The organism is Micromonospora sp. NPDC047740 (assembly GCF_043204735.1).
Lineage (GTDB): Bacteria > Actinomycetota > Actinomycetes > Mycobacteriales > Micromonosporaceae > Micromonospora.
In genome coordinates this window covers 1-115,343 of record NZ_JBIDCT010000019.1, presented here as the reverse complement: position 1 = coordinate 115,343, position 115,343 = coordinate 1, and the positions used below count along the sequence as shown (strand labels likewise).

The 115,343-nt window shown below is 70.6% G+C and carries 97 protein-coding genes and 3 pseudogenes (1 of these 100 running past the window's edge); 41 read left to right on the top strand and 59 right to left on the bottom strand.

Annotated elements, in window-relative coordinates:
- Together ACGF4F_RS29585 and ACGF4F_RS29580 are read left to right on the top strand one after the other, a co-directional pair.
- On the top strand, window positions 1-2,907 hold the 3' portion of the coding sequence (locus ACGF4F_RS29585) for an NEW3 domain-containing protein (protein ID WP_393082374.1). It extends 1,785 nt beyond the left edge of the window; only the last 2,907 of its 4,692 coding nucleotides appear in the window; its start codon lies beyond the left edge, outside the window; its stop codon occupies window positions 2,905-2,907.
- A gap of 125 nt (window positions 2,908-3,032) precedes the next feature.
- On the top strand, window positions 3,033-3,857 hold the full coding sequence (locus ACGF4F_RS29580; RefSeq protein ID WP_393082370.1) for an IclR family transcriptional regulator: 825 nt from the start codon (window positions 3,033-3,035) through the stop codon (window positions 3,855-3,857).
- A 24-nt stretch (window positions 3,858-3,881) separates the two neighbouring features.
- Here ACGF4F_RS29580 and ACGF4F_RS29575 read toward each other — a convergent pair whose 3' ends face one another.
- The 6 genes from ACGF4F_RS29575 to ACGF4F_RS29550 all read right to left on the bottom strand — a co-directional run bounded on the left by ACGF4F_RS29575 (window position 3,882) and on the right by ACGF4F_RS29550 (window position 10,163).
- Window positions 3,882-4,499 carry a YesL family protein gene (locus ACGF4F_RS29575; RefSeq protein WP_393082367.1) on the bottom strand — a complete coding sequence of 206 codons (618 nt, stop codon included), beginning with the start codon at window positions 4,497-4,499 and terminating at the stop codon, window positions 3,882-3,884.
- A complete protein-coding gene (locus ACGF4F_RS29570; protein WP_393082364.1) occupies window positions 4,496-5,287 on the bottom strand; it encodes an SDR family NAD(P)-dependent oxidoreductase in 792 nt (263 codons plus the stop codon). The genes ACGF4F_RS29575 and ACGF4F_RS29570 overlap by 4 nt, the downstream gene beginning before the upstream one ends.
- Entirely contained in the window at window positions 5,284-6,423 is a 1,140-nt protein-coding gene (locus ACGF4F_RS29565) for a mandelate racemase/muconate lactonizing enzyme family protein (RefSeq protein ID WP_393082361.1), read from the bottom strand. The genes ACGF4F_RS29570 and ACGF4F_RS29565 overlap by 4 nt, the downstream gene beginning before the upstream one ends.
- A gap of 13 nt (window positions 6,424-6,436) precedes the next feature.
- Window positions 6,437-7,354, bottom strand: coding sequence for a dihydrodipicolinate synthase family protein (locus ACGF4F_RS29560; RefSeq protein WP_393082358.1), 918 nt, complete (start codon window positions 7,352-7,354; stop codon window positions 6,437-6,439).
- Window positions 7,351-8,529, bottom strand: coding sequence for a mandelate racemase/muconate lactonizing enzyme family protein (locus ACGF4F_RS29555; protein ID WP_393082355.1), 1,179 nt, complete (start codon window positions 8,527-8,529; stop codon window positions 7,351-7,353). The genes ACGF4F_RS29560 and ACGF4F_RS29555 overlap by 4 nt, the downstream gene beginning before the upstream one ends.
- Before the next feature lie 1,151 nt (window positions 8,530-9,680).
- The gene (locus ACGF4F_RS29550; protein WP_393082352.1) at window positions 9,681-10,163 is read right to left on the bottom strand and encodes a MarR family winged helix-turn-helix transcriptional regulator; all 483 of its coding nucleotides are present in this window, start codon (window positions 10,161-10,163) and stop codon (window positions 9,681-9,683) included.
- A 70-nt stretch (window positions 10,164-10,233) separates the two neighbouring features.
- Here ACGF4F_RS29550 and ACGF4F_RS29545 point away from each other — a divergent pair, with 70 nt between their 5' ends.
- Window positions 10,234-11,001 (top strand): SDR family NAD(P)-dependent oxidoreductase, encoded by a 768-nt coding sequence (locus tag ACGF4F_RS29545; protein ID WP_393082349.1) that lies wholly within the window; start codon window positions 10,234-10,236, stop codon window positions 10,999-11,001.
- Window positions 10,998-11,705, top strand: a complete 708-nt coding sequence (locus ACGF4F_RS29540) for a DUF4386 domain-containing protein (protein ID WP_393082346.1) — start codon at window positions 10,998-11,000, stop codon at window positions 11,703-11,705. Before ACGF4F_RS29545 ends, ACGF4F_RS29540 begins: the two co-directional genes overlap by 4 nt.
- A 91-nt stretch (window positions 11,706-11,796) precedes the next feature.
- Here ACGF4F_RS29540 and ACGF4F_RS29535 read toward each other — a convergent pair whose 3' ends face one another.
- From ACGF4F_RS29535 to ACGF4F_RS29495, 9 genes are all read right to left on the bottom strand, one after another.
- Window positions 11,797-11,925, bottom strand: a complete 129-nt coding sequence (locus tag ACGF4F_RS29535) for a hypothetical protein (RefSeq protein WP_393082343.1) — start codon at window positions 11,923-11,925, stop codon at window positions 11,797-11,799.
- Window positions 11,926-12,108: 183 nt separating this feature from the next.
- Window positions 12,109-12,852 (bottom strand): sugar isomerase domain-containing protein, encoded by a 744-nt coding sequence (locus ACGF4F_RS29530; protein WP_393082341.1) that lies wholly within the window; start codon window positions 12,850-12,852, stop codon window positions 12,109-12,111.
- The gene (locus ACGF4F_RS29525; protein WP_393082338.1) at window positions 12,852-13,592 is read right to left on the bottom strand and encodes a sugar isomerase domain-containing protein; all 741 of its coding nucleotides are present in this window, start codon (window positions 13,590-13,592) and stop codon (window positions 12,852-12,854) included. The genes ACGF4F_RS29530 and ACGF4F_RS29525 overlap by 1 nt, the downstream gene beginning before the upstream one ends.
- Complete coding sequence (locus ACGF4F_RS29520) at window positions 13,592-14,287, bottom strand: N-acetylmannosamine-6-phosphate 2-epimerase (RefSeq protein ID WP_393082336.1); 696 nt, start codon at window positions 14,285-14,287, stop codon at window positions 13,592-13,594. The genes ACGF4F_RS29525 and ACGF4F_RS29520 overlap by 1 nt, the downstream gene beginning before the upstream one ends.
- Window positions 14,284-15,261 (bottom strand): N-acetylglucosamine kinase, encoded by a 978-nt coding sequence (locus ACGF4F_RS29515; protein WP_393082333.1) that lies wholly within the window; start codon window positions 15,259-15,261, stop codon window positions 14,284-14,286. The genes ACGF4F_RS29520 and ACGF4F_RS29515 overlap by 4 nt, the downstream gene beginning before the upstream one ends.
- Window positions 15,258-16,037: a carbohydrate ABC transporter permease gene (locus ACGF4F_RS29510; protein WP_393082329.1), complete on the bottom strand. Its 780-nt coding sequence runs from the start codon at window positions 16,035-16,037 to the stop codon at window positions 15,258-15,260. The genes ACGF4F_RS29515 and ACGF4F_RS29510 overlap by 4 nt, the downstream gene beginning before the upstream one ends.
- A 92-nt stretch (window positions 16,038-16,129) precedes the next feature.
- The gene (locus tag ACGF4F_RS29505) at window positions 16,130-17,074 is read right to left on the bottom strand and encodes a carbohydrate ABC transporter permease (protein WP_393082326.1); all 945 of its coding nucleotides are present in this window, start codon (window positions 17,072-17,074) and stop codon (window positions 16,130-16,132) included.
- Window positions 17,071-18,357, bottom strand: a complete 1,287-nt coding sequence (locus ACGF4F_RS29500) for an ABC transporter substrate-binding protein (RefSeq protein WP_393082324.1) — start codon at window positions 18,355-18,357, stop codon at window positions 17,071-17,073. Before ACGF4F_RS29500 ends, ACGF4F_RS29505 begins: the two co-directional genes overlap by 4 nt.
- A 43-nt stretch (window positions 18,358-18,400) precedes the next feature.
- On the bottom strand, window positions 18,401-20,932 hold the full coding sequence (locus ACGF4F_RS29495; protein ID WP_393082321.1) for an Ig-like domain-containing protein: 2,532 nt from the start codon (window positions 20,930-20,932) through the stop codon (window positions 18,401-18,403).
- 135 nt (window positions 20,933-21,067) lie between these two features.
- Here ACGF4F_RS29495 and ACGF4F_RS29490 point away from each other — a divergent pair, with 135 nt between their 5' ends.
- Complete coding sequence (locus ACGF4F_RS29490) at window positions 21,068-21,955, top strand: MurR/RpiR family transcriptional regulator (RefSeq protein ID WP_393082318.1); 888 nt, start codon at window positions 21,068-21,070, stop codon at window positions 21,953-21,955.
- 46 nt (window positions 21,956-22,001) lie between these two features.
- Here ACGF4F_RS29490 and ACGF4F_RS29485 read toward each other — a convergent pair whose 3' ends face one another.
- From ACGF4F_RS29485 to ACGF4F_RS29435, 11 genes are read right to left on the bottom strand one after another with little or no spacing between them, the layout of a single operon-like run.
- Window positions 22,002-22,955 carry an ABC transporter ATP-binding protein gene (locus tag ACGF4F_RS29485; RefSeq protein WP_393082315.1) on the bottom strand — a complete coding sequence of 318 codons (954 nt, stop codon included), beginning with the start codon at window positions 22,953-22,955 and terminating at the stop codon, window positions 22,002-22,004.
- The gene (locus ACGF4F_RS29480) at window positions 22,952-23,977 is read right to left on the bottom strand and encodes an ABC transporter ATP-binding protein (RefSeq protein ID WP_393082312.1); all 1,026 of its coding nucleotides are present in this window, start codon (window positions 23,975-23,977) and stop codon (window positions 22,952-22,954) included. Before ACGF4F_RS29480 ends, ACGF4F_RS29485 begins: the two co-directional genes overlap by 4 nt.
- Window positions 23,974-24,900 carry an ABC transporter permease gene (locus ACGF4F_RS29475; protein ID WP_073835864.1) on the bottom strand — a complete coding sequence of 309 codons (927 nt, stop codon included), beginning with the start codon at window positions 24,898-24,900 and terminating at the stop codon, window positions 23,974-23,976. Before ACGF4F_RS29475 ends, ACGF4F_RS29480 begins: the two co-directional genes overlap by 4 nt.
- On the bottom strand, window positions 24,893-25,813 hold the full coding sequence (locus ACGF4F_RS29470) for an ABC transporter permease (RefSeq protein WP_073835926.1): 921 nt from the start codon (window positions 25,811-25,813) through the stop codon (window positions 24,893-24,895). Before ACGF4F_RS29470 ends, ACGF4F_RS29475 begins: the two co-directional genes overlap by 8 nt.
- A 43-nt stretch (window positions 25,814-25,856) precedes the next feature.
- Entirely contained in the window at window positions 25,857-26,372 is a 516-nt protein-coding gene (locus ACGF4F_RS29465; protein WP_073835865.1) for an OsmC family protein, read from the bottom strand.
- Window positions 26,369-28,729: a molybdopterin guanine dinucleotide-containing S/N-oxide reductase gene (locus tag ACGF4F_RS29460; RefSeq protein ID WP_393082307.1), complete on the bottom strand. Its 2,361-nt coding sequence runs from the start codon at window positions 28,727-28,729 to the stop codon at window positions 26,369-26,371. Before ACGF4F_RS29460 ends, ACGF4F_RS29465 begins: the two co-directional genes overlap by 4 nt.
- The gene (locus ACGF4F_RS29455; RefSeq protein WP_393082304.1) at window positions 28,723-30,336 is read right to left on the bottom strand and encodes an acyl-CoA synthetase; all 1,614 of its coding nucleotides are present in this window, start codon (window positions 30,334-30,336) and stop codon (window positions 28,723-28,725) included. The genes ACGF4F_RS29460 and ACGF4F_RS29455 overlap by 7 nt, the downstream gene beginning before the upstream one ends.
- The gene (locus ACGF4F_RS29450; RefSeq protein ID WP_393082301.1) at window positions 30,333-31,565 is read right to left on the bottom strand and encodes an NAD(P)/FAD-dependent oxidoreductase; all 1,233 of its coding nucleotides are present in this window, start codon (window positions 31,563-31,565) and stop codon (window positions 30,333-30,335) included. The genes ACGF4F_RS29455 and ACGF4F_RS29450 overlap by 4 nt, the downstream gene beginning before the upstream one ends.
- Window positions 31,566-31,582: 17 nt before the next feature.
- The gene (locus ACGF4F_RS29445; protein WP_393082298.1) at window positions 31,583-32,986 is read right to left on the bottom strand and encodes a dihydroorotase family protein; all 1,404 of its coding nucleotides are present in this window, start codon (window positions 32,984-32,986) and stop codon (window positions 31,583-31,585) included.
- A complete protein-coding gene (locus tag ACGF4F_RS29440; RefSeq protein ID WP_393082295.1) occupies window positions 32,983-33,777 on the bottom strand; it encodes an SDR family NAD(P)-dependent oxidoreductase in 795 nt (264 codons plus the stop codon). Before ACGF4F_RS29440 ends, ACGF4F_RS29445 begins: the two co-directional genes overlap by 4 nt.
- On the bottom strand, window positions 33,774-34,454 hold the full coding sequence (locus ACGF4F_RS29435; protein ID WP_393082292.1) for an isochorismatase family protein: 681 nt from the start codon (window positions 34,452-34,454) through the stop codon (window positions 33,774-33,776). Before ACGF4F_RS29435 ends, ACGF4F_RS29440 begins: the two co-directional genes overlap by 4 nt.
- Window positions 34,455-34,706: 252 nt before the next feature.
- On the opposite strand from ACGF4F_RS29435, the gene ACGF4F_RS29430 reads away from it, so the two are divergent.
- The 19 genes and pseudogenes from ACGF4F_RS29430 to ACGF4F_RS29340 all read left to right on the top strand — a co-directional run bounded on the left by ACGF4F_RS29430 (window position 34,707) and on the right by ACGF4F_RS29340 (window position 60,375).
- A complete protein-coding gene (locus ACGF4F_RS29430) occupies window positions 34,707-36,170 on the top strand; it encodes an MmgE/PrpD family protein (RefSeq protein WP_393082289.1) in 1,464 nt (487 codons plus the stop codon).
- Between the two features lie 10 nt (window positions 36,171-36,180).
- A complete protein-coding gene (locus tag ACGF4F_RS29425) occupies window positions 36,181-36,918 on the top strand; it encodes an aspartate/glutamate racemase family protein (RefSeq protein ID WP_393082286.1) in 738 nt (245 codons plus the stop codon).
- A gap of 4 nt (window positions 36,919-36,922) precedes the next feature.
- Window positions 36,923-38,032, top strand: a complete 1,110-nt coding sequence (locus ACGF4F_RS29420) for a hypothetical protein (RefSeq protein ID WP_393082284.1) — start codon at window positions 36,923-36,925, stop codon at window positions 38,030-38,032.
- Window positions 38,025-40,121: a hydantoinase/oxoprolinase family protein gene (locus ACGF4F_RS29415; RefSeq protein WP_393082281.1), complete on the top strand. Its 2,097-nt coding sequence runs from the start codon at window positions 38,025-38,027 to the stop codon at window positions 40,119-40,121. Before ACGF4F_RS29420 ends, ACGF4F_RS29415 begins: the two co-directional genes overlap by 8 nt.
- On the top strand, window positions 40,118-41,974 hold the full coding sequence (locus ACGF4F_RS29410) for a hydantoinase B/oxoprolinase family protein (protein WP_393082278.1): 1,857 nt from the start codon (window positions 40,118-40,120) through the stop codon (window positions 41,972-41,974). The genes ACGF4F_RS29415 and ACGF4F_RS29410 overlap by 4 nt, the downstream gene beginning before the upstream one ends.
- 6 nt (window positions 41,975-41,980) lie before the next feature.
- On the top strand, window positions 41,981-43,129 hold the full coding sequence (locus tag ACGF4F_RS29405; protein ID WP_393082275.1) for an amidase: 1,149 nt from the start codon (window positions 41,981-41,983) through the stop codon (window positions 43,127-43,129).
- A 174-nt stretch (window positions 43,130-43,303) separates the two neighbouring features.
- The gene (locus ACGF4F_RS29400) at window positions 43,304-44,866 is read left to right on the top strand and encodes an ABC transporter substrate-binding protein (protein WP_393082272.1); all 1,563 of its coding nucleotides are present in this window, start codon (window positions 43,304-43,306) and stop codon (window positions 44,864-44,866) included.
- Between the two features lie 92 nt (window positions 44,867-44,958).
- A pseudogene (locus ACGF4F_RS29395) lies at window positions 44,959-46,065 on the top strand (PLP-dependent cysteine synthase family protein); the annotation flags it as partial.
- Window positions 46,066-46,211: 146 nt separating this feature from the next.
- On the top strand, window positions 46,212-47,369 hold the full coding sequence (locus ACGF4F_RS29390) for an acyl-CoA dehydrogenase family protein (RefSeq protein WP_393082269.1): 1,158 nt from the start codon (window positions 46,212-46,214) through the stop codon (window positions 47,367-47,369).
- Window positions 47,362-48,552, top strand: a complete 1,191-nt coding sequence (locus tag ACGF4F_RS29385) for a thiolase family protein (protein ID WP_393082267.1) — start codon at window positions 47,362-47,364, stop codon at window positions 48,550-48,552. Before ACGF4F_RS29390 ends, ACGF4F_RS29385 begins: the two co-directional genes overlap by 8 nt.
- A 30-nt stretch (window positions 48,553-48,582) precedes the next feature.
- Window positions 48,583-49,788 carry a CaiB/BaiF CoA transferase family protein gene (locus tag ACGF4F_RS29380; protein WP_393082264.1) on the top strand — a complete coding sequence of 402 codons (1,206 nt, stop codon included), beginning with the start codon at window positions 48,583-48,585 and terminating at the stop codon, window positions 49,786-49,788.
- A 110-nt stretch (window positions 49,789-49,898) separates the two neighbouring features.
- Window positions 49,899-50,681 (top strand): TetR/AcrR family transcriptional regulator, encoded by a 783-nt coding sequence (locus ACGF4F_RS29375; protein ID WP_393082261.1) that lies wholly within the window; start codon window positions 49,899-49,901, stop codon window positions 50,679-50,681.
- Between the two features lie 201 nt (window positions 50,682-50,882).
- Complete coding sequence (locus ACGF4F_RS29370; protein WP_393082258.1) at window positions 50,883-51,782, top strand: polysaccharide deacetylase family protein; 900 nt, start codon at window positions 50,883-50,885, stop codon at window positions 51,780-51,782.
- Window positions 51,779-52,783, top strand: coding sequence for a hypothetical protein (locus ACGF4F_RS29365; protein ID WP_393082255.1), 1,005 nt, complete (start codon window positions 51,779-51,781; stop codon window positions 52,781-52,783). Before ACGF4F_RS29370 ends, ACGF4F_RS29365 begins: the two co-directional genes overlap by 4 nt.
- A gap of 3 nt (window positions 52,784-52,786) precedes the next feature.
- Complete coding sequence (locus ACGF4F_RS29360) at window positions 52,787-53,917, top strand: FAD-binding oxidoreductase (RefSeq protein ID WP_073835880.1); 1,131 nt, start codon at window positions 52,787-52,789, stop codon at window positions 53,915-53,917.
- 24 nt (window positions 53,918-53,941) lie between these two features.
- Window positions 53,942-54,703 (top strand): SDR family NAD(P)-dependent oxidoreductase, encoded by a 762-nt coding sequence (locus tag ACGF4F_RS29355; protein ID WP_393082252.1) that lies wholly within the window; start codon window positions 53,942-53,944, stop codon window positions 54,701-54,703.
- A 446-nt stretch (window positions 54,704-55,149) separates the two neighbouring features.
- The gene (locus tag ACGF4F_RS29350) at window positions 55,150-57,006 is read left to right on the top strand and encodes a xylan 1,4-beta-xylosidase (protein ID WP_393082249.1); all 1,857 of its coding nucleotides are present in this window, start codon (window positions 55,150-55,152) and stop codon (window positions 57,004-57,006) included.
- A gap of 4 nt (window positions 57,007-57,010) precedes the next feature.
- Window positions 57,011-58,849, top strand: coding sequence for a xylan 1,4-beta-xylosidase (locus tag ACGF4F_RS29345; RefSeq protein ID WP_393082246.1), 1,839 nt, complete (start codon window positions 57,011-57,013; stop codon window positions 58,847-58,849).
- Window positions 58,846-60,375 (top strand): alpha-amylase family glycosyl hydrolase, encoded by a 1,530-nt coding sequence (locus tag ACGF4F_RS29340; protein WP_393082243.1) that lies wholly within the window; start codon window positions 58,846-58,848, stop codon window positions 60,373-60,375. The genes ACGF4F_RS29345 and ACGF4F_RS29340 overlap by 4 nt, the downstream gene beginning before the upstream one ends.
- Window positions 60,376-60,436: 61 nt before the next feature.
- On the opposite strand, the gene ACGF4F_RS29335 is transcribed toward ACGF4F_RS29340, so the two are convergent.
- The 5 genes from ACGF4F_RS29335 to ACGF4F_RS29315 all read right to left on the bottom strand — a co-directional run bounded on the left by ACGF4F_RS29335 (window position 60,437) and on the right by ACGF4F_RS29315 (window position 67,049).
- Window positions 60,437-62,326 (bottom strand): ABC transporter ATP-binding protein, encoded by a 1,890-nt coding sequence (locus ACGF4F_RS29335; protein WP_393082240.1) that lies wholly within the window; start codon window positions 62,324-62,326, stop codon window positions 60,437-60,439.
- Window position 62,327: 1 nt separating this feature from the next.
- On the bottom strand, window positions 62,328-63,257 hold the full coding sequence (locus tag ACGF4F_RS29330) for an ABC transporter permease (protein ID WP_393082237.1): 930 nt from the start codon (window positions 63,255-63,257) through the stop codon (window positions 62,328-62,330).
- A 31-nt stretch (window positions 63,258-63,288) separates the two neighbouring features.
- Window positions 63,289-64,284, bottom strand: coding sequence for an ABC transporter permease (locus tag ACGF4F_RS29325; protein ID WP_393082234.1), 996 nt, complete (start codon window positions 64,282-64,284; stop codon window positions 63,289-63,291).
- A gap of 63 nt (window positions 64,285-64,347) precedes the next feature.
- Window positions 64,348-66,021, bottom strand: coding sequence for an ABC transporter substrate-binding protein (locus ACGF4F_RS29320; protein ID WP_393082231.1), 1,674 nt, complete (start codon window positions 66,019-66,021; stop codon window positions 64,348-64,350).
- Window positions 66,018-67,049, bottom strand: coding sequence for a LacI family DNA-binding transcriptional regulator (locus tag ACGF4F_RS29315; RefSeq protein WP_393082228.1), 1,032 nt, complete (start codon window positions 67,047-67,049; stop codon window positions 66,018-66,020). The genes ACGF4F_RS29320 and ACGF4F_RS29315 overlap by 4 nt, the downstream gene beginning before the upstream one ends.
- A 119-nt stretch (window positions 67,050-67,168) precedes the next feature.
- On the opposite strand from ACGF4F_RS29315, the gene ACGF4F_RS29310 reads away from it, so the two are divergent.
- Entirely contained in the window at window positions 67,169-69,577 is a 2,409-nt protein-coding gene (locus ACGF4F_RS29310; protein ID WP_393082225.1) for a beta-galactosidase, read from the top strand.
- Between the two features lie 288 nt (window positions 69,578-69,865).
- Window positions 69,866-70,324: pseudogene (locus ACGF4F_RS29305) on the top strand (hypothetical protein); the annotation flags it as partial.
- A gap of 202 nt (window positions 70,325-70,526) precedes the next feature.
- Here the strand turns inward: ACGF4F_RS29305 and ACGF4F_RS29300 are convergent.
- The gene (locus ACGF4F_RS29300) at window positions 70,527-71,240 is read right to left on the bottom strand and encodes a hypothetical protein (protein WP_393082222.1); all 714 of its coding nucleotides are present in this window, start codon (window positions 71,238-71,240) and stop codon (window positions 70,527-70,529) included.
- 181 nt (window positions 71,241-71,421) lie between these two features.
- On the opposite strand from ACGF4F_RS29300, the gene ACGF4F_RS29295 reads away from it, so the two are divergent.
- From ACGF4F_RS29295 to ACGF4F_RS29280, 4 genes are all read left to right on the top strand, one after another.
- Entirely contained in the window at window positions 71,422-71,943 is a 522-nt protein-coding gene (locus ACGF4F_RS29295) for an RNA polymerase sigma factor (RefSeq protein WP_393082219.1), read from the top strand.
- Window positions 71,940-72,263 carry a hypothetical protein gene (locus ACGF4F_RS29290; RefSeq protein WP_393082216.1) on the top strand — a complete coding sequence of 108 codons (324 nt, stop codon included), beginning with the start codon at window positions 71,940-71,942 and terminating at the stop codon, window positions 72,261-72,263. The genes ACGF4F_RS29295 and ACGF4F_RS29290 overlap by 4 nt, the downstream gene beginning before the upstream one ends.
- Entirely contained in the window at window positions 72,256-73,020 is a 765-nt protein-coding gene (locus tag ACGF4F_RS29285; RefSeq protein ID WP_393082213.1) for a hypothetical protein, read from the top strand. The genes ACGF4F_RS29290 and ACGF4F_RS29285 overlap by 8 nt, the downstream gene beginning before the upstream one ends.
- A gap of 938 nt (window positions 73,021-73,958) precedes the next feature.
- Window positions 73,959-75,158 carry an acyl-CoA dehydrogenase family protein gene (locus ACGF4F_RS29280; RefSeq protein ID WP_393082210.1) on the top strand — a complete coding sequence of 400 codons (1,200 nt, stop codon included), beginning with the start codon at window positions 73,959-73,961 and terminating at the stop codon, window positions 75,156-75,158.
- Here the strand turns inward: ACGF4F_RS29280 and ACGF4F_RS29275 are convergent, their stop codons facing one another.
- The 6 genes from ACGF4F_RS29275 to ACGF4F_RS29250 form a co-directional block, all read right to left on the bottom strand.
- Window positions 75,159-75,725 (bottom strand): GAF domain-containing protein, encoded by a 567-nt coding sequence (locus ACGF4F_RS29275; protein ID WP_393082207.1) that lies wholly within the window; start codon window positions 75,723-75,725, stop codon window positions 75,159-75,161. It abuts the gene before it with no gap.
- A 32-nt stretch (window positions 75,726-75,757) separates the two neighbouring features.
- Window positions 75,758-76,339: an ATP/GTP-binding protein gene (locus tag ACGF4F_RS29270; RefSeq protein ID WP_393082204.1), complete on the bottom strand. Its 582-nt coding sequence runs from the start codon at window positions 76,337-76,339 to the stop codon at window positions 75,758-75,760.
- Window positions 76,317-76,688 (bottom strand): DUF742 domain-containing protein, encoded by a 372-nt coding sequence (locus ACGF4F_RS29265; protein WP_393082201.1) that lies wholly within the window; start codon window positions 76,686-76,688, stop codon window positions 76,317-76,319. The genes ACGF4F_RS29270 and ACGF4F_RS29265 overlap by 23 nt, the downstream gene beginning before the upstream one ends.
- Before the next feature lie 4 nt (window positions 76,689-76,692).
- Window positions 76,693-77,124 (bottom strand): roadblock/LC7 domain-containing protein, encoded by a 432-nt coding sequence (locus ACGF4F_RS29260; RefSeq protein WP_393082198.1) that lies wholly within the window; start codon window positions 77,122-77,124, stop codon window positions 76,693-76,695.
- Window positions 77,125-77,176: 52 nt separating this feature from the next.
- Window positions 77,177-78,712 carry a sensor histidine kinase gene (locus ACGF4F_RS29255; RefSeq protein ID WP_393082448.1) on the bottom strand — a complete coding sequence of 512 codons (1,536 nt, stop codon included), beginning with the start codon at window positions 78,710-78,712 and terminating at the stop codon, window positions 77,177-77,179.
- Between the two features lie 1,323 nt (window positions 78,713-80,035).
- Window positions 80,036-80,398: a YciI family protein gene (locus ACGF4F_RS29250; RefSeq protein ID WP_393082195.1), complete on the bottom strand. Its 363-nt coding sequence runs from the start codon at window positions 80,396-80,398 to the stop codon at window positions 80,036-80,038.
- Window positions 80,399-80,763: 365 nt separating this feature from the next.
- Here ACGF4F_RS29250 and ACGF4F_RS29245 point away from each other — a divergent pair, with 365 nt between their 5' ends.
- A complete protein-coding gene (locus tag ACGF4F_RS29245; protein ID WP_393082192.1) occupies window positions 80,764-81,207 on the top strand; it encodes a DUF6069 family protein in 444 nt (147 codons plus the stop codon).
- Window positions 81,208-81,408: 201 nt separating this feature from the next.
- Window positions 81,409-82,089: a dihydrofolate reductase family protein gene (locus ACGF4F_RS29240; RefSeq protein WP_393082189.1), complete on the top strand. Its 681-nt coding sequence runs from the start codon at window positions 81,409-81,411 to the stop codon at window positions 82,087-82,089.
- Window positions 82,090-82,405: 316 nt separating this feature from the next.
- Here ACGF4F_RS29240 and ACGF4F_RS29235 read toward each other — a convergent pair whose 3' ends face one another.
- Entirely contained in the window at window positions 82,406-83,413 is a 1,008-nt protein-coding gene (locus ACGF4F_RS29235; protein ID WP_357446717.1) for an RNA polymerase subunit sigma-70, read from the bottom strand.
- Window positions 83,414-83,724: 311 nt separating this feature from the next.
- A pseudogene (locus ACGF4F_RS29230) lies at window positions 83,725-83,847 on the bottom strand (transposase); the annotation flags it as partial.
- Window positions 83,848-84,337: 490 nt separating this feature from the next.
- Between ACGF4F_RS29230 and ACGF4F_RS29225 the strand changes: the two are divergent.
- Window positions 84,338-84,721 carry a hypothetical protein gene (locus ACGF4F_RS29225; protein WP_393082186.1) on the top strand — a complete coding sequence of 128 codons (384 nt, stop codon included), beginning with the start codon at window positions 84,338-84,340 and terminating at the stop codon, window positions 84,719-84,721.
- Window positions 84,722-85,613: 892 nt separating this feature from the next.
- On the opposite strand, the gene ACGF4F_RS29220 is transcribed toward ACGF4F_RS29225, so the two are convergent.
- The 6 genes from ACGF4F_RS29220 to ACGF4F_RS29195 all read right to left on the bottom strand — a co-directional run bounded on the left by ACGF4F_RS29220 (window position 85,614) and on the right by ACGF4F_RS29195 (window position 94,607).
- Window positions 85,614-85,934 carry a hypothetical protein gene (locus tag ACGF4F_RS29220; RefSeq protein WP_357446723.1) on the bottom strand — a complete coding sequence of 107 codons (321 nt, stop codon included), beginning with the start codon at window positions 85,932-85,934 and terminating at the stop codon, window positions 85,614-85,616.
- Between the two features lie 264 nt (window positions 85,935-86,198).
- Entirely contained in the window at window positions 86,199-89,213 is a 3,015-nt protein-coding gene (locus ACGF4F_RS29215; protein ID WP_393082183.1) for a glucosaminidase domain-containing protein, read from the bottom strand.
- A gap of 12 nt (window positions 89,214-89,225) precedes the next feature.
- Window positions 89,226-90,560, bottom strand: coding sequence for a hypothetical protein (locus ACGF4F_RS29210; protein WP_393082180.1), 1,335 nt, complete (start codon window positions 90,558-90,560; stop codon window positions 89,226-89,228).
- A gap of 17 nt (window positions 90,561-90,577) precedes the next feature.
- A complete protein-coding gene (locus ACGF4F_RS29205) occupies window positions 90,578-91,057 on the bottom strand; it encodes a hypothetical protein (RefSeq protein WP_357446732.1) in 480 nt (159 codons plus the stop codon).
- Window positions 91,058-91,075: 18 nt separating this feature from the next.
- On the bottom strand, window positions 91,076-92,359 hold the full coding sequence (locus tag ACGF4F_RS29200; RefSeq protein ID WP_393082177.1) for a hypothetical protein: 1,284 nt from the start codon (window positions 92,357-92,359) through the stop codon (window positions 91,076-91,078).
- Complete coding sequence (locus tag ACGF4F_RS29195; RefSeq protein ID WP_393082174.1) at window positions 92,352-94,607, bottom strand: hypothetical protein; 2,256 nt, start codon at window positions 94,605-94,607, stop codon at window positions 92,352-92,354. The genes ACGF4F_RS29200 and ACGF4F_RS29195 overlap by 8 nt, the downstream gene beginning before the upstream one ends.
- Window positions 94,608-94,840: 233 nt before the next feature.
- Between ACGF4F_RS29195 and ACGF4F_RS29190 the strand changes: the two genes are divergently transcribed.
- Window positions 94,841-95,764 (top strand): BTAD domain-containing putative transcriptional regulator, encoded by a 924-nt coding sequence (locus ACGF4F_RS29190; protein ID WP_393082171.1) that lies wholly within the window; start codon window positions 94,841-94,843, stop codon window positions 95,762-95,764.
- Between the two features lie 122 nt (window positions 95,765-95,886).
- On the opposite strand, the gene ACGF4F_RS29185 is transcribed toward ACGF4F_RS29190, so the two are convergent.
- Together ACGF4F_RS29185 and ACGF4F_RS29180 are read right to left on the bottom strand one after the other, a co-directional pair.
- Entirely contained in the window at window positions 95,887-97,023 is a 1,137-nt protein-coding gene (locus ACGF4F_RS29185; protein WP_393082168.1) for an RNA-guided endonuclease InsQ/TnpB family protein, read from the bottom strand.
- 130 nt (window positions 97,024-97,153) lie between these two features.
- Window positions 97,154-98,155 (bottom strand): ATP-dependent DNA ligase, encoded by a 1,002-nt coding sequence (locus ACGF4F_RS29180; RefSeq protein WP_393082165.1) that lies wholly within the window; start codon window positions 98,153-98,155, stop codon window positions 97,154-97,156.
- Between the two features lie 681 nt (window positions 98,156-98,836).
- Between ACGF4F_RS29180 and ACGF4F_RS29175 the strand changes: the two genes are divergently transcribed.
- Window positions 98,837-99,034 carry a hypothetical protein gene (locus ACGF4F_RS29175; RefSeq protein WP_393082163.1) on the top strand — a complete coding sequence of 66 codons (198 nt, stop codon included), beginning with the start codon at window positions 98,837-98,839 and terminating at the stop codon, window positions 99,032-99,034.
- Window positions 99,035-99,550: 516 nt separating this feature from the next.
- Here ACGF4F_RS29175 and ACGF4F_RS29170 read toward each other — a convergent pair.
- Window positions 99,551-101,101 carry a GMC family oxidoreductase gene (locus ACGF4F_RS29170; RefSeq protein WP_393082160.1) on the bottom strand — a complete coding sequence of 517 codons (1,551 nt, stop codon included), beginning with the start codon at window positions 101,099-101,101 and terminating at the stop codon, window positions 99,551-99,553.
- A 287-nt stretch (window positions 101,102-101,388) separates the two neighbouring features.
- Between ACGF4F_RS29170 and ACGF4F_RS29165 the strand changes: the two genes are divergently transcribed.
- The gene (locus tag ACGF4F_RS29165) at window positions 101,389-101,511 is read left to right on the top strand and encodes a hypothetical protein (RefSeq protein ID WP_393082157.1); all 123 of its coding nucleotides are present in this window, start codon (window positions 101,389-101,391) and stop codon (window positions 101,509-101,511) included.
- A gap of 54 nt (window positions 101,512-101,565) precedes the next feature.
- Here ACGF4F_RS29165 and ACGF4F_RS29160 read toward each other — a convergent pair whose 3' ends face one another.
- Window positions 101,566-102,648 (bottom strand): questin oxidase family protein, encoded by a 1,083-nt coding sequence (locus tag ACGF4F_RS29160; RefSeq protein ID WP_393082154.1) that lies wholly within the window; start codon window positions 102,646-102,648, stop codon window positions 101,566-101,568.
- 10 nt (window positions 102,649-102,658) lie between these two features.
- The gene (locus ACGF4F_RS29155; protein ID WP_357447830.1) at window positions 102,659-103,240 is read right to left on the bottom strand and encodes a dihydrofolate reductase family protein; all 582 of its coding nucleotides are present in this window, start codon (window positions 103,238-103,240) and stop codon (window positions 102,659-102,661) included.
- Window positions 103,241-103,342: 102 nt separating this feature from the next.
- Here ACGF4F_RS29155 and ACGF4F_RS29150 point away from each other — a divergent pair, with 102 nt between their 5' ends.
- Window positions 103,343-104,368 carry a DUF5937 family protein gene (locus ACGF4F_RS29150; protein ID WP_393082150.1) on the top strand — a complete coding sequence of 342 codons (1,026 nt, stop codon included), beginning with the start codon at window positions 103,343-103,345 and terminating at the stop codon, window positions 104,366-104,368.
- A 314-nt stretch (window positions 104,369-104,682) separates the two neighbouring features.
- Here ACGF4F_RS29150 and ACGF4F_RS29145 read toward each other — a convergent pair whose 3' ends face one another.
- The 6 genes from ACGF4F_RS29145 to ACGF4F_RS29120 form a co-directional block, all read right to left on the bottom strand.
- On the bottom strand, window positions 104,683-105,585 hold the full coding sequence (locus ACGF4F_RS29145) for a DUF5996 family protein (protein ID WP_393082148.1): 903 nt from the start codon (window positions 105,583-105,585) through the stop codon (window positions 104,683-104,685).
- 364 nt (window positions 105,586-105,949) lie between these two features.
- On the bottom strand, window positions 105,950-106,273 hold the full coding sequence (locus tag ACGF4F_RS29140; RefSeq protein WP_393082145.1) for a GNAT family N-acetyltransferase: 324 nt from the start codon (window positions 106,271-106,273) through the stop codon (window positions 105,950-105,952).
- Window positions 106,274-106,370: 97 nt separating this feature from the next.
- Window positions 106,371-107,141 carry a pirin family protein gene (locus ACGF4F_RS29135; RefSeq protein WP_393082142.1) on the bottom strand — a complete coding sequence of 257 codons (771 nt, stop codon included), beginning with the start codon at window positions 107,139-107,141 and terminating at the stop codon, window positions 106,371-106,373.
- 33 nt (window positions 107,142-107,174) lie between these two features.
- On the bottom strand, window positions 107,175-107,642 hold the full coding sequence (locus ACGF4F_RS29130) for a Dps family protein (RefSeq protein WP_393082140.1): 468 nt from the start codon (window positions 107,640-107,642) through the stop codon (window positions 107,175-107,177).
- A gap of 93 nt (window positions 107,643-107,735) precedes the next feature.
- Complete coding sequence (locus ACGF4F_RS29125) at window positions 107,736-108,458, bottom strand: alpha/beta fold hydrolase (protein ID WP_393082137.1); 723 nt, start codon at window positions 108,456-108,458, stop codon at window positions 107,736-107,738.
- Window positions 108,455-109,288: an alpha/beta fold hydrolase gene (locus ACGF4F_RS29120; protein WP_393082134.1), complete on the bottom strand. Its 834-nt coding sequence runs from the start codon at window positions 109,286-109,288 to the stop codon at window positions 108,455-108,457. Before ACGF4F_RS29120 ends, ACGF4F_RS29125 begins: the two co-directional genes overlap by 4 nt.
- Window positions 109,289-109,527: 239 nt before the next feature.
- Here ACGF4F_RS29120 and ACGF4F_RS29115 point away from each other — a divergent pair, with 239 nt between their 5' ends.
- Complete coding sequence (locus ACGF4F_RS29115) at window positions 109,528-111,903, top strand: ATP-binding protein (RefSeq protein ID WP_393082131.1); 2,376 nt, start codon at window positions 109,528-109,530, stop codon at window positions 111,901-111,903.
- Here the strand turns inward: ACGF4F_RS29115 and ACGF4F_RS29110 are convergent.
- A complete protein-coding gene (locus tag ACGF4F_RS29110; RefSeq protein ID WP_393082445.1) occupies window positions 111,875-112,903 on the bottom strand; it encodes an XdhC family protein in 1,029 nt (342 codons plus the stop codon). The genes ACGF4F_RS29115 and ACGF4F_RS29110 overlap by 29 nt on opposite strands.
- 474 nt (window positions 112,904-113,377) lie before the next feature.
- Here ACGF4F_RS29110 and ACGF4F_RS29105 point away from each other — a divergent pair, with 474 nt between their 5' ends.
- The 3 genes from ACGF4F_RS29105 (at window position 113,378) to ACGF4F_RS29095 (ending at window position 114,682) form a co-directional block, all read left to right on the top strand.
- Window positions 113,378-113,980 carry a hypothetical protein gene (locus ACGF4F_RS29105; protein ID WP_393082128.1) on the top strand — a complete coding sequence of 201 codons (603 nt, stop codon included), beginning with the start codon at window positions 113,378-113,380 and terminating at the stop codon, window positions 113,978-113,980.
- Between the two features lie 314 nt (window positions 113,981-114,294).
- Entirely contained in the window at window positions 114,295-114,450 is a 156-nt protein-coding gene (locus ACGF4F_RS29100) for a hypothetical protein (protein WP_393082125.1), read from the top strand.
- 7 nt (window positions 114,451-114,457) lie between these two features.
- Window positions 114,458-114,682 carry a hypothetical protein gene (locus tag ACGF4F_RS29095; RefSeq protein WP_393082122.1) on the top strand — a complete coding sequence of 75 codons (225 nt, stop codon included), beginning with the start codon at window positions 114,458-114,460 and terminating at the stop codon, window positions 114,680-114,682.
- Window positions 114,683-114,714: 32 nt separating this feature from the next.
- Here the strand turns inward: ACGF4F_RS29095 and ACGF4F_RS29090 are convergent, their stop codons facing one another.
- On the bottom strand, window positions 114,715-115,104 hold the full coding sequence (locus ACGF4F_RS29090; RefSeq protein WP_393082119.1) for a hypothetical protein: 390 nt from the start codon (window positions 115,102-115,104) through the stop codon (window positions 114,715-114,717).
- Window positions 115,105-115,343: the final 239 nt, after the last annotated feature.

Below are 115,343 nucleotides of genomic sequence, written 5' to 3'. Positions count from 1 at the left end.
GACTACCCGCTCAAGGACGTACCGGCCCAGACCGTACCGGCCTGGATGGTCTCCACCAACGGCATGACCTTCGAGCAGTTGAGCACCTACAAGGTGCCGGCGGGCCGGACGAAGACGGGCGGCGGTCTGGTGATGAACCCGATCTGGGCGCCGTTCCTGCTGCGGCTGGCCGGGCACACCGGCGACAAGCTGCTCGCCGACATCGCACACAACATGGTGGTCGGCAGGTTCACCAACTATCCCGGCTACTACTACCGCGAGTCCACCGCCTGGCAGATGCGCCCGGACTTCCCACTGACCGGCCCTGCCGGACTGACCTCCATCTACTACCACCACATCCCGGCCCAGCTCGGGCTGGCGATGGACTACCTGCTGTCCGAGCAGAACTACCGGTCGGGCGGGCGGATCAGCTTCCCGGCCGCCTTCGAGACCAACTACGTCTATTTCAAGTACCACGTCTACGGGCACCAGCCCGGTGCGTTCTACGGCGAGAACGGCGTCTGGCCATACCTACCCAAGGGCATCGTCAAGGTCGCCGACCCGCAGCTGAACTGGGTGACCGGGCACGGCAACAACAGCCTGTACGTAAGCCTGACCAGCGAGGCCGACGGCCCGTCGAACAGCGTGGTGCGATTCGACCCGCAGGTCAGCGGGGTGCGGCCGGACCGGGCGTACCGGGTCGAGGTGATCCGGGACAACGGATCCCGCGAGGTCAGAACGATGCGGGGGGCAGCGCTCCCGGTGACCGTCTCGGGCAAGGGAATCACCGCGCTGGTCGTCCGCGACGTGCAGGTACCGGGCGTCGGGCACCAGGTTGGCGGCCAGCTGGCCGACGCCGGGCCGGACAGCCACCACCTCGACGACGCCAGCCCGATCGGCGTCGCCCGCGGCATGCTGCTGACCCGCCCGGACCGCACCGGGTACGACGCCTACATCCAGGCGGCCACCGAGGCGCCGGCGACCCTGCACTGGTCGACCGACGGCGGCGAGACCTGGCACGAACAGTCCGACCGGATCTACCCGAACGAGTGGACGATCCCGGTCGAGGACCTCGACACGCCGTTCACCTACCGGATCAGCACCGACGCCGCGCAGACCGGCGACGCCACGCTGCGCCTGCCGATGACGGTCACCGGCCGCTGCCCAGCCGGCCGGCCGGTGTGCGGCGTGGTGGCGCCCGACTCACCGGACACCACATCCGGCGACACGGTGGGTCTCACCGTGACCGTGCGCAACGACGGCTCGGCTGCCGTCGCCGATCCGACCGTCGTACTGGGCCTGCCCGATGGCTGGTCGGCCCGGCCGGTGGGGAGGGCGCCGTCGGGCGTGCCGGCCGGCGGCACCGCGACCTGGCGGTACGAGGTGACCGTCGGGGCCGACGCCGCCGGCACCGTGTCGCTCGGCGGGACGATGCGCTGGAGCGGCGGCGACGCGGCGCTCTCCGCAAGGCGGCTCATCGTGCGCCCACCAACGAAGCTGAGCGCGCTCGTCGCGTCGCCGGCAGAACTCGCCGCCCCGGGTGACGCGGCCACGGTCACCGCGAGCGTGCTCAATACCGGCCCGGCCACCGCGCGGGGCACGCTGAGCGTGACGCCGCCGGCTGGTTGGACGATCACGCCGTCCAGCGTGCCGTACGAGGTGGCCGGCCGTGCCGAGCGGGCGTACACCTTCACCCTCACCTCGCCGGCCGGGGCGGCGCGCGACCAGACGTACCGCTTCACCGCAGCCCCGGACGGCGCCACGCCGACCACGGCGACGGTACGGATCGCCAGCGAAGACATCGTCGTCGACATCCACGACTTCCGGCCGCGGTACACCGAGACGGGCGAGTGGTTGCCCAGCACCCTGGCAGGGCTCAACGGCAGCCAGTCGCGCTACAGCGCCGAGGGGAAGCTCGGCGCCACCGCGACCTGGCGACCGAACCTAACGGCCGGGTGGTACGAGGTGGCGGTCTGGTATCCGTCCAACACGGCCACCACCACAGAGGCCGACTACCTAGTGAAGCACCGCGACGGCGAGTCGACCGTACGGGTTAACCAGCAGCAGGACGCGCGCACCTGGCGAGTGCTCGGCACGTACCCCTTCGCGGCGGGACAGGACGGGTTCGTCCGGCTGGTCGTCGACGACCCGGCCATCCACCGGGTCAACGCCGTCCGGTTCCGGCCGGTCGACCCGGCCACCGTGCGGCCGCGGATCAGCGGGCTGTCGGCGGCGCCGGTGCCCGAACCGGGCGGGAGTACCACCGTCACCGCGACCCTCACCGCGCAGACCGTGGTGGGCGCGACCGGCTGCGCCGCGCTCGGTCTGCCGGCGGGTTGGACTGCCACGCCGGCGAGCGTGCCCGTCAACCTCGCCCCGGGCGCCACGCAGAGCGTGACGTTCACGGTGGCGGCGCCGCCGAACGCTGCGGCCGGCGCCCTGCACGAGGTGGCGCTGCACGCGGTCGGGTCGAGTGACCGGATCGCGGTGCCCGTGGGGACTCCCGACCCGGCTCGGGAGGTGATCATTGACGACGGCCAGGCCGGCTACAGCGAGCAGGGCGGCTGGGCCGGGAGCACGCTCAAGGGTTACGCCAACAGCACCACGCGCTTCGCCAACGGCGGCTCCGGTGCCGAGGCGACCTGGCGGCCGACCCTGGCGGCCGGGCGGTACCGGGTCAGCGTCTGGTATCCGACCAACTCGACCACAACGACGGCGGCCACGTACCTGGTCACGCACGGCGCAGGCATGGACAAGCTGATCGTCGACCAGACAGCGGACGCCGGACAGTGGCGGATGCTCGGCGTCTGGCAACTCGACCCGGCCACCGCGGCGGTACGCCTCTCCGCACAGCAGGTCGGCCACCACCGGGCCGACGCCGTGCGGTTCGAACCGGTCGTGGCGGCCACCGCACCGCCCGGGTGCTGAACCACCGGTGGGGGCTGCCGCCGGCGGCCCCCACCGGCGGCAGCCGTCACGTGCGCGCCGCGGGCCCCCGGGCCGACGCTCGATGTATGATCCGTAATCTGGATTACTCTCCTACGTTTCGAAGGATGACAACGATGCCACGGTCCACCACCGTTCGCGAGGTCGGCGGCGGCACACAGAGCGTCGAACGCGCGCTGTCGCTGCTACGCGCCTTCACCGAGGAGCACCCCGAGCGGCGGGTCTCCGAGTTGGTCCAGCTCACCGGGCTGGGCCAGTCGACGGTCTCGCGCCTGGTCGGCACGCTGGAGGCGCTGGGCTACGTCACCCATGACGCCCGCAGCGGCCTCTACCGGATCGGCCCGACGGTGGTGGGCCTGGCGGGCATCGCCCTCAACCAGTCACCGATCCACCGCCAGTCCCGGCAGATCGCCCAGGACCTGGCCAGTGAACTCGGCCTCGGCGCCAACGTCGCCGAACGGCACGGCGCCGAGTTGTTCTACCTGTGCAACTTCGAGGGGCGACTCGCTCCCCGCTCCTTCACCCTGGTCGGGCGGAGCGGCCCACTGCACGCCACCGCGATGGGCAAGGCCCTGCTGTCCGACCTGACCGCAGACGAGATCGAGTCGCTGCTCGGCGCCCGGTACCCGGTGTACACCCCGAAGACCATCGCCGACCTCGACGGGTTGCTCGCCGCCCTCGCCGACGGCCGCAGCCGCGGCTACACCACCGAACTGGAGGAACTCGCCTTCGGGCGGGCCTGCCTCGCCGCGCCGGTGCGCGACCGCTCCGGGCGGGTGGTGGCGGCCCTGTCCGTATCCGGCCCGCTGTCCGCGCTGGACCTGCCCCACCGCCAGGACGAACTGGCCCTCAAGGTCATCGAGCACGCCGACCAGATCTCCACCGGGCTCGGCTACCACGCCTCCGCAACCCCGCTGTCCGCGACGGTCTGACCGCCGGTGACCGGTCCCGACCGGTCACCGGACCGGACCGGTCAGCGACCCGAAGACCCGCAGCGCCACCCGCATGACAACCACCGCTGGCACGCTGGGCAGGAAGAACGGGATGGCCGCCGGCACCACGAACACCATCACCGCGACCGGCACGACCACCCCCACCGCGAGGCCGACGGTCCAGAGGGGAGCCCGCCAGGCCGCCAGCACGGCGACCCGCCAGGCGGCCACGGCCGGCAACTCGAAGTGCGCGAGCACCGCCGGCAGATAGCCCAGCACCACGAGATAGGCCACGCCCAGTACGGCCACCGCGGCGACGACCGGTGTACCGCGAGCCGCCAGCAGATAGAACAGGAACACCCACAGGGTCAACAGCGGCAGCCCCAACCGTACCTGGGACCGGGCGAACTCCGCCCGCCAGCACCGCCAGAAGTCGTGCCACGGTCGCGGCGGGCGGCCGAGCAGGTAGTCACGCAGCACCGCGAACAGCGCGACAGTGGACGGCGCGATGCCGGCGACCACCCCGCCGGCAAGCACGCCGGCCAGCCAGAGCAGGTTCAACCCGGCCAGCCGGACCGGCCAGTCGAGCAGCCGGTAGAGCCGGCCGAACCGGCCACCGATCTCCACCTGCGGACCGCTCACCCGGCGATGACCTCCCCCAGCTGCCCCGGCGAGCCGGCATCGACCGCCCCCTCGTCGACCGGCGGCCGCAGACCAGCCAAACGGCGTCGCAGGTCGGCGCGAGCGAACGCCGACGGGGAGGCGACCGACAGACCCCCGTCGACCGGCAGCACGACCCCGGTGATCCCGCTGGCCGCGTCGGAGGCGAGAAAGTAGACCGCCTCGGCGACCTCCGCCGGACGCAGCGTACGTCCGATCGGGTAACCCGCGGCCGCGTCCGGCAACGTCTCCCCGCCGACCAGGCCGGGCGCCACCGCGTTGACCCGTACCCCGCGCGCGGCGTAGTCCAGCGAGACCTGGCGCACCAGCGCCTCCACCGCGCCCTTGGCCGCCGCGTACGCGGCCACCCACGGCGCCGCCAGGAAGGCGTTCACCGAGGAGAGCGCGACCACCGCTCCCCCGGACGGCAGCAGCGGCAACGCCGTGCGCAACGGAAAGAACAAAGTGTCCAGGCAGCCGGCCAGCGCCGCCCGCCACTGCTCGTCGGTGGTGTCATGGGCCGCCGCGATCGGCATCGCCCCAGCCGCCGCGACCAGTACGTCCAGTCCGCCCAGCCGCTGTCTGGCCGTGTCAACCGCCGCGCGGGCACCCTCGGCGGTGCCGCAGTCCCCGGTCAGGTCGGCCACGAGGCTCGGCTCGCCGGCCGGTTCCAGGCCGTAGCCGACGACCCGGTCGCCGGCCGCCGCGAACCGGACGGCGGTCGCCCGACCGATCGGCGTCGAGGCACCGATCAGCAACACCCGCCTCATCGTTGCCGCCAGGTGCAGTAGCGGTCCACCGCGTCGACGTCCACCGACACCCCGAGCCCCGGCCCCACGGGCAGCGGGATGGCGGTCGGTGTCACCTCGATCGGCACGGTGAGAATGTGGTTCACCGTGTCGAACAGGGTGGGATGCCACTCGAAGGCGACCAGGTTGGCGCAGGCCGCCGCGACGTGCAGCCCGGCGGCGAGCGCCAGCCCGAGCCCGGCCGAGTGGTGCGGCGCGACCCCCAGATGGTGTGTCTCGGCGTACTGTGCGATGGCCAGCCCCTCGGTGACACCGGTCCGGCCGATGTCCGGTTGCAGCAGGCCCACCGCCCGGGCCGCGACGAACGGCTGGAACTCCCAGCGGTGCCGCAGGCTCTCCCCCAGGGCCACCGGCAGGTCCACCCGCCCAGCCAGATCCGCGTGCCCGGCCACATCCTCGAAGGCCATCGGCATCTCCAGGAACCAGGCGTCGCGTTCGGCCAGGCCGCGGCCCAACTGCACCGCGTCGGCAAACCCGTAGACACCGTGCACATCCACCGCGATCCGCAGGTCCGGATGCACCTCGCGCAAGGCCGACACGGTGGCCAGGTCGACGCCCACCCCATACCCGAGCCCCACCTTGACCTGCCGCACGCCGCGCCCAACCCAGTCTCGGGCCTGAGCGACCCGTTCGCCGTCGGCTCCGCCGGGCAGCCCGGAGAGGTAGGTGGGCACCTCGCGGTGGAAGGCGCCACCGAGCAGGTCGACGACCGGCAGACCGGCGAGCTTGCCGGCGAGATCCCACAGTGCGATGTCCACCGCCGCGATCGCGTCGGCCTGGTGGCCGCCCAGGTGCCCCCGCTCGCGCATCAGCTCGCCGAGTTGGTGGCGCAGCGGACGGACCCGACGTGGGTCGGCGCCGAGCAGCACCGGGGCCAACAGCCGGCGGACGATCTCGGCCGGAACCTCCGGGGCCACCGGCGCCAAGGCCTCGCCCCAGCCGGCCGTGCCGTCATCCGCGGTGAGCCGCACGACGAGCGTCTCCCGATGGTTGCCGTAGATGCTCGGCCAGGGTGGCCTGGTGGTGTATGCGCGCGGTGCCTGGTCCGGGCTGGGCAGCGCGAGCGGGAAGACGTCCACGCCGACGATCTTCGTCATGACCGTCAGCCTCTCACGTTCGCCAGGACGGCAGCGGGGTCAGACTGAGGATCGAGTCCAGCGCGGCCCGGCTGCCGGCATCCAGCGCGGCGGCCGGGTCCCGCACGAACGCGCAGTCGATAATGCCCCGACGGACCAGAACCTCCTTGTGCACGGCCCAGGCCAGGCCCTGCTGCAGCCCAAAGCGCACCAACGGCAGCAGACGGGTGAACGCCTCGTGTGCGGACCGATGGTGCCCGGCCCGCCAGTCCGCCAGGATCGGCGCGAGCAGGTCGGTGAACTCGCACGCCGGCATGGTGCCGACCGCGCCGCGCGCGTACTCCTCGAGCACGAAGAACGCGTTCTGGCCGCCCAGCACGTCGAACTCGCCGTCGGTCGCGGTCACCACATCACCCACCTTCGGCGCGGTGGGCTGGCTTTCCACCTTCACCGACTCGACGCCGGTGAGCTTGCTCAGCTCGACGATCAACGGGACCGGCATGCTCACACCGGTGCTCGCGGGCGCGTCCTGCACCATGACGTGCAGACCGCTGCGTTCGGCCACCGTGCCGTAGAAGTCCACCACCTGCCCGCCGGCCGGCTTGACCAGATAGGGCGGCAAGACCATCAACGCATCGGCGCCGCCGTCGCGCGCGGCGAGCGCCTGCTCGATCGAGGTCGAGGTGCTGGTGGCGTTGACTCCGGCTACCAGCGGAACTTCTGGCCCGGCCACCGCACGGGTCTCGGCCAGGATGGTGGCCCGTTCCGCGGCCGTGAGGGCGAATCCCTCGCTGGCCAGGCCGAAGACGGCCACGCCGTCCGCGCCGGCGGCGAGCTGGAACTCCACGAGCCGACGCAGGCCGGGTACGTCCAGTGCGCCGGTGGCATCGAACGGGGTGGCGAGGATCGGGACCAGCCCGCGTACGCGGAGCTGGGACTCAGGTGTGCTCAACTCTCCTCCGAAAGGGCGCTGACGGTGTGGTCGTCCACTTCGATCCCGAGACCGGGACCGTTCGGCACGGCGAAGCCGTCCGGGCCGCCGGGCAGCGGTGCGGCCAGGATGCGTTGTCCGACCTCGGTCGCCGTGGGTTGGTACTCGAAGACGGTGAACAGCTCGGCGGCCGCGCTGACCTGTAGCCCGGCGGCGAGGGCCACGCCGAGACCGACGGAGTGGTGCGGCGCGATCGGGAGGTGGTACGCCGCGGCGAGCTCGGCCACCGCCATCGCCTCGCTGATGCCGGTACGCGCCACGTCCGGTTGAACCAGGCCGACCGCACGTTCCCGTATCCAGGGCAGGAACTCGTACCGGTGGCGCAGTGCCTCGCCGACCGCCACCGGCAGGTCGATCCGCCTGGCCAGGTCAGCGTGACCGGCCAGGTCCTCCGGCGCCAACGGCGCCTCGAGGAAGAGGACGCCGCGAGCCGCCAGGCCCCGGCCCAGCCTGGTCGCGGCAGACAGGTCGTACCTCCAGTGCGCGTCCACGGCCAGCGCGACGCTCGGGGCGGCTGCCCGCACCGCGTCGACAGTCGCCAGATCCTTGTCGACGCCGTGCCCGAGGTGCAGCTTGATCCGCTCGACGCCCTTCGCCGCCCACTCCGCGGCGAGCACGCCGCGCTCGCCGTCGTCGCGGGACGGCAGGCCGGAGACGTACGTCGGAACGTGCTCGCGGAACGCCCCACCTAAGAGTTCGTGCACCGGCAGACCGGCCAGGCGGCCTGCGAGGTCCCATAGTGCGATGTCGACGGCGGCCAGGGCATCGCCCTGGTGCCCGCCGAGGTGCCCCCGCTCGCGCATCAGGTCACGCAACGCGGCGCTCAGCGGCCGCACCCGGGACGGGTCGGCGCCGATGAGCACCGGCGCGAGCAGGCGGCGTACCACCTCGGCGGGGACCTCCGGCGCGACCGGCGCGAGGGCCTCTCCCCAGCCAGTGACCCCCGAGGTGGTGGTCAGCCTGACCAGCAGGGTCTCGAACCGTGGTGAGTAGATGCTGCGCCACGGGTGCCGAACCGCGTATCCCGACGGTGGCGCGGCCGACTCGGTAACACCGTTGGCCGAACCAAGGTACGGCTCGGCGTGCTGAAGCTTCAGGACGAAGCAGTCCACGGCGGCGATCCGCGTCCGGACCATGGCTTGGCGCTCCTCACCCTTGTCACATTATGGAATTCGATTCCACAATACGGGTTAGGCGTTCGTCAAGTGGTCCCGTGACCCGAGACCGTACCCGAATCCACTCCCGGATTCGTCCTGAGCAGGACGGTTGAGGGCGTGCCCTGCGCATAGCCAAGGTTCATGTCGAACGACGACGCCCCAGACAGTTGCCTCAGCCGATTGCTCGATCCTCGGGTTCGTGCGGTCTCGCCCACCCAGTCGAACGAACTCCCCCGCACGGTGGCCGGCAGGTGACAGCTGCGGTGTCTGCCGCCGAGCGGCGCCGGCCCGCGACGCCAAAGCTGACGGACCGGGTAACCGCAGAACATCCGCCCGTGGTCACCTACATCCGCCGGGCGGGCGGCTGGATCTGACGAACCAGCGGATGTAGTCGCCGATGGCGGTGTCCTGCCCGGCGTCCAGGGTTGCGGGCGCATCTGCACCGGTCCCTCAGTTGGCGCGGCTTGCGCAGTTGGCTGCTGTTCAGTGACCCGGCTGCTCCCACGCCGCTCCCCCGCTGGACCCACGGGCATGCGGTCCGGATCAGCCTGTAGCGTGCGCTGCTACGCCTGCACCAACGCCAGGACGGATTTGGCGCCTGGTTGTCGCTGCCGACGGTGATCGCTCGTGCGGTGTTGGGGTGATGCCGGCCGACCGTCGCGTTTGGCACGGCCGACCCGGTGCCGCTGGCAGCCAGGTCGGTGGGAGCCGGTCATCACGCTGCGGTGATGCCGCAACCACCTGCAGTAGTCGTGTTCGGATGTGGGAACGGGCGGTCGACGAGCTGTGGATCGCGCTCGGCAGGGCCAGGCAGGGCGGTTCCGACTGCGGCGCGGCAGCGATCTCGACGACTTGAGTTCCAACGCGGGGCGTCAGGGGTACCGGTAGTACGGGCCGACAAACCAATGGATATGGCCTGAACTGTGTGGGCCGGGCCTCGGTCAGGGCCGTCGGCCGGCGGCGGCTTCAGCCTGGGAAGTCTCGGGCAGGCAGACGTACACCGCCGTGCCGCTGTTGGTAGTTTCTTGGCCAGCACCGACTTTCGCTCACCGGTAGCGGCGCGCTGGCGCAGCCCCTGAGCTGCGGCGGTGACGGCTGACTTGCGGCCGGTGTAGACGTCGCGCTGCTTGTCACCGTGGGGTGCTCAGGTTTCGGTATCCGGGGTGCACGTGCGGGACGAGTCCCTGCTGGTTGGCGATTCGCTGCAGTAGGTTGGCGAGTTGGGACCGCTCGTCGGTGCTGAGGGCGGCGCAGAGGTCGTCTTCGTGGGCGGTGGCGATGGATCGCATCCGCATCAGCACCTGCTGGCCATCGGTGGTGAGGTGCAGCGCGTGGTGGCGGCGGTCGGTCTCGCCGGACCGCCGCTCGACAAGCCCTTTGCGCTCGAGGCTGTCGACGAGCGCGACGACCCGGCTCGGTACGACGCCGAGGTCCGTCGCGAGCGAGCGCTGGCTTCGCCCGGGCTGGCTGGCGATCATGCGCAGCAGTCCGACGTCTGCCGGGGTCAACCCGAGTTCCTTTACCCGCTGGGCGAAGCGCTCGGCTGCGTGTGCGCCGAGCTGAGCCAGCAGGAACGTCGCTCCGCTGGGGCCGGCTTGCCGTCGTGAGGTCACCCCGATATGTTACACACAAGTGAACGGTTCAGTCTGGTGAACTGTTCACCTGCGAGAAGGGAGATCTGGAATGCCAGCCATCCGTTATCCCGATCTAACCGGCAGGGTTGCGCTCGTCACCGGCGGTTCACGCGGCATCGGCGCGGCGACCTGCCGCGCCTTGGCCGCCAACGGCGTGCGGGTCGCCGTCAACGGCCGGGACGAGGCGGCGCTCGCCGGCGTCGTGGCCGGCATCGCCTCCGACGGCGGCCAGGCCATCGCCGTGCCCGGTGACGTCACCGACGCCACCACCGTGCGCCGCGTCCGTGAGAGGGTGGAGGCCGCCTTCGGTCCGGTCGACATCCTCGCCACCATCGCCGGCGGGCAGGGCCGACCCGTACCTACCGTCGCCCTCGACGCCCAGCAGTGGCGCGCGACGGTGGAGTCGGAACTGACCTCGACGTTTCTCGCCGTGCACGAGGTGCTGCCCGGCATGGTGCGCCAACGACGCGGCGCGATCATCACCATGGCCTCCAGCGCTGGACGCCAACCAAGCCAGGCCAACGCCGCGTACGCGGCCGCGAAGGCCGGTGTCGTCATGTTCACCCGACACCTGGCCAACGAGGTCGGTCAGCATGCCGTCCGGGTCAACTGCCTGGCCCCGTCCGCTGTCCGCAACGACCGTATGGAGCAAGCAATGAGCACTCAGCAGCTCGACGAACTGGCCCGGCAATTCCCGCTGGGACGCATCGGCGAGCCCGACGACGTCGCTGAGGCGGTGCTGTTCCTGGCATCCGACGCGTCGTCCTGGATCACCGGTGTCACCCTCGACCTGACCGGCGGGCGGGTGATCGCATGACCACCACAAACGCAACCCAGCGCCGCCGCCACCAGACCGGGCCACCGCTCGGCGTCCTCGCCGTCGTGTTCGCGGGCCTGTTCATCGCCAGCCTCGTCCTCGGCACCCTGCTCGCCGGCAGCAAGCCCTACCCGTCGCCGTTCGGCCCCGCAGCCGACATCCTGGCGTATTTCCGCGATCATCAGCGCGCAGTGCAGGTCGGCGCGGCGCTGCAGTTCGCCGCCGCCATCCCGCTGGCCATCTACAGCGCGACCGTCTCCGCGCGCCTGCACCAACTCGGCGTCCGGGCACCCGGCGCGACCATCGCGCTCATCGGCGGGACTCTCTCCGCCGCATTCCTCGCCCTCTGCGGCCTGCTCGGCTGGGTCACCTCCCAACCCGAGGTGCTCGACGATCCGGCCCTCGTGCGCGGTCTGCAATACCTCACCTTCGCCACCGGCGGTGTCGGCCACGTGGTGCCGCTGGGTCTGCTGATCGCCGGCGTGGCCGTGCCCGGCCTCCTCGCCCGGCTACTGCCACGCTGGCTTGCCTGGTCTGGCCTGATCATCGCCGCCGTCGCCGAAATCGCCACCCTGAGCCTGCTCATCGACAACGCAGCCATCCTCCTCCCGATCGCCCGCTTCACCGGCCTCGCCTGGCTGATCACTGCGGGCTTCCGGCTACCCCGGCAACGACCACCCAGAGCCGAGAACGCCAGAAACTGAGACTTGCCGGCTATCGAAAGACCCGGCGGCGGCCAGCCTTACCGCCGTCGGGCCTTCCGCCTCGGCGGTGGGACATGCCCGCAGGCAGCCCTCATCCTGCTCTGAGGGCTTCGATGTCGCTGGCGGTCACCTCGTCCAGCCGTAGATGGCCGAGCGCGCCGGCCATCCGGTTCCAGTAGGGGCCGTAGGTGCGGCGGATGCCCGGGCTGGCCGCAGCCATGATCCGCGGTACGTACTCAGCGAGCGTCGGTATGCGGCAGGACGGATCAGGGTGGGCGATGAGCAGACCAGCACCCCGCCACGACGTCGGCAAAACAGCCAAGCGCAACCTGAGCATCACGGCACGTAAACCGCGCACGTTCCGCCCGCCACTCGCGGGCGGGGCCCTTGCTGGTCCCGCAGGTCAGCCCAGATAATCGACGCGGCCGGCGTACTCGCGGAACAGGTGGCGGTTGGCCGCGTCGCCGGCGTCCAGGTTGGCTGAGCGGTAAACCGGCGGCGCGATCCCGCGTGCGGCAAGGAGTTCGGCCACCTCGACGCAGAGGCCGTGCAGCATCGCCGTGCCGACCGCCGACGACGTCGGCCCGGCCACGACCCCGGTACCGCCGACCGGCACGCAGGCGTCGCCGATCACACCGGGCAGGTCGATGACGATGTCGGCGGTTTCGAACAGCCGCCGGGTGCCCCGCGCGGACACCTCGCGCGAGTACGCCAGCGACGTCAGCGCCACCACGGTCGCGCCGCGTTCCTGGGCTACTTCGGCCGCCTCAACGGTGGCCGGGTTGCGACCGGACACCGAGATCAGGATCAGTACGTCCCCCGGGTCGAGCGCGATCCTTTCGAAGATTTGGCAGCCCAGGCCAGGCTGCCGTTCCAGGTCCGAGGTGCGGGTGATCGGGCGGACGTTGAGCATCAGCTCGGCCGGGAGCACGGCGTCCAGCGGGGCCAACCCACCGGCCCGGTAGACCAGATCCTGGGCCAGCAGCCCGGCATGGCTCGATCCGAACACGCGTACGCGGCGCCCGGCGGCGATGGCGCCGGCGATGGCGGCCGCGGCTGCGGCGACCGCTTCCTGCCGGTCCGCGTCGCCGGCCTCGCGCAGGAAGCGTTCCACCGCCGCCAGGTAGCGCAGGTAACCGTCCGGCATCAGACCCCCGTCTCGGTGTACCGTGCTTCGGCCTCGCGCAGCCGCTCCCACCCGCCGGGCAGGTGCACGCTCTGGTAGACGGTCGGGACCACCCCGCGGGCGAGAAGCCGCTCGATGGTGCCGGCGTTGAGCGCCCACATCAGCGCCGCGCCGAGCACTCCGGAGGCCGGGTTGGCCCGCACGTCGAGCCCGTCCAGGTCGAGCATCGAGTCGCCGTAGCCGGCTTGATTGTCCAGTACCACGTCGGCCACGTCATGCAGCCGTTGCCCGCTGGAGTGTTCCGGATCCAGTCGCTTGGCGTGGGCCGGCGCGGTCAGCGCGATGACGAACAGGCCCGCCGCCCGCGCGGCCAGCGCCAGTTCGATCACCCGGGGTGAGGTACCCGATACCGAACTGATCACGAGCACGTCGCCCCGGCGCAGGCTGTCGCCGGCGAATACCCAGCGCAGCAGCGTACGTTCGGCCTCCTCGCCGGCGGCCGGTCGGGGTCCGCGGCGCAAGTTGGTGTTGTCTAGCGTCCCGCCGTAGCGCAGCGGGGTGAATGCGACCAGGCCGCCGGTACGGCAGACCATCTCGTGGGCGACGAGATGCCCGGTGTCGAAGACGTGGATGACGCCGCCGGCGGCCAGCGAGTCGGCACACGCGTCCGCAGCGGCGGCCAGCGCACCGGCCTGGGTCGCGGCCGCGTCCCGCAGCTTGCCGATGAACGCGTCGAAGGAACGTGCGATGGCGTCGGTCATCAGGACCTCACCTCGGCGGCGGCCTGGACGAAGCGGCGGGTGATGAACTCCGGCACGGTGATGGCCGAGCCGATGACGACGGCGTAGGCGCCGGCGGCGAAGCAGCGCTGCACCTCCTCCACCGTCCAGATGCGGCCCTCGACAATGGTCGGAACGCCGGCTGCGGTCAGCTCCTCGACGAGAGCGAACGCGGGACCGTCGGCCGCCGACGACTGTTCGGTGTAGCCGGCCAGCGTGGTGGCTACCACGTCGGCACCGGCGTCGATGGCGGCCCGGCCCTCGGCAGCGGTGGCGATGTCCGCCATCACCGGCCGACCCAGCCGGTGTACGCCTGCGATGATGCGCTCCAGCGTCTCGCCCGCCGGGCGCGGGCGGGCGGTCCCGTCCAGGGCCACGATGTCCGCGCCGGCCGCCACCACGGCTTCGGCGTCGGCCAGGGTCGGCGTGATGTAGACCGGGCTGCCAGGCTGTTCCCGCTTGTGGATGCCGATGATCGGCAGCGGGTTGGCCGCCCGTACCGCGGTTATGTTGGCCGGGCCGTCGACGCGGAAGCCGCGGGCTCCGCCGCGCGCGGCCGACCCGGCCAGCGCGGCGATGATGGCCGGACTGTTGAGCGGGCTGCCCGGCCCGGCCTGGCAGGACACGACGACGCCGTCGCGCAGTTGTTCGAGCAGGGACGTGGCTTGGCTGATCACAGATTCTCCCGTGTGGTCATGGTGGATCGGACGGTGGCGAGGACGCCAGCGGTGGCCGGGTGGCCGGCCATGTCGAGCGCGAGCAGGTACGCGCCGACGACCGGCGGGACGCTGGGCCGGACCGCGATCGCGTCGGGCAGCCGCCGGCCCAGTTCGGCGACGAACGCTGTCCACACCGGACCAGTCGGGGTCAGCACGCCACCGGTGCCGACCACGGTCCGCGGGGTGGGCAGGAAGCCGGCTCGGCTGGCCACCACTTCCGCCAGCGACGCCAGTTCGGTCGCGGCGGCGGCGATGAGTTCCCGGGCGGCCGGGTCGCCGGCCGCCGCCTCGGCCGCCACGATCCGGGCCAGCCCGGCGATCCGGGGTACGTCGAGGGTCCCGTCCGCGGCCGCGTTGAACAGTTCGCGCAGGTGCGGCAGGCCGAGGTCGGCGACAATCCGCGCGGTCAGCGAGGTGGCGGGTCCACGCCCGTCCGCGCCCCGAATGGCCGCGCGGATCCCGTGCAGCCCCAGCCAGTACCCGCCGCCCTCGTCGCCGAGTCGGTGCCCCCAGCCACCCGCGGTGACCTGCTGCCCGTCGGGTCCGAGCGCGAGCGCCACGACGCCGGTGCCAGCCGCGACGACGATGCCGGGCCGGCCAAGCGTCCCGCTCGCCAGAGCACCCATCGCGTCGGTGTCGGCGTGCAGCCGGTCGACGTCGACAAGGGCGCGCAGCGCCGGTCCCGCCTCGGTGATGCCTGCGGTGAGGCTCAGGTACGCGGCGGCGACGCGGTGCGGCCGCGGTCGCACCGCGTCCAGGGCTCGGCCCGCCGCCACGGCGACCGCCTCGCATACCCGGTCCCGGCCGCCCGGTTCGGCCACGTGGCTGAGCGGCGGGCCGGTGCCGGAGGCCAGCAGCCGTCCGTCCAGCGTGCCGAGGACGCACCGGGTCGATGACTGTCCACCATCGATACCCAGCACATATGCCGTCACCCTTTCACCGCCCCGGCCATGATGCCGCGGATGATGAAGCGCTGGAAGGCGAGGTAGGCCAGGACTACCGGAACGGTGGTGATGGACAGGGCGGCCATCATCAGGCCGTAGTTGGCGAAGTAGGTGCCTTGGAACGTCTGCAGCCCGACCTGCAGCGGCATCTTGCCCGCGTCGGAGAACACCACCAGCGCCAGCACGAACTCGTTCCAGCAGCTCAGGATCGTCAGGATGGCCACGGTGGCGATGGCCGGCCGGGCCAGTGGGAGCGCGATCCGCCAGTACACGCTCAGCCGGCCGGCGCCGTCCACCTGGGCCGCCTCCTCGATTTCGCGGGGCAGCTCGTCGAAGAACCGGCGCAGGATGAACACCGCCACCGGCAGGCACGAGTTCACCAGCGGTAGGATGTAGCCCAGCCGGGTGTCGACCAGTCCGAGCCGGACCAGCACCACGTAGAGCGGGATGAACGCGCCCGGCACCGGGATGAACAGGAATACCAGCAGGGTGGAGTAGATGAGGTTCCGTCCCGGGAAGCGCAGCCGGGAGAACGCGTATGCGGCGCACGAGCTGACCAGCAGCACGCCGATGGTGGCGGTGGCGGTGTAGAGCACGCTGTTGCCGAGGTACGTGCCGAACGACGCTTGCCGCCAGGCCTGGGTGTAGTTCTCCCAGTGCCATGACGCGGGCAGCAGGCGGACCCCGGCATAGATCTCCTGGGTGCTCTGCATCGACGCGGACAGCATGTAGACCACCGGCAGCAGCGACGCTGCGGCCCACATCATCAGTCCGATATGGATAGATGCACTCCGGGTGGCCCGGCGGCCGTCGGACGCGGGCTGCATGACCGTCCGTGCGCTCATGGCCGCCCGCGTCATCGGGTACGGTCCCGGCGGGAGACGCGCATGGCGAGGGCGGAGACGGCGAGGAGGATGATGCCGAGCACGACCGACAGCGCGGTGGCGTAGCCGAACTGGCTGAACTCGAACGCGGCCCGGTAGATGTGCAGAACCGGCACCTCGGTGGCGTATCCGGGGCCACCGCCGGTCATCGCCAGCACCAGGTTGAATATCTGCATCGCGCCGAGCAGCGTGAGGACGCTCACCATGCCGATGGTCGGGGTGAGCCAGGGCAGCGTCACCGCGCGGAAGCGCTGCCACGGGTTGGCGCCGTCGACTGCGGCGGCCTCGTTCAGTTCCTCCGGGATGCTCTGCAACGCCGCTAGGAACAGCAGGAACGCGTTGCCCACACCCTGCCAGACGGACGCGATTGAGACCGCCCACAGCGCGGTGCCGCTCTCGGCCAGCCACGGTCGGGCCAGGGACTCGATGCCGAGTGCAGTGAACAGCTCGGCGAGCGGCCCGCCGTACGGCTGGTAGATCCAGCGCCAGACCAGCGCGACCACGATGCCGGACAGCACCGGCGGGAGGTAGAACGCGGTGCGGTAGAAGGCGGCGCTGCGTCGGCGGCGGTTTACCCCGAGCGCCAGCAGCAGGCTGAGGCCCTGCATCAGGGTGAGCGCCACGACCGCGAACAACAGCCCGTGCCACAGCGAGGACCACCACACTCGGTCGCGCAGCGACTGGACGTAGTTGTCCAGTCCGACGTAACCGAACGACGCGCTCAGGCCGTCCCAGTCGGTGAAGCTGAGCTGGAGGGTGCGCAGGAACGGGTACAGGCTGAAGACGAGGAAGAGCACGACGAGCGGCGCGACGAACGCGTACGCGACGGCCCAGTCCCGGGTGCGCCGCCAGCGCCGGGCGGGACTGCTGCCCGCCGCCGTGGTGGCGGCGGGCAGCCGGTGGAGCTGTGCGGTCACTGCGCCCGCCCGGTCGTTGCGGCCTTCTGCATGAGCTCGGCGACGTGTTCAGGGGTGTCCTCGCCGGCGAGGATCCGTTGCAGGCCCTTCTGCATGGTGGTGTCCACCGGGGCCGGCATGTTGGCGCCGAGGGTCGGGATGAGCGCGTCCATTCGGCTGGCGAACGCGGCCAGGTTGGGATCCAGCTTCTGCCCGCCCGCCGCCTCCACGTTAGCCGGCAGGTTCAGACTGCTGCTCGCGTACGCGGTCTGCTGGCTGGTCTCGGTGAGCCAGCGCAGGAACTTGACCGCTTCGGCGGACTGAGGTGAGCTGCCGACGACGAACGCCATCGCGCCCACCCCGCCGGGGATCCGGACCGGATGCGGGCCGGCCGACGGCGGCACGAATACGCCGTAGTCGACGAAGTTCGGGTTCTGCTGCTTGAACACGCCCAACGCCCAGGAACCGTCGAAGATCATCGCGGCTTGGCCGTTGACGAACAGGCTCTCCGCGGCGGGCGCGTCGTTGGTCAGGGTGCCCTTCGCCAGCGCGCCGGACTTGCCAAGGGTGACGAACAGCCGCAGGAACTCCCGCCACTCCGAGGACGTGTACGGTAGCTTGCCGGAGAACGTGGCGTTGAGCTTCTCCTCGCCGATGATGTTCCATTGGTACACCTGTGCCAGTGCGCCCAGCGGCCAGGCGCCGAGCCCGGCGACGAACGGCGCGATGCCTGCCGCGGACAGCTTCCGGCTGTCGTCCAGGAACTCCGCGAATGTGGTCGGCGGCCCGTCTATCCCGGCCTGCGCGAACAGCTTCTTGTTGTAGAGGAACTGCATGTTGTTGCTGTCCAGCGGGACCAGGTATGGGCCCGGCTCGACGCCGAACGTGTTGTCCTCCGGGAACGACGCGGCGGCCAGCATCGACGGCTGGAAGGTCTTGTTCCACCCGCTGTCCATCGCGTCGCGCAGGTTCATCATCCGGTTCGACTTGGCGTACGGCGCGGTCTTCTCGCCGATGCCGGTCCATGCGGCGGAGATGTCGGGCAGTGTGTTCGCCTGGGCCGCGGCCTGGAACTTCTCGCCCAGCGTATCGCCCGGTACCAGCGTCATCTTCACCGTGACGCCGGTCTGCTTCCGGTAGTCGGCGGCAAACTTGTCGAACAGGTCGGCCCGGTCGGTGAAGTAGTGCCAGAACACCAGGGTGGTCGAGTTCTTCGCGTCGTTCGTGGCGCCGGTACCGGTGCCGCATCCGGCCGCAGCGACGGCCAGGCACAGCGCCAGCGTGGCGCCGGCAAGTCTCCTCATCGGGTCAACTCCAGGGGTGTCGTGGGATCGGTGCGGACGGGCGTCACAGCCACAGCGACCCGTCGTACGGGAAGCTGAGCACCCGGATCAGGTGGGCCGACCCGAAGCCGAGCGTGGCCGGGTTGGCCGGACCTTCGACCTCGGTGTACTCGTCGACGAAGTGGCGGGCCAATTTCGGCTGGCCGGTGGCGACGGCGGCCATCGCCCACCACAGGTACATAGGGGTGTCCAGGGTGGACGTGGGTCGAACGCCGGCCTGCTCCACGTCGAACGCCTGTACCAATCGGCGCAGCAGTTCACCGTCGCCGCCCGCCGGCTGGCCGGGGCCGCCGCCGAGGACGCCCAGCATGAGTACGTTGGACAGCGCGTCCGGGTACCACGTCTCCAGCGGCCCGGACGGCTGTACGTCGTACGTGGGTGCGGTCACGTAGGTGCCGTAGTCGCCCAGGGAATCGCGCACGAACGCCTGCCGGACCGCGTACTGGGTACGGGCGGCGAGCGCGGTCGCGAGCCGTCCGGTCACCTGGTCGCCGGCGGCACCGGCGAGCCGGGCCATGGCCTGCAGCCCGAACCAGGTCTCGCTGTTGTCCTGGATGTATTGCAGCGGGTAGCTGGCCTTCGCGTCGGACAGCCCGTTCGCCTTGTAGACCGAGTCCAGCGATCCGTACACCTGTTCCGCGACCGGGTACCACGTCCGCAGGTACGACTGCCGGGGCACGCCGGCCGGCTGGGCCTCGCTGAGGTGCCAGAGCAGCAACAGGAACGTGGACGCGTAAGAGTCCACCGAGTCTGCGGTGCCGGTGTCCACAAGATCCGGCCACTGCCCGTGGTAGTCGTGGATGCTGCCGTCGGGCCGCAGGTGCGCCCGGTACCAGTCGGCGTACTTCTGCGCGGCGGCGAGGTAGGTCGGGCGCTGAGTCAGCTCGTACGCGCGTACCAGTCCCAGCGCCGCGAAGCTGCTGAAGTACGGGACGTAGCGCAGTACCTGGTCGCCCTCCGGCCCGACCGGGATGCTGCCGTCCGGGTTCTGGGTGCTCACGATGTGGTCGGCCAGGTCGGCTATCCGGCGCAGGTCGGCGGCGGGCACCCGGGACAGCCGTGGCTGGTCCGGGGCCTCGGCGGCCGGGATTTCCGCATAGCCCGCGGGGTCGCTGTTGACTCGTACCTGGTCGACGGTGAACGCCACCTCACCCGGCCCGGCCGTCACCAGCTTCAGCTCCATCGTGGACAGCGGTTGCCCGACGAAGGCGCGGGAGACCGCAGCGACGGGGACACTGACCGAGGTCCAGGAACCGACCACAACTCTTCCGGCGGCCACAGCCACCTCCTTGGCCCGCCCGTCCCGGGTGCCCAGCATCACCGCGAGTGACGCCGGGGCGGCGGTGCCGGTGATGTGGTACCGGAACGAGATGCGGCTGTTCTCGTCGCGTAGCGCCAGGTCGTGGATCTGCGCCAGGACGTACCCGGCGGACGGGTCGCTCGCGGTTGCCCGGATCGCACCGCCCGGTGCCAGCGCCGGCGCGCTGACGTGCTGCTGGCTGGCGCCGCTGGCGGCGTTGGTCCAGACCCGCCAATCGGTGGCGGCGGTGAAGTCGTCGGCGAACGCCACCTCGCTGCCGGATTGGCCGGCCCCGGTGCGGAACGTGGCCACCACCGGTGCCTCCAGCGCCGGGCCGTCCGCTGTGGCCACACCGGCGGCCCGCAGCGTGTACTCGGTCCGCGGGAGCAACGGCCGGTTCGGGACGAACGCGATCGCCCGCTGGCCGCTCAGGTACCGGACCGCGCCATCGATTCGTTTGCCGCGCCCGTCGGTCACTTCCACAGTGGACGCGTTGACGCTGGCTGGCTCCAGTCGCTGGTCGAACGTGACGACTGGGATCCGGTCCAGCGGGACGGAGCTGGCGCCGGCCGGTGGCGACACCGTGACCAGCCGGGGCGGCTGGGCCACCACCGGCACCCCGTTGGTGACAGCCACGTCATCCAGCGTGAATGCCGCAGTGCCGGCGGCCGGGTCGGTGATGGCTTTGACCACCAGCGTGCCGACCGTTGCGCCGGCCAGATCCGGCGACATGTCGGTGAGCCGGACACTGGCTTGGCGCCACTGGTCGGTGACGACGGTGTCGGGCAGCAGGGTGTAGTGCACCTTGGTCGCGGTATGCGCCTCTACGGACAGGCCCTTGTAAGCGGCAGTGCCGCTGGCGTGGTACCAGAACGACAGGACGGACTGATCCTCAACAAGGGACAACCCGCCGCGGATGGCCACGATGCCGATCTCCGGCTGGCCCGGGTTGGCACCGGCGGTCAGCCGCAGCGCACCGGTACCGGTGTGCACCGGGGTGCCCACCACCTCGGCGCCACCAGCGCTGCCGTTGGTCCAGAAGCTCCAGGCGTTGCCCGCCTCGAAGCCGTCCGCGAAGACGACCTCGGCCGCGTGCGCACTGGGCGGCGCGGCCAGGATCCCGACCGCGGCGACTGCGGCCGCCAGCGGCCCCGACAGCCACGCGCGGAGCCGCCCGGCCGCCCGCCACCGGGGCGGCCGGAGCCGGGCCGTGAGCACATCTGGGCGCACGGACATGGGCCCTCCTCATAGGGGTGGCCTGCGGAAACAGGCTTGGGGATCAGCTTCCGGGGCCCGGCCGTGGTTGTCAAGAGGCAAATCTGTCATCACCTCGATCGCTGATGAAGGAGATTTTCATGGTACGGTTGGTCTATGCCTCCGCCCGCGCCCGCCGATGCGACCCCACCCGTGCCAGCCGCCGCGGCGCCGCCCGCCCCCTCGCTGGCTTTCCTGCGCGGGCGGCTGGCCGGCATGTCCACCGCCGAACGGAAAATCGCCGACGCGATTCTGGACGCGCCGACCGACGTACTGAACATGACCATCACCGAGCTGGCCGACCGGGCTACGGTGAGCGAGGCCACCATCAGCCGCTTCTGCCGGCGGCTCAAGCTGCGCGGCTACCAGGAGCTTCGGATCCGCATCGCGCAGGAGTTGGCGCCGAACGCGGTTTCCGCCGCCGGCACCGCGTTCGACCGCCGGCCGGAGTGGATGCGAACGGCCGTCCTACGTGCCACCGGGATGATCGAGGAGACCGCGAACCTGCTCGACTCGTCCGCGCTCAGCCGCGCCATCGACCTGCTCAGCAACGCTCGCCGGGTGCTCTGCGTGGGCCAGGGCGCGTCCGGGGTGACCGCGCTGGACGCGGCCCACCACCTGATGAGCATCGGGATCGCCACCGAGTCGCACACCGATCCGCACGTGACCACGGTCGCCACCGCGCTGCTCACGCCGGATGACGTGGTGCTCGCGTTCAGTCGTACCGGCAGCACCAAGGATGTGGCCGCCTGCCTGCGGCTGGCCCGGTCGCAACGGGTACCGATCGTTGCGGTAACCAGCGCGCCGCGCTCGCCGGTGGCGCAGCTATCCACTGTGGTGCTTCAGGTCGCCGACGAGGGCACGGTGATCGGCAACCTGTACTCGAAGATGATGCAGCTGTTCGTTCTCGAGGTGTTGGTCGAGGGCTGCGCCGACGCCCTCGGCCCGACCGCACACCAGGCCTCCAAGAAAGTGATCGACGCCATCCTCGGCAAGCTCTACTGATAGCCGGCACGATGTGCCGTCGTGGCGGAGTAGCCGGTCCGCCAGGTCAGTGGCTGAGGTGGCAGGCCACGCGGGCGCCCGACGGATGGGCGTCGAGGGCTGGCTCGACCCGGGCGCAGATCTCCTGTGCCATCGGGCACCGGGTCCGGAATCGGCAGCCCGACGGTGGGGTCAGCGGGCTGGGCACCTCACCGGAGAGCACGATGCGCTGTCGCTCACGGCCCGGCACCGCCGAAAGCAGGGCCCGTGTGTACGGGTGCAGCGGGTTGGTCCGGACCTGCCGAGCGGTGCCCACCTCGACAACCCGGCCGAGATACATCACTGCCACCCGGTCGGACATGTAGTCCACCACCGCCAGGTCGTGCGCGACGAAGAGGTAGGTGAGGGAGAACTGCTGTCGTAGGGCGGCCAACAGGTTGAGCACCTGCGACTGGACGGAGACGTCCAACGCGGAGACCGGCTCATCGGCGACGATCAGCTTCGGCCGCAGCACCAACGCCCGGGCGATACCGATCCGCTGCCGCTGGCCGCCGGAGAACTCGTGCGGATACCGGCCAGCCGCCGACGTGTCCAGACCGACCGCTGCCAGGATCTCCTTTATTCGATGGTCGCGTTCGGCGCGGCTGCGTACCCCGTTGGCGTGCAGGCCTTCTCCCACGATGTCCCCGACGTGCATGCGCGGGTTCAGCGAGCCCACCGGATCCTGAAAGATGATCTGCAGGTCCCGGCGGATGGCCTTCATCCGTCGGGCGTCCAGTGTGGCCACGTCGACCCCATCGAAGATCACCTGCCCCGCGGTCGGCTCGATCAGCCGCAGGATGGACCGGCCGAGCGTGGACTTGCCGCAGCCGGACTCACCGACCAGACCCAGGGTCTCTCCCGGCATGATGTCCAGGTCCACTCCATCCACGGCCCGGATCTGGCCGACGGTCCGACGCAGCACGCCGGCCCGGACCGGGAAGTGTGTCTTCAGGCCCCGGACCGAAAGCAACGCGGTCACCGGTTCACCTCCCCGGCGGCAGCGGTGCGGGTGGCCGAACCGGTGCCGGGCGACCGGTCAACCGAGAGCCAGCAGCGGGTCTGATGCCGCCCGACGTTGGCCGTTGGCGGCGGTTCCGCACAGCGCTCGTGAGCGTACCCGCAGCGGGCGGCGAACCGGCAGCCAGCGGGCCATTCCAGCGGGCTAGGCACCACGCCGGGGATCACCCGCAGCGGCTCGTCCCGGCTCATCCCGAGCACCGGTACGGCGTGCAGCAGCGCCTCGGTGTAGGGATGCCTCGGGTTGGTCAGAACCTCCTCAGCGGTGCCCGACTCAACGATCTGACCGGCGTACATCACCGCCACGTCGTCGGCCATCTCCGCGACCACCCCGAGGTCATGTGTGATCATCATGATCGCCATACCCATCTTCTTCTGCAGGTCACGCATCAGCTCCAGAATCTGGGCCTGGATGGTCACGTCGAGCGCGGTGGTGGGCTCGTCGGCGACCAGCAGCTTCGGATGCGAGCTCAGCGCGATCGCGATCATCACGCGTTGCCGCATGCCCCCGGAGAGATGGTGCGGGTAATCCCACAGCCGACGGTCCGGAGACGGGATGCCGACAAGTGTCATCAGCTCCACCGCCCGGTCGAGGGCCGCCTTCCGGCTGACCGGCTGGTGTGCCCGGATCGCCTCGACGATCTGGTGGCCTACCGGGTAGACCGGGTCGAGGGAGGTCATCGGCTCCTGGAAGATCATGCTGAGATCTCGGCCCCGAATCCGGCGGTGCTCGCGGTCGCTGAGCCCGACCAGTTCCTGGCCGTCGAACCGGATCCGGCTGCCGGGCTGGATCTCGCCGGGCGCGTCGATCAGTCCCATCACCGACAGCGCCGTCGCGCTCTTGCCGCTGCCGGACTCGCCGACCACGCAGAGCGTACGGCCGGCTCGCACGGTCAGGTCCACGCCGTCCACCGCGCGGTAGACGCCGCGGATGGTGTGAAAATACGTCCGCAGATCACGGATCTCCAGTACGGGTTCCGTCATGTCCGCCTCCGACGCGGGATCTTGATCCGGGAACGCAACCGGGGGTCGAGCACGTCACGCGCGCCGTCGCCGAGCAGATTCACCGCGAGGATCACCAGCACGATGCAGAGCCCGGGGTAGGTGACCAGGGCCGGATTGCTGAAGATGAAGTCGCGGGACTCGCCGAGCATGGTGCCCCACTCCGGGGTGGGCTGACGGACCCCGAGGCCGAGGAAGCCGAGCCCGGCGGCGGTGAGGACGGCGCTGCCAAGCTCCAGCGGTGTCTGCACGATCACCGGGGTCATCGAGTTGGGTAGCACATGCCGCCAGAGGATCCGCCCCCGACTCACCCCGAGCGCGAGCGCGGCCTCGACGAACGGCCGTTCCCGGACGCTGAGCACCTGTGCCCGAATCAGCCGGACGAACCGGGGGAACGAGGTGAGCGCCACCCCGATGATCAGGTTACGCAGGCCGGGCCCGAGCACCGCGACCAACGCGAGGGCCAGCAGGAAGCTCGGGAAGGCCAGCACCACGTCGACCAGCCGCTGGACCACCAGGTCGACCCAACCCCGGTAGAACCCGGAGAGCGCACCGAGCGGCAGGCCGACCAGGACTCCGGTGGCCACCGCACCCAGGCCGATGATGATGGTGTACCGGGCTCCGAGGACCAGCCGGACCAGCTCATCGCGGCCCAACTGGTCGGTGCCCAGCCAGTGTGCTGCGCTCGGCGGTTGGAGACTGGCGGCCAGGTTCTGGTAGGCCATGTCGCTGGACGGGCTGCCGCCGGTCAGCCAGGGGCCGAGCACCACCAGCGCCAGGATCAGGCCGAGCAGGATCAGCCCGAGTCGGCTGCTGCGGTGCCGCCACAGCCGGCGGAGCAGCCGGTCCGGCCGCGCGCTGCGCGGGACGGGAATGGATACGGGGTCGACAACAGCATCAGTCATAGCGGATCCGGGGGTCGGCGTAGGCGTACAGGATGTCGGTCAGCAGGTTGACCAGGATGAGGGCCGCCGCGAAGACGAAGACGGTGCCCTGAACGGTGGCGAAGTCCCGGGCGCTGATCGAGTCGATGAGCAGACGCCCCAGGCCGGGCCAGGCGAAGATGGTCTCGGTGAGCACCGCCCCGCCGAGGAGCTGACCGAACTGGAGCCCGACCACCGTCATGATCGGCAGGGCGGCGTTGCGTAGCCCGTGCCGGATGACCAAGGCGCTCCGGCTGATGCCCTTGGCCCGGACGCTGCGGATGAAGTCCAGCTCCATCGTCTCCACCATCGCCGACCGGGTCTGCCGGGAGATGAAGCCGACAGCGAAGAACGACAGTGCCACGGTGGGCAGCACGACGCTTGCCCAGGAGTCGGAACCACCGGCGGGCAGCCAGCCGAGTTGGACCGAGAACAGCATGATCAGCAACAGCCCGACCCAATACACCGGCATCGAAACACCGAACACGGAGACCCCGGAGAGGATCAGGTCGACCACGCTGTCCCGGCGCAGTGCGGCGAGCACGCCGAGTGTGCAGCCGACAACCACCGCGACCACGATCGCCAGTACGGCCAGCGTGACCGTGGCCTGCGCCCGGGCGGCGATCTCGTCGATCACCGGGGTGCCGGTGCGGGCCGAGACCATCAGGTCGCCCTGCATCAGGCGGGTGATGTACTCGACGTACTGGCTCCAGATGCTGCCACCCAGTCCCAACTGCTGACGCAGCCGTTCAACGTCCTCGGCGGTCGCCTGCGGGCCGGCCATCACCCGGGCCGGATCGCCGGGGATGATCCGCATGAGCAGGAAGCTCACCGTGGCCACCCCGAACAGGGTCGGCACCGCGATCAGCAGGCGCCGGGCGACATAGCTCAGCATCGGCACGCCTCTCGTCCACGTTTGGAGGTGGATCGACCGCCGGTCACTCCCGGATGGTCCATACCGACTCGACCGGTACGCCCGCGTCCCGTAGCAGGGTGTGCATCGGGCAGAGCCGGTGTACTTCGTGCTTGAAGTGCTCCAGCCGCTCACCGTGCTCGGTGGTGACGAGTTCGACCCGCTGCACCACCTTTTGGTAGTGATCGGCGATCGGCACGACCTGTGAGTACTTCAACCCGGTGCGCTTCATCTCGATCCGCCGAATGTCGATCCAGCCGTCGGCCTCGAAGGTCACCCCTTGGAGGTCGAACTTCATTTCCCGACGGAGGACGTACATGATCATGGCGGTGCAGGAGTTCAGTGCCGCGAGGGTGGCCTCCAGGGCGGTCGGACCGGAGTTCTTGCCCCCGAGGTCGACGGGTTCGTCGAGGTAGATCGGGGGCAGGTCGCGGATGTGGTTGACCGACTGGTACCGGCCCAGGTACTCGGTGCGGACAGTGATCGGTTGGATCCGCTCGTCGCCCTGGACATCGTTCGCGGCGGTGTCGATATCGCTCATGGTGCCGATTCCTCCTGATCATGATTGGCCGGTCGACCGGATCGACCAACCAGGGGTGGGGGCTCGAAAACGGTGATGGGAGGCAGCGGACCGGTGAACAGCTCGACCTCGACCAGTGCGCTGTGCGCGCTCGGCCCCTGACCCAGGCGGGACGTGCCGTGGTCAGCGGTGAGCGTGTTGGCATTGCCGTGCACGTCGAGGGCGCCGAGAACGCCGGGACGCAACGGGTCGTACCAGGCCCCGGTGGACAGTTGGAGCACCCCGCGCCGGACCGCCGGGTCCAGCCGGACGCCGGCCAGGCAGGCACCCCGGTCGTTGTGCACCCGGACCACGTCGCCGTCGCCGATGCCGCGCTCGGCCGCGTCGGCCGGGTGCATCCGGCACGGTTCCCGGCCCTCGATCTTGCTGGCCCGGCTGACCCGGCCCATGTCGAGCTGTCCGTGCAGCCGGGTCCGGGGCTGGTTGGAGACCAGGTGCAGCGGATAGCGGGTGGCGAGGTCCGCGCCAAGCCACTCGCGCGGCTCCAGCCAGGCCGGGTGCGGTGGGCAGTCGTCGTATCCGAAGTCGGCGATGGTCTGCGACCAGAGTTCGATCCGGCCGGACGGCGTACGCAGCGGCCGGCCGACCGGGTCGGCTCGGAAGTCACCGAGCAGCACCCGCCCGCCGCTGGCCGGGATCTCGGCCTGGCCGTCTCGCCAGAAGGTGTCGAAGTCCGGCAGGGTGATCCCCTGGCCGGCCGCCGCCGTCCGGGTACGGTCGTAGAGGTGCCGGATCCAGCCCAGTTCGTCGCGACCCTCGGTGAACGTCTCCCGGAAACCCAGCCGGCCGGCCAGGTCCACGAAGATGTCGTGGTCGTTGCGGGCCTGCCCCCGGGGCGGCACCACCTGGTGCATGGCCAGCAGGAACCGGTCCCGGGAGGAGGCGCCGAGGTCGTTGCGTTCCAGGGTGGTCGTCGCCGGCAGCACGATGTCGGCGTAGCGGGCGGTCGGGGTCCACCACGGCTCGTGGACGATCACCGTCTCCGGCCGCCGCCACCCCTCGACCAGCCGGTTCAGGTCTTGGTGGTGGTGAAATGGATTCCCGCCAGCCCAGTAGACCAGCCGGATGTCCGGGTAGCGCCGCCGCTCGCCGTCGAAGTCGTACCCGCCGCCCGGGTTGAGCAGCATGTCCACGATCCGGGCGACCGGGATCCAACTGTCGGTCGGGTTGGGGCCGGTCGGCAGGGCCGGGGCCGGGAACGGGTACCGGCGGTGGCCGATGCTCGCCGCGTCGCCGTAGGCGAAGCCGAAGCCACCTCCGGGTAAGCCGATCTGCCCGAGCACGGCGGCGAGCGCAATCGCCATCCAGAACGGCTGTTCGCCGTGGTCGGCCCGCTGCAGCGACCAGGTGGCACTGATCAGCGTTCGGTGGGCCGCCATCCGGCGGGCCAGCGCCACGATGTCCGGCGCCGGCACGTCGGCGATCCGGGCCGCCCAGTCGGCCGACTTGGCTCGGCCGTCGGTCTCGCCGAGCAGGTAAGCGCGGAACTGGTCCCAGCCGGTGCAGTACCGGGTCAGGAACTCCTCGTCGTGCCGGCCCTCAACGACCAGGGTGTGCGCGAGGCCCAGCATCAGAGCGGTGTCGGTGTTCGGCCGGACGGCGAGCCACCGCGCGTCGAGGAAGTCCGGCGCGTCGTCGCGCAGCGGGCTGACCAGGACGAACTCGGTCCCGGCGGCGCGGATTGCGCGCAGCCGTTCGACCGCGTCATGCCGGACCACCCCGCCCGCCTCGACCTGGGCGTTCTTCACCGGCGTACCACCGAACATCACCCACAGTCCGGTGTGCTCCTCCAGCACGTCCCAGGAGGTGACCTCACCGGCGGTCGGGCCGGCGGTGCCGACGACGTGCGGCAGGATCGCCGACGCCGCCGCGTAGCTGTAGTTGTGCACCTGGCCGGTGCAACCGCCGAAGCCGTTGAGGAACCGGCCGAGCTGGGTCTTCGCATGGTGGAAGCGGCCGGCGCTGGACCAGCCGTACGAGCCGCCGAAGATCGCGGCGTTGCCGTGCTCGGCACGGACCCGGGTCAGTTCGGCGGCGACCAGGTCGAGCGCCTCGTCCCAGGAGACTTCGACGAACGGGTCCGCGCCCCGCCGATCCGAGGTAGCCCCGGGCCCGTGCTCCAGCCAGCCGCGCCGGACCGACGGAGCGGCCACCCGGGCGGGCGAGTCCAGCGCGTCGGGGATCGACGCCAGCAGCTCCGCCGGCTCCGGGTCATCCGGGTGCGGGTGCACGGCCACCAGCCGGTCGGCGGTCACCTCGGCGGCGAACGCACCCCAGTGCGACGAATGCGGGACGCGCCGCCGGCCGCCGGTCACCACCGGTTGCCCCCTTCGCGGAGCGCCCGGCGTTGCACCTTGCCGGTGGCGGTACGGGGGATCGCCGGGTGCAGGTGCAGCCGGCGGGGGGCGGCGTGCCAGCCGACCCGCTGGCCGACCCAGGTACGCAGCTCGCGGAGCAGGTCCTCAGGCCGGGGCGTGGTGCCCGCGTCGGCGAGCACGATGTGTGCGGCGACCACTTGCCCCTTTACCGGGTCCGGTTCGCCGACGCAGGCGGCGTCGACGACCAGCGGATGCTCCAGCAGTACGGTCTCCACCTCCACCGGCCCGACGTTGTAGCCAGCCGAGACGATGACGTCGTCGGCCCGCCCGACGTACCAGTACCGCCCCTCCTCGTCCCGGCGGGCCAGGTCCTCGGTGAGGAACCAGCCGTCGGCAAAGCGGGCCGCCCACTCGTCTTCCCGGCCCCAGTAGCCCGCGCTGAGGAAGTAGCCGTTGTCCCGGACCGCGACGCGGCCCTCGCCCGGTCCACGGACCGGGCTGCCGTCCGGGTCGAGCAGTTCGACCTCGAACCCGGGCAGGGCCACCCCCATCGAGCCTGGGGCGACCGCGGGTGCGCCGGGGTGCCGCAGGTTGCCGGTGACCATGCCCAGTTCGGACAGGCCGTAGCTGTCGTGCACGACCACCCCGACGGTCCGGTCGAACCAGTCGACGGTGGCCGCGTCGAGCGGCTCACCGGCGCTGGTCGCGGCCCGGAACCCAGGCGGGACCAGCTTCGCCCCGGCGGCGGCGAGCTGCCGGAACGCGGTCGGTGCCGCCGCGACGTGCCCGGCGTCGACCGCGCGGACACATGACCACCAGCCCTCGGCGCTGAACGGCCCCTCGTACACCACCCGAGACACCCCCTGGCTCATCGGGGCGAGTCCGGTGGTGAACAGACCGAACGACCAGCCGGCATCCGCCCCGGAGAAGAGCACGTCACCGGGGCCGACGCCGAGGCAGTACCGGACGTACGGCAGCAGGCTGAGCACCGCCCGGTGCGGGATGAGACAGCCCTTGGGGCGACCGGTGGTCCCGGAGGTGTACATGATGGTCGAGGTCTCGTGCAGACCGGTGGCGACCGGCGCGGGCACCCCGTTCAGCCGGTTGATCATGTCGTCGAGCAGCGCGTCGCCCGGCTCGCCGGCACCACCGACCATCAGGGTCCGCAGGTCGGGCAGGACGTCCTGGACGGCGGCGAGGTTGGCCCGGTTGGCCGGGTCGGTGACGACCACCTTCGGGCCGCTGTCAACGAGCCGGACCCGCAGCCCGTCCCCGCCGAACCCGCTGAACAGCGGGACGTACACCGCGCCCAGTCGCCACACCGCGAGCGCGGTGGCGAACACCGCTGGCCGGCGGGAAATGAGGCCGGCCACCCGGTCGCCCCGGCCGACCCCCAGGGCCGAGAGCACCCCGGCGATCTCACCGGCCCGTCGCATCAGTGCCGCCCCAGAGTACCGGTGGGTGCTGCCGTCCTCCCGATGCCAGATCACCGCCGGGTCTGCGCCGAGGTGCAGCAGGCCGGCGTTGAACGACCCGTCAGCGCCGACGCCTAGGGCCCGGCCCTGCGCTGTCCAGTCCCACTCGGGGGTCACGTCGCGGGCGCTCATCGAGTCACCCCCGCCTGGGGCGCGGCCGGGCCCGAGGCCAGCCACTGTTCGTACCGGCTCGGGCGGGCCTGCAACCACAGCCCTTCCAGTTTGGCTGGCGAGCCGTCGGAGAACCGCTGTGGACGGAAGATGTCCAGCGGGATGGCCGGTTCCCCGCCCCGGATCTCTGCGCCGATGCTCGGGGCCAGCCCCATCCCGATGCAGATGCCGTGCCCGCTGAAGCCGGCCGCGCTGTAGACGTTGGCCAGGTGCGTCCAGCCGAGCACCGGATTGTCGTCCGGGGTCACCTCGATCACCCCGGCCCAGGCCCGGGTGAACGGGCGTCCGGCGAGGGCCGGCACGCGGCGGCCGACCCGGCGGGCCAACTCCTCGGCCTCCACCCACTCGGCGGCCATTCCCGGGGTCGGCGGCGCCTCGTCCAGGATGGGTTTGAAAGCGGCGCCAGACCAGACGTCCCGCTGGTGGGGGCGGACGTAGAACCGTGACCCGCAGTCGAAGGTGTGCGGCATGGTCGGCGACAGTGGCGGCACGTCCGCCATCACGAAGACCTGGGACCGACGCGGGACAATCGGCAGGTCACCGCCGTAGCTCCGGGCCAGCGTCGGTGCCCAGGCGCCCGCGCAGTTCACCACCGTCCCGGCCGGGATGGTGCCGACGGCGGTGACCACGCCGGTGGCCCGGTCACCGTCGCTCTCGATCCGGTGCACGGCGGTGCCCTCCAGCACCCGTACGCCGCTTCGCAGCACCCGGTTGCGCAGCGCCGCCGCCAGCAGTATCGGGTCGAGGTAGCCGTCGGTCGGGCCGAAGCAGGCGCCGAGCACACCGTCCAGGTCAACGTCCGGGGCGATCTCCGCGATCTCGTCCGGCGCGATCATGCGGGTGTCGACACCGAGGGCGTTCTGCCGGACCACGCCCTCGGCGAGCCGGTCCCGCTGTGCGTCGTCGGTGTACAGCAGCAGGTAGCCGACCTGTCGGTAGTCGACCGGGCCGTCCTCGGCCACCAGTTGGCGCAGCCGGGCCGAGGTCTCTAGCGCGGCGAGGATGTTCGCGTCCTGATAGAACTGGTGCCGGACCCCGCCGGCGTTGCGCGACGTTGACGCCCCACCCAACCGGTCCCGATCGACCAGTAGGACGTCCGTGCCGGCCGCGTCGAGTTCCAGGGCGACGGACATGCCGACGACGCCTCCGCCGACGACGACAACTTCGTATCCTCGCTGCTCCGCCTGCATGTCCGTGTACCGCCCTCTCAGCGATCCAGCCGGGTTTGCAATCGACCTGGGCCCACGTCCGTGCGGACCACTCCGTCGGTCATCAGGATTTCGCCACGTCGGATGGTCACCACCGGCCGTCCGACGAGTTCGCGCCCCTCCAGGAGGCTCATCCGGGCCCGGGTCTGCAACTCGGCGCCGCGCACTGTCCAGCGCCGCTCCGGATCCCAGACCACCAGGTCCGCGTCGCTGCCCACCGCGATGGTGCCCTTGCGCGGGAACAGCTTGAACAGCTTGGCGGCCGCCGTCGAGGTCACCTCTACGAACCGGGACAACGACAGCCGACCGGTACGCACGCCCTCGCTGTACAGCGAGCAGAGGAGGGTTTCCAGGTCCGCCATGCCCGGCCGGGTGCGGGCCACGCTGAGCGTGGGGTCGAGCTTCGCCTCCCGGGTCCACGGCGCGTGGTCGGTGCAGCAGGTGCTGATCGTCCCCTGCTCCAGCCCGCGCCAAAGCGCATCGACGTCGGCGTCGGTGCGCAGTGGTGGGTTCCCGACGTACAGTGCCGGTTCGTCGCCGCTGAACCGTTCGTCGGTGAAGAGCAGATAGATTGGTCTGGTCTCGACGTGGACCGGCACCCCCCGCTCCCGGCCGTGGGTGGCGGCTCGCAGCGCTCGCTCGCTGGACAGGTGCACGAGGTAGATGGGCGCGCCGGTCACCTCGGCGAAGGCGACCGCCCGTTCCACCGCCGCTACCTCGCTGGCCACCGGCCGGGTGGCCGGGAAGTACGACAGGTCGGTGTGACCGGCCTGCACGAGCTGGTCGGTGAGATGGCCGATGATGCAGCCGTCCTCGCAGTGCACCAGGGTCAGCAAATCGGCGCGACCGGCGGTGGTCAGCACCGAGAGGTAGTCGCGGGCCCGGCTGTCGAAGTCACCCATGTGCATGAATATCTTGAGGCTGGGGTAGCCGGCCGCTGCCAGGGCGGGCAGCTCGGCGATCCGCTCCGGGCTCGGGTCCAGCAGCACCGGGTGCAACAGGAAGTCGACGAGGCTCTGCTCGGCCGCCGCCCGGCCGATCCGGTCCAGTCCGGCCAGCAGGCGCTCGCCTGGGCGGGTGAAGGCGATGTCGCCGACCGTGGTGATCCCGCCGGCCGCGGCGGCCCGGGAGCCAGACGCGTAGTCGTCGGCCCAGGCCAGTCGCCGTTCGGCGGTCTGCACCGGGGTGAAGTGCACGTGCGCGTCGATCCCGCCGGGCAGCACCAGCAGACCGGTGGCGTCGATCTCGCAGCGGGCCGGGCCGACCCGCTCGCCGAGTTGCACCACGCGCCCGTCGCGGACGCCGATGTCGGCCGGTCCGTCGGATGCGGCGGTGATCACCCGCCCGCCCCGGATCACCAGATCCAGGTCGGCGGTGGCCACACCCTCGGTCAGTCGGCTCACTGCGCGGTCCATCCCCCGTCGACCAGCAGTGTCGTCCCCGTGACGTACGAGGACGCGTCGCTGGCCAGGAAGAGCGCGGCGCCGACGAGTTCCTCCGTCTCGCCGACCCGCCCGAGGGGGATGGCTGCCCGGACCTTGGCGCCCTGGGAGCTGGCCAGGTATGGCTCGGTCATCGCGGTACGGAAGTAGCCGGGGGCGAGGCAGTTGACGCGTACCCCCCGGTCGGCCCACTCGACGGCAAGCGCCTTGGTCAGCATCTCGACCCCGCCCTTGCTGGCCGCGTACGCGCACATCCGGGGCACCCCGACCGAGCCGTGCACGGAGGAGACGTTGACGATGCTGCCACCGCCGCTGGCGATCATCAGGCGGCCCGCCTCGCGGCAGCAGTAGAAGGTGCCGCTGAGGTTGACGTCGATCACGTCGTGCCAGGCGGCGTCGCTGAGGTTCTCGCTGCGGACCACGGTGGGGCTGATGCCGGCCATGTTGACCAGCACGTCGAGCGTGCCCCACTCCTCGGCGATGCGTTCGGCGACCTCGCGGACCGCCGCCGCGTCGGAGACGTCGGCCGTGAAGGGGCGCACCTCGCCGGGGTAGTCGGACAGCTCGGCGCCCAGGGTCGCCAACTGCTCGGCGCTGCGGGCGGTCACCGCGAGCCGGGCGCCGGACCGGCCGACGGCGGCGGCGATCGCCCGGCCGAGCCCTCGGCCGGCGCCGGTCACCCAGACCACCTTGTCCGCCAGCGAGCGTTCCCAGGACGGGAGCTGGTCGACCTGGCCGGCGGGAAGCATCATTCGCCCGGCTCCGTCACCACGCGGTCGGTGAGCCCGGCGATGGCCTCGTCGAGGGAGATCACGTCGCCGTACTTGGTGTCGATGTCGTTGAGCGAGGCGCGCATCGACGGGCCGGAGGCGTCCGCCACGCAGTCCCGGGGCACGAGCACTCGATAGTTGTGCGAGAGCCCGTCGACGACGGTGGCTCGGACGCAGCCGCTCAGGCTGGTGCCGCAGACCACCAGGGTGTCCACCGACAGCGCGGCGAGCCGCTGTTGCAGGTCGGTGTTGAAGAAGGACGATGGTGCCCGTTTCTCCAGGACCACGTCGCCGTCCACCGGGGCGATCAACGGGTCGATCTCGCAGCCCCAACTGCCTCGGACGTTCTCCACCAGGGTGGGGGCCTTCATCCCCCAGACGCCGGCGTCGGGCGCCTCCGGGTCGTACCCCATGTAGGTGTAGAAGACCGGGACCCCTTGCTCGCGGGCCGCGGCGAGCAGGACTGCGGTCGCCTGGACCGGGGCGAGGCTCGCCGACCGCCAGGTCCGGGTGTACGTCTGCTGGAAGTCGACAACGATCACGGCGGGACGGACGCCGAAGCCGACCCGGCCGCCGACGCCGTGACTGGCGTAAAGCTTCCGGGCTTCGTCCTCGGTGGTGGCGGCGGAGTCGTTGACCGGCATGTCTTCCTCACCCATCTCCGGGCCGCCCACCGGCGGCGATGTGCCCGCCACCGTACAACAGACCGGACGTTCGGTCTAGAGGTCCGGAGGTGCTCCGAATAGGTCTGGCGAAATCGCTGCCACCAGCGGGAACCCGGCCCTGAAAGAGCTATTGACTGGCTTGCCGCCCTGCGGTTTCATGTGCCAGACCGAACGTTCAGTCGGCAGCCTTCAGGGAGGCGACGTGATCCGCAATGGAGCGCCGTCCCGCCCCACCGGGCGGCGACAGTGAACCAGGGACCGGGCGACCCCGACCGGTCGACAGCGCTCGCCGGCGCGATCCGGGAACTCGCCGCCTGGTCCCATGAGCTGCACTGGCCCAGCCAGCCCGACGACACCCGGGACCGGTTCACCCTGCTGGTCTACGACACCCTCGCGGTCACCCTGGCTGGCGCCGGCACGGAGGAGAACCGGGCGCTACGCACGGTCTGGCCGTCCGCTGGCGGGACCGCCACCGCTCTGGGGCAGGGCCGCTCCCCCGCCGACCGGGCCGCCTGGCTCAACGGCGCGGCAGCGGTCTCCCTGGAGCTGGACCCGGCCAGCCGGGTCACCCGGGGGCATGCCCCGGCCCAGACCATGTTCGCGGTCCTGGCCGCCGCCGAGGAGCACCGCGCCGATGCCGCCGAGACCTGGGCCGCCCTGCTGGTCGCGCACGAGGTGGCCTCCCGCTTCGGCCGGGCCTGCACGCTGCGCCCCGGCCTGCACCCGCACGGCTCGTGGGCAGCGACCGGCGCCGCCGCCGGAGTCGCCCGGGTGCTCGGCCTGACCGCCCCAATGATCGCCGAGGCGATCGATATCGCCGGTGGCCTGCTGCTCGCCGCGCCGTTCTCCGTGGCCCTCGACGGCGGCGGCGCCCGCAACCAGTGGGCCGGGTTCACCAACCACGCCGGTCTGGTGGCCGCCCGGGTCGCCGCGACAGGTCAGGGCCGGCCCCCGACCGGCGCGATGGCCGAGGCCCTGCACCTGGCCCTGGGCCGCCTGGACACGGCCGCGCTGACCGCCGGACCGGACGACCGGCTCGCCCTGCACACCGACTTCGTCAAGCAGCACGCCGCCTGCGGATACACCCATGCGGTGCTGGACGCCGCCCTGCAATTGCGGGCGGCCGGCGCGGTCCCCGTCGACCTGGACCGGATCGAACGGGTCATCGTGGGCACCAACTCGACCAGCGCAGACCTGGCCGGCCTACGCACCGACAGCCGGCTGGCGGCGATGTTCTCGCTGCCCTTCATGACCGCGGTGGCCCTTACGCTCGGCGAGACCGGCCCGGCCGCCACCAGCCCGGCCGTCCGGCGGGACCCCGCGATCCGCCGACTGGCCGGACGGGTCACCGTCGAGGTGGACCCGGAGCTGGAGGCTCGGATGCCCCTCGACCGGGGTGCCCGGGTCACGCTGGTCCGCACCGGCGCCCCGGACGCGGTCGCCGCCGTGTCCAATGCCCGCTGGGATCCCCGGCACGCCCCCGCGACCTGGGACGACGTCCGGGGCAAGGCCCGCCGTCTGCTCGGCCCGCTCGGCATCGACGCCGAGCGACTGGAGCAGTGGGTACGCGACACCGCCGTCACCCGGGGCCCGCTGCCAGCCCTGACCGACGAGTTCGGCGCGTTCGGCACTCCGGCTGAGGAGCCCCCGGCGGTCGGCGAGCAGACCGGAGCGATAGGCCGGGAATCCGGCACGAGGAGTCAGGAATGAGGAGTCCGACATGAAGATCATCGCCCTCACGCCCGCCCACGTCGGCCCGGCGGAGATCCGCCGTCGGCAGGCCCGCTACGACTCGTTCAGCTCGACCGACTGCCCGGTGGTCGTACTCGACCAGCCGGACGAACCGGACGTACCCCGGTCCTTCGACACCCCGGACCTGATCAGGTCGGCCGCCCGGTGCGTGGTGGCCCGCGCCTGGGGGCTCACCCTCGAACCCGGCGACGTACTGATGCCCGACTGCATCCTGGACACCGCGCTGGAGACCGTTCGGTCCGGGATACCCGGTCACGCCCTGGGCATCCTGGAGATCACGGTCAGCACGCTGACCGGGCTCGGCCTTCGGTTCGGCGCGGTGGCCCGGAACCAGGCGGTGGCCGACGCGCTGACCCGGCGGATCCGGGACTACCACCCGGGGGACCTGTTCGTCGGCACCCGGATCCTGGCCCTGCCGACCGAGGCAGTGGCGGACGCCACGACCTGGGGCACGGCGCTGCGCCGACACGTCGACGAGTTGGCCGCGCAGGGCGCCCAGTGCGTGATCAACGGATGCTCGGCAGTGGACGTCAACGACGACAGCCGCAGCATCCCGGTGATCGACCCGACCCGGCTGGCCGTCCGGATCGTCAGCACGGCCGCAGCCACCGGCCTGCCACTGCCCCCACTGCCGGCCGGCGGCGACCGGGACGGCTCAGTGGGGCACCCCGACAGCCCGAATCACGCAGCAGACACCCGGAGGTAGAGCCATGGGAACGGTAGCCGTATTCGGCGCAGGCGGACTGGTGGGTGCCACGGTGGCCCGGACGATAACCCTGGCACCGGAGGTGACTCGACTGCACCTCTTCGACATCAACGAGTCGGCGCTGCGGGTGGAAGCAATGGACGCCGCGATGACGGCGGAGAAGCTGCGCCCGCAGAGCCTGACCGTGCACACCCGTACCGTCGACATGACCAACGTCGAGGCGGTTGCCGAGGCGATCGACCAGGCTGCGCCGGACGTGCTGCTCCAAGCCGCGATTCCGCGCTCCTGGTACAGCTTTCCCCACCGATTCGATCCCGTGACCTGGCGACGGCTCAACCGGGAGGCCCGGATGGGGCCGTGGCTACCGCTGTTCATGCTGCTGCCGATGAAGCTGATGCAGGGCCGTGCCCAGGCCGGCTCCACCGCGCCGGTGGTGCAGATCTCGTACCCGGACGCGGTCAACCCGGCGTTGGCCGCCGCCGGGCTCGCCCCGACCTGCGGGTCGGGCAACTCGGAGAACATCTGCACGGTGATGCGGGTGGTCGCGGCCGAGCACCTGGGGTTGCCGGCGCAGGACGTGTACGTCCAGCTGATCGCCAACCACTTCCACGCCTGGGCGTTGGCCGCCGACGATCCGGAGTTCGCCGAGCGTCCGATGTGGTACCGCATCCTGGTCGGCCCCGACGACGTGACCGAGACGGTGACCACCGACGCGTATTGGGCAGACGTGCGGCAGCGCTATCCGCGGACCCGGCCCGCGTTCGCCGCCACCTCGGCGGTGAAGAACGCCACCCGGCTGCTCCGCGACGACCTGACACTCAGCCACGTCACCGGGCCGGGCGGCCTGATCGGTGGGGTGGATGCCCGGCTCGGCCGGTCCGGTGTGGAGCTCGTCTGGCCATCGGGGATCAGCGAGGTCGAGGCCCGGCAGCTACTGGCCCGGGCACAGCAGGGTGACGGCATCGAGCGGATCGCCGACGACGGCGCGGTGCACTTCACCGAGGGTTCCACGCAGGCGATGCGGGAGCTGATGAACTACGACTGCGACGTGCTCCAGCCCGACGAGGTGGAGCAGCGGGCCGAGGAGCTCATGTCCCGGATCCCCCATGACTAAGCACGGGTATCGGGTGGGCGTCGACGTCGGCGGTACCTTCACCGACCTGGTGCTGCACGACGAGGTGACCGGGGCGCAACGGGTGCACAAGGTGTCCAGCACTCCGGACGACCCGTCCCGAGCCATCGTCGAAGGGCTGCGCCAGCTCTGCGAGCTGGCCAGGGTCGGCCCGGCCGATATCCGCCTGGTGGTGCACGGCACAACGGTCGCCACGAACATGGTCATCGAGCGCACCGGCGTCCGGGTGGGGATGCTGACCACCGAGGGATTCCGGGACGTGATGCACATCGGGCGCAAGAAGCGGCCGTACAACTTCTCCCACTCACAGGACGTGCCGTGGCAACGGCACCCGCTGGTCCGCCGGCGGGACCGGCTGACCGTGCCGGAGCGGGTCACCGCGCCGGCCGGCGCGGTGGAGGTCCCGCTCGACACCGAGGCGGTCCGGGCAGCGGCCCAGCGGTTCCGCGAGGAGGGGGTCGGCGGGGTGGCGGTCTGCTTCCTGTTCAGCTTCCTCAACCCCGAGCACGAACGGCGAGCCGCCGAAATCCTGCGCGCAGAGCTGCCCGGGACGTTCGTCTCGGCCAGCCACGAGGTGGTCCCGCTGCACCGGGAGTACGAGCGGTTCAGCAGCACCGCGATGAACGTGTACGTCGGTCCGGGCACCTCGCGCTACCTGCGCAACCTGCAGGACTCGCTGGCGACGTACGGAGTGGCGTCCGGGGTGCGGCTGATGACCTCGTCCGGTGGGGTGGTCACCGCGTCGGCCGCCGCTGAACTACCAGTCAGCCTGCTGATGTCCGGGCCGGCCGGTGGGCTGCTGGCCGGGATCCAGACCGGTATCGACACCGGGCACCGATCGGTAATCACCCTCGACGTCGGGGGCACCTCGTCGGACATCGGGGTAGCCCCGGACGGCGAGTTGCGGATGAAGCACCTGCTGGACACCCGGATCCGTGACTACCAGGTGATGGTGCCAATGGCCGACATCGAGACGATCGGCGCCGGCGGCGGGAGCATCGCCGCGGTCTCCGGGCAGGGCGTGCTGGAGGTGGGGCCGGCGTCGGCCGGCGCGACCCCCGGCCCGGTCTGCTACGGCCGGGGCGGCACCGAGCCGACCGCCTCGGACGCGGCGGCAGTGCTGGGCTGGCTACGGCCGGAGACGTTCTTCGGCGGTCGGCTGCCGTTGCGCGTCGAGGCGGCCCGGGCGGCCGTCAAAGCCAGGATCGCCGATCCGCTCGGACTCTCCGTGCCGGAGGCAGCGCTGGGCATCCACACCGTGATGACCCACACCATGGCCGCCGCGATCCTGCAACTGTCCGTGCGGCGCGGCCACGACCCGCGCCGGTTCGACCTCATCGCTCAGGGCGGAGCGGGGCCGCTCTTCGCGTGCAGCGTCGGCGCGGAGGTCGGGGCACGTCGGGTCGTCGTGCCCCCGCACCCGGGCATCGCCTCGGCGCTCGGGTTGCTCAGCACGGACCTGCGCTACGAGTACGCCGCCTCGGTGTGGCAGTCCTCCAGTGCGCTGGACCTCGGGCGGCTGGGGATCGTACTGGCCGGGCTGGCCGACACCGCGGCCGCCCGGCTGCGCGCCGACGGGCTGGGCCCGGACGAGACCGACCTGGAGTTCTTCGCCGACTGCCGGTACGCCGGCCAGGGCTATGAGCTGCGGGTGCGCACCATCGGCCCCCGGGTGGACGACAGCTGGGTGGCCGAGACGGTGGGCCGGTTCCACGACCTGCACGAGGCGACGTATCGCAGCCGGTTCGAGCAGACCGAGGTGCAGATCGTCAATATCCGGGTGATCGGAGTGGGCCGGATGCCCCGGCCGCCGCACCTGCGAGTGGCACCGGCCTCGGCGGGGGCGACGCCCCGGCCGATCGCGGTGATCAAGAGCTGGTTCCGGTACGACGACCGGCCCCGGCTGTTCGAGACGCCGGTCTACCAGCGGGCCGATCTCGCGCCCGGGATGCGGTTCACCGGCCCGGCCATCGTCGAGCAGCCGGACACCACCACCGTGGTCGAGCCCCGGTTCACCGGGTCGGTGGACGACGCCGGGAACCTCGTGCTGGTCCGAGAGGAGCGGGGATGAGAGCAGCAGGGACGGTCGAGCCGGTCGGCACCTCCCCCGGCCCGTTGACCGAGCGGTTTTGGCGTACCGTCGAGGTGGACCCGGTGACGTTCCGGGTGATCGGGGGCGCGCTGAAGTCGATTGCCGGGGAGATGGCGCAGATCCTCTACCGGATGGCGTACTCCTCGGTGATCCGGGAGTCGGAGGACCTGGGCGCCGGGCTGTTCGACGTGGACGGCCGGGAGTTCTGCGAGAGCGACTCGACGCCGATGCACATCGGCAGCCTGCCGGCGTACATCCGGGGTTGCAACGCGCGCTGGCGGGGCCGGTACGAGCCGGACGATGTGATCGTCCACAACCATCCGTTCTCCGGCTCGTCGCACTCTCCCGACTACGGGGTGCTGGTGCCGATCTTCTGGCAGGGGCAGCACATCGCCTTCGCCGGCTGCACCGGTCACCTGCTCGACGTCGGTGGCGCCGCCCCGGCGATCAGCATCGACGCGATCGACGTTTACGCCGAGGGCCGGCTGCTCGACGCTGTCAAGATCGAGTCTCGTGGGCTCCGCAACGAGGAGCTGTGGCGGCACGTCATGGGCAACGTGCGCACCGGCGAGGCCAACGCCGGTGACGTGGAGGCGATGATCGCCTGCTGCCGGCTCGGGGTGATTCGGTTCGGCGAGTTGGTCGACCGGTACGGCATCGACACCGTGATGAGTTCGATCGAGCGCTGGCAGTCGTTGGTGGAATCCCGGCTGCGGGCGGTCATTGAGGCAGTGCCGGACGGCACGTACCACGCGCCGGACGGCTTCTACGACGACGACGGGCTGAACCATGGCGTACCGGTGCCGCTGCGCACCTCGGTCACGGTCTCCGGTTCGGACATCGTCATCGACCTGACCGGCAGCGCGGACGAGACACCGACGGCCTGCAACTGCCCGTTCGAAGGCAGTGTGCTGCCGACCGCCAACTACGCGGTCCGCACGCTTTTCCTGGACGAGGCGAAGACCGACGAGTTCCTGCCGCAGAACGACGGTATCTTCCGGCCGGTGTCGGTCCGCGCCCCGCGCGGGACGATCTTCAACCCGACCTTCCCCCGGGCCACCTCGGGTCGCTTTCCGCTGATCAACCGGATTCCGGACCAGGTCAACCTGGCACTGGCCCAGGTACTGCCGGAGCTGGTCACCGCCGGCAACTCCGCCTCTGTGCAAGGGGTGGCCTACTCCGGGGTGGACGAGCACACCGGCAACTACTGGGTGCATCTGGAGATCGGTGAGGGGGCGTACGGCGGGCGGTACGGCAAGGACGGCATCGACGCGGTGGACAACCTGATGGCGAACACCCGCAACGCTCCCGTTGAGGAGGTCGAGCTGCGCAGCCCGCTGCGCTGTGAACGGTACGAGCTGCGGGACCATCCGCCGGCACCGGGCCGCTGGCGGGGTGGGGTGGGTAGCGTACGCCGCTGGCGGTTCCTGGTGCCGACCATGCTCGGCGCGAACGGGGACAGCCGTAGCGACGTGCCGCGTGGACTGTTCGGCGGGGCGGACGGGGTCAGCGGCCGTCTGGTCCGCAACGCCGGCCGACCCGACGCCGTGGTGCTGTCCAGCCGCTTCTCCGGGCTGCGGTTCGCCGCCGGGGAGACCCTTGACGTGGAGGTGCCCAGCGGCGCCGGGTACGGCGACCCGCTAGAGCGGGACCCGTCGGCCGTGCTCGCCGACGTGCGGGACGGGTTGTATTCCCCGGACGCGGCACGGGAGGCGTTCGGCGTGCTGCTGACCGCTGACGGGTCCATGGTGGACGTCGACGGCACCGCCGGGCTGCGCGGCCGGCGGATGGCGGAGCCGACCACCGGGCCGGTCGACCGGGTCACCGGGTAGGGCGCCGTGCACACCCGGGAGGCCGCCGAACGCATCGAGGCGTACGCCGAGGTGGGTGCCTTCATCTCGCGCACCGCGGAGGAGTCGGCCGGCCCGGTGGTGGCGGTGAAGGACGTGGTGGACGTGGCCGGTCAGGTCACCACGGCCGGGAGCGTGGTGCTGCCGGCGGTCCCGGCCGGTCGGGACGCCCCGGTGGTGGCACGGATCCGGCACGCCGGTTGCGCGGTGATCGGCAAGACCAACCTGCACGAGTTGGCGTTGGGTCCGACCAGCGAGAACCCGCATTTCGGTGTGGTGCGCAACCCGCACGACCGGAACCGGGTGGCGGGTGGGTCGTCCGGTGGGTCGGCCGCCGCGGTCGCCTTGGGCATGTGCGACTGGGCGGTGGGCAGTGACACCTCGGGGTCGATCCGGATTCCGGCGGCGTTGTGCGGGGTGGTCGGGGTCAAGCCGACCACGGGCACCGTGGACGTGACCGGCACCGTGCCGGTGAGCCACACCCAGGACACCCTGGGCCCGTTGGCCCCCGACGTGGCCACCGCCGTTCGCGCGCTGGAGCTGATGACCGGGGTACGGCTCGCCCCACCGGCGCGCCGGGCGCGGAACCTGCGGCTGGTCGTACCGGACGGCTGGGGCGCGGACCTCGATCCGCCGACCGCCGAGGTGTGGGCGGCGGTGACCGATGGCCTGCCGAGGATCCGGCTGCCCGACCGGGATCGGCTGGTCGCCACGGGCTCGACGATCGTCATGGCGGAGGCCGCCGCGCGTCACGGGCGCTGGGTGAGCGAGGCGCCGGACCGGCTCGGCGCGGACGTGCGGGAGCTGCTGCGGGAAGCCTGCACGGTGCCCCGGGCGCGGTACGTCCGGGCGCTGTTCGAGGCGGGCGTACTGCGCACGGAGCTGGCAGCGGCGTTGAGCGGTTGGGACGCGCTGCTGGTGCCGGCCACCCGGATCGTGGCACCGCTGGTCGGCGCCCCGGTGGCCCGGGCCGAATTGACCGACTACACCCGGCCGTTCAGCGTCACGGGTCACCCGGTGGTGACCCTCCCGGCGCCGTCGGCCGGCCTGCCCGTGGGCATCCAGCTCGTCGGGCACCACGGGGGCGATGAGGAGTTGCTCGGGGTAGCCGCCGCGTTGGAACGGGCGTGGCGGTGACAACGTCGAGAAGCGTCGGTCGACACCGATCCAGGCGACGAAATCCCAGCTCATAGCGCCTGGCGACCTGCCATCGCCAGACTCTTTTCGACCGACCGACCGTCCGGTAGATTCCCGCCAGGAAGGCTTGCTCTCCGCAAACCCCCTGACACCCGTTGAGAGTGGAGGCCCACCGTGAAGCGCAGACTTGTCGCGGCGACACTCGCCGTCCTATTGATTGCCGGTTGCTCCGGCCCGACTGGTTCCTCGGGAGGCAGCACCGCTTCCGCCAACGTGCTGACCACCGCGATCGGCTTCGACATCGACACGCTGGACCCGGCCGCCCAGGTGACCACCAATGTGATGCAGCTACTCAAGATGGACGTCGAGACCTTCACCGCCATGAAGCCCGACGGCTCGATCGCGCCGAGCCTGGCCACCGAATGGAGCACCGCACCGGACGGGCTGAGCTGGACGTTCACCCTGCGGGAGGGGGTCAAGTTCCAGGACGGCGAGCCGTTCGACGCCACGGCGGCGAAGTTCAACTTCGACCGGGTGATCAGCCCGAAGACCTTCAAGGCGGCCCCGAACGTGCTCACCGTGATCTCCGGGGTCGAGGTGGTCGATGCCACCCACCTGAAGATCAACCTGAAGAAGCCGTTCGGGCCGCTGCCCGCCGCACTGTCCTTTCCGGTCTCCGGCATGATCTCCCCCAAATCGGCGACCGTCGCGCCGAACACCGTCGAGCAGATCAAGGAGCCGGTCGGCACCGGGCCGTACAAGCTGGCCAACTACACCAAGGGCCAGGACGTCACCTTCGAGCGCAACGCCACCTACTGGGGTGAGAAGCCGGCGTACGCTAAGCAGGTCTTCAAGATCGTGCCGGAGGCGTCCGCCCGGGAGGCGCTGCTGAAGTCCGGCGGGGCCGACGTGCTGGCCGCGCCGCCAGCCAGCAGCCTGCCCGCCCTGGAGCAGGGCAACACCAAGGTGATCTGGGCGGACACCAGCTACGTGATCCAGCTCGTGTTCAACACACAGAGCGCGAGTCAGCCGCTGCTGAAGAAGCCCGACGTGCGTAGGGCGCTGAACTACGCGGTGGACCGGTCCGCGATCATTAAGAGCGTCCTGTTCGGCGCCGGCAAGGAGATCAACGGCCCGCTGCCGGGCAACGTCTTCGGCTCCTGCCCCATGCCGAAGCCCTACAACTACAATCCGGACGAGGCGAAGAAGCTGCTCAGCGCGGCCGGGGCGGCCGGGATGAAGCTGTCGGTGGTCTCCCCCAACGGTCGCTATGTGCAGGACTACAAGGTCGCCGAGGCCGTGGTCGGGCAACTGCGGGCGGTCGGGCTGGACGTCTCGTTGGCCAACCCGACCGACTGGCCGACCTACCTGTCCCAGCTCTACGTCCCGCTGGACAAGGCGAAGAACGAGGCGTCGCTGCTCGGTTGGGGCACCCTCTACGGTGACGCCAGCCAGAGCCTGCTCCAGATGCGCAACGACTACCTGCCGCCGAACGGGCTCAACGCCACCTACTGGGACAACGCGGAGTACACCGCACTGGTGAACAAGGGCAACGAGGCGACCGACCAGAATGAGCGCAAGCAGGCGTACTGCGACGCGCAGAAGATCGCCTGGGACGCCGCGCCGGTGATCTGGCTCTACCAGCTCCGCAACCCTGTGGTCACCACGGACAAGGTCACCAACGTCAACGGCCTGCCAAACCTGATGTTCGAGACCACCTGGGCCCGACCGGCGTAACAGCACCGGGTCGGCAGACACCCCGGATAGGGCCGGTCACCGCCACCCGGCGGTGACCGGCCGCATCCGGGCCGGCGAAGGGAACTGGGTACATGCCAAACGACGACCGGCCCGACGGGGTCGACTGGGCACCGGCGAACATCGATCGGAGCTGGGTCAGCGAGGCCGTCCGGCTGGTCGAGGCGGACGCCAACCGCAGCGCCGACACCCACCTGCACGTGCTGCCCCTGCCCGTCGAGTGGGGCATCGACGTCTATCTTAAGGATGAGTCGGTGCACCCCACCGGCTCACTGAAGCACCGGCTGGCCCGGTCACTGTTCAGCCACGCGCTGGCCAACGGCAATCTCCGCGAGGGGATGACCGTCATCGAGGCGTCCAGCGGGTCGACCGCGGTCAGCGAGGCGTACTTCGCCCGGCTGCTCGGGCTGCCGTTCGTCGCCGTCGTGCCGGCGTCGACCAGTCCAGCGAAGCTGGAGCTGATCGAGTTCTACGGTGGATCCTGCCGGCTGGTCGACGACCCGGGCAGCGTCTACGAGGTGTCGCACCGCCTCGCCGAACGGACCGACGGCTACTTCATAGACCAGTTCACCTATGCCGAACGGGCCACCGACTGGCGCGGCAACAACAACATCGCGGAGAGCATCTACGGCCAGATCGCGCGGGAACGGTATCCGGTGCCGGACTGGATCGTGGTCGGTGCGGGCACCGGGGGCACCGCGGCGACCATCGGCCGGTACGCCCGGTTCAAGCGTCATCGCACCGGGCTGTGCGTGGTGGATCCGGAAGGTTCGGCGTACTTCGACGCCTGGTCGACCGGTCGGTGGGAGGTCACGGCGCCGGGTTCCCGGATCGAGGGGATCGGACGGCCCCGGGTGGAGGAGTCGTTCCTGCCGAACGTCGTGGACGCGATGATCCGGGTGCCGGATGCGGCAACCGTGGCGGCGATGCGCTGGACCTCGGCCATGATCGGCCGCCGAGTCGGCGGGTCCACCGGCACCAACATGTGGGGCGTGCTGCGGATCGTGGCCGACATGCTGCGCACCGGGCGTACCGGCAGCATCGTGACGCTGATCTGCGACGGCGGCGAGCGGTACGCGGACACCTACTACGCCGACCGGTGGGTCGGCGCCCAGGGGCTGGACCCGGCGCCGTACGCGGCGGCGATCGACGCCCTGGTCACCGGGGGCACCGTCCCGGCCGCCCTGACCACCGGCGGGCGGTGCCGGAAGCCACACCGTGACACTTCTATACCGAACGGTCGGTCGGCTGTTATGCTCGGCCCGCGCCGCGGGTAACACGACCGGCCCCGAGGCCTCGCATCGCTGGCGTGGAGCCGGGAGGACGCATGAATCAATCCGAGTACGACACGTTCAGGGATCGGCTGTTCTCGCGGATCTGGCGAGAACTCGATCCACTGGAGACCCAGATCGAGGACGAGGAGCGGCTGCCGCTGGAGACCCTGATCCCGACGCTGCGGGAGATGGGTGCCTTCGGGCTGCTCGTCCCCGAGGAGTACGGCGGCCTCGGCCTGACCATCGAGCAGTACCTGCCGGTCATCGCCGAGTTCGCCAAGGTGCAGGGCGGCATCCGGGTCCTGGTGCACGTGCACAACTCGTTCGCGCACGCGCTGTCCGAGATCGGCAGCCCCGAGCAGCAGGCGGCGATTCTCCCCGGCGCTGCCGACGGCCGGCACTCGATCGCCTTCGCGCTGACCGAACCGGAGCACGGCACCGGCGCCGACCTCGGTTCGACCGCTCACCGCGACGGCGACGAGTACGTCCTCACCGGACGCAAGTGGCTGATCACCAACTCCGACATCGCCTCGCACTTCATCGTCTTCGCCCGCACCTCGGCGACCGAGGTGTCGGCGTTCGTCGTGGAGCGGGACCGGCCCGGATTCACCATCACCCCGCTGCCGGAGACCATGGGCTGCAAGGGCGGCGAGCACGGCGAGTTGGTCTTCGACGGGGTACGCATCCCGGCGGCGAACCGGATCGGCGCCGAGGGCCAGGGCCAGGAGCACCTGGAACGGGCCCTGGAGATCAGCCGGGTGTTCATCGCGGCCAGCTCGCTCGGCACCGCCCAGCGCGCCCTGGACCTGTCGCTGGCGCACGCCCGCCAGCGGGTCACCTTCGGCAAGCCGATCGCCCACCGGCAGGCCGTCCAGCGCTACCTCGCCGAGATGGCTACCGACGTGTACGCGCTGCGCCACATGCTCCTCGACGCCGCCCGCAAGTGGGACGCCGGCCAGCGGATCCCGCTGGAGGCCTCACTGTGCAAGCTGTTCGGGCTGGAGGCGGTCGGCCGGGTCACCGACCGGGCGCTGCTGGTGCACGGCGGCATCGGATACACCCGCCGCACCCCGATCGAACGGCTCTATCGCGACGCCCGGCTGAACTGGCTGGAGGAGGGCCCGCCCACCATCCAGTATCTGGTCGCCGCCCGGGAACTCGTCGCCGGGCACGACTGGGCCGACGCGTTCGCCGGCACCGGCCATGCCTGAGGCGCTGATCGTCGACGCCGTCCGGTCCACCTCCGGCCGAGGCAGGCCGGGTGGCCGGCACGCCGACACCCACCCGGTTGATCTGCTCGCCGCAGTGCTCCGCGCGCTGGTCGACCGCAATGGGCTGGACCCGGCGGTGATTGACGACGTGATCGGCGGCTGCGTCACCCAGGCCGGCGAGCAGGCGATGAACGTCACCCGACAGGCCGTGCTGGCCGCCGGCTTCCCGGTGGGCGTGCCAGCGACCACCGTGGACCGGCAGTGCGGGTCGAGCCAGCAGGCGTTGCATTTCGCCGCACACGCGGTGCAGTCCGGCGCGCAGGACGTGGTGATCGTGGGCGGGGTCGAGTCGATGAGCCGGGCCCCGATGTGGTCCAACTGGCTGGACCGGGACCCGTACGGTGCGGGGGTGGCCCGCCGCTGGCCTGACGGGCTGGTGCCACAGGGCGTCTCGGCCGAACTCGTGGTGGCCACCGCCGGGCTCACCCGAGCAGACCTCGACGAGTATGCGGTCCGTTCCCAGCAGCGCGCCGCCCAGGCCAATGCGGCCGGCTGGTTCGACCGGGAACTCGTCCCGGTCAGCCCCGGGACCGAGGCGGGGCCCGGCCGACTGGCGGACGAGACGCTGCGTCCGGACACCACCGTCGAGTCGCTGGCTGGGCTCCGGGCGGCGTTCCACTCCCCGGCGTTGGCTGCCCGGTTCCCCGAGGCCACCTGGCAGGTCACCGCCGGCAACTCGTCGCCGCTGACCGACGGCGCCTCGGCCGCCCTGGTGGTCAGCGGGGCCGCCGCCGACCGGCTGGGCCTGCGTCCCCGGGCCCGGGTGGTGGCCACCGCGGTGCGCGGCGACGATCCCCGGCTGATGCTGACCGCCGTGGTGCCGGCCACCCGGCGGGTGCTGGACCGGGCCGACCTCACCCTCGACGACATCGACCGGTACGAGGTGAACGAGGCGTTCGCCTGTGTGCCGCTGTACTGGCAGCGGGAACTCGGTGCTGATCCGGACCGGCTGAACGTGGCCGGTGGGGCGATCGCCCTCGGCCACCCGCTCGGCGCGTCCGGTACCCGCATCCTCGGCACGCTCCTAGGCAACCTCGAACGGGCCGGTGGGCGCTACGGGTTGCAGACCATCTGCGAGGCGGGCGGCATGGCGAACGCGCTGATCATCGAGCGGCTGCCGTAACTGGGCCGCGCCGGAAGAGGAGGATGTGACGTGACGGAGGACCAGTCGGACCAGGCCGGGGCGGGCTCGCCGCCGGGTACGGGGGCGTTGGCCGGGATTCGGGTCGTCGACCTGTCCCGGCAGGCGCCCGGACCGTACTGCTCGATGTTGCTGGCCGACTTCGGCGCGGACGTGGTGCTGGTCGAGCCGCCGGGCGGGTCCACCCGGGGCCGGGAGACCAACAGCTATTGGGAACTGGAACGCGACCCGGAGGTCAGCGGGTACGCGGCCCTGCGCCGCAACAAGCGCAGCATCAGCCTGGACCTCAAGGACCCGGCCGAGCGGGAGATCATGGACCGGTTGGTCGACCGGGCGGACGTGCTGATCGAGGGGTTCCGCCCGGGGGTGGCCGAGCGGCTCGGGGTCGACGCGCGGCGGTGCCGCGAACGCAACCCGGGGCTGGTGTACTGCTCGATCACCGGGTACGGGCAGGACGGTCCGCTGGCCCAGGCCGCCGGGCACGACCTCAACTACCTCGCGCTCAGCGGGATGCTTGAGACGATGGCCGACCCGACCGGGCGTCCGGTGCCGCCGCTGAACCTGCTCGCCGACTTCGCCGGGGGCGGGCTGATGGCGGCGTACGCGATCATGGTTGCGCTGCTGCACCGGGAGCGGACTGGGGTCGGGCAGGAGATCGATCTGGCCATGCTGGACGGCGCCTTCTCGCTGCTCAGCCATGCCGCCAGCCTGCACTTCGCCCGGGGCGCCGACCTACGGGCCCGGCGGTTCTTCCTCAGCGGGCAACTGCCGCAGTACGACAGCTACCGCAGCGCCGACGGCTCCTGGTATGCCGTCGGCGCGCTGGAGCCGTGGTTCTACGAGCGACTGCTGCAGCTCACCGGCCGGCCCGACCTGGGCAACGGCCACGCCGAGCCGGAACTGGTGGACCACGTCCGCCGGCACCTCGAAGCGTGGTTCGCCGCGCGGACCGCTGCCGAGGTCGACACGGTGCTCGGCGACGCCGACGTGTGTGTGACCCGGGTGCGGTCCTTCGCCGAGGGGATGGCGCTGGCCGAGCGGCGCGGCGTGCTGGTCCGGACCCCCGACGGCGTGTCGCAGATCGGGGTGGCTGCCCGGCTGTCGGCCACCCCGGGGTCGGTGCGGTCCCGTCCGCCCTCGATCGATGAACACCGGGCCGAGATCGTCGCGGAACTGAGTACCCGACTACCCGGCGTGGCCCGGCGGCGGGTTAGATGACCACCGTCGGGGAGGGGGCCGGCTCGATACGATCGAGCCGGCTCAGGTACGGGAAAAACCATTACTTCAGCCGCCGACAGCATGTCGGACGCTGAATCGGAGGTCGAGCTGTGTCACGAGTGGCGGGAACGCGTACCGAGGAGACCCGGAAGAAGCCGGGTCCGGCGGCGGGCGCACGGCCGGAGGGTACCGGGCGTACGGCCCGTAAGGGTGGCGGCGCCGCGGCGGGAGCGCCGGCCGGGACCATCGACTCCACCTGGGAGCGCATCCTGCGCACCTCGGCCGAGTTGTTCGCCCGCAACGGGTACCACGCGACCGGCATCGCGGAGCTCTCCGCCGAGCTGGAGTTGAGCCGGGGCGCGCTCTACCACTACATCGACGGCAAGCAGTCCCTGCTGTTCGAGATCAGCCGGACCCAGGTCCAGCGACTCAACAAGCTGGCCAACGAGATCGCCGAACGGGACGTCTCGGCCCGCACCCGGCTGCGGGAGCTGGCACGGTCCCTGCTGCGCAACATCAGCGACCACCGGGCCGAGTGGACCGTCTTCTTCACCGACTTCGGCGCGCTGACCGGCGAACGGCGAGCGGAGATCTACGCGGCCCGCGACGAGTACGAGTCGTACTGGCGGCGGGTGGTCGAGGACGGTGTCCGTGGCGGTGAGTTCCGGGAGGCCGGCCCGATCATGGTCAAGGGCCTGCTGGGCATGTTCAACTACACCTACCTGTGGATGAGCCCGGACGGCGAACTCACCGCCGAGCAGGTAGCCGACTCGTTCCTGGACATGGTGCTGAGCGGCCTGGACCGCACGCCGACGACCGACGAGCCGGAGCCCGGGGTGGCACGCACGATCGCCCCGGCGGCCCGATCCAGGCGGGCCCAGCCAGCCGGCTGAGTCCCGTCGTCGCACCCGCCTGACCTGCCCGGTCTCTCGTGGTGTTCGACCTCGTCGGCCGATTGAATAGCGACCGAACGGTCGGTAGATTCGCAGCAGGGTCGCCGCTGGCCGGCGGGTCGACCGCTGCGCCACACGCCCGGTTTGGCCCGGAACGGTCGCGGGGCGCGGATGTCGTTCCCGGGCGGCGAGGAGATCATGGTGGAAGCACCGACCCGATACGACTATTCGGCAATAATCGACCGCCCGCCGCTGGTGTTCCCCGGCGCCGCCAAGGTGGCGCTCTGGCTCATCGTCAACGTCGAGCACTACGAGTACCTCCCCCGGCCCCACCCGCAACGCGATCCCTGGCCGGCCCGACCGCATCCGGACGTCGTCAACTATGCCCGGCGCGACTACGGCAACCGGGTCGGCCTGTGGCGGATGCTCGACCTGCTCGACCGGTACGAGCTGAAGGCAACCATCTCGATCAACGCCGCAGTGCTCGACCACTACCCGCACATCGCCGAGGCGCTGGCCGCGCGCCCGGTCGACTTCATGGGCCACGGGGTCTACAACACCCGGTACGTGGCCGGCCTCGACGTCGACGCCGAACGCGAACTGATCGACGACGTTCAGCAGACGGTGTTGCGGCGTACCGGCCGGCCGGTCACCGGCTGGCTCGGGCCGTCGCTGACCACCACCCCGGCCACCCCGGACCTGATCGCCGAGGCCGGGGTGAGCTACCTGGCCGACTTCCTGCACGACGACGAGCCGTGCCCGCTGCGGGTCCGCACCGGCCGGCTGGTGTCGATGCCGTACAGCCTCGCGCTCAACGACTCGCCGCTGATCGGCCGGATGCAGCACTCCGCGGCGACATTCGCCCGGGTGGTCACCGATCAGTTCGACGTGCTGTACGACGAGGGCCGGCACCGACCGAAGGTGCTGGCGGTCTGCCTACACCCGTACGCGGTCAACGCCCCGTCCCGGCAGGAGGCGCTGGAGCGGACCCTGCGATACGTGGTGGAGCAGCCAGACGTTTGGGTGGCCACCGGGACCGAGATCGCCACGATCGGCGCGGACGCCTGGTGGGGCGGGACGAGCACGGAGGAGCAGCGATGACCGAGCCCTACCACCGGGGCCGGCGGCTGGTTGCCGACGGCATGGACCACCGGCTCTACCCGTACTCGGCGCTGCCGGACCGGCCGCCGCTACGCTGGCCCCACGGCGCCCGGGTGGCGGTGGTGGTCGCCGTGGCCGTCGAGTCCCGACTCACCGACCCAGCCGCCGCCGGCTGGCGGCCCCCGGGCGCACCGGCCTGGCTGGACGTCTCGGTGGCCAGCCTCGCGGACTACGGCTCCCGGGTCGGCTATTTCCGGCTGGCCGGGCTGCTGGCAGAGGTCGGAGCCCCGGCCACCGTCCCGATCAGCGACACCGTGGTCCGCACCGCGCCACGGCTGGTCAACCACGTGCTGGAACACGGTGGGGAACTGGTCGGTCACGGGCCGACCGGGGACCATCTGGTCACGTCGAAGCTGACCGGGGCGGCGGAGACCGGGCTGCTCGCCGGCTCACTCGCCGTGCTCGGCGCGGCAACCGGTTCGGCCCCCCGGGGCTGGTCGGGGCCGGGCATGAGCGAGTCGGATCGGACACCGGTGCTCGCCGCCGAGGTCGGCTACGACTACCTGCTCGACTGGGGCAACGATGACCAGCCCTATCAGATGCGAGCCGGCGAGCGGTCCATTGTGTCCCTGCCGTTGTCGGTGGACACCAGTGACCTGTTCGTCCTCGGCGGGTATGCCCAGACGCCGTGGGACTTCGGCGACGCGCTCCGGGCGCACCTGGACCGGCTGCTGGCCGAGTCGACGGGGACCGGCACCTGCTTGACCGTCTCGCTGCACGCGCACCTGTCCGGCCAGGCCCACCAGTCCAGGTACGTTCGCCGGTTCCTGGAGTATGCCGCCGGCCTGGACGGGGTGTGGTTCGCCCGCGCCTCGGACGTGGTCGATGCGTACCTGGCTAGCACCGCGTCGAGCCGTGAGCCGGCGAATTCCAGGACTAACGCTCCCGACCGATCGTTCGGTATGCTGCGGTCGCGCGACGGCGCGGCCGAGGAGGTTTGACCTATGGGCACCGAACATGTGCAGGCTCTGGTGATTGGTGGTGGCATCGTTGGCGCGGGTGTCGCCTACTACCTGGCCCGCGAAGGGGTGACCGATGTCCTGCTCGTCGAGGGAGACGTGCACGGCGCGGGCGCGACCGGCGGGTCGTTCGGCAACATCCGACAGCAGTACGGCACCCCGCTGGAAGTGGAGTGCTCCCGCCGGGGCCTGACGTTCTGGAAGACGATCGAGGACGTCTTCGGGGTGCCCTGCACCTTTCACCAGGACGGCTACCTCATGTTGACGGCCGACCCGGACACCACGGCGATCCTCCACCGCCACGCCGAGGTGCAGCGGGCCGCCGGCATGCCGAACATCGAACTGCTCGGGCCGGACGAGATCGCCAAACTGGTGCCCTTCGTGGACACCACCGGATTGCGCTGCGGCTCGTGGACCCCGCAGGACGGTCACGTCATGCCGATGGATGGCGTGACCGCATACCTGCGCGGCGCGCGGGAACTCGGGGCCCGGGTCCGCCAGCACTTCCCGATCGAGCGGTTGGAGCGCCGGCCGGACGGCTGGCACGCGTACGGGCCTGAGGAGATCGTGGCCGAGCACGTCGTGGTGGCGGCCGGCATCGGCACCCGGGACCTGCTGGCACCGCTCGGCGTCACCCTCGACATGCGCGAGGTGATGCACTACGCGCTGCTGACCGACACCGCGTACGACGGTCTGCCCATCCCTACCACGATCGACCTGGACACCGGGCTCTGCGTCGAGCGGGAGGGGCGCGGGCTGGTCCTGGCCATGCTCAGCCGCAACCCCGCCCCGCGCGACCACGAGCACCTCGCCGAGCTGTTCTTCGAGGCGGCGGGCGAGCGGGCGCCAGACCTGACCGACCTGTCGATCACCCACCAGCTCACCGCCCGGCCCACCGTCGGCGGCGACGGCCATCCGTACGTTGGCCGAGTCGACGAGGGACTGTGGTGCATCGCGTTCGTCGGCCACGGCGCGATGCACGGGCCGCCGGTCGCCGAGGCGATCGCCCGCGAGGTGGCCGGCCGGCCGGACCCGACGCTCGACCTCTCGCCCTGGGACCTACGCCGGGAGCCCGGGGAGCGCACCGTGTTGTGGCGGCGTCAGGCCACCGGCTGACCCCCGAACAGAAAGAGAGCCTCCATGCAGATCGTCGACGCGGTGGCCCTGGTCACCGGGGGCAGCTCCGGTCTCGGCCGGGCCACCGCCCGCCGACTTGTCGACCGGGGAGCCCAGGTGGTGCTTGTTGACCGGGACGGCGCGGCGGGCCAGCGGACCGCCACCGAACTCGGCGCCGCCGCCACCTTCGCCGAGGCCGACGTGACCGACGAGGCGTCGGTGTCGGCCGCGCTCGACCGGGCCGGCCAACTCGGCGACCTGCGGGTGGTGGTCAACTGCGCGGGTATCGCCCCGGCGGCCCGGGTGGTCGGACGGACCGGGCCGCACCCGCTGGACACCTTCACCCGGGTGGTGCAGGTCAACCTGATCGGCACCTTCAACGTCGTCCGGCTCGCGGCGGCCCGGATGGTCACCGTCGAACCGGTCGGTGAGGAACGCGGCGTCATCGTCAACACCGCCTCCGTCGCCGCCTTCGACGGGCAGATCGGGCAGGCCGCGTACGCGGCCGCCAAAGCCGGCGTGGTCGGCCTGACCTTGCCGGTGGCCCGGGAACTCGCGGCGTCGCAGATCCGCGTGGTCACCATCGCGCCGGGCCTGTTCGAGACACCGATGCTGGCAGGGCTGCCGGAAGCCGCCCGGGAGAGCCTCGGCCAGCAGGTGCCGCACCCGAGCCGACTGGGCCAGCCCAGCGAGTACGCCGCCCTCGTCGAGCACATCATCGACAACCCGATGCTCAACGGGGAGACGATCCGGCTCGACGGAGCGATCCGGATGGCGCCCCGCTGATCCGGCCCGCGTTCATGACCCTGGTCGAAAGGTCAGGACGCATGGTGGAGGTTCCGCCTGCTGACAGCAGAGGTGCTCATGGCCCGACTGTAGGTGTCGGCTGTCGGATTCGGTGGCCCCTGGGTGTGGGCGATACGTCACAGCACCGTGGATGTACTCGCCTGGCTGAGGCTCGGCAAACCTGAGCACCTCAACGCCACCTGATTCCGGTGATGGGGCGTGGCAGCGGGTCATCCTGGACGAGGGCGCTGACGCATGTCACAGGCCGATTCGTGCGGGGGGAGCCGCTGCGACGGCAGCTGCGGTGCCCCGTCACCAGTCCCCAACCAGCAACCCACAGGCACGTCACAAGACCCAGAAAGTCGCGGACCCGGGGGGCGCGACCACGACAGAAACCGGTTACAGTGCTCAGACCGGATGATCCGACACAGCAGGAGGTGCCCCCGGTGACGAGCACCAGCGACCACCACCCGGCCGACGCCCGATCCGACTGGGAAGCGCGGATCGCGCTGCGCAGCGACGAGGAGGGCACGACGGACGGCACGCCCGTCCTCGCGCCGCCGGACGGGCTGACCGCGGTTCCCGGGGTCGGTCACGTCCACCTCTCCTGGGCGCCGATGCCCGGTGCGGTCGGCTACCTGGTACACCGGGCGCCGGTCCGCGACGGCGCCGTCGACGGCGAGCTGGTCCCCGTCGACCACCTCGGCGGTGACGTTCTCGCCGTGCCGGACACGTGGTACGTCGACACCACCGGCGAGCCGGGGCAGCCGTACGCGTACGCTGTGGCGGCCGTTCCCGAGGTGACCGTGACCGGGCCGCTCGGCGCCACCGTCACCTGCGCCTCGCTGCCCGCCGCCGCCACCGTCCCGACCGTCGACCTGATCGTCGACGCGGCCGCCGCCGGCGCGCCGCTGGCCCGCCCGTGGCAGCCGATGATCGGCAGCGAACGCCTCTCCCAGCTACTCTGCACCGACACCTCCGGGGGCCGGGAGGTCGGCGTGGAGCTGCTCGCGGCGCTGCGCCGGGTACGGGACGAGATCGGCGTCGAGACCGTCCGGGCACACTCGATCCTCCACGACGACCTGGGCGTCTACCGGGAGGTGGACGGCGAGCCGGTCATCGACTTCACCGGCGTCGACCGGGTCTACGACCTGCTGCTCTCCACCGGGCTGCGGCCGGTCGTCGAGATCGGTTTCATGCCCCGCGACCTGGCCAGCGACCCGGAACGGACGGTCTTCGAGTACCGGGGAATCATCTCGCCGCCCAAGGACTGGGACCGCTGGGCCGCGCTGGTCCGCGCTCTCGTGACCCACCTGCTGCAGCGGTACGGCGAGGAGGTCCTGACCTGGGACTTCGAGGTGTGGAACGAGGCCAACCTCGAGGTGTTCTGGTCGGGCACCCGAGACGAGTGGATGCGGCTCTACGACGTCACCGCCCGCGCCGTCAAGGACGTCGACCCCCGGATCCCGGTCGGCGGGCCGTCGTCGGCCGCCGCCGGCTGGGTCGACGCGCTGCTGTGCCACGCCCGCCGCTCCGGCTCGCCGGTGGACTTCGTCTCCACCCACACGTACGGCAGCCCGCCGCTGGACCTGCGTCCCACCCTCGCGCGGCTCGGCTTCCCGGACGCGCGGATCCTCTGGACCGAGTGGGGCGTCACCCCGACCCACTTCCACCCCGTCAACGACGGCACGTCCGCCGCGACCTTCCTGCTCAGCGGCATGCGCTCGGCGGCCGGGCGGGTCGACGCGCTGTCGTACTGGGTGGCGAGCGACCACTTCGAGGAGCTGGGCCGGCCGCCGCGGCTGCTGCACGGCGGCTTCGGCCTGATCACCGTCGGCGGAATCGCCAAGCCGCGCTACCACGCGCTGCGGATGCTCAGTCAGCTCGGCGAGACCGAGTTGCCGGTGGGCGCGTCCGGCGACGGCGCCGAAGGCCTCGTCCAGACCTGGGCGAGCCGGCGGACGGACGGCACCCTCGCCGTCCTGGTCTGGGCGCACACCCTCGACCAGTCCAAGCGGGACGGTGACCCCGCCTTGGCCAGGCGGATCCGCCTCGCCGTCGACGGCGCGGCCGGCCGGACCGTGACCGTGACCCGCCTCGACCGCGCGCACGGCGACATCACCACCCTCGCCGAGCGGCTCGGCATCGGCGACTGGCCGGTCGGCGAGCAGTGGGACGCGCTGCGCGCCGTCGACTCGCTGGCGGCGGAGAAGGTCGAGACCGGGACCGACGGCGGGGCCGCTGTGGTGGAGCTGCACCTGCCGCAGCCGGGCGCCGTCCTCGTCGAGGTCGCCGGAAGCTGAGGCCGTGACCGCCACGCCCGCACCACGCACGGCGGCCTCCGCCGCCGGGGCGGCCGGGCCGGACACCGCACGGACGGCCGGGGGCCGCGGCGGCGGTGTCCGGGTACGCCCCGGGCGGGGCCAGGTCGACGTCGACTGGGACCCCGTGCCGGGCGCCGCCGGCTACCTGGTGCACCGCGCCGACGGCGACGGCCCGTTCCGGGTGGTCGACCACCGAGGCGGAGACCTGCTCGCGGTGCCCGGCCCGCCGTACGCCGACACCACCGTCGAGCCCGGGCGGACCGTGCGGTACGCGGTGCGCCCGGTGTACGACCCGGACCGGCCCGACGACGGCCCGCTGGGGGCGGCGTCGGCGCCGGTCGCCGCGCGGGCCGACGGTGACGCGCTCGTCGAGATCGACGTGGACGTGGCCCGCCCGGCCGGGCCGGTGCACCGGCCGTGGCGGGACACGGTCGGCTCCGAACACCTGAGCCTGCTGCTCAGCACCGACCGGGTCGGCGGCGAGCCGATGGGCGCCGGGCTGGCGGCCGCGCTGGGGCGGGTGCACCACGAGCTGGGCGTACGGCGGGTGCGCGCCCACGGCATCCTCGGCGACGACCTCGGCGTCTACCGGGAGCTGGACGGCCGCCCGGTACACGACTTCGCGGGCGTTGACGCGGTGCTGGAGGCGCTCGCCCCCACCGGCCTGCGGCCGGTGCTGGAGCTGTCGTTCGTGCCCCGGGCGCTGGCCCGCGACCCGTCCTGTGAGGTCACCGCCGCCGGGGTGTCCAGCCCCCCGAAGGACTGGGACCGGTGGGCGGCGCTGGTCGGTGACCTGATCCGGCACCTGCGGGGCCGCGTCGGGGACACGGAGCTGCGGCGGTGGGCCGTCGAGGTGTGGAACGAGCCGGACCTGGACTGCTTCTGGACCGGCACCCGGGACGACTACCTGCGGATGTACGACGTGACCGCCCGGGCGGTCCGCGCGGCCTGCCCCGGGCTGCCCGTCGGCGGGCCGGCGACCGCGGCCACGAGGTGGGTCGAGCCGTTCCTCGACCACGTCGACGCCTCGGGCGCGCCGCTGGACTTTCTCTCCACCCACGTCTATGGCAGCCCCCCGCTGGACCTGCGCCCCGCGCTGGCCCGGCACGGCCGCGCCGGCACCCCGCTGCTCTGGACGGAGTGGGGCCCCTCCCCCACCCACTTCGCCCCGGTCAACGACTCGGTGCTCTCGGCCGCGTTCGTGGCCACCGGCATGCAGGAGGCGGCCGGCCGGGTCGACGCCCTGGCCTGCTGGGTGGCGAGCGACCACTTCGAGGAGCTGGGCCGCCCGCCCGCGCTGCTGCACGGCGGGTTCGGGCTGCTGTCGGTGGGCAGCCTGGCCAAGCCCCGGTTCTGGGCGCTGTGGGTGCTGGAGCGGCTCGGACCGGTGCGGCTGCCCGCCCGGCTCGCCGGGGACGGTGCCGGCACCCTCGTCCGCGCCTGGCCATCGGTCGACCCGGAGACGGGCCGGGTGGCCGTGGTGGTGTGGAACGGCACGCTCGACCAGGGTGTGCTGGACCGGCCCGAGCAGCGCAGCCGGCTCGGCCGGGACGTACGGCTGCGGTTGGGCGGCCTGCCCGGCGGGGCGTACGGGCTGCGGCACCGGCGGCTGGACGACGAGACGTCCAGCCTGGCCGCGACGGCCCGCCGGCTCGGCGTCGACGGCTGGCCCACTGGAGAGCAGTGGGCCGCGCTGCGCGCCGCCGACACGCTCGCCGACGCGGCGGCCCCGCGGACCGTCACGCCGGACGACGGCCGGCTGACCCTGCCCCTGACCCTGCCCATGCCGTCGCTGTCCCTGCTGGAGCTGACCCCGCGATGACCGGACCCTGGTGGCGCGAGGCCGTCACGTACGAGGCGTACGTCCGCTCCTTCGCCGACGGCGACGGCGACGGGCTGGGCGACCTGCCGGGCCTGCGCGGCCGCCTGCCCTACCTGGCCGCCCTCGGCGTCGACGCGCTGTGGATCACGCCCTTCTACCCCAGTCCCGACCACGACGCCGGCTACGACGTCACCGACCACCGCGATGTCGACCCCCGGCTCGGCACCCTCGCCGACGCCGACCGCGTGATCGCCGACGCGCACCGCCTGGGCCTGCGGGTGGTCGTCGACCTGGTGCTCAACCACGTCTCGTCGGCGCATCCCTGGTTCGTGGCCGCCCGTGCCGCCGGCCCCGGCGCGCCCGAGCGCGCCCGGTTCCACGTCCGGCCCGGACGCGGCCCCGACGGCGCTCTGCCACCGACGAACTGGCCGTCCATCTTCGGCGGTCCGGCGTGGACGCCCTTCGGCGACGGCGAGTGGTACCTGCACCTGTTCGACAGCGAGCAGCCCGACCTGCGGCACGAGCACCCGGAGGTGGCCGCCGACGCCCTCGCGACGCTGCGGTTCTGGCTGGACCGCGGCGTGGACGGGGTGCGCTTCGACGCCGCCGGCTCGCTGTCGAAGGACCCCGCGTACCCGGACCTGCCCGACGGGTGGCGACCGGGCGACCCGGCTCCGTACAGCGACCGGGACGAGGTGCACGAGATCTACCGGCGGTGGGCGCGGGTGCTGGCGTCGTACCCCGGCGACCGGCTCGGGGTGGCGGAGACCTGGGGCGGGCCGGACGTGCTCGCGCCCTACCTGCGCCCCGACGAGCTGGGGCAGGCGTTCGCCATGGACCCGCTCTACTGGCCGCTGCGCGCACAGCCGTGGCGCGACGGCGTCGACGCGCTGCTCGCCGCCGCCGGACGGCATGGCCGGCTGCCGACCTGGGTGCACGGCAGCCACGACGTGCGGCGGGCCGCCGACCGGTGGGGGCCCGATGGTGCCCGGGCGGTGCTGCTCATGATGCTGGCGCTGCCCGGCGCGGTCTACCTGTACGCCGGGGACGAACTCGGCCTGCCCGAGGTGGCGCTCGCCGACGAGGCGATCCGCGATCCCGTGTTCCGCCGCTCCGGCGGCGCCGACCGGGGCCGCGACGGGGCCCGGGTACCGCTGCCGTGGATCGACGGCCCGGCGCCGTACGGCTTCGGCCCGGACGGGTCGGCCCCGTGGCTGCCCCAGCCCGCCGGTTGGGATGCCCTGTCAGTGGCGCGGCAGAGCGCCGATCCGGCCTCCCCGCTGGCGTTGACCCGGGCCGCGCTGGCGCTGCGCCGCGCGTGGTGGCGGGGGCGGCCCGTGGAGCTGACCTGGCGGGACGCCCCCGCCGAGTGCCTGGCCTTCCGCCGCGGGCCGGGCGGCCCGACCTGCCTGGTGAACCTCGGTGACGCGCCGGTGGACTGGCGCGCGCACGGCGACCGGCTGCTGCTGGCCAGCGCCCCGGTCGACGACAAGCTGCCCGCTCGCGCGACCGCCTGGCTGGCGTGAGGGCCCCTCCACGCGATCGGTGGCGGGCCCCACCCGGGCGGGCGGTCGGCGGCCCAAGCGCTCAGATCGTGGCCGCGGGCCTTCCGGCTGCGGACTTCGCGAACGGGTTCGGGATCGAGTCGAGCAGCAGCCGCGTGTAGTCGTCGCGGGCCGCCCCGATCACCTCCCGCGTGGGGCCGCGCTCGACCAGCACACCCTGGCTGAGCACCAGCACCTCGTCGGCCAGCAGCCGGGCGCTGAGCAGGTCGTGGGTGATGTAGAGCATCGCCAGCCGGCGGCCGCGGACCAGGTCGCCGAGCAGTTCCAGGATCTCGGCGCGGATCGACACGTCCAGCATGGAGATCGGTTCGTCGGCGATGAGCACCCGCGGGTCGGGCGCGAGGGCCCGCGCGGTCACGACCCGCTGCCGCTGACCGCCGGAGAGCTGGTGCGGCAGCTTGTCGAGGAACTGGCCGGCCGGGGCGAGACCGACGCTCTCCAGCAGTTGCGCCGCGCGGTCGCGGGCGGCCGCCCCGCGCAGGCCGGCGAAGTTGGCCAGCGGCCGGGATAGCGCGTACGCGACGGTGCGGGTCGGGTTCAGCGCGCTGAACGGGTCCTGGAACACCATCTGCACGTGCCGGCGGTAGTCGCGCAGGGCCGCGCCACGCAACCGGTCCACCCGCACGTCGGTGCCGGCGTCGCCGGTGAACCGGACCTCACCGCTGGTCGGGCGCTCCACTCCGGTGACGATGCGGGCGAGGGTGGACTTGCCGCTGCCGCTCTGCCCGACGAGGGCTGTCACCACGCCGGGGCGCAGCGCGAAGGACACGTCGCGGACTGCCTCGACGGTGCTGGTCCGCAGCCCCCGCCGGGTCGGGTAGCGCTTGCTCACGCCCGTGACCGTGAGCACGGGGGCGGTCTCGGCGGCGTCGGCCCGCCGGTCGAGGCTGCCCGTGGCCGGGAAGTGGCTGCCCGGCGTGGCGGCGGCCTGGGCGGTGCCGAGGGTGACCACCGGCAGCCGGCCCTCCTGAGCGACCAGGCAGCGGACCAGCCCGTTCCGATCGGGCAGCAGGTCCAGATGCGTCGTCCGGCACGCGTCCTCCGCGTGCGGGCAGCGGGCGGCGAAGAGGCAGCCGGTGTGCGGCCGGGACAGGTCCGGCGGCCGGCCCGGGATGTAGCTGACCCGGACGTCGGGCAGGCGCGGATCGGCGTACGACCCGAGCAGGCCGCGGCTGTACGGGTGTCGGGGGTCGCGGAGCATGTCGGGCGCGGGACGGTCCTCGACGATCTCGCCGCCGTACATCACCATGACGCGGTCGGCCATCTCCAGCACGGTGCCCAGGTCGTGGCTGATGAACAGCACTGCGAAGCCTAGCTCGCGGCGCAGCTCGGCGAGGCGGGTGAGGATGCCCCGCTGGACCACCACGTCGAGCCCGGTGGTGGGCTCGTCGAGCAGCACGAGCTTGGGGCGCAGGGCGAGGGCGAGCGCAAGGGCCACCCGCTGCTTCATGCCGCCGGACAGCTCGTGCGGGTACGCCCGCAGCGCCCGCCGGTCCAGGGCCACCAGCTCGAGCAGCTCGGTGGCGCGTTCGGTGACGTCGCCGGGCACCTTGTGCGCGGCGAACGTGTCGGCGAACTGCGCGTGCACCCGGATCACCGGGTTGAGCGAGTTCATGCTGCTCTGGAACACGGTCGACAGGTCCACCCAGCGCAGTTCACGCAACCGCTCCTCGTCGGCGGTGGTCAGGTCGACGCCGTCGAAGGTGACCCGGCCACCGGTGATACGCGCCGGCGGTGAGAGCAGCCGCAGCACGGCGTTGCCGAGCGTCGACTTTCCACAGCCGGACTCGCCGAGCAGTCCCACGAACTCGCCGTCGGAGATGTGGAACGACACGTCGTGCACGGCCCGGTTCGCCGGCTGGTCGCGGGGGGTGTAGGTGACCGAGAGGTGGTCCACCTCGAGCAGAGCCATGTCAGTCCTCCCGCAGGTGGGGGTTGCTCAGCGCGTCGATGCCGAAGTTGATGAGCGTGAAGGAGGTGATGAGCAGGGAGAGCGCCAGGCCGGGGGCAATCAGCCAGGCCCACTGGCCGGTGAGCATGGCGCCGCCGAGGCTCGCCTGGTTGAGCATCGTCCCCCAGCTGACGGTCAGCGGGTCGCCGAGCCCGAGGAAGGCCAGGCCCGCCTCGCCGCCGATGGCACCGAGCGCCGCGCCCATGAACCCGACCACGATGAGCGAGGTCATGTTCGGCACGATCTCTCGGGCGATGATCCGGGCCGTGCGGTCACCGGCGAACCGGGCGGCCGTGATGTAGTCCCGGGTACGCAGGGTGATGATCTGCGAGCGTTTGATCCGGGCGCCGTACGCCCAGCCGGTCACGCTGATCACGATGATGATCAGCCAGAGCCCGCGAACCGGGGCGTACGCGGCGAGCGTCACCATGAGCGGCAGCGCCGGCACGACGAGGCCGAGGTTGATGAGGAACGACAGCACCTCGTCGACCCAGCCGCCCACGAATCCCGCGGTGAGGCCGATGACCAGGCCGATGAGGGTGGAGAGCACGCCGGCCGCGAGACCGACGACCAGCGAGGTACGGGCGCCGACGACCAGTTGGGAGAAGACGTCCTCGCCCTGGGCCGTCGTGCCCAGCCAGTGGCTGGCGGTGGGGCCCAGCGAGGTCGGGGATGCGTCGTCGCGCGGGTCGTACGGGGCGATCAGCGGAGCGAACACCGCGACGAGGACGAACGCCGCGAGCATCAGGATGCCGACGCGGCACTTGCGGTTGCGCCAGAGGATGACGAACCAGCCGGGCAGCCGGGTGCCGCGGGCCGCCGCGCTGGCGGCGGCCTGCACGCCCTCGGTGTCCGCGCCGGGCGCGGGTACGGCGGGGGCGGGTGTGCTCACGCGTCCTCACCCCGTCCGTCGTGGCCGATGGTCATACCGACTCCACCTTTCGCACCCGGGGGTCGAGGAACCCGTAGAGCAGATCGGCCAGGAAGTTCGCCACGAGCACGCCGATCGTGGTGAACAGGAAGATGGCCTGCATCAGGGGGTAGTCCCGGCTGGACACCGACTCCAGCAGCAGCCGGCCCATGCCGGGGTAGTTGAAGACCGTCTCCACGAGCACGGTGCCGCCGAGGATGCCGCCCAGCGCGATGGCGAAGCCGGTGACGTTGGGCAGGATCGCGATGCGGGCGCCGTACGTGATGGCGATCCGGCGCCGGGGCAGTCCGCGGGCGACCGCGAGGCGGGTGTGGTCCTCGCCGAGGCTCTGCACCATGTTGTTGCGCATGCCGATGATCCAACCGATCGGGCCGGTGATCAGCAGCGCCACCGCCGGCAGCACGCTGTGCTGGAAGGCGTCGGAGATGAACAGCCAGTTCCATCCGGGCGAGCTGCCACCGCCGTAGCCGCCGCGCTCGGGGAACCAGCGCAGGGTGATGGCGAAGACGTAGACGAGCAGCAGGGCGAGCCAGAAGAACGGCAGCGTACCGAGGAACGTGGAGCCCAGGGTGATGACGGAGTCGACGCGGCTGTTGCGGCGGTACGCGGCCCAGGTGCCGAGCAGGGTGCCCACGATGAACGAGATGATCTGGGTGACCCCGACCAGGATCACGGTCCACGGCAGCGCCTGCCCGATCATGTGGGTCACGCTGTACGGGAAGTAGGTGTACGAGATGCCGAAGTCGCCGTGCAGCACCGCCCCGAGGTACTGGACGTACTGGTCGACGAGGTTGCCGTCCGGGGTGCCGAGCATGACGCGGATCGCCTGCACCTGGGCCGGGTCGATGCTCTCGCTCTGCCCTGCCAGCCGGGACACGATGGCCTCGGCCGGGTCGCCGGGCTGCAGTCGCGGAATCAGGAAGTTCAGCGTGACGGCGGCCCACAGGGTGCCGAGGAAGAACAGGAAGCGTCTGACGAAGTAGGCCACGGGAGCCATCCCTTTCTCGGGGCGGGCCGGCCGGCGCGCGCGGGCGCGCCGGCCGGCCGTCGGCTACTTGGCGCTGGCCCCGGCGGGCTTCAGGTTGGTGATGATCAGCAGGTTGTCGCTCGGCGCGGCGTACGGGTTCTCCTCGTTCGGCCAACCGACCGCCTTGGTCGTGCGGTACTGGAACCACTTCGCGCCGTACCAGAGCGGGATCACCGGCACCTGCTCCATCATGACCTTGGTGAGGTCGGCGACGGCGGCTTTCTGCGCGGCCTCGTCCGTGGCGGTGCGCAGCGTGTCGATGAGCTGGTCGGTGTGCGGGTCGTTCCAGCGGACGAAGTTGCTGATCGCCTTCTTGCCGATCGGCGCGGACTGGTCGCTGGCCAGCGGCTCCTGGAAGTTGCGGAACATGTTGCAGCTACCGCCGTGGACGCCGAGCAGCATGTCGTAGTTGCCGATCGCCCGGTCGTTTTCGTACGCGTCGGGGGTGGGCGTCTCGGCCCGGACGGTGAAGCCCAGCGCGGTCAGGTTGGCCACGATGATCCGCTGCGCCTGCACCCAGTCGGTCCAGGAGCCGGGCACCCGGAAGCTGAAAGCGATCGGCTTGCCGTCCTTGCCGACCCGTTTGCCGTCGGCGTTGCGGGGGTAGCCGGCGGTGGTGAGGTCGGCGTCGGCCTTGGCCTGGTCGTACGCGATGACACCTTGGTTGGGGATGTCCTTCGGCAGCCAGTCGGCCTGCCCGGGCACCACGAGACCGGTCTGGCTGGCCGGCTTGACGTAGCCGAGCTGCGCCTTGTCGACGATCTCCTGCCGGTTGAACGCGGGCAGCAGGGCCTTGCGGAAGGCGGTGTCGTTGAACGGCGCCTTCGTGAGGTTCATGTAGACGCTGATCGAGCCGCCGGAGGGGTACCAGTACTTGTTGTGCTCCGGGTCCCGGTCGACGTACGCCTTCTTGATGTCCGGCACGAACATGGCGTTCGTGTCGTACTCGCCGCGGCTGAGCTTGAGCTGGTCGATCTGGCCCCCGCCGTCGGCCTTGTGGAACCGCAGCTCGTCGACCATGACCTTGTCGGCCTGCCAGTAGTCGGGGTTGCGGGCCAGCGTCAGCTGCTGGGGGTTGAACGCCTTGACGATGAACGGGCCGGTGCCGACGGGCTTCTCGGCGTTGGGGAAGGTCACCGGGTCGGGCACGGTGGACCAGACGTGCTTCGGCACGATCTTGATCTCGCTGAACAGCGTGAAGGCCGCGGCGCCGGGCTGGGTGAACCGCATGGTGACGGTCTGCGGGTCGCTCGCCTCCACGGCGCTCAGGTAGCGCCAGATGCCCTTGGTGTCGAGCGCCTTGTGCTGCTTGAGCATGTCGAAGGTGAAGGCGACGTCGTCGGCGGAGAACGGCTTGCCGTCGTTCCACTTCACCCCGGACCGCAGCTTCCACACCAGGGTCCGCGGGTCGGTCCAGTTCCACTCGGTGGCGAGCCAGGGCTTCGCCTGGCACCCGTAGTTGTCGTACGTGATGAGCTGCTCGAAGACGTACTCGGTGGCGCCGAGGCGGCTCGCGTCGAGGTACGGGTTGTAGTTGGCCTGCGGGTTGCTGCCGCCGCCGAAGTCGCCGTAGTCGAGGTAGGCGACGCGGCCGTCGGTGCCGGGGCCGGACTCCTGTTCCGTGCCGGTGCAGCCGCTGGCCGCCAGGGCGACGGCCACCGCTACGGCGGCGATCCGGGCGAGTCGTGGTCGTTTCACTTGCCGGTACCTCCATTGGGGGATTCCGCCGGGCAGCCGCAGCTGCGGCGCACGACGAACTCGGTGGGGAGGACGATGCTGTCGGGCGTCGCCGCGCCGGGGGCGTCGACGGCGGTGAGGATCAACCGGGCGGCCTCGGCGGCCAGGTCCCGGATCGGCTGTCGCACGGTGGTGAGCGGTGGCGCGACGAGCGCGGCCATGGGCGCGTCGTCGAAGCCGGTGATGACCAGGTCCTCCGGCACGCGCAGGCCCCGGCCGAGGGCCCCGACGAGGACGCCGAGCGCGATCTCGTCGTTGGCGCAGACCACCGCCTGCGGGGCGGCGCCGCCGGTGAGCAGCCGCTCGGCGGCGAGCACGCCGTCGGGCTGCTGCATCGCGACCCGGACCGGCTCCGTGGGCGGGTGCAGGCCCAGCTCCCGGTGCGCGTCCCGGAAGCCGGCCCACCGCTCGCTGACGTCGGGCGACCCGTCGGGGTTGCCGACGAAGGCGAGATCCCGCAGGCCGTGGTCGACCAGCAGGTGCCGGGTCAGCCGCGCCATGGCGGGCCCGTTGTCGACGCTCACCGAGGGCACCGTCTCCGGGCCCCGGCCGGCCAGGACGACCACGGGCACCATCTCGGCGAGCCGCAGCAGCGCCGGGTCGGAGATGGTGCCGCCGACGACGGCCACGCCGTCGACCCGCCGGGCCATCTCGAGGACCTGGTCGTCGGAGTCTTCCCGCAGGTGGGTGCAGAGGATGTGCACGCTGGCCCGGGCCGGCACGGCCTCCGACTCGAAGCCCTGGATCAGCTCGGTGAAGTAGGGGCCGGACAGGCCGGGGAAGACCAGGCCGAGCGCGCCGTGCCGGCGGGCGGCGAGCGCCCGGCCCAGGTGGTCCGGACGGTAGCCGTACTTCTCGATGGCATCGAGGACCCGTCGGCGCATCTCCTCCGACACCTGGCCGGTGCCGTTGGAGACCCGGGAGACCGTGGCGACCGAGACACCGGCCAGCCGCGCGATCTCCCGAACCGTGACCCGACTGTTGCCCATTGCTCCCTCGATCCGTAACGTGCGGTTAACAGAAACCGGTTTCAGGCACGATAGGCAGGCGTCCGCCGGAGCACAAGAGGGGCCGCCTGGAGATCCGTCGAGAGGAAGAGTCAGACCGCATGTCGCGAGTTCGTCTCCACGACCGCAGGATCGTCGTCGACGGTCGCCCCCGCCTGCTGCTCGCCGGCGAGGTGCACTACTTCCGGCTGCCGCGGGCGGCCTGGGCGGACCGGCTCGACCGGCTCCGCGAGTGCGGCGGCGACACCGTCGCCACCTACGTGCCGTGGCTCTGGCACGAGCTGCCCGACGGCAGCGTGGACCTCACGGGGCGCACCCACGAGCAGCGTGACCTGGCCGGGTTCCTGGACCTGGCCCACGAGCGCGGCCTGCACGCCGTGGTCCGGCCCGGGCCGTTCATCATGGCCGAGGTCAAGAACGAGGGCATCCCCTACCGGGTGTACGACGCGCACCCGCACCTGCTGCCGACCACATGGGACGGGCGGCCCGTCACCACGCGCACGATCGACTATCTCGCGCCGGAGTTCCTGGCCGCCGCCGACGGCTGGTACGCCCAGGTCATGCCGGTGATCGCCGAGCGGCTGGCCGACCGCGGCGGCCCGGTGATCGCCGTCCAGCTGGACAACGAGATCGGGATGCTCTCGTGGGTGACCAACTCCCCGGACCTCACCGACGGCGTCTGTGAGGACCTGCGGCGCTGGGCCGTCGAGCGGTACGGCAAGGACGGTGCTGCCGAGCGAGTCGGCGCCGACCCCGGCGACCCGGTGGCCTGGGCAGCGGCGCTGCGCACCCCGGCCGAGCCGCGGTCGCTGACGCTCCACGACGACCTGGGACGCTACATGCGCGACCGGTACCGGCGGTACGTGGCCACGCTGCGGGACTCCACGCAACGGCACGGGGTGACCGGGGTGCCGTTCCTCGTCAACGTGCACGGCACCGGGGGCGGGCGGGGGCGCAGTTTCCCGATCGGCATCAGCCAGCTCTTCGAGGCGTACCGGGGGCAGCCGCAGCTCACCTCCGGCTCCGACTACTACCTCGGCGACCTGACCGTCGCCAACGTCGCCGACCTGTACGTGGGCAACGCCTTCCTCGCCGCGGTGCACGACGCGCACCAGCCGCTGACCTCGCTGGAGTTCGAGGTCGGCAACGGCGACTACGGCCAGGACCTGTCGACCCTCTACCCGCCCGAGGCGGTCGAGCTGAAGGCGCGGCTCTGCGTGGCGCAGGGCAACCGGCTGCTCAACCTCTACCTCTTCGCCGGCGGCTACAACCCGCCCCTCAACGAGCCGGTGGGCGACGGCAACGACCGGATCGCATTCACCGGCGAGCGGCACGGGTTCGCGGCTCCGGTCGACCCGGAGGGGCGGCTCAACCCGACCTTCGCGGCGGCCCGGCGGGCGCTGCACGCCGTACGCGGTGTCGTCGACCTGCTCGCCGACTCCGACGAGGAAAACGACGGGCTCGTGCTCGGTTTCGTGCCCGACCACTACCTCACCGAGTACCACCACCCCGCCTCGACGTCCCGCGCCGAGCAGGTCGCCGACCTGGAACGGTTCCGCGGCATGGGCCCCCGGGACGTGCTGGCCCGGGCGCTGCTGCTCACCGGCTACTCGTTCCCCGCCGTCGACCTCCAGTCGCCGCTGCCGGCCGGCGCACCGCCGGTCATCGCGCTGGCCAGCGCGGCCACCCTCGGCCGCGACGTGCAGCAGCGGCTCGTCGACCACCTGAGCGGCGGGGGACGCCTGCTGCTGCACGGTGTCCTGCCCGAGCGCGACCACGACGGCACCCGGTGCACGCTGCTCGCCGACGCGCTCGGCCTTACCGTGACCGGACGCGTCGACGACGGGCCACAGTGCTTCCCGTCCGTGGCTGGTCACCGCTGGGCGGCCGGCCGGGCCGAGGCCCGGGTCGGGTACGCGCAGCGGCTGGCCGGCGCCGTCGCCGAGCCGGTGCTCACCGAGGTGGGCTCCGGCGAGCCGTGCGCCGTCGAGGTGTCCGTCGGCGCGGGACGGGCCCTCGTGGTCGCCGCCGACGTGCCCTGCGATCTGGAGTTCTGGCGGACGGCGGTAGAGCGGCTCGGTGCCCGACCGCGACTGGCCCCCGACCCCGACGGCCCCGGCCTGGTGCTCACCTCCACCGTGGACCGGGCCGGGCAGCGGCTGCTGCACCTGGTCAACGTGGCACCGTCGGCGCTCACCGTCGCGCTCGGCTGGCACGGCACCCCGCTGCTCGGCGGACGCCGCCTGCGGGTGCCCGCCCGCACCGGGCTGATCCTCCCGTACGGCCTGCGGGTGGGTACCGCCACGCTGGTCGAGACGACCTGCGAGCTGGTCTCCCGCGACGGGGACAGCGTGCTGCTGCGTCCGACGCAGGGCGACGACGAGGTGGTACTCGCCACCGACCGGCCGGTCACGGCGAGCCGCGGCACGGTGCGGGCGGTCGACGGGCGGACCGTCGTGCACCTGGCCGGCGGGCCGACCGACGAGCCGGTCCGGATCACGGTGGGCTGAGCGCGGCCGTCGCCGCCGCGGCTTCACCTCGCGGCTGATCGGGTGATTCCTCCGAGGCCACGGCGAAGGCGAAGTCGCCGGTCGAAGCACTTCCACGCTGCTTTCCGCGCGTGGTCCGCATCGTGTCAGCCGGGTCGACTATCGCCGTGGGCCGCGGGTGTGAGGCTCCAGCCTGCTGGCTTGCGCGTGCCAAATGCCACACGGACCTACAAAGCGTGACCCTGGCAGTCTCCGCCACCGTCGTGGCGGCGGTACCGGCCGTTCCGAAGTGGTTGATCGCTGCCGTCAGTGGCGGTACTGCCCTCGCGACGACCCTGCTGGCTGCTACCAAGGCTCAAGAGCACTGGGCGCTCGCCCGGCCGGCCCCGACCTGCCCCGCCTGGCCGGGCCCCGCACGACGAAACAGGCGCCGGCGCCCCGCGCGACGGATCGCGCGGGGCGCTGAGGCGTCACCGGGAGCCGGGTTCCGAAACGCCGGCTGGCCGGAGCGGACCCGCCGGGTCGACGTTGTCGCGGTCGCCGGGGCCCGTGCGGGACGGCACCCCCGGCACGATTGCCCGCCTCCACGGGCTGATCGGAGAGCATCTGGGCGAGGACGACGAGCCGGCCCAGGTGGTGATCGGCATCGAAACAGACCGAGGTCCGTGGGTTCAGGCGCTGATCGCCACCGGCTACCAGATCTATGCGATCAACCCGCTGCAGGTGGCCCGCTACCGCGAACGGCACGGCGTGTCCGGGGCCAAGAGCGACGCCGGTGACGAGCGTGCCTGCCGCCGTGACGTGCCGGCCAAGGCCGAAAAGCTACAGGTTGCGTTGCGCACCCACCAGCTGGGGCAGCCGCCCGTGGTGGCCGCAGCTTACGCGGCCACCGTCCGTGTCCAGATCGCGATCCTGACCACCCTGCAGACGCAGATCAAGACAATGGAGAAGCAGGTCGAGGCGCATTTTGCTAGCTGGCGGGGAATGCCGGTGGAGTGCTGTCGCTGTCAGGCAACGGCGCCTTGGCGTGGCCCGCGGCGTCATCGGTCCTGGTGGAGGTGTAGACGTGCTGGAGCAGGTCGCGGGCGATCTCGCGGCCTCCCCAGCCGAACGCGATGCCGAACGCGAGCGCGAGTCCGCTGAACACGATGAGCAGGGTGTTCGCGGTGAGTTGGACGGCGATGCCGAGCACGGTGAGCGCCGTGAACGCGGCATACACGATGATCGTGGCGCGTCCGATCTTGGCGAGGAGTTCACTGCTGGTGGAGCCGCGGATCAGCGCCGCGACGAAGTTCGCGAGCACCGCGGCGAGGAACAGGATCGCGATGGCCGCGAAGATGCGCGGGATGTAGCCGATCATCTCGTTGAGGAACCCGGAGATCTGCGGCACGCCCAACGCGGACGCGAACATGGTGAAGGTGATGATGAAAGCGAACCAGAAGGCCACCTTCCCGAGCGTGCCCGACGGCGTCAGGTCGGTGCCGGTCCGGCGGAGGAACGATGTGACGCCGGCGCTGTCCATGACCCGGTCGAACCCGACCTTCGACAGCATCCGCGCCACCACCGCGCCGAGGACCTTGGCGACGAGATAGCCGACGATGAGTACGACGACCGCACCAACCAACCGCGGAACGTAGTTCAGGAAGGTGCCGAACGCGTCCTGCAACGGCTTGACGAAGTTCATCTCTCCAACCCCTTTCCGGCTTGCGCGAGTTTGTTGCCGGAAGGACGCCGGCCGACGCGGGAAAGTCGCGTGCTTTTCTTGCGACTTTCGGCCAGTTCCGTGCGTCCTCCGTCTGCGGCAACGATCGAAGGCCGTTGCGGGACTGGGACCTAGCGGGAGGGACAGCGCCGACCGGCGTGGCATGGCGGAGGAACCTGATGCGGAGCAGACGACCGTCAAGTCGGACGAGGTCGTCCGCGCGATGGTGGACCAGCACGGTTCGGCGGTCTACCGGCTGGCGGTGTCGATCGTCCGGGACCCCGCGCTCGCCGAGGACGTGGCCCAGGAGACGTTCATCAAGGCGTGGCGACATCGTGACACCTTTCGCGGTGCCGCGCCGGTACGGCACTGGCTGCTCCGCATCGCGCACAACGTCGCGGTTTCCACGCTCCGTGGTCTCCGCGAGGAAGCCCGCGACCCCAGTACCCTGCCGGGACGGCACGGTGACCTGGTGGAGTCGGTCGTGGCGAACCGGATGGCGGTGAAGGAGGCGTTGGCGCGGCTCGACCCGCTGAGCCGTTCGATCGTCGTTCTGCGGGAGATGGAGGGCCTCAACTACGCCGAGATCAGCGAGGTCCTCGGCGTCGCGCTGCCGACCGTGAAGACCCGCCTGTTCCGGGCCCGCGCCACGTTGCGGGCACTGACGGGGGAGGACGGACCATGAGCTGGGGCCACCCCTCCGACGAACGACTCGCCCGCTGGGCCGAGGACGGCACCGGCCAGCGAGCGGCGAGCCACGCTGTCGGGTGTCCGTTCTGCGAACGCCGGCTGGAAGCCATCACCGAACTCGCGCCGCACATCAGGGCACAGCTCGCCGCCACGTTGGAGCCGTCGAGCACCTTCGAGGAACGGCTGCAGGAACGCCTGAACCAGCGGCTGTTCGACCAGGAGACGCTCGCCGTCCTGACCGACCTGGTCGACGTCGGTCCGGAGACGGCTCGCCTCCTGCTGGGACTGGACGAAAGGGACGAAGACCATGGATGAACGAGCACTGTACGCGGCTGTCGCCGTGATCGGCGGTGTCGTCGTCGGTACCGTCGGCGGCGGTCTGACCCGACGACTCCTCCGCCACGGACCGCGCACTCAGAAGCTGCGCGTGGTCGCGGCACCCGCCGCGGCTTTCGTGTTCTGGGTCGCGCTGGCCACCGGCATCGCGATCGGCGTCGGCCTGCTGGCCCCCGACGCGCTCCGCCCCCTGCCCGGGCGGACCCTCGCCTATCTCCCCCGCGTCCTCGTCGCCGGGCTGCTGCTGATCACCGGCTACGCTGCGGCCGCCGCCACCGCCGTAGTCCTCAGCGGGGGCCTGGCCCGCGCTACCGGACGTACCCGGCGGGAGGCGGCCCTGAGCCTCCGCATCGCCGTCATGACCACGGTCACGCTGCTCGCCCTGAGCCAACTGGGGGTGGACACCACCATCCTCACCCTCGCCGCGGCCGCCCTGCTCTTTGCCGCTGCCCTCGCTGTGGCGCTACTCATCGGGCTCGGCGGACGCGACCTGGCACGGGAGATCGCCGCCGGCCGGTACCTCCGCCGCATCGTGCAACCGGGCGACCACATCACGACCGGCCAACTCACCGGACGGATCACCACTCTCCACCCCGCCACCACCGAGGTCGAAACCGACGGCGCCGAACTCCTCCACGTCCCCCACACCCACCTGCTGTCCCAGCCCATCCGCGTCCAGTCCGGACAGCGGCGGGCGGCGACACCGAAGGAACGACAAGCCGACGCATCGCGGTGACCTTCAACCGGCCGGAGACGTCGGTGGACATGTCGATGGGTGGTACCCGGTGGTCGGTGACCTGGCCGCAGACGGGATCCCCCGTCGCGACGACCTGCCGGAGTGCTGGGCTTCAGCAAGCAGGCCTACTACGCGTGCGAAGGCGGACCCAGTTCATTGACCTGCCGGACGGCCCGTAGTACCGGGGTGAGGGCTACGCGTTCGCCTCGGTGACGGGCTGCAGCGGTTGGGCCCTCCATGAGCCTCGTCGTCCGTAGCCACGGTCTCACCCGAAGTATTGTCCCGCCGGTGCGCCCTACATCGCCAACCGGTATGCCCATTCGCTACACGATGAGGGCGCCCCGTAACAGCTGACGTCTGTCCGACGCCGTCCAGATAGGACGGCCCGCCTCGGTCACGTCCTGCTGGACGGGACGTCGGCCCCACGATCCGTCCGGGCCCGATGCTCGCGGGCACCGGAGACCGACATGTCCAGGAAGTCCGACGCCCGATCGGTGGGGCTGGGATGACTTTGACCCCTTCCTTCAGGGCTCAGCTACAGCTTCGACCTCCTCACGGATCCGGCCGGGTAGAGCAAGTCGGCGCGGCGGCTGAGACGAGGACCACGCTTCCGGCCGAACCCTTTGGCAGACAGGGGTTTGGCGACGTTCAGGGCATCAACCCGAACGGGTCTCAATTTACAATCCATGGGACTGATGGGAAGATTGGGACTCATGTGAAACCTCGTCTAGCGGGACAGCCTGTGCAAACCACCCTGTTGGGCCCGCTCCGACCGTTCCCCGGCGTAGGCGCCTGGACGCCCGTGAAGCTGCCGCCGAGCTGTGCGGGAGACCTCGCGCTGAGTTTGCACCAGGGTGCACAGGGCGACCTAACAGCGGCGCCGGCGTGCATCTGCCTTTGATCGAGGTCAGCGGGTAATTCACGAGGGGGTCCTGGGGATGGACGGTTATTTCGCCAATGCGCGCCATGAGCGGCTGCGGGAGGAGGTCAGAGCTTTCGCGGAGGCCGAGGTGCGGCCCCGGGTACCGGAGATGGAGGCTTCCCGTGGTGTGGCGCACGAGCTTTCTCGGCTGATCGCCCGTCAGGGCTGGATCGGGGTCACGATAAGTCCCGAGTACGGTGGCATGGGCCTGGGGCATCTGGCGAAGACCATCATCATCGAGGAGTTGGCGCGGGTCAGCGGCGCGATGGGCGCGATGGTGCAGGCCTCGCAGCTCGGCGTGGCCAAGATCGTCCACTTCGGCAGTGATACCCAGAAGAAGACGTGGTTGCCGGCCATTTCCAACGGTGATTGCTTGCCTACCATCGCGGTCACGGAGCCGGAATCAGGTGGGCATGTCCTCGGGATGACGGCCAGCGCGGTACGCGACGGTGACGACTACATCCTCACGGGCCGGAAGGTTTTCGTCGGCAACAGCCACGTGGGTGACCTGCACGGTGTGGTGGTCCGGACCGGGCCGGGCTCCAAGGGTCTGTCGGCGTTCCTGGTGGAGTCGGACCGTCCAGGCTTTTCCCTGGGCCCGCACCAGCCGGCCATGGGTTTGCACGGCTTCAGTTTCGGGGAGCTGATCTTCGACAACTGCCGGGTTCCCGCGGCCAACATGCTTGGCGACGAGGGCGACGGGCTGGCGGTGGCCTACTCGTCCAGCGTTCTCTACGGGCGGCCCAACCTGACGGCGGTCTCGCTGGGCATCCACCAGGCCGTCATGGAGGAGTCGGTGGCGTTCGCTGCGGAGCGGCACCGCTATGGCAAGCCGCTTTATGAGTTGCCGTCGATCAAGTTGAAGATCGGGCAGATGCAGTCGCGGCTGATGACGGCGCGGCTGGCCGCGTACCACGCGGTGCATCTGCTTGACCAGGGGCAGCCTTGTGACGCGGAGCTGATGAACGCCAAACTCGTCAATGTCGAGTACGCGCTGGACTCGGCGCGTAACGCGATGGAGATGCAGGCAGCGAGCGGTCTGTTTACCGATCGGCCGCTGGAGCGGTACGTGCGCGACGCGTACCACATCTTCGCTCCGGCCGGAACATCCGACGTGCAGATGCTCCGGCTGGGCGAGGTGGCGTTGGGGCACTCGAAGGGTCAGTGGTCACAGCGGCTTGCCGCAGCTGTGACGGCGGCTGCGGGCTCGGGCTGATTACTGCCTGCGCCGGTCGCGCTGGTTGATCCGCTCCACCAGTTCTTGGGCGAGGGCCTTGATGGTGTCCAGTCCCGGTCGCCCCCAGGGGCGCGGTTCGGTGTCCACTACACAGATGGTGCCGAGCGTGGCGCCGGTGTGGTCGATCAGTGGCGCTCCCAGGTAGGAGCGGATACCGATCTCGTCGACCACCGGGTTGCCGGCGAATCTCGGGTAGTCGCAGACATCGTCGAGCACCAGTGCTTTGCGGCGGACGACGACGTGGGGGCAGTAGCCGTGGTCGCGGTCCATCACGCGGCCCGGCTCCCCGGCCGCGCCGTCCTGCGGGTTTGCTCCGGCCTGGTCTGCGGACGGGGTGTAGAGCCCGGCGAAGTACTGGCGTTCCTCGCTGATGAAGTTGACCATCGCATACGGGGCGCCGGTGACTTGCGCGAGCTTCTTGGCGAACTCGTCGAACTCGGGGTCTGGAGTCTCCCCGATGCCGAGTTCCCGCAGCCGCTGGACGCGTTGCGGGGCCTCGCGGTCTTCGGGAGTCATCAGCGGGTGTCGTCCGGTGTCGTTGGTCACGATGAGCTCCGTATCTTCAGGTTGCTGCTGGTTCAGGGTTGGCGGGAGATGCGAGTGCCCAGCAGGTGCTGGATCAGTGCGACCAGTACGGCGGTCGCGGATCGGCTCTGTCGGGCGTCGCAGAGCACGATCGGGACGTGGGGTTTGAGGTCGAGGGCGGAGCGGACCTCGTCCGGCTCGTAGCGGAAGGATCCGTCGAACTGGTTGACCGCGACGAGGAAGCCGATCTGGCGGGATTCGAAGAAGTCCACCGCGGCGAAGCAGTCCTGCAGCCGGCGGGTGTCGGCGAGGACTACCGCGCCGAGGACGCCGTTGCACAGTTCGTCCCACATGAACCAGAAGCGCTCCTGGCCTGGGGTGCCGAAGATGTAGAGGACGTAGCGGGGGTCGATGGTGATGCGGCCGAAGTCCATCGCCACGGTGGTGGTGGACTTTTGTTCCACCCCGGTCAGGCTGTCGGTCCCGGCGCTGGCGGCGGTCAGGAGTTCCTCCGTGGTCAACGGCTCGATCTCGCTGACCGCGCCGACGAAGGTCGTCTTTCCGACGCCGAAGCCGCCGGCGATCAAGATTTTGAGCGCAGCGGGGAACAGCTCAGAGTCGCCGTCGTAGGCCATCGAGAATTGCCTCCAGGACAGAGATGTCGGTGGGATCGACGGCGGGGCCGGGTGCTCGTGCGGCCACGGCGCCGCAGCCGACGAGGTCCGACAGCAGCACCTTGGTGATGGTCGCCGGCAGTTTCATGCGCGCGGCGACCTCCGCAACGGTGGTCGGAGTGGCACACAGGTTGAGCGCCCGGGCGTGATCCGGCTCCAGGGCGGTGCGGGGCAGCCGGCCGGTGGCGCCCACCATGGACAGCAGATCCAGTTTGATCGTTGGCAGGGTCCGCCCGTTGCTGACCGCGTACAGGGGTACGAGCCGCCCTGCCTCATCGTCGAACCAGGTTTCGTCATGCGGCTCGACCATGCTCTCACCGGGGCGTGCTCGGCACGCCTACGGCCGGGCGTGGAGCTGTCGCCAGGTACGGCCGGACACTCTTGACCAGCTGTGACATCTCGTAGCCCAGCACCCCGGCGTCTGCGCCACGGGCCGCCAGCACGGCGAGCACCGCGTTGGAGCCGGCCGCCGAGACGAACAGCAGGGTTTCGTCGAGTTCCGCTACCACCTGTCGGACGTGTTCGTCGCCGGCGAACCGGTTGCCGGCGCTTCGGGCGAGCGAGAAGAGTCCGGAGGCGATCGCGGCCAGGTGGTCCGCGCCGTCGGAGTCCAGACCGTGTACGGCCTTTTTCAATCCGTCGGAGGACAGCAGTAACGCACTGAGGGTGTGGGGGACTCGTTGTACCAGGCCTGCCAGCAGCCAGCCGAGGTCAGGGGCCTGGCCCGGGGCGACGTCGCTTGGCATGATGATGAGATCCTCCTGGGAGTTGGGGCGCTTGGTCAGCTGAAGCGGTCAGTTACGGTCGCGTGGGGCCGCTGTCCTCGTCAGCCGCGCTCTCCGCACGGGTGACTCCCTGCATGAACGAGGCCACCAGGCCAGGGTCGTGTTCGACGGGCGGTTCGTCCGCGCGCGTGGCCGGAACGTTCTGCAGCTGGGGTGCCAGATGCTTCTGTGCCTGGCGCCGTGGCAGTTGCGGACGGATGTCATGCGCGGGCTCAGGGCCCGCGTGGGCAGCCGGCCCGAAGGTGGGTGGCGCGGGCGCGGCAGGCGTCGCCGGTGTCTGCCGCGGCTCCCGCCCGCCCGGCTGGCCGAGGCTGCCAGGGCGGTCGTTGTGGCCGTTGCTGAACCTTGGCACCTCGGTGTGAGGTGGTGGGGCAGAACGCGCGGCCTGCGGGGCGGCGGCAGCGACCGCCGGTGGGGCTTGGCCAGGCAACCCCGCTGCCGTCTCCCGACGCGCCGGCTGGCTCGCCTGGTGTGCCAGCACCTGGGGCCGCGATGCGTGCTCCCGTTCCTCTCCGCCGAGCAGCGCGTGTGGCAGGACGACAACGGCCTGGATGCCGCCGTAGATGTTGTTCTGCAGCCGCACGGCGATGCCGTGCCGGCGTGCGATGGCCGACACCACGAACAGCCCGATCCGGCCGTCGCTGAGCAGCTCCGCGATGTTGACCCCTTCCGGGTCGGCGAGAACTCCGTTCACCCGGTCCTGGTCGTCCAACGCCATTCCCAGGCCGCGGTCCTCGACCTCCACCGCTAGGCCGGCGACGACGGCGCGGGCGCGCAACATGACCTGCGTGTGTGGTGGTGAGAAGTTGGTCGCGTTCTCGACAAGTTCCGCGACCAGGTGGATGACGTCGGCGACGGCGTGGCCGCGCAGGGTGCCCTCGACCGGGGGGATGAGCTTGACCCGAGAGTACTGCTCGACCTCGGCGATCGCCGAGCGCAGCACCTCGGTCATGGCCACCGGCCTGCGCCACTGTCGGCGCGACACCGCGCCACCGAGCACGGCGAGGTTCTCGGCGTGGCGGCGCACCCGGGTGGCCAGGTGGTCGACCTGGAAGAGGCCCTTGAGTAGGTAGGGGTCTTCGACCTCGTTCTCCAGCTCGTCGAGTAGCTGAATCTCCCGATGGACCAGGGACTGCAACCGGCGGGAAAGGTTGACGAAGATCTCGACCGGCTGGTCGGCCCGGCGGCGGGACCCCATGGCCGACGCCTGCAGGACGGCTGTTTGGGCGGCGTGGTGGGTCTGGTAGAGATCGTGTTCCAGCGGCCCGAAGACGTCGCCTACGACGGGCGGGAAGTTCGGGGCCTGCAGGGCCGGCCGTTCACCCCGGTGCATCTGCTCGAGCAGCCGGCGCACCTCCATGCGGCCCCATGCCGCCGATGAGCGCATCGTGTCGACTCTTCGCTGGATCGAGACGGCGAGCACGGCCGTGCGGTTCGCCGCGACCAGCAACACGGCGGCACCGACGGCGGCCGCGACGCCCAGGACGGCGACAGTCGCGGCGGACAGGGAGTCGCTGGACACGGCGAGCACATACGCCACCACAGCCACCGCGAGCAAAGCCACGACAGTGGCGGGCAGCATCGAAAGCCACAGCAGGCTGGTCCGTAGCCCGCCATCAGCCTGTGGCCGGTGTGCCGCGGGAGCGGCGTCTCGTCCTGCGTCACTTTGCAGCACGCGTGCATCAGATGGGAAGAGGTCAGACATCAACACCCTCGATACAGGGAAAACTGGCCGCAACGCGTGACATAGCGGCTCACTCTACATTGCACAGACCAAACCAGATATTAGAGAAGTTCGCTCAATCATGGGCGACCACACCCGCAGCCTCAACCCCCACCACCACGCCGGTGCACCGCCGCCGGTCAATATGCACAGGTCAGAGCCGCTTCGAGGGAGAGGCTATTCCGCCACTACGTGACCGAATTTCGGTCATCCGGCGCGCCAACTACGGCGACGCGGAGCGCCAGGCGATCACGTCGGTGGCGACCGGGCCGCCACACGTGCAGCCAGCAGATATCGCGCTGCCGTAACGGTGGATGGCCGGCCTGCACTGATCCACACGACGCGGCCGGATGCCCGGCGACTTCGCCGGCCGGCGGGACGGCGGGCCCTGCACCGACTTGCGGTCCCGTCCGGCCTCCGCCAGGTCTGACCTGCAACCGCGAACCTGAACGCTGCCGGAGGCGCAATGACCGCTGGATCAACTGCCACACCGCGCCAACTGAGAGGAGCCCACCCGTGCCCCCGGCCGCCGGGGTGACTCGAAGGTCAGTAGCGGTGACAGGACGAGGAGACTTCCCGTTCATCACGTAAAGGCGATTCTTCTGTGTGCCAGCAGAGGAAGACTCGTGAAGCACTGCCTTCCACTGGCCACGGCTCCCACCTCGGCCTCCGTCGGCATGTTGCGTTTCCGGTGGTGGCGGCGATACCCGAGCAGTGGGACGCCACCCAGGATATCGATCTGGACCGATGACACCTCGCTGGGTGAGTCCCTGCCCCCACGTGCCGGCAACCGCCGGCTGCACCCCTCGAGGATCCGATGAACCTGAAACGCTATCGAGTACCGGTCGCGATCATCGCCGCGATCGCCGCCGTCAGCGCGGCCGGCATCTTCGCGCTCACGGTCAATTCCTCCGCGTACGAGGCAAGCTGCGCGCCCGGCTTCCGTCCGGTCACCGACCTGGCCAACGAGGTACGGGCCGAGATGAGCCGCGAGGAGGCCGCCGCTGAGCCGGATGACGACGAGGACTACGCCGAGTTCGGCGACGACTTCAAGCGGGAGATGCTGCGTGAGTTCCCCGCGTTGGCCTCGATACCAGCCAACGAGTGGAGCTCCCACTGCATGCGGGTGAAGTCGCCGGTCGCGCTGGCTCAGGCGAGGCCGTCGAACGGACGGACCTCGACCTTGCCCCGGCACGCCTTGGACCCCTCGGCCGCGAGCTTGAGCGCCACGTCGAGGTCGGGTGCGTCAATGACCCAGAAGCCCCCGAGGGCCTCCTTGGTTTCGAGGTAGGGGCCGTCGGTGATCACCGGCGTGTCGCCCTGGCCGTCCACGACGGTCGCCGTCAGCGCCGGCGCAAGCCCACCGGCGAAGACCCAGTAGCCTTCGGCGTGCAGCTTGTCATTGAAGGCGCCGGTCGCGGCGAACGCCTCCTCCATCTCCTCCTTGGAGCCGTAGTTGCCGAACTCGTCCATCTCGGCGGGGCCGTGCACGGCCAGCAGGTAGTGCGTCATCCCACTTCTCCTCAGTTCCGGCGGTCCCGATGACCGCCTTCCACCTCACCACGAACGGCGTCCTGCCGATACGACAACCCGCCCCGGAAACCTCGCGATCGTGTTCTTCGTCGGCCAACCGAACGTCCCGCGCCAAGCACAGGACGTTCGTGTGCTCAGCCGCGCCTTCGTGTAGGGCGTACCCGACGGGACTGGCTGCGCCGGCGTCACGGCCGGGTCCGGCGCCGGCCCGTCCCGGCGCTGCGTCACCGCGCAGCCATCCGTAGAACTTTTTTCTCGCGACCTGTCGAATCCGGGCCCGCCCGTTCGTGGAGGGGGTGTGAGCGGGTCGCACCGGGCGACCTGCCGAGGAAACGGAGCCCGACATGTCCACCACCACCCAGGTCCCCACCCGCATGACCCCCAGCACGCCGGCCCCGACTGCCGAGCGACAGCCGGTGTGGAAGCACGGCGTCGCCGCAGCCGTCGTCGCCTCGGTCACCACGACCGTCCTCGCGGCAGTCGCGTCGGCCGCCGGGATCTCGTTCGCCGACAGCACCGGCGCGAGCATCCCGATCGCCGGGTTCACGCAGCTGACGCTGCTCTTCTCGCTCGCCGGCGTCGGCATCGCCGCCGTCATGGCGCGCAAGGCACGCCGGCCGCGGCGCACGTTCGTGCGGACAACGGTCGCGCTGACCGCGCTGTCCGTCGTCCCGGACCTCACGTTCGGATTCGACGCCGGCTCCGCAGCCACCCTGATCACGCTGCACATCGTCGCCGCCGCGATCGTGGTGCCGACCCTGGCGGGGCGGCTCGCCCCCACACGCTGACCCGGTTCGAACCGTGCCACTGCCCTTCGCCAGGTCGATGTCTTCAGTCCATCCCGCTCAGAGACAACCGCGGCTGCGCTGGTGAAAGACGCAGACGACATGACGGAAGGGCAGATGGCCGCGTTCGCACGAGGGGCTCACGGCGTATTCAAGACCGGTCCCCGTGCCGCAGAGCGAGTAGTAGTGCTCGAGCCCAGCTGAGTGCGCCGTGCCGAGTCCGATGGCGAGGACTACCTGCGGACGCAGATCGCGCACCGATTAGGTTTCCGCGCCGTGCCCGTCTGTACGTGTGAGATCGACCTACGGGAGGCTGGCACGATGCGGAAACTGATCTTCGGTATGAACCTGAGCCTGGACGGCTACATCGCCGCGCCCGGCGACGACCTCGGCTGGAGCGTACCGTGCGACGAGCTGTTCCAGTGGTGGTCCGACCGGGTGGGGGCGACCAGCCTGGCGCTGTACGGGCGCAGACTGTGGGAGACGATGAGCTCCCACTGGCCGACCGCCGACCAGCAGCCCGGCGCCACACCGGCGCAGATCGAGTTCGCCCGTCGCTGGCGGGACATGCCGAAGGTGGTGTTCTCCTCGACGATCAGCACGGTGGACTGGAATACCCGCTTGGTCACCGGGGACGCGGTCACCGAGATCACCCGGCTCAAGGCCGAGGACGGCGGCCCCATGGATATCGTCGGCGCCACACTTGCCGCAGCGGCCATGCGGGCCGGCCTGATCGACGAGTACGTGCTGGTTACCGCACCGGCCTTGCTGGGCGGCGGCACGCCGTTCTTCACGGCCCTGGACAGCTGGGTGAACCTGAACCTGGTGGAGACGCGGACGTTTCCCGGCGGCGTGGTACTGACCCGATACGAGACGAGGCGATGAGCACGGGCCATTTCCTGGGCTCGTGAGGCCAGGACGAAATCCTTCCTGGCGTGCTCACCGTGCCCCTCGACCTTGAGGGAACTTTCCCGGCCCTTCCTTGCGTTCCGAGTGAGCTGTTGACCGACTTGCTGGAGATGAGGGCGACGGCGTCGTTGATCGTGACGATGTTCTTCCGGCATGAAGATGCCCCGCCGGCAACGCCGGCGGGGCGGTGGTGTTCGCGTTGTCGCGTGGTGTTCAGGCAGTTGGGGTGCTCATTCCGCGGTGACTTCGGTGACAGCGTGCGCTGGACTTGTCGACGATGGGACATGTGTGATCACAGTGTCGGTGGCAGGTCCAGCCATGGTTTGTCGGCGGCGTCGAATCCGGTGAGCTCGGCGATCTTCCCGTCGACGATGTGCAGGACCGCGATGGCGAAGAGCCGGTACTCGGGGTCGTCGGGGTTGCGCAGGTACAGCGCGGCGGCAGGCATGCGGTTGACCGTCGTGGTGATACCGCGCCAGTCGTCGTGGCCGCGCTGGAAGAGCCCACCGGAGAGCCAGCCGTTGACCGCGTCCTTGGCCGTCGTGGTCACGGTGCCCGGATCGGGCAGCATCGCGAAGCGTAGGTCGTCGCGCAGCAGGGACATCAGCCTGTCGAGGTCGTTGCGCTCATGGGCCTCGATGTACGACTTCACCACGCCGCGCTCGTCATTCGACAGCTCGTGGATGGCGGGGCTCCGCCAGTTGAGGCGGCGGTCGGGCAGCTGCTCGCGCATCGTCACACGGGCCCGCTGCAGTGCGCTGGTCACTGATGCGACGGTCAGCTCGAGGGCTTCGGCGGCTGTCGACGCCGGCCAGCCGAGGACGTCGCGCAGGATGAACACCGCCCGCTGCCGCGGCGGCAGGTGCTGGACGGCGACAATGAACGCCAGCTCGATCGTCTCCCGCGCCACCACCGATTCCTGTGGGTCCTCGGGGAGCATCCGGTCGGGGTACGGCTGCAGGTACAGCACCTCGGAGTCGGGGTCCGGCAGCTCGGACGGTACGGGTGTGCGGTCGTCGCGCTTCCTCAGGAAGTCGAGGCAGGCGTTCGTCGCGATTCGGTACAGCCAGGTCCGCAGGGCCGCGTGGCCCTTGAACGACTCCCGCTTGTTCCACGCTCGCAGGAACGTCTCCTGCGTCATGTCCTGGGCGTCCTCGTAGTTCGCGAGCATCCGGTAGCAGTGCACCTGCAGCTCACGCCGGTGGCGCTCGGTCAGGAGCGCGAACCGCGCGGTATCGTCCGCGCGGACCGCCGCGATGAATGTGGCCTCGGCGGCGCCAAGCCGTCTGGCGTCGGTCATGTCGTTAATCCTTCCACCGGTGCGAGAGTGCTAACTGAACTGACGACGTGGCGGAGGATTTCTGATCGGCGAAGCCACGGACACCGGGCCGTTCGCCAGGCCGGATGGGTGGGGTCGATCCAGGGGAGGTGCTCCGGGGTCGGGAACGCCTTCGATGTCGAGGTGGGGCCAGCACGGCTAAGCGTTGCTTTCCGGCGCCTGCTGCTCAAGGGCCATCAGGGTCCGGAACTGGCTGAATCCTTCCGCACTCAGCCGGCTCGCTGCGACCTGATCATGACCAGGGCTGCTCTCTCCGCCAGCGCCAGTATCGGTACCCAACTGCGCAACGTCTCCCGGCTGACACCCAGATCGTCAGCGACCTGCCCGATCGTCACCCCCGGCCGAGACCGGTACAACGCGACCGCGTCAGCCTTGAACTCGGCGGGTAGTGCTTCATCACCAGCTGTGAAGACGGCGGTGGTTGTACCAGTCGACGTATTCCTTGCGCTGTTGTCACGCTTCACACCGCTGACCACCGACGAGGAGATACGCGTTGCTCGGCCGATGCTCGCTGTCGCCCTGAACCTGCTCCGCGAAGGGCCGTCGCTGCCAGAGCCGCGGTTCGGTCCTAGCTTGCAGGAGCGGCTGGCGTACCAGCTCGATCACTGGGATTGCCGTGAGGCAAGGTCCGGATACCGGTAGGTCGCCAGCGCCGAAGGCTGGGCCCTCACGGAAGCCGAAGAGGACGGGTGGGGTCCGCTCACCATCCGCAGTCCAGGCGGCATCGAGTTTCCCTTCCTGCAGTGGAAAACGTTTATGAACGACGTCGTGGCTGCATACCACGCGACCGTCGAGCCCGCCTGGCGGTCGCTGCCCGCTCTCCGAGCCGATGCCTCCACCGGAGAATACAGTAGCCGTGATTCGAGACATGACGGGAGTGCGGGGATGAGCCTCGATATCTCAGTGTGGATACCGGACGACGACGCCTACGCCGGTCGGGAGGTTGTCGTGGATCCGCCGGGCACCAGCACTGGAGTAGGAGCTGAAAGCTTTCGTTATGAGCTGTGGGGCTCCGCAGCCGCACGACATCTCGGCGCGACGTCCCTGCCGCAACTCGCTGACATCACGGTCGAGAACCGTGGGAATCTCCAGGTCCCGCCCGGCCAGCTCGACGCCTTCGAGCAGGAGTGCGTACTCCTGGCAGAGAACGTCGAGCAACTATCCGCCGCGACTGGATACGATGCGGATCGTATTCTCCATTACCTGACCAATATGCGGCACGCTGTGGAGCGCGCCAAGGCGGTACGCCGCGGCATCATCATCTGGTAGCGGCATCAGGGACGGCCGGCTGGGCGGCAGCGCCCACCCCGATTCCGCACATAAAGGAGTCCGCTCATCGGCTACGCGCTCATCGCGGCAGACCAGGGTGGCTGACCTTGGCCGGTGGGTGTTCATCCAAACCGTGCCTGCCGGCCCCATAGTGGCTCGCCGAAAGGTCTGTCCTAGTCCTGAGCGAAAATCGAGTTTATGTATGTGCCACGGCATGCCTTGAGCGCGTTGAGGACGTCCGATATTCGACCTTGGATGCGCGCGTTGGGTATTGGCGTGAAGTCGCTGAGGGATGCCCCAACGGAGGCGAAGTCCGACGGGTCGAAGCAGTACTGGCCGAGGAGACTCCATCCCGCTTGTACCTCGACAACGACACCGTCCGGCGAGGAGGCCCGAAGCCAACCGGTGCACTGGTCGGAGAAATTGTATGGAAGCATCACTGCGCCGCCGGCCGGTGACAACCCTTCTAGAAGGGTCACCCACTGGTCCAACATGGCACCAGGTCCTCGATACAGGCTGCCGAAGCCAAAAGAGGGGCTGTCGGGCTCCGAGAACTCATGGCGGCTGGTGCCTAGCTTGAGAACGTAGCCCCGCCATCGCGCCTCGTCAGGCTCGACCGAGAAGACAATGTGCGGCCCTGGATCGGCGGACATAAGTGCCCTCTCGCTAGAAGCGTGCCTCGATTCCCGCAGCGTGCCGCTTCAAACAGGATCGGTCAAGCCTTTTGTTAGCTAGCGAGCATTCAACACGTCTAAGTGATGTACTGTCATCGGCAGATCCGGATGCGGAGCGGTTCGCCGAAGTGGCGTGCGCCTGTTACTACCGATTGGGGGCTGCGGGCGCAGGACCCGGGGGTAATGGCCCCATGCACTGACTGCGGCACGACCGTCGCCTACCTATCGGGTGTAGGCGTGAAGGCGGCTAGCGGGTGGAGTTGGCCGGTCATGGCGGCGAGGGCGGCGGCGACGGCCTGCAGGTCAGCCTTGATATAGGTGGTGGTGGCGGGTCCGCAGCGGTCGGTGTGGCGGGCGTAGGCGCGGGCCACTCCGTAGCCGAAGTGGCGTTCCACCCAGGTGAGGGTGGTGTGGCGCAGCCAGTGGGTGGAGATGCCCTGGGCGGCGACCCAGGGTAGGCGTTCGCCGATGCGTTTCCAGAGGTGGTCGTAGCGGCGGCTGCCGATCGGCCGGCCAGCCCCATGGCCGCCATGTCGCAATCCGACGAACTGCTGGACGACGAACGCTTCGCCCAGGCGGCTGCGGTGCTCGAGTGGTGATCGGCTCCCCGCAAGCGCCGCGCTCGGCGCTGAGAGTCCCCCGCGTGCTGGGCTGCGTTCACGGCGAGCGGCATTCTCGTCATCGGCGGTGACTTCCGGCCCGCGACGCCCAGCCGTCGCCCACCGCGATGGGGCTCGTGCGACAACCAGCGGCGGCGATGATCGTCCGGTCACGCCCACCTCAGACGCGCTGCGATCGGATGGTCACCGCACTCCCCTCTCCACCTCTTTCTCGATCGTTCGCATCACGCTCGTCAGCACCGATGCGTAGGACGGATCGGTGGCGTAGCCGGCCGCGGCGACTGCCCGGGCGAACGCGTAGGGGTCGCCGACGTGACCAAACGCTGGCGCATACCGCTTGTGGCGCCGGAGGAACGCGCCGTGCGCGGAAAACGCCTCGGCTGGCGAGGGGTATGCGCGGAACCAGTCCTTGACGACGTAGTCGTACCTCCCGTCGGGCCGGGGTGTCACCGAGATGATCTCGGGGAAGACGGCGTTGGGGTGGCGGAGCACCTCTTTCGTACGAAGGAGTTGTCGGGTCGATTCCGGATCGCTCGCCTTGGCCTTGATGCCGAAGAAGTTGTTCCGCGGTGCGTGTCTTCCCCACCCGGACTCGAGGGCGGCCTGGCCGAGCGTGACCAACCACGGGACGCCCGTCTCGTCCTGGCTGCGTTTGGCGTGCGGCAGGTGCTCCCGTACGAAGGTCGCGACGTGTGACCCGCCCGCCGGAGCCGGCGCCGGTGTTCCGTTCAGTCCCGGTACCGGGCCGGCGAAGAGGGTGCTGGGGTGCAGCGCACCCTCCCAGCTGAGATCGACGTGAATGTGGTCGGTGTGCTTGTTCTGGCCGGGGTACGGTCGCCAGCCCTCGGCTCGCCGTCCCCAGTACCAGATCCTCCCGTTCCAGATGATCACCGCGACCTGTAGTTCGACGGCGTTGGCGACGAGCCATGCCACGTAGGCGTCGGCCTGCGCCCGTTGGCCTGGATCGCCGGCCCGGGCGTAGAGGTCGGCCGATCTGCCTTCGCCGTGCAGGGAGGGTTTACCGGACGCCATCAGCCGACAGTTGAAGGTGCCGGCCTTGCGCCCCGTCAGCTGTCGCCACTGGTCGGCGATCGCGCGCGCACCGAGCTGTTCCCCCTTGGCACACTTGCTGAACTTGCCCAGTGTGACCCGGCCGGCGGCACGCTCGGGGGTCCTGGTGGTGTTCGTCGCGGGAGTTGGTGACGTCGGCGGGCTCGGGGTCGGCGTGGGCCGGGTTGGCCTGGCTCGCCCTGTCCGGTAGGCGTCGATTTCGGCGAGCGCCCGTCGGTCCGCGTCCTTGCTCAGGTACGTCCACCGGGTCCAACGTCCCCGCACGTCGATGTGGGCGAAGGATCCGCCTATGCCGACCCCGATTCGGTCACCGCAGGCGTCGATCGCTGCCTTGGCGATCTCCATGCCGGTCATGTCGGCGATGCTGATGTCTGCGGCCTGGCCGCTGCAGTGCCGGCTGTGGGTGGGTGTCTTGCCGCGTCCGCGGTACACCTCGACGTTGTGCGCCCAGGAGCGGTATCCGGAGGTGATGCGTATCGGCTTGCCGACGCGGTCGCGGATGGCCTGCAGGCAGCGGACGAGTTCCGCCGAGATTCTGGCCTTGTCCGCGGTTCGCCCGCCGCTGCTGACGAGTTCGCCGACGGTGAAGTTCGCCGAGAGCCGCTGCGCCCGTACGGCAGGGCCGGTGTCATACAGTGGCAGACTGGTGCCGTTCGGGTCCCAGTGCTCCTCGTCGGGCCCGGTGGGACCGGACACGGTTGTGAGTACCAGGCCGGACGGGAACGCCTCGTGCTGGCCCGGCCGGAACTCGCCGGCGACTTCCCGGTCCCGTTGCCACTCTTCCGTCTCGACCTCGCCGGACTCCTCGTCCGAGGGCATGACGTCGGCCGTCGGGCCCTCGTCGGCGCCGCCGTAGCGTTCCTCGAAGAGGAGTTCGTCCTGTTCACTCTCGACGTCTTCGAAGCGCCACCCCGTCGAGCCGAAGTACTCTTCGTCCTCTGCTTCGTTCTGGGTGCGGGGAGCGGATGTGTCCGGCAGTCGCGCGGCGGGGTCGGCGAGCAGGCGCCAGCCGTACCGCTGTGGGATGTCGTTGTGCCCGACGCGGGTGCGCTCCACCCGGAACGTGTCCGGCGCCGATCCACGGATCGCGCGGTGCACCTGTTCGCTGTGCGCGGCGGTGCCTTCGCCTGCGCGGTAGATGACGCGCAACGACCCGGAGCCGCGTGCGATGCGCCGCCGGGCCCACTCGATCAGTGGCGCGGGATTGGTGTAAAGCGCATCGAAGGTGACGACCTCATCCGGGTCGGTGTGCTTCAGGATCGCCATCAGCGGGGCGCCACCGCCGGAGTGTGCCGTCAGGATGAGGCGTCCCGTCGTCACGCTGGCACCGGTCTCCGCCGTGAAGCGGGCGAGAGCGTCGTTGATGAGGGCCTGGATCGCGCCCGGCTTCGTCAGTGCGCGGAAGGAGTAGCCCATGCCGGAGCGCCCGCCGAAGTAGTGGCCGCGCGGCAGCACCATGACGGTAGGCGACGTCCGTCCTGGTGAGCCCGAACCAGCGGGGTCCTGGAAGTCGAGGCCGCTGATCGGTTCCTTGTCGCGAACCAGGTTCATCGCGCGGCCTCGGCTCGAGTACCCGTGCAGGTGGACCACCACGTCGACGGTCGACGGCTCGGTCATCGCGTTCCACTTCACGATCAGGTCGGGCGGTTTGCCGACGTGCGCGGCGAGCATCGGGTGCCGCTCCACCACGAGGCGTCCGGGGAGCACCTGGACCGTGAGGGTCGACTCCTCGGCCGGGGTGTCCTCGGTGAGGGGACCAGTCTGCTCAGCCGCGATGTCCGCCAACTCCGGCTCGGGGCCGTAGTCGGCCAACTCCGGCTCGGGGCCGTAGTCGGCCAACTCCGGCTCGGGGCCGTAGTCGGCCAACTCCGGCTCGGGGCGGTAGTCCACCGGCTCGGGCGTGAGGTCGGCCAGGTCCGGCTCCAGAGCGTGATCCTCCGATTCGAGTTCGGAGACCGGCTCCACCGTCGGGCTGTGGCCGGCCGACTCCGGCTCCGCGGACGCGTACTCCTCCCGCTCGTCAATGCGCGCGAACACGTCGTTTCGCAGCGGCCACCGGCCGGCCTGCTCGCCCTCTGGGGGCTGCACGAGGGGGGCGAACACCGTCGATTCCGCCGCCGTGTCCATCTCCGCCTCCGATCACGGCCGGTGCGCGGCGCTCGCGCCGTTCGCGTTTGGGCCAAGCGGTGCTGGGACCGCCGGATTGAACCGTGGCGTGGAGGAGGTGGGCGTCGGGAGCCGGGTCGGCTGTGCCTGGGGCGCCCCACCTGCGGAACGACTCGTCGTGACCGCCGAGTCCTTGATCCGGTCCCCCGTGGCCGACTGCCACAGGTCGATGATCCGGTTCATCGTCGCCCGGATGGGCGGGTTCGGCGTGCCGAACGAGCGGTAGAGCAGTTCGGCGTTCGCTGGGGCGCTGAACTGGTCGAGCTCGATGAACCACAGCACCGGCGACAGCAGGTCGGCCAGCTCGAACAGTTCACGGGCGTGCCGCGGCGGCACGATGCCGACTCGGGTGCCGATCGCCGCCAACCGGTCGGCGGGATTGCCGCCGGTGCCCCCGGCGCCGGCACTCAGGTCTTCCACCACCGCCGTGTCGAACTCGACCGTCAGGTGGAACCAGCTCAGCATCGCGCCGTAGGCGAACTCCTCGCGCGCCAGGAGCCCGCCGCGCCGCCGCAGACGCAGCAGCTCGCCGATCGTCTGGCAGAGGTAGCCGACGTAGTTCGGGTCCGTGGGATTGGCCCCGACCTGGTTGCGATCGTTCTCGATGCCGACCCACACCTGGCGCAGCAGGTCGGTCCACAACTCGATGAAGCGCAGGTTGGCGCCCGGTCCGGTGTCCTGCTTCCAGGGCTGTCCCTGGATCGGGCCACGCGGCGGGTGCGGCAGGTCGCAGCCGAACATCCGCCAGTACGCGTTGCGCCGGTTCACCTCGGCGTCCGGCCGGAGCTGGCTGGTGAGCCCGCCGACGTGGAACAGCGGCGGGTCACGGAAGAAGAGTTCCTCGGTGGCCCGCACCCAGGCCACGGTCGCTACGGAGGGAGTCGGCAAGGTCTCGCCGACCACGTACCGCCGAACGACCTCCGCCATGATCTGGAGGATGCCGGTGCTCTCGACCAGGTACGGGTAGATCATGTGTTCCCAGGGCAGCGGTCCAAGGTCGACCCCGAGCGCCGGAGGCCCCGCGAAGGCGGGCTGGGTGGTTGCGGGCGACGTCGGCCGCACACCCGATCGCAGACCGACGTCACGGAGATTGTCGGGCAGCTTGAGACGGTCGATGACGGCCGGGTCCCCGAGGGCCTTGGGCGTCGCGGATGCCTGGGGCCAGGACGCGACGCCGCCGCCGGCCCAGATCTCCTCCAGCCAGCGGCTGAGCTGTATCGGATGAATCGCGAACGTGGTGGCCGGGTCCGGGGCCAGCCCGCCCTTCAGGGTCGGATCACTGATCAACTGGGCCAACGTGCGGAACATGTCGATGACCTTTCGCTTTACTTGATGGGCCCGGCGCCCGCAGCGGGCACGCGACGGACGAGGGCGAAGGCGAGCGGCCGGTGCCCTTCGTCGTCGAACTGGATGGTGCGGACCTCCCCCGGCTTGAGCAGCTGGGGTGGCTGACCCGTCAGCGCGGACGCCGCCACCGCTCGTTGCTTGCCGTCGGCCAGGAACAGGGTGATGTGCTCGGTACCGAACGGCAGCCCGTCGACGAAGACCAGCCGCGGTGTGTCGTCGGGATGCAGCTCCACCTGCCGCAACGCCAGGTCCGTCTCACCCCGGCGGCCCATGTTGCCGAGGGCGTTGCGCAGCGCCCGGAAGCGCAGCTCGATGCCGGCCTGCCCGATGCCCATGCCCCCCAGCGGTGCGCGCTCCCGGTCCGACACCAGCGCGGCGAGCGCTTCGGCCTGCCGCTCCTCGATCTTGGCGATCTTCGTGAGAATCTCCGCCAGTTGGTTGTTCTGATTGGTGGTCATGGTCGTCCCCCCCTGTTTTTATGCGGCTGGCGCCTGCTCGCTGCCAATCCGGCGTAGCCAGTTCTCCACGTCGGTGCCGGGTGTGCCGGCGGTGACGCCGCGCAGGACGATCCAGCCGAGAACCCGCATCGGCTCGATCCGCTGCAGGTAGCGCGAGGTGTAGAGCGACGGGCCGGCGCGCTGCGCCAGCCGTTCCAGCTCGGCGGGCGCCACCCGCCGCGGATCGAGAACCGTCGCGAGCGGCACGCCGCCGAAGGCACGCATCGCCGTCCGGGTGCAGGCGTCCACCAGCGCGGGCAGGCGGGGCAGGGTGGCGGCGGCGACCGCGGCGGCGTCGTGCGGTGCCCGCTCCAGCGGGTGGCGCGCCAACCACGCCGCTCCCAGACCGTCCCACGGGCCGGGCCCGAACCACGACCGGCACAGCGCGACGTTGAAGAGCACGCGCAGCCAGGCAAACGGATGCGGATCGCCGAACGGCATCCGGAACACCGCGCGGGTCTCACCGTCGACGACCGTGGCGAGCGAGGGTACGGGTGCGTAGCCGAGCAGCGCGAACGCGTACACGTCGGCCGCCACCTCGCCGGCCCAGCCCCGCCAGGTCTCGGCAGCCAGCGCGGAGAACGGCGCGAGTGTGTCGTGCAGGGCTGCACCGAGCTCGGCCGTCCAGCCGGTCAGGTGAGCGACCTGATGGCCGGTCTCGTGCATGAGGGACGTCGGTCGCCACAGGTTGTGGCGGGTGATCTTGACAGCTGCCACGGGTGAGAGGGAGGCGTCCCACAGCCGGGCACCGGCCCGCAGGATCGACGCACCGATCCCCTTGTCCAGATAGGTCAGCACGGGCGGGACGTCGATACCGACCGGGCGGAGGCCCCGCTCCATGCTGTCGACGGCGAGCGCGTCGAGCCCGCGCAGGATCCCGGCGATCCGCGGGTTGGTGCGGGTGTTCACGGCGTCGCCGAAGAAGTCGATGACCGTCTCCGCCCGGAGGTAGTCACGCCGCAGCCGCAGCAGGGCAGCCCGCACCCGGTCGAGGTCGGCGGGGTCGGTGGCGGCGGCGAGACTGGCTACCAACTGGTCGGCCTGGGCGGTGACACGCGCCGCGACCGCCCGCAGGCTGCCCCGCACCCCGAGCCCGAGGTACGACTCCAGCGCCCCCCACGCGGCGGGGGCGGCGACGGTGTCGAGCTCGGCGAGTGCGGCGGCCGCGCGCCGCCAGTGTCGCAACTCCACAGCGAGCGTGGCGCGATCCTCGGCGGTGGCCGGACCCACCTGCGGGTCCACCACCAGGGCACCGTCAGCCACGACCCTGCCTCCCGGGCTGCACGCCGACCTGCGCTGGCGGAAGGTCCGCGGCCAGGGTCTGCCGGGAGAGCCCAGTGACCGTGAGGGTGATCGTCACGCCGTCGGCCGGGTCGCTCACCGCCGACGCCAACTGCGCGGCGTTCTTGTTCAGGAAGTTCGACAGCCCGGCGGTGAGCGCGGCGACCACCCGGTCAGCCGCGACGCGGGCTTGGCCCGGATCGGCGATCAGCGACCGCTTGAGCAGCCGGGCGGCCAGCACGGCGGGCAGTGCCCGGCGGTACTGACCCTGCAGGGCGAGCAGGACCGACGGCAGGTCACGCTGTCCGGCCGAGGCCGCCCCGGCCAGCCGGGTGAGGATCTGCTGTGCCTGCCGCTCGGACAGGCGTAGCAGGACGCGCAGCTGCCCGGAGGCGTCGAGGCGGACGAGCATCCGCCGGTACCGCCGCGACCGGGGCGGCAACCCGGGCACCCTGACCCGGAAGAATCGGTCGCCCGCCTGCGGTCGCGGCCGGCCCGCCTCCGTTCCGCCCGCCGATCGCGCCCGGCCGAGCGCCGGCTCGCCGACCAGCAGTCCGGCGATCTGGGGGGTGAGGTACTCGTACTCGCCGCTGTCCGGCGACCGCGCGCCGGCGGCCTCGTCCTGGGTGAAATGGCCGAGATGAGTGCCCGGTAGCGCCTCGTAGAGATGTACCTCGGCCTGCACTGGCCAGCGCTCGACGCCCCGGTCGAGCAGGTGGGTCTCCAGGGTGCCGCCGTCCGACCACGGCACGCAGCGGGCGAGCTGGCGACTGACCGGCACCAGGAAGGTTCGGGTGTACCGCCGGAACCGGAAGCGGGGTCGCGCCGCCCTCGGCATCAGCACCCACACGCCGCCTTCGCCCGCGGTCTCCCGCTCGGGCAGGTCCGCACGCAGCAGCCGGTCGGGCAGGTACGCTGCAGCCGCCTCGGCGAACGCCTGCTGCAGCGCGCCGTCGAGCTGAAGCTGGTCCTCGAAGGCGGCGGGGGGCAGTTCGAGCAACCGCAGGACGGTGCCCTCGACAGTCGACGCGAGGGCCTCACCGGCCAGCGCCTGCTCCTGGTCGGGCGCGACCTCGAAGCCCAGCATCCGCAGCCCCACATCGACGATCGGCTGCGAGATCGCCCGCGCCGCGTCTGCACCGATGATCCCTTTGATCAGGTCGGCGACTCGGTCGGCGATAAAGCGGACGACCTTGTCCCGCCCGATGATGGAGATGCCAAGTTTGATCAGCGGCTGGACCGCCAGCACCGCGGGGATGAACTGTTCGATCTCGGCGGACGGTCGAGTGCCAGCCGGCAGGTCGGTGAGCTGCCGCGCCAGGCGCGTCCGGGCCTCGTCGAGGTCAGCGAGCCGATCCCTGCCCCCGCCGTCGGGCCCGGTCTCCCACTCGGCCGTCTCGACCATCTCGTCGAACGTGTCCGGTGCGAGCAGCAGGCTGGTGAGCTGCAGGTCCAACTCCTCGGACAGCCCGCTGACCAGGTCGGCGCCGGACGCCGCTTCGCGCTCCCCCAGCCCCAGCTTCCCGGCGAGCGCCTTCGCGATCGATTGGACCGACGGCGGCAGCTTGTTCAGGGCGGCCCCGAGCACCCGCTGCAACAGCGGCCGGACCAGAGCCTTCAGCTTGTCGAGCAGCGGCCCGATCGGCAGGATCCGCCCGACGGCGGCGACACCCTTCTTCGCCAGGTTGACCGCACCCTTGACCACCTGTTTCGCCTTCTGCAGCAGGCCGCCGAGGAACTGGTCGAACCCCTCCGACCCGAGCGATGCCGCCTCGCCAGCCGAGGCGAGGAAGGACTCCAAGTCGCCACCGCTCATCGCGTGAACGTCGGTGCTGCGCACGCTCTCCGCGAGACCGCCGATGGCCCGCTCGGAGGCCTCCGCCAATGGCTCGAGCCACTCCTGCAACGCAGTCCACGACTCCGCCTCCGGCGGCGCGGCGGACCACGCCGCCTGTTGCGCCACGTGCCGTGCCGCCGCCTCGTCGACGAGCTGCTCCAGCGCCTCGGCGAAGTCCTCGTCCCGCAACGTCTCCAGCAGCTCCGCCGCCGTCTCCTCCGTGCGGTCGCGCAACTCGCCGGTCAACCCGGCGCCGAAGGGCGACTCCAGCAAACCCACGTCCGCCGACGCCGCCGCCGGGTGGGCCGCAGCGACCGTATGGACGCCCGCGAAAGGCGAGTAGTGCCCGACCGCATCGGCGGTCCCGGCGTACGTTCCGCCCAGCACGCTCATTCCGGCCCCCCCTGACTCTCAGCAACGGGGACGAGCGTGCCCGGCCGGCGTATGCCGGAGCGTCAACGCCGCGTATCCGTCGGCGTTCGGGTGCCCGGCGGGCACTGGGCAAAGGCCACCAATCAGCACTGATGGGCGAGCGGTCCGTCGTGCTCGTTACATTTCCTTGCTCCCGACACGAACGCCGGACGAGCATGTTTCGTAGGTTCGGGCACCTGTTGAGGAGGCCCTCAATGCCGGTGATCCACCGCAAAAAACCCGCCACGGAATCTCGTTCCTCGGCCTGCGTGTCACTGCTCGGCGGCTTCGACCTGCGGGTTGGGGGCGCCCCCGTCGCCCTGCCGATACAGGCCTGCCGGGTGCTCGCATACCTCGCGCTGGACTGCACGAATCGACCGAACAGCGCGCGCAATCAAGTGGCCGAGCGGCTCTGGTCCGATGTGTCGGCCGACCGTGCGTACGCGAGCCTTCGCACTGCACTGTGGCGGATCCGCCAGTGCCACCCCCAGTTGATCCAGGTCGAGCGCGACCGGTTGCGCCTGCACGACCTGGTAGACGTGGACGTCAACCACAGCCGCGGCCAGGCGCTGCGGCTGCTGTCCGACGATCCTGACCTGCGGCCGGCCGACGCCCAGGTTGCCGCCCTGATCGCGGAGCTACTGCCGGACTGGGACGAACACTGGCTGGTCATGGAACGGGAACGGCTCCGCCAGCTTCAGCTGCGCGCCCTGGAGGCGCTCGCACGCCGCCTGTGCACGCTTCGCCGATACCCGGAGGCGATCGACGTCGCTTTCCTGGTGATCGCCGCCGAGCCGCTGCGCGAGTCCGCGCACCAAGCGTTGATCGACGTCTACCTTGCCGAAGGCAACGCCGCACAGGCTCACCGGCAGTTCGACCGGTACGCGACGATGTTGCACGCCGAACTCGGCCTTACGCCGACCGAGTCGTTGATCGCCCGGGTCGGCGGGCGGCCCTCCGGCGACCCGCGACCGGGCTATCTCCCGCACCGGCGGCCGGCGATACCACTGCCTCCTCGGGCGTCCACAACTCCCGCCTTTGAATGGGGCGCTAGTCCTCCCGATCGGGTTGCGAGGCGCGCGACCCTTTTCGTGCCTGAGAGTCCCCATGGCTTCGTGTCCCGGACGGAACATCTTTGACATCCTCCCGGCCCTGAAGGGGCCGGGATTCCCACGGTTGCCCGTGAGGTTTCCTGTTTCATTGCCGACTGCCTTTCCGGGAGGATTTTCCCTTGAGGTCTTCTGCCAGCTCCGCAGGCGTTTTACCTCTCCGCCAGCCCGGCGGCGAGGATGTTCTTGGCAGCGTTGATGTCCCGGTCGTGCTCGGCCTTGCAGCCCGGGCACGTCCAGGAGCGGTCGTTGAGTTCGAGGGTGGTGTTGATCCGCCCGCACGCGGAGCAGGTTTTGGACGTGGGCAGCCACCGGTTGATGGGGATCACCTGGCGCCCGTACCACTGGGCTTTGTACTCCAGCATGCTGCGGAACTGGCCCCAGCCTGCGTCGGAGATGACGCGGGCCAGGCGGCGGTTGCGGAGCATGTTGCGCACGCTGAGGTCTTCGATCGCGACCGTTTGAGTCTCACGGACGAGTCGGGTGGTCAGCTTGTGCAGGTTGTCGCGCCGCCGGTCGGCGATACGGGCATGGATCCGGGCCACTCTGAGCCGGGCTTTGGCCCGGTTCGCGGAGCCCTTCTGTTTGCGGGCCAGGTTCTGCTGCGCCTTGGCGAGCTTGCGCCGGTCGGTCTGCCCGTACCGCGGGTTGGCCACCTTGCCGTGCTCGTCGCTGATTCCGGGGATCGGGTGGGACAGGGTGAGCAGACTGGTGATGCCCGCGTCCACACCGACCACGGCCGCGACCGGCGGCAGCGTCTTCACCGTCGGGTCCTCGATCAGGATGGATACGAACCAGCGGCCGGCGGCGTCCCGGGACACCGTGACCGTCGAGGGTTCCGCCCCTTCGGGCAGGGGCCGCGACCACACGATGTCCAGCGGGGTGTTCATCTTGGCCAGGGTGAGCTGACCGTCACGCCACCGGAACGCGGAGCGGGTGTATTCCGCCGACGCCCGCGACTTGCGCTTGGACTTGAACCTCGGATACCGGGCCCGCTTGTCCCAGAACGCCACGAACCCCGCCTGCAGATGCCGCAGCGTCTGCTGCAACGGCACCGAGGACACCTCGTTCAGGAACGCCAACTCCTGCGTGCGTTTCCACTCGGTCAGCCACCCCGAGGACTGCGCGTACGTGGTGCGCCGGCGGTCCACCGCCCACGCCCGAGTGCGTGCTTCCAGCGCCCGGTTGTACACCAGACGCACGCACCCGAAGGTGCGGCCCAGCTGTTCGGCCTGTTCAGGGGACGGGTAGAAGCGGTACTTGTACGCCCGCTTCACCACATCCCCCACGCCTCACATTTTACCGTCCATGTAAGACACTCATCGCAAGGGAGGGGCGGCGTTTCCTCCCGGCCGTAAACGGCCGGGTTTCCACGCCGCAAATCCGATGAGAAGCCACTCACTGCAGGCCCGCGGATGCTCACCCCGGGTCGCCGAAGTAGCCTTCCTGCTCGCCGAGCAGCAGCGGCACGTCATAGACCGACAGGTCCGGTCGGGCCCGCGCGTAGCGCACGCGGTGGCGCCATCGTCCGTGTTCGAACGCCACGTCGGCGTCGATCTCCGCTACCACGCTGGGTTCCACCTGCACGTACGGCAGCGGCTCTGGCCGGTCCAACTGGCCGGACCAGGATGCCGGCAGTGGATTCGGCCACGGGTGTGCGACCGCGCCGCGGCGCGGCATGCGTGGCGGTGAGAGCTGTTCGGCCAGCGCCGTCCGCTGATCGGTGGTCAAGGGGTGGGAGCGGCCGGTGTAGCGCAGCCGTTTCCGCCGGTCGAGTCGGCCGAGCAGCAGGGTCTCCGGTCTGCTGATGCTGCCGGTAACCCCGCCGACGATGGCCTCCGTGACGATGCGGGTACGGAACTTCGACCAGCCGCGGCGGCCGGGCTCGTACCGGCCGGCCAGGCGTTTGCTGACCACGCCCTCGATCCCCACGGCGACGGTCCAGTTCAGCAGCCAGTCCGACACCTCCCGCATGTCGGCTGTCTGCGGGGTCACGGTGAGCTGCGCCGGGGCGCCGGCGAGCAGCCGCTCCAGCCGGGCCCGCCGCTGCGCCAGTGGCAGGTTCAGGAGCACCCGGCCGCCGACGTCGGCGAGCAGATCGAACAGCACGTAATGGGCAGGGCACTCGCGCGCCACGCGCAGCACATCGCGGCCGGCCGTGACACGTCGCTGCAGCTGCGCGAAGTTGGTCCGGCCGCGCTCCCACACGATCAGCTCACCGTCGAGCACCACACCGGGCGGGATGGCCGCCCGGATCGCCCGGGTGATGTCCGGGAAGTAGGTCGTCAGATTCCGGCCGGCCCGCGACTGCACATACACCCCATCCACCTCGCGGAAAGCGATCGCCCGCCACCCATCCCACTTCGGCTCGTGCACCAGACCCCGACCCTCCGGCACCGCATCAACCGGTGTGGCGAGCATCGGCGCAACCGGTCGACGTAGTACCGGTTCCGCCGCACCCGCCCGCTCTCGGCCGGAACTCACCTCGAGCCCTGCCCATGAGCCCCGCTCATCTCCGCCCCCTACGTCATGGTGGGAGGGAATCGGCTCGCCTCGGGTGGAGATCCGCGACAACGAATGCCGCAGTGGTCACAGCATCGCCATCGCCGGACCATCCAACGAAGGAGGATGCGCTCCCCCTGTACAAGCACGTCGGACCAATCTGCGCGGACGATCGGGCTACCTACCACCGCTGTCACCTCGAAGGAGGCAGCGCTCGGACGGCCTGATGATGGGGTCCAGGCAGCGCTCGCTCTTGGGGCCCGTTCGACATACGCGGCGACAACCGACTGGTCGCGGAGGGTGTTAGCACATTCGGTCATGATCAGGGCGTTTCCACAGCGGCGAAGATTTCCCACAGCAAGCGATTCCGGGCTGGCGAGCGACGAGCGCCGAAGGCGAACCTGATCCGGTCGGCGAGGTCACCGCTCCGCTGCTGGTCACGGCCGCGTGCCGGTGGAGCAGCCCCGGCCGCAGGCCAGCGATGACCGGTCCCCGCAGCGAACAGTTGCGGGGACCGCGCCCTCCCACGCGCCCATCCGGGTCCGACGGCAGAGTCTCGTACGCCGCGCCACGCCTTCGCCAAGCACGTACCGTCGGAGCGTGGACGTGCTACTACGCGGCGGGCCCGGTAACGGCCAGGTGGTGCCCGGCCGCGGGGAAACCGTCGTGTGGCAGGCCTGCCTGTACGAGATCACCACCGAGCACGGCCACCGGAACGGCCGCGATCTACGGGTCTACCGGCACCGCGCCGACTGCTGCGAGCCATACGGACGAGGCGCCGAAGACCGCTGCGAATGAGCCCGCCGGCCGCGGTGCACGCCGACTGGCTCGCATCACCCCACACCGCCAGTTGATCGAACGTGCGTCCTCGAGGGCCAGAATGACGATCATTGGTACACGACCCGCAGCTCACGGCCCTGCGGTGGCCGACTCGGTGTAATACACACGTATTTCCGGATCTCGTGGTAGAGCAGATGCGAGGCGAGCGGGCAGCGCGGGCTGGCCTGGATCGGCCCGCGATAGCGGCTGGGAGGCGAGGGCGCCGAGTGCCGCATGGACGACCACGAGCACAACCAAGTGGCAAGTGCTGGGTCCATGATGCGTGGCGTCGTGGACGGCGCCGATGGTGGTCGGCCCGAGCGCGGCGAGATGGAGGGCAGCCACGGCGGCAGGGCTGTACAGGCCGGTCTCGCTGATGAGTCGCGCAACGAGTTGCCGGTCGAGACCAGTCGCACGACGCCTGTCCGAAGGCCGAGCGGGCGGCTTCGAGAAGCTGCCCGCTCGGGTCCTACACGTGAATCTTGAATCGTGGCGTCAGGCGCGGCCCAGAATGAGCCGGCCGCAACGGTCGCCGATCATCATCGACGGGGCGTTGGTGTTGCCCGACGTGATGCTGGGCATGATCGCGGCGCTGGCCAGCCGCAGGCCGGTGACGCCGCGCACGCGCAGCTGGGGATCCACGACGGCGTGCGCGTCGGTGCCCATCCGGCAGGTGCCCACCGGGTGGAAATCGGCCTGGGAGTAGGTACGCACCGCTTGGATCAGCTCCTTCCTGGTGCGGACATCCCGGCCGGGGATGGCGCCGGCGTCGTCGGTCACCCAGTCGCGCAGTCTCTTTGAGTTGATCAGTTCAAGGGCCAGCTTGTAGCCCTCGAGCTGCGTCTCGAGATCTTCCCTGGTCCGCAGGAAATTCGGCTGGATGATCGGCGGGACGGCGGGATCGGCCGACCGCAGCTTGACATACCCTCGGCTGGTCGGGTGCAGGTTTATCACCCCGATCGATGTCGAGTTTCCGGGATAGGGCGGATACCCGTCGCGTGTGTAATAGACCTGGAACTGGTACGCGGGCGTCCCTGGCACTCGTCCCCTGCCGGTGAAGACGTTGACGTCCATCGCGGTAAGGTGCGACGCGGGCTCGGGTGCGCGGAGCGTTTTCAACGCCACGGAGATCAGGTGGTCGTGCAGGTTGGCTCCGACGCCGGGCACGTCGGCGACAACCGGGATGCCGAGTGGTTTCAGATCGCACGCCGCACCGATGCCGGACAGCTGAAGCAGGCGAGGGGTGTTGACCGTGCCCGTGCTGACGATGACCTCCCGGTCGGCCCGGACCGTGAACTGGCGACCCCCCGCGTTGATGACGACACCGTCGATCGCTTTCCGGCGATCGAACGTCAGCCGCGCAACCTCCGCATCCGTCATGATCGTCAGGCGCGGGTCGGTGAGGTACGGGATCAGGAACGAGGTGAACGCATCCTGGCGAATCTTGTCCACCACGTTGAGCTGCGTGTAAGCGACACCGAACTGGGTGGCGCCGTTGTAGTCGGGGTTGAACCTGTAGCCGACGTCGACGGCCGCGTTCACCCAGGCTTGGGAAAGCAGGTTGCGCTGCGTCAGCTCACTCGACGGCCTGATGGGTCCGGTCAGCGCATCCAGCGACGGTCGCACGCTCGCGTAGTCCCAGCCGAGGGCGCCCTGGGCGGCCCAGCTGTCGTAGTCAGCCGGATTGCCCCGAACCCACACCATCCCGTTCACCGAACTGCTGCCGCCCTCGAGCTTCCCGCACACGAACGACTGCGGCTGGTTCAGCAGCTCCTGCTGCGGCACCGACTGGTATGGCCAGATGAGCCTCGATCCCGGCCAGGTGAGCGTGCCCGACTTCGTGAAGTCCCGGACGTCCGGCAGGTCGTTCGTGCCACCGGCCTCGATCAGCAGCACACTCGCCCTGGAGTCCGCCAGCAGTCGCGCGGCCAGCGTGCACCCGGCCGAGCCCGCTCCCACGATGACGTAGTCGTAGCGGCGAGATGCCGCGCCTGCCGTTCCCGTGGTCGAGGCGAGTCCGACCGACACCGCCGACACACCGAACACCTTTAGCAGGGTGCGTCGAGTGAGACTTCCGTCCTGCACCCGGCGAGCGAGTTCGTCCGGATCTTGCCAGGTGTTTTGATCTGTCCTGGACATCAGCGTCCTCTCAAGCTGGAGGGATACGTCTCAGATGGCCGCCGGTGACTTCAGCGGCGGAACATCATGATTAACACTATGGCGAACGTATTCATGGATCAGGTCTCATGTGGAGTGTGTCGGGATTTCCGGTAGCAGGTAATGGGGGTGTGTACGCCTAACGGCTCATCGACCTCTCAAGGGAGAGACGCCAAATGACGACCGAGACCACCGAGGGGCAGCCGGTTGTGGAGCAGCTCATCGAGCGGCTCTGGGGCTTCGTGGAGGTCGACCTACCGCGACTATCCGAGCGTCAATACAACAGGGAAAGGAGCTGACCGGTGACCGGTATCGAGGCTTCATTCGCCGTTAAAAGGGAGATGATCGACCCGTTAGGGACGGTCGATCAGCTCGCCGGCGTGCAGGGTCGCGGCGAGCAGCTCGGGGTTGCCGGTGCGGTCGTACGACTCGGCGGCCGTGTCGGCGAACTTCAGGACGTGCTCGTCGCCGTGCTCGGCTGCCCGCTGGAGCGCGTCCTCGCGGGTCAGCTCGGGATAGCGCCGGACGATCTCCGCGAACGGGGCCGGCTGGGCCGGGGCGTACATCGCGACGAGCGCCACCACGGCCGCCCACGCCGCCGTCAGGCTCGGCAGCCACTGCTCGGTCGGAAGGACCGGGAGCACGTGCCGCACGGCGTTGGGCGCGGTAGCGGCGTGGACCAGCAGGACCGGCGAGCCGTGGCCGAGCCCGAGGTATGCCTTAGCGGCGCTGTCGACGAGCGACTCCAGCCGTGCCGGGACCTCGTCGGCGGATGCGGCGGGTTCCAGCGCGCGTAGGCTCTCGGTCCAGCCGGGGCTGTGCTCGAGCCGGTCGAGCCGGTGGGCGATGAAGCCGCTCTGGTCCGTGAGCCGGGTGACCGCTGGCAGGGCCTGTTGCGGTGTGCGGGTGCCCTCCGGGGCGACCACCCCGGCGAGCTCGCGGTAACGCGCCGCCCAGAACGCCAGCCCGTGGGCCAGCTCGTCGAGGGTCTGGTGGGCCGGGGCGCGAGTGGTGCCGCGCAGTGTACGCACCGCGTGACTGACCCGGATCACGCCGTGGGTCGAACCGGCCACGATCCCTGGCAGCAGCCGCGGCCACCACTCGACGAGCACCTCCGGCCACGGGCGCTCGGTCAGCTCGTGCCGGAAGTACGCGGTCCAGTCGGGCAGCCGTCGCGCCTGGCCCAGCGCCATGCCCCACTCGCCGGGTTGAATGGCCCCGTTCATGCTGGGCAGCTCCGCCAGTCGGCGTACGTAGCGGTCGAGCCAGCCCTCGACGTCGATGTCGAGCCCTCGCCGGACCATGACCTCCACGGCCATCGGGCCGTGGTTGGTCATCCCGTGGTTACCCTCCTCGTCGCCGCCGAACTCAGGCCCGTACGCATGCAGCCGTTCGTACGCTGCGGGCAGTGCCTCTGTCATCGATGCGCGGTTCATGGCGGCCACCTCAGTGGATGACGTCGTAGACGAGCTTGGTGATGCCGTTGGCGTACGTCTCGGACTCGACCACCTTCAGCATCTGCTTCTCCTTGTCGGTGTTGCTGAACATCCGCTTGCCGGCCCCGAGCAGCACCGGGAAGACCAGCAGGTGGTAGCGGTCGATCAGGCCGGCGTCGGAGAGGTTGCGGGCGAGGGTGGCGCTGCCGTGGATGATGATCGGGCCGCCGTCGGTCTCCTTGACCTTCGCGACGTCGTCGAGGGAGCGCAGGATCGTGATGTCGCCCCAGTTGTCGACGAGGGCGTTCTCGCCGAGGGTGGTCGAGACGACGTACTTCGGCAGTTCCTTGAGGGCGGCGAAGTCCTCCATGTCCGGCCACACCGGCGAGAACACCTCGTAGCTGGTGCGGCCGAACATCAGCGCGGTGGCCTCCTCGGTCTCCCGGCCCTTGAGCTCGTACGCCTCCGGCAGGAACTCGATGTCCTTGTAGGTCCAGCCGCCGCTGCGGTGGGCCTCGGAGCGGCTGCCGCCGCCCGGAGAGTCGACGACGCCGTCCAGCGAGACGAAGGCGGTGTAGATCAGCGTGCGCATCTTCGATGTCCTAACCGTGGTTCGAGTGGATGGGTCCAGTCTTCGATGGCGTCACCCGCACGGCCACGATTAGGCTCAGGCCTAATCGGAAGGGGCAGCCGCGTGATCCACCTGCACATCACGGCAGCCGACCTGGCCAGCGTACGCTTCGCCACCTCGCCCCTCATGGAGACCATCGCCAGCCTGCGCACGCTGGCCGCCGGCAGACAGGGGCGGCACCTGCACCGTCCCTGGATCGATCGGTTCGCTGAGCGAGCGGGCCGGCTACGCAAGCGCGACCTGGACCTGCTGCGGGCGCTGGTGCGTCCGCAGGGCTACATCCCCGACTTCCTGGTGCCGCCGCCGGCTCGCCGGTCCTCGACCTTCGCGGACGCGCTCGCGCAGGTGACCGACGCCGATCCGGAGATCGTGGCGCAGGAGTTGGCGCACCTGGCGGCCCACCGGGTCGCCCAGCACGGACCCGGCGGGGAAGGGCGGCGAGCCCTGCTCCAGGGGCTGCTGCACCGGCCCGATGCGGGCATCAGCCCGATCACCGAGGCGCTCGAGGCGTACCACCGGATCGCGATCGCCCCGGACTGGCCACGGATCGACGCATTACTCAACCACGACATCGCCTACCGACTCGATGCCCTGGCCGACGGCGGCGTCGACCGGATGATGAGCGGCCTGCACCCGTCGGTCACGTTCGCCGACCAGACGCTGAAGATCGTCAAATACTACGAGGGCCACGCCGACTGCGGCGGGCGCGGCCTGCTCCTCGTGCCGTGCGCCTTCGCCTGGCCGGACGTCCTGGTGCGGACCGCGCAGCCAGCATCCCCCAGCATCTCCTACTCCCCGCGCGGCCTCGGCCGGCTGTGGGAAAAGCACCCCGAGCAGACCGGCCCGGCGCTCGCCGACGTCCTCGGACAGACCCGGGCCGCCCTACTGGCCCAGCTCGATCTACCGATGTCGACCAGCCAGGCCGCCACCCAGATGGCGCTCTCCGCCCCGACGCTCAGCGTGCACCTCCAAGCGCTGCGCGCCGCCGGGCTGCTCACCTCACGCCGGGCAGGCCGACAGGTGCTCTACTCGCGAACCGAACTCGGCGACCGACTGCTCAGCGAAGCAGGCCGGCAGCCCAACGCCTGAGCTTTTCGTTTAACCTCCCGGACCGATAGCTGCTGATTCGCCGCGAGGGGTCTTTTCGGGGTCTCTCGGGCACGAGACAAAGATGCGGTGGAACCCGGCCGAGGAATGGATCTACTCGGGTCCCCTGGCACACGGACCCTTGGTCAAATGACGAGACCTTCACCCGCGTCCAAGCGCTGATCGCCACTGCGGAGAGGCGCACCGATGGGGGTCAGAAAGCCGCGAGCCAGCAAGCGCAACTATGTGCTGTCCCCGGTCGATGACCTTGGCGGGCGGGCGGCGCCGACGGACACCGGTCACATCGGTGCCGGCGGTCAGGGTGCGTACTGGGTGCGCAGTTTGCTGGTATCCCAGCCGGCGTGGTGAGCGCCGGCCTGGTAGGCGCTCTCCAGGAAGGCGAGGACCGTCGCGCGCGGGTCGGTGGTGGCGCGGGCGTCGTCGTAGGTCAGCAGCGCGAGGTGTGCGCCCCGGTTTTCGACCCAGCGGGCCCGCGCGGGTTGCAGCGGTTCCTCGGTGAGGCCGTCGGGCTCGGGCGCGGTGTAGGAGTAGAAGGCCGGTTCGGGGATGTTCTTGTCGCCGAACCAGAAGCCGGCGCTGATCACCTCGTGTGAGTACGCCTCCCGGGTCACCGGGTCGACGGTGTCCGGCTGCGGCACCTGCCGGCCGGAGAAGCGGGTGACCGCGATGTCGAAGGTGTGCCAGAAGTGGTGCACCGGGCTGGTCTTGGCGTTGCACCGGGCGGCGTACTCCTCCAGCACGAGCCCCACCTGGCTGAGTACCTGCCAGTACCGGTTGACCCAGTACGGGTCGTACGCGGCGTGCGTGGTGTCCTCGGCGAATGGGATGCTGTCGGGCAGATGGTAGGGCGTGGCCTGGATGTGGGCGCGGATGTCGAGGTGCGACAGCGCGGTGAACAGTCGCTCGTGGAACGCGGCGACGGACAGGCCGGGCAGCGGGAAGGAGGCCGTCTGGCCGGCCAGGGTGTTGATGGCCAGCCGGTGGTCGACGAAGTCGAAGTCGATGGCGAACACCAGGTCCCGGCCCATGGGCCGGGACGTGATGCCGCGGCCGGTGAGATGGAACGGCACGTGCCACCAGTGGTTACGGGGCGGTGCCTGGTTCAGCCGGATCTTGCCGACGATCTGTGTGAACCGGTGGACGGTTTCCTTCGAGTCTGCCCAGGCGGACAGCGGGATCGGCGGGAACAACTCGGTCATCCGGACTCCTCCGTGCCGTGCACCATTCTGGCCATCGTCGGCATCCTTCCCGATCCGCTGGCCACACGGGCGCAATCTCGCGTCTTCATGAAGCCTCGCCGTTGGGATCTGCGAGATTACCGGCAAGGTTCCCGCTGACGGCTACCCGGCCGGGCTGTCGCCGAGCACCCTCATACACGTTTGCTGTCAAGGCCCGGGACGGCGCCGGAAACACCTTCGCGGCGTCCAATGCGATAACGGCGTCGGCATTGTTACCGTCCGTTAGTTGCCGGAGACCCTGGTGCACACCTGATGAAGTCGAGGCGGTTCGACCCGATCGCTGCGCGGCGGGGTGCCGGAGCCGCTGTTGGCGGCGTCGACCGGGTCAGGTGGAGTCTGCCTGCGGCGTCGACCGTCCGGCTGACGGGACCTGGATCAGATCCGCGTAGTCTTCCGGGTGCCGGTGGACGAACTGCGCGACGAACGGGCATACCGGAAGCACGGAGAGCTGTTTGCGGCGTACGTTGTCGAGCGCGCTGCGGATCAGCGCGCTCGCCACGCCCTTGCCCTCGTATCCGTCGAAGGCCTGGGTGTGGGTGAAGACGACGGTGTCGTCGGCTGGCAGGTACTCGGCGATCGCCGCGAGTTGGCCGTCGACTCTGGCCTCGTACCGTCGACGCTCGGGTACGTCGGTGATGCTGACATCCACGTGCTGGTCTCCTTGGTCGCGGGTCGGGCGTTTCGTCGGCGAGCTGCCGGAGCCTGGTTTTCGTCCATTCAGCGGGGCGGTGGGAACACCGCGGTCGTCAGCTCTCGTCGGAGAGGGAGGCGTGCATCTCCCAGATGAGGATCTCCGCAGGGTCCACGGCGGTGACAAGCTGCCCGCCGGTGGCGGTGATGCGCACGGCGTCTCCGGTGGCCAGGGGCCCGGAACCTTCCAGCCGCACCGTGCCGCGGGGCACGAACAGGTGCAGGAAGGGTGCGTCGGGCAGTTGGACGCTCTGCCCGGGCTGTAGTCGAGCGGCGTGCAGCGCGGCGTACCGGTTCCTGATCCGGATCGCGGCCGACCCGTCGTGCTGGTCCATTCCTGAGGCCACCGTGAGGAGGCGGCCCGAGAGCAACTCGTCGCCGATCTCTAGTTGCTCGTAGCCGGGCGTGATGCCTGACTCGTCGGGGACGACCCACATCTGAACGAAGTGCACGTCCTCGTGGGGCCGGTCGGTCTCCAGCCGGTAGGCGTCGTTCTTCTCGCTGTGCAGGATGCCGCGGCCGGCGCTCATCCGCTGGGCCAGGCCCGGGTAGATGACCCCGCTGTGGCCCGTCGAGTCCTGGTGCACCAGCGAGCCCCGCAGCACCCAGGTGACGATCTCCATGTCCTGGTGCGGATGGGTCTCGAACCCCGTGCCCGGGCGGACGATGTCGTCGTTGTTGACCAGGAGCAGCCCGTGGTGGGTGTTGGTCGGGTCGTAGTGCCGGCCGAAGGAGAACGAGTGCTTGCTGTCCAGCCAGGCGATGTCGGTCTTGAATCGGTCGCCGGCGCGGCGGATGTCGGTGCGCGGGGTGAGCAACGTACTCATGTCGGCCTCTTTCGGATCGGGCGGCAGCTGGGTTCAGCGTTGGGCGCGGAACAGCCAGTGCTGCTGCTCGACGGCGGCGGTGATTCCGATCAGCAGGTCCTGTGAGATCGGGTCGGCGGCAGCGGTTTCGGTCACCGCCTGGCGCAGTGTGCGGATCAGGGCGAACAGGGCGTCGATCATGATCTCGACTGCGGTGCCCTCCTCGATGTCTCCGTGCTCGAGGGTGGGCAGCGCCGACTGGTCGGCCACCGTGGCGGCGCGGCCGTCCGGGTTGAAGCCGACGGCGACGGCCCGCTCGGCCACCTCGTCGGCGGACCGGCGGGCGAGGTCGGCGAGTTCGTCGAGCTGCAGGTGCAGGCTGCGGAAGTGCGGGCCGGTGAGGTTCCAGTGCGCCTGCTTGGCGAGCAGACCCAGATTGATCAGATCGGCCAGCGTCTGTTGCAGCGCCTCACCGGTGACCTTGCGGTCCGCCGAGTTCAGGATTCCGTCGATCACGGCCATGGCTTTTCTCCTGTCAGGTGGAGGGATGGGGTGATGCGGCGGGTCGGCCGGTCGGCACCGTTGCCGGGCCGGCCGTTGCCGCACGGTGTCAGGTCAGGCGGTGGTTCGCAGGATCGCCTCGCGGATCACCGCGGTGACGTCCTTCGGATGCGACAGCATCACCAGGTGCGATGAGTTGATCTCTGTCGTGGGCATCTCCGCCCGGTGGTAGCCGAACCTCTCCACCTCGGGGTTGATGGTGTGGTCGGCGCTGGCGACGACGCCCCAGCTGGGCACGTCCTTCCAGGCGGCAACGGGCGCGACCTCGGTGAACGCCGCCGCCGCCAGCGGACGTTGGGACACCGCGAGCACGGCGGCCCGGTCCGGGTCCACGTCGTGGGCGAAGATCTCCGCGAACCGTGTCACGTCAACGGAGACGTCGGTGCCCTCGCCGCCATCGGTGGTCGGGTACGGGGAGTAGACGAGCGCGCTCGCCAGTCCGGAGTCAGGGAAGCGGCCCTGCAGGTCAGCGAGGCTCTCCCCCTCGTCGAGTGCGTAGCCGGCCAGGTACACCAGCCCGACGACGTTCTCCTCGACTCCGGCGACCGTGATGACGGCGCCGCCGTAGGAGTGCCCGACCAGCAGCACCGGTCCGGGGATGCTCCGCACGACCGACGCGACGTACGCCGCGTCACCGGTGAGGCTGCGGTTGGGCACCGCGGGTGCGACCACGGGGATCCCGTCGGCGAGCAGCTGCGGGATCACTTCGGCGAAGCTGGACGCATCGGCGAACGCCCCGTGCACGAGCACCACGGTGGGTGCGCTGGCCCGGTTCATGAGGCGATGAAGTCGAGCAGGTAGCGGTTCACCAGCTCCGGGTGGGTCCAGGCGATGTTGTGGGGGCCGCCCGGGATCACCTCGTAGCGCAGATCGGAGATCAGTCCAGGCAGCCGGTTGGCGGTCGCCTCGATCGGCAGGATCCGGTCCGCGTCACCGTGGATCACCAGCGTCGGCACGTCGAGCTTGCCCAGGTCCCCGCGGAAGTCGGTCAGCCAGGTGTCGACGCAGGCGTGCGCGGCGTACGTGGAGGCGCCAAGGGCGACGACGAAGCTGTTCTGCCACGCCTCGTCGCTGATCCGGGAACCGCCCAGGACGTCGACGTTGTAGAAGTTGTCGAGGAAGTTCTTGAAGTACGCCGGCCGGTCGGCGATCACCGCCGCCTTGATGTCCTCGAACACCTGCTTGTCGACGCCGTCGGGGTTGTCGTCGGTCTTGAGCAGGAACGGCGGGATAGCTCCCATGAGCACCGCCTTGCGAACCCGCTGGGAGCCGTAGGTACCGAGGTAGCGGGTCACCTCACCGCTGCCCATGGAGAACCCGACCAGCACGACGTCGCGCAGGTCCAGGTGCTCGAGCAGGGTGTTCAGGTCAGCGGTAAAGGTGTCGTAGTCGTAGCCGGTGGTCGGCTGGCTGGACTTGCCGAAGCCCCGCCGGTCGTAGGTGATCACGCGGTATCCGGAGGCGAGCAGTTCCCGGGACTGCTTCTCCCAGGACGCCCCGTTGAGCGGGTAGCCGTGGATCAGGACAACCGGCTGTCCGGTTCCATGGTCCTCGTAGTAGATCTCGATGTCGCCGCTGTTCTCCTGGCCGACGGTGACGTAGGGCATGTGCTGCTCCTGCTGGTGAGAGGGGAACGCGGGTGGCTGCCAGCACGGCGGGTCCCGCCCCGCCGTCTTCGCCGCCGCCTCCAGCCAACCGGCCTGGCCGGGGGGAAACCACGAAGAAGACACGCAGAAGTGGTCTTCTGCGTGCGCAGGTGAGCGATGTCGCACCAGGTCGCCGTACCGGTCATCGGCCGCGCGCAGCGTGCCAGAATGAACCGGCGATACCGTCGCGGGAGGGCCCGATGCCGGAGGGAATGGCCTTCGGGCCGCTGTTGCGGAGGCTGCGCCTCGACGCCGACCTGACGTTGGAGCAGCTCGCCGCACGCTCCGGAGTGAGCGACCGCGCGATCAGCGACATGGAGCGAGGCGTCAGCCAGGGGCCCCAGGCCCGCACCGTGACGGCGATCGCCGACGCGTTACGGCTCGACCCGGAGAGCCGATCGGCGTTGACCGCCGCCGCCCGGGCGGGCCGCCGCCGTCAGCCTGCCACGCTCTCCCGGCAGCGCCGTCCCAGCGGTCTGCTCCACGGTCATCTGCCCGGCACCGGCGGCGACCCGGCAGCCGGTCAAACCGACCAGGCGGCACCGCTCGCGCCCACCACCGGAACACCGCCGGTACCGGCGCAACTCCCGGCGGACCTGCCCGTGTTCAGCGGCCGCCACCACGAGGTTGCCGAGGTGGTCGACCGGCTGACGTCGGCGGCGCAGGCCGCGGCGCCGCTGGTCAGCGTCGTCACCGGCATGGCGGGGATCGGCAAGACCACCCTGGCGGTGCACTGCGCGCATCGGGTCGCCCCGCTGTGCCCGGACGGCCAACTCTTCGCCAACCTGCGCGGCTTCGACCCGGCCGGCGCCGCCCGGACCGAGGATGTGCTGCGGGGATTCCTCGAAGCGCTGGGCGTGCCGTCCCGCCAGGTACCCGATGGAGTGGAAGCCCAGGCTGCCCTCTACCGCAGCCGGCTCGCCGGGCGGCGGATGCTGGTGCTGCTGGACAACGCCCGGGACACCGATCAGGTACGACCGCTGCTGCCCGGCTCAGCCGGCAGCCTGGTGATCGTCACCAGCCGCAGCCAGCTACCCGGCCTGGTCGCCACGCACGGTGCCCGCCCCACGCTACTCGACCTGCCGGACCACGACGACGCCCGCCAGGTGCTGGCCCGCCGGCTTGGTGCGGCCCGGGTCGCCGCAGAGCCCGCGGCCGTCGACGAGCTCATCGAGCGGTGCGCGCGGCTGCCACTGGCGCTGGCCATCGTCGCCGCCCGCGCCGCCACCCATCGCCAGTTTCCGCTCGCCGCGATCGCCGAGGAGCTGCGTCGTGCCACCGGCGGCCTCGCGGCGTTCACCGGTTCCGAGGCGGCCGTCGACGTGCGGTCGGTCTTCTCCTGGTCCTACGCGACGCTGGAGCCGGCCGCAGCACGACTGTTCCGGCTGCTCGCCCTGCACCCAAGCCCACCGGCCAGCGTCGAGGCCGCCGCCAGCCTGGCCGGCGTACCGGCCGAGGAGGTACGGCCCCTGCTGAACGACCTCACCGGCGCCCACCTGGTCGCCGAGCCCGCCTGCGGCCGCTACGCCTTCCACGACCTGCTGCGCGCATACGCCACCGAGCTGTGCCTCACCGTCGGGTCACCGGCGGACCGTCAGGCGGCACTCGGCCGGATGATCGACCACTACCTACACTCGGCGTACGCGGCGGACCGGCGGATCAGCCCAACCCGGCCACCGCTGCGCCTGCCCACCCCGGCGCCCGGGGTGACGGCGCGGGAGTTCCCGGACGAGGCCAGCGCCGTCGCCTGGCTCACCGCGGAACGGCCGACGCTGCTCGCCGCCCTCGACGCCGCCCACACCGGCGGTTCAGACGGCCAGGCCTGGCAACTGGCCTGGAGCCTGGAGCAGTACCTGGAACGGTGGGGCCACTGGACCGACTGGACGCGGACGTGGCAGACCGCGATGCGGGCCGCTCGCCGACTCGACGACCCGTACGCGCTGGCCCAGGCGCACCGTGGCCTCGGCCTGATCGCCCTGATCGCCGGCACCGCTGAGGAAGCCACGCCGCACCTCGTCGAGGCCACCGCGCTGTTCCAGCGGGTGGGTGACGTCGAGGGGCAGGCAATCGCGCAACGCGGGCTGTCCTTCGCGCAGGAACGGCAGGGACGACCCGAACTGGCGCTGCGCCACGCCGAACTGGCGCTGGAGCTCTACCGCTCGGCGGGTGATCACAGCGGGGAAGGCCTGGCGCTGAACTTGATCGCCCTACAGCGCACCCAGTTGGGCGACCACGATGCCGCGGTGCCCATCGTCGAACTGGCGATCGCCCTGCTCGCCGAGGTGGGCAACCGGCGGGGAGAGGCAGCGGCGTGGGACACCCTCGGCTCCGTCCGGAGCGCACTCGCGCAACCGGACCTGGCGGTGGCCGCCTACCGACGCGCAGCCGAGCTGCGCGAGCAGGTGGGAGATCGCTACCAGCAGGCGCAGACACTGGTACGGCTCGGCGGGGTGCACGCCGACACGGGAGACCGACAGGCCGCCCAGGACGTCTGGCGTAACGCGCTCGCGCTGCTGACTGAGATGCAACACCCGGAAGCCGAGACCGTCACCGGCCTGCTCGCGAAGGTCTCCTGAGCGTGGATGCGCCGCCGACGGTAGCGCCCTGCGGCCGACACGGTGGGGTTCCTCGCCTCGGACGACAGCCGTTGGATGACCGGGCAATCGGTGTGCCAGCTCGACGGGTGTCAACCATGAGCCGTCGCGGTCTCTGCGGCTCGGATCGGCAGCCTACCTTCTCGTAACCGACGGCCGCTGCGGCCGTTTTTGCCGCGACGGTCTCGGCGAGGATGGACAGTGCCGTTTCGGCGAGCGATGCACCACCGAGGTCGAGTCCCGCGGGCCCGACAAGTCGGTCAAGGCCTGGCTGGCTTGCCAGCCGTCCCATCCGCTGGGCATGAGTGGCTCGGCTGCCCAGGGCAGCCACATGTCCCGCATCTCCCGCCAGCGCCGCGCGAATGGCCCGGTCGTCTATCCGCGGATCGTGGCTGAGTGTCACGACAGCGTCTTGAGGTCCGAGCGGGTGCTCAGCCAGCCAGATGTCCGGCCATGCACGTTCTACCCGAGCTGTTGGCGGCATCGCACCCGCTGCGACATGGTCAGGCCGAGGGTCCACCACGACTACCGCCCAGTCCAACAGGTGCGCCATGTCTGCCATCACGGCGGCCAGGTCAGTAGCCCCGACGAGGAGAAGTCGCCGACGCGACGGCAATTGGTCGAAATAGGCATCGTCAGCGATGACGTCCTCGGCTATCGGGGTAATGGACCAGCGATACGGCGGTCGCAGCCCGACGCGTACGGTCACTGGCCGATCGTCCGCCAGAGCTACTGTGATCGCCTCGTGAACCGGGGCGGGTGGCGCGGGTGCGATGAGCACCTCCAGCGCCGCTGTGCAGGCTGGCCGCTCTTCCCAGGGCAGTTGCTGCTCGCCCGGCGACACCGTCAGTATGTGTGGTGCCGCACCGTGCAACACCGACCGTGATGCTTCGACGACTATCGATTCCACGCAACCACCGGACACGGAGCCTCGCCAGGTGCCGTCAGCGGCGACCGCCATCGTTGACCCAGCGGCCTCGATCCGTGACCGTTACGGGCCACCAGGCGGGCCAGTACGACCGACTGGCCCGCCCGCCGCTTGGAGTCCACGAACGGCCACACTTCACGCAACACTGACGGCTTCGGGGCGGTCCTGGGCCGCTGCGCGCTCGACGACACGGCTGAGGCTGATCGGCAATGTTCGGTGGCGGGTGCCGGTGGCGTGCCACACGGCGTTGGCGATTGCCGCAGCGGTGCCGGCATTGCCGATCTCGCCGAGACCGTTGAATCCGGATGGATCCCGAGGCTGACCAAGTTGATTATGGGTCGTCAGTGATCGTAGGTTAGTCGTGTGGGTCTTCTTCGATTCTCACAGACCACGGCGCGTCTGTCGGTGCTCATCTCGGGGAGGATTCCGGTGACGCGGGTCGGCTGTGAGCGTTGGTTCTGCTCGATCGATGGTGGGTCGTTGAGTCGGTGAGCGGGAAGCTGCGGTTGGCCGAGGGTCGACAGCCAGGTGGTCCCGCTGCCTGGCGTCGAGGTCGCCAGGGACGAAACCATTCGGCCTGGCACCACGGTGGAACGTCTCGCCGAGCTGCCACCGGCCTTCGCCGCCGCACACTGGACCACCCGCTTCGGCGAGATCGACTGGAAGGTCACCGCCGGCAACTCCAGCCCGCTCAACGACGGGTCGGCGGCGCTGCTGCTCACCACCAGCGAGACCGCCCGGCGACACGGCTGGCGTCCCCGGGCCCGGATTCACACTGCGAGGTCGTCGGAGACGACCCGATCCTCATGCTCACCGGCATCATCCCCCCCCACCGCCAAGGTGCTCGCCCGGGCCAGCCTCACCCTGGCCGACATCGACGCGTTCGAGGTCAACGAGGCGTTCTCGTCGGTGGTGCTGGCCTGGCTCATGGAGACCGGTGCCGACCCGGCCAAGGTGAACGCCGACGGCGGGGCGATCGCCCTAGGCCACCCACTCGGGGCCAGCGGCGCCCGCCTCGCCACCACCCTGCTGCACGTGCTCGAACGCACCGGCGGCCGGTATGGCCTGCAGACCATGTGCGAGGTCGGCGGCACCGCCAACGCGACGATCATCGAGCGCCTCGACACCTGATGGCCGGTCGGACGCGAACCGGCCGGGCAGGTCGCCGAGGTGGACGAGGACGCCCAGGTCGCGGTGGCTGAGCCGGCGACAAAGGGAGGGGATCGTCGGGCTGGACCTGGCCCTGCGCCGACTCGGCGAACTCGCGCGCGGCGAAGCCGGATCGGTCCGCGTGACGACGGGTGCGGCGACCCTCTCCCTCGCACACGACCGTTCACCGTGCCGCACCTACGTGCGCGACAGGGAGCCTGCCGGGAGGCGGCTTCAGAGCGGCTTCACCGCTGGTCACAGAGCGGGTAGCCGCCACCTATCTACGGACCGGCAACATGATCATGGTGTGCGGCCCGCACACCTGGGCCATCGAAGCCGAGACCGCGATCTACACGCTCAACCTGCAGGGAAGCGCCTCGCCGCCACGGCAAATCCCCGCCCAACGGGACGGGGATCACGCGAAACTCGAAGAACCATCACGATTCGTGTGAAAGTGGCGTGTTCGAGGCCAATGTCGATCACGAATCCATGATCGTCGTTCATGACGAACTACAACTTGGCGCCCAGGCAACCGCGTTCGCCGATTGCTGGTTCCGCTGCAGTGGGCTCGGGTTCGAAAGGGGAAGCTCAAACTTCACGACCCGCATCGACGCGCACACGGAGTGCGCATGCGCTGATACGTATAGCCTTGCCGCTGCAGCAATGGAGCGCACGTTCCGCTGACGGCGTGGCGCTGTGCGGGCGCCACGGGCTGGTCATGGGCAGTCGAACGCCCCGGATGCCTGAGTCACCGCTCCGCCGGCGTTGGAACAGGCCGGTGCCCCAGCAGACGCCACGCGGCTCGCGCTGCGGGCCGGCCGCTGGACCTGGGCAAGCAGGCCGCGGTCCGCGGCGGCCACGGCGTGCCCTAGACCGCCGGAGACGACGAAGGTGTGCGTGCGGCTCACGTCCTGCAGCGCCACTTGGCTCGACAGCTCCAGCCCGGAGTCACACCGCACCGCGCCGCCGCACAGCGTGGCGAACCGCACGGCGTACGCGGGCGACGCGCCGAGCCGGTTGGCCATGGCAAGACAGCTGGTGACGCTCGCAACGTCCACCAACTCGATGCCGTCATAGCCGACGACGACCACACGCCGCTCCTGCACAGAGCCATCGTAGGAGCGCGTGAACGGGTCCGGCGGGACACGTTTCCCAGGATCCCGGACATGACGGCCGCCGCACCTGTCCCCGCAGGGTGCGCGGCGAATACGGTTCCACCTCGTGGAGCTTCGATGTCCGGGAGCGTGGCAATGCAGATCGCGATCCTGCTGTACCCCGGCACCACCGCCCTCGACGCGGTCGGTCCGTACGAGGTGCTCAGCCGCATGCCGGGCGCCGATGTCCG

Bases quoted from the DNA above. Each gene is read 5' to 3' on its own strand.
- ACGF4F_RS29580 (WP_393082370.1), top strand. From the start codon at position 3,033: ATGACAACGATGCCACGGTCCACCACCGTTCGCGAGGTCGGCGGCGGC.
- ACGF4F_RS29570 (WP_393082364.1), bottom strand. From the start codon at position 5,287: ATGAGGCGGGTGTTGCTGATCGGTGCCTCGACGCCGATCGGTCGGGCG.
- ACGF4F_RS29565 (WP_393082361.1), bottom strand. From the start codon at position 6,423: ATGACGAAGATCGTCGGCGTGGACGTCTTCCCGCTCGCGCTGCCCAGC.
- ACGF4F_RS29555 (WP_393082355.1), bottom strand. From the start codon at position 8,529: ATGGTCCGGACGCGGATCGCCGCCGTGGACTGCTTCGTCCTGAAGCTT.
- ACGF4F_RS29545 (WP_393082349.1), top strand. From the start codon at position 10,234: ATGCCAGCCATCCGTTATCCCGATCTAACCGGCAGGGTTGCGCTCGTC.
- ACGF4F_RS29540 (WP_393082346.1), top strand. From the start codon at position 10,998: ATGACCACCACAAACGCAACCCAGCGCCGCCGCCACCAGACCGGGCCA.
- ACGF4F_RS29535 (WP_393082343.1), bottom strand. From the start codon at position 11,925: ATGGCTGCGGCCAGCCCGGGCATCCGCCGCACCTACGGCCCCTACTGG.
- ACGF4F_RS29530 (WP_393082341.1), bottom strand. From the start codon at position 12,852: ATGCCGGACGGTTACCTGCGCTACCTGGCGGCGGTGGAACGCTTCCTG.
- ACGF4F_RS29525 (WP_393082338.1), bottom strand. From the start codon at position 13,592: ATGACCGACGCCATCGCACGTTCCTTCGACGCGTTCATCGGCAAGCTG.
- ACGF4F_RS29510 (WP_393082329.1), bottom strand. From the start codon at position 16,037: ATGTGGGCCGCAGCGTCGCTGCTGCCGGTGGTCTACATGCTGTCCGCG.
- ACGF4F_RS29500 (WP_393082324.1), bottom strand. From the start codon at position 18,357: ATGAGGAGACTTGCCGGCGCCACGCTGGCGCTGTGCCTGGCCGTCGCT.
- ACGF4F_RS29495 (WP_393082321.1), bottom strand. From the start codon at position 20,932: ATGTCCGTGCGCCCAGATGTGCTCACGGCCCGGCTCCGGCCGCCCCGG.
- ACGF4F_RS29490 (WP_393082318.1), top strand. From the start codon at position 21,068: ATGCCTCCGCCCGCGCCCGCCGATGCGACCCCACCCGTGCCAGCCGCC.
- ACGF4F_RS29480 (WP_393082312.1), bottom strand. From the start codon at position 23,977: ATGACGGAACCCGTACTGGAGATCCGTGATCTGCGGACGTATTTTCAC.
- ACGF4F_RS29475 (WP_073835864.1), bottom strand. From the start codon at position 24,900: ATGACTGATGCTGTTGTCGACCCCGTATCCATTCCCGTCCCGCGCAGC.
- ACGF4F_RS29470 (WP_073835926.1), bottom strand. From the start codon at position 25,813: ATGCTGAGCTATGTCGCCCGGCGCCTGCTGATCGCGGTGCCGACCCTG.
- ACGF4F_RS29465 (WP_073835865.1), bottom strand. From the start codon at position 26,372: ATGAGCGATATCGACACCGCCGCGAACGATGTCCAGGGCGACGAGCGG.
- ACGF4F_RS29455 (WP_393082304.1), bottom strand. From the start codon at position 30,336: ATGAGCGCCCGCGACGTGACCCCCGAGTGGGACTGGACAGCGCAGGGC.
- ACGF4F_RS29450 (WP_393082301.1), bottom strand. From the start codon at position 31,565: ATGCAGGCGGAGCAGCGAGGATACGAAGTTGTCGTCGTCGGCGGAGGC.
- ACGF4F_RS29440 (WP_393082295.1), bottom strand. From the start codon at position 33,777: ATGATGCTTCCCGCCGGCCAGGTCGACCAGCTCCCGTCCTGGGAACGC.
- ACGF4F_RS29435 (WP_393082292.1), bottom strand. From the start codon at position 34,454: ATGGGTGAGGAAGACATGCCGGTCAACGACTCCGCCGCCACCACCGAG.
- ACGF4F_RS29425 (WP_393082286.1), top strand. From the start codon at position 36,181: ATGAAGATCATCGCCCTCACGCCCGCCCACGTCGGCCCGGCGGAGATC.
- ACGF4F_RS29420 (WP_393082284.1), top strand. From the start codon at position 36,923: ATGGGAACGGTAGCCGTATTCGGCGCAGGCGGACTGGTGGGTGCCACG.
- ACGF4F_RS29415 (WP_393082281.1), top strand. From the start codon at position 38,025: ATGACTAAGCACGGGTATCGGGTGGGCGTCGACGTCGGCGGTACCTTC.
- ACGF4F_RS29410 (WP_393082278.1), top strand. From the start codon at position 40,118: ATGAGAGCAGCAGGGACGGTCGAGCCGGTCGGCACCTCCCCCGGCCCG.
- ACGF4F_RS29390 (WP_393082269.1), top strand. From the start codon at position 46,212: ATGAATCAATCCGAGTACGACACGTTCAGGGATCGGCTGTTCTCGCGG.
- ACGF4F_RS29385 (WP_393082267.1), top strand. From the start codon at position 47,362: ATGCCTGAGGCGCTGATCGTCGACGCCGTCCGGTCCACCTCCGGCCGA.
- ACGF4F_RS29365 (WP_393082255.1), top strand. From the start codon at position 51,779: ATGACCGAGCCCTACCACCGGGGCCGGCGGCTGGTTGCCGACGGCATG.
- ACGF4F_RS29360 (WP_073835880.1), top strand. From the start codon at position 52,787: ATGGGCACCGAACATGTGCAGGCTCTGGTGATTGGTGGTGGCATCGTT.
- ACGF4F_RS29355 (WP_393082252.1), top strand. From the start codon at position 53,942: ATGCAGATCGTCGACGCGGTGGCCCTGGTCACCGGGGGCAGCTCCGGT.
- ACGF4F_RS29340 (WP_393082243.1), top strand. From the start codon at position 58,846: ATGACCGGACCCTGGTGGCGCGAGGCCGTCACGTACGAGGCGTACGTC.
- ACGF4F_RS29335 (WP_393082240.1), bottom strand. From the start codon at position 62,326: ATGGCTCTGCTCGAGGTGGACCACCTCTCGGTCACCTACACCCCCCGC.
- ACGF4F_RS29315 (WP_393082228.1), bottom strand. From the start codon at position 67,049: ATGGGCAACAGTCGGGTCACGGTTCGGGAGATCGCGCGGCTGGCCGGT.
- ACGF4F_RS29310 (WP_393082225.1), top strand. From the start codon at position 67,169: ATGTCGCGAGTTCGTCTCCACGACCGCAGGATCGTCGTCGACGGTCGC.
- ACGF4F_RS29300 (WP_393082222.1), bottom strand. From the start codon at position 71,240: ATGAACTTCGTCAAGCCGTTGCAGGACGCGTTCGGCACCTTCCTGAAC.
- ACGF4F_RS29295 (WP_393082219.1), top strand. From the start codon at position 71,422: ATGGCGGAGGAACCTGATGCGGAGCAGACGACCGTCAAGTCGGACGAG.
- ACGF4F_RS29290 (WP_393082216.1), top strand. From the start codon at position 71,940: ATGAGCTGGGGCCACCCCTCCGACGAACGACTCGCCCGCTGGGCCGAG.
- ACGF4F_RS29285 (WP_393082213.1), top strand. From the start codon at position 72,256: ATGGATGAACGAGCACTGTACGCGGCTGTCGCCGTGATCGGCGGTGTC.
- ACGF4F_RS29280 (WP_393082210.1), top strand. From the start codon at position 73,959: ATGGACGGTTATTTCGCCAATGCGCGCCATGAGCGGCTGCGGGAGGAG.
- ACGF4F_RS29270 (WP_393082204.1), bottom strand. From the start codon at position 76,339: ATGGCCTACGACGGCGACTCTGAGCTGTTCCCCGCTGCGCTCAAAATC.
- ACGF4F_RS29265 (WP_393082201.1), bottom strand. From the start codon at position 76,688: ATGGTCGAGCCGCATGACGAAACCTGGTTCGACGATGAGGCAGGGCGG.
- ACGF4F_RS29260 (WP_393082198.1), bottom strand. From the start codon at position 77,124: ATGCCAAGCGACGTCGCCCCGGGCCAGGCCCCTGACCTCGGCTGGCTG.
- ACGF4F_RS29250 (WP_393082195.1), bottom strand. From the start codon at position 80,398: ATGACGCACTACCTGCTGGCCGTGCACGGCCCCGCCGAGATGGACGAG.
- ACGF4F_RS29245 (WP_393082192.1), top strand. From the start codon at position 80,764: ATGTCCACCACCACCCAGGTCCCCACCCGCATGACCCCCAGCACGCCG.
- ACGF4F_RS29235 (WP_357446717.1), bottom strand. From the start codon at position 83,413: ATGACCGACGCCAGACGGCTTGGCGCCGCCGAGGCCACATTCATCGCG.
- ACGF4F_RS29225 (WP_393082186.1), top strand. From the start codon at position 84,338: ATGAGCCTCGATATCTCAGTGTGGATACCGGACGACGACGCCTACGCC.
- ACGF4F_RS29215 (WP_393082183.1), bottom strand. From the start codon at position 89,213: ATGGACACGGCGGCGGAATCGACGGTGTTCGCCCCCCTCGTGCAGCCC.
- ACGF4F_RS29210 (WP_393082180.1), bottom strand. From the start codon at position 90,560: ATGTTCCGCACGTTGGCCCAGTTGATCAGTGATCCGACCCTGAAGGGC.
- ACGF4F_RS29205 (WP_357446732.1), bottom strand. From the start codon at position 91,057: ATGACCACCAATCAGAACAACCAACTGGCGGAGATTCTCACGAAGATC.
- ACGF4F_RS29195 (WP_393082174.1), bottom strand. From the start codon at position 94,607: ATGAGCGTGCTGGGCGGAACGTACGCCGGGACCGCCGATGCGGTCGGG.
- ACGF4F_RS29190 (WP_393082171.1), top strand. From the start codon at position 94,841: ATGCCGGTGATCCACCGCAAAAAACCCGCCACGGAATCTCGTTCCTCG.
- ACGF4F_RS29180 (WP_393082165.1), bottom strand. From the start codon at position 98,155: ATGCTCGCCACACCGGTTGATGCGGTGCCGGAGGGTCGGGGTCTGGTG.
- ACGF4F_RS29165 (WP_393082157.1), top strand. From the start codon at position 101,389: ATGACGACCGAGACCACCGAGGGGCAGCCGGTTGTGGAGCAGCTCATC.
- ACGF4F_RS29160 (WP_393082154.1), bottom strand. From the start codon at position 102,648: ATGAACCGCGCATCGATGACAGAGGCACTGCCCGCAGCGTACGAACGG.
- ACGF4F_RS29155 (WP_357447830.1), bottom strand. From the start codon at position 103,240: ATGCGCACGCTGATCTACACCGCCTTCGTCTCGCTGGACGGCGTCGTC.
- ACGF4F_RS29145 (WP_393082148.1), bottom strand. From the start codon at position 105,585: ATGACCGAGTTGTTCCCGCCGATCCCGCTGTCCGCCTGGGCAGACTCG.
- ACGF4F_RS29135 (WP_393082142.1), bottom strand. From the start codon at position 107,141: ATGAGTACGTTGCTCACCCCGCGCACCGACATCCGCCGCGCCGGCGAC.
- ACGF4F_RS29130 (WP_393082140.1), bottom strand. From the start codon at position 107,642: ATGGCCGTGATCGACGGAATCCTGAACTCGGCGGACCGCAAGGTCACC.
- ACGF4F_RS29125 (WP_393082137.1), bottom strand. From the start codon at position 108,458: ATGAACCGGGCCAGCGCACCCACCGTGGTGCTCGTGCACGGGGCGTTC.
- ACGF4F_RS29120 (WP_393082134.1), bottom strand. From the start codon at position 109,288: ATGCCCTACGTCACCGTCGGCCAGGAGAACAGCGGCGACATCGAGATC.
- ACGF4F_RS29115 (WP_393082131.1), top strand. From the start codon at position 109,528: ATGCCGGAGGGAATGGCCTTCGGGCCGCTGTTGCGGAGGCTGCGCCTC.
- ACGF4F_RS29100 (WP_393082125.1), top strand. From the start codon at position 114,295: ATGATCATGGTGTGCGGCCCGCACACCTGGGCCATCGAAGCCGAGACC.